Source organism: Pseudomonas sp. NPDC077408, assembly GCF_050269105.1.
GTDB lineage: Bacteria > Pseudomonadota > Gammaproteobacteria > Pseudomonadales > Pseudomonadaceae > Stutzerimonas.
In genome coordinates this window covers 114745-230087 of the sequence record NZ_JBNNHS010000004.1, presented here as the reverse complement: position 1 = coordinate 230087, position 115343 = coordinate 114745, and the positions used below count along the sequence as shown (strand labels likewise).

Annotated in this window: 103 protein-coding genes and 2 pseudogenes (2 of these 105 only partly in view); 57 read left to right on the top strand and 48 right to left on the bottom strand. The window is 59.5% G+C overall.

Annotation, left to right across the window (positions count from 1 at the left end):
- The 3 genes in view from ACQKEK_RS13580 to xseA are tightly spaced (at most 23 nt apart) and all read right to left on the bottom strand, a layout consistent with a single transcriptional unit that may run on beyond the window.
- Window positions 1-270, bottom strand: partial view of a hydrolase gene (locus tag ACQKEK_RS13580; protein WP_128118867.1) — the start only. Its footprint begins 273 nt before the window's first position; 270 of the gene's 543 nt are visible here — the first part of the coding sequence; its start codon is at window positions 268-270; the stop codon falls past the left edge of the window.
- 19 nt (window positions 271-289) lie between these two features.
- Window positions 290-1108: a peptidoglycan DD-metalloendopeptidase family protein gene (locus ACQKEK_RS13575; protein ID WP_499143137.1), complete on the bottom strand. Its 819-nt coding sequence runs from the start codon at window positions 1106-1108 to the stop codon at window positions 290-292.
- A gap of 23 nt (window positions 1109-1131) precedes the next feature.
- Window positions 1132-2511: an exodeoxyribonuclease VII large subunit gene (xseA, locus tag ACQKEK_RS13570; protein WP_499143135.1), complete on the bottom strand. Its 1380-nt coding sequence runs from the start codon at window positions 2509-2511 to the stop codon at window positions 1132-1134.
- Window positions 2512-2647: 136 nt separating this feature from the next.
- Between xseA and ACQKEK_RS13565 the strand changes: the two genes are divergently transcribed.
- The 6 genes from ACQKEK_RS13565 (at window position 2648) to ACQKEK_RS13540 (ending at window position 8898) form a co-directional block, all read left to right on the top strand.
- Window positions 2648-3193 (top strand): sugar ABC transporter ATPase, encoded by a 546-nt coding sequence (locus ACQKEK_RS13565; RefSeq protein WP_499143134.1) that lies wholly within the window; start codon window positions 2648-2650, stop codon window positions 3191-3193.
- A 132-nt stretch (window positions 3194-3325) separates the two neighbouring features.
- Complete coding sequence (gene guaB, locus ACQKEK_RS13560; protein ID WP_045425305.1) at window positions 3326-4795, top strand: IMP dehydrogenase; 1470 nt, start codon at window positions 3326-3328, stop codon at window positions 4793-4795.
- Window positions 4796-4895: 100 nt separating this feature from the next.
- The gene (guaA, locus tag ACQKEK_RS13555) at window positions 4896-6476 is read left to right on the top strand and encodes a glutamine-hydrolyzing GMP synthase (protein ID WP_045431660.1); all 1581 of its coding nucleotides are present in this window, start codon (window positions 4896-4898) and stop codon (window positions 6474-6476) included.
- Between the two features lie 300 nt (window positions 6477-6776).
- Window positions 6777-8033, top strand: coding sequence for a tyrosine-type recombinase/integrase (locus ACQKEK_RS13550; protein WP_021209459.1), 1257 nt, complete (start codon window positions 6777-6779; stop codon window positions 8031-8033).
- 60 nt (window positions 8034-8093) lie between these two features.
- Window positions 8094-8369 (top strand): hypothetical protein, encoded by a 276-nt coding sequence (locus tag ACQKEK_RS13545; protein ID WP_301631330.1) that lies wholly within the window; start codon window positions 8094-8096, stop codon window positions 8367-8369.
- 4 nt (window positions 8370-8373) lie between these two features.
- The gene (locus ACQKEK_RS13540; RefSeq protein ID WP_102833015.1) at window positions 8374-8898 is read left to right on the top strand and encodes a helix-turn-helix transcriptional regulator; all 525 of its coding nucleotides are present in this window, start codon (window positions 8374-8376) and stop codon (window positions 8896-8898) included.
- A gap of 20 nt (window positions 8899-8918) precedes the next feature.
- On the opposite strand, the gene ACQKEK_RS13535 is transcribed toward ACQKEK_RS13540, so the two are convergent.
- Entirely contained in the window at window positions 8919-9266 is a 348-nt protein-coding gene (locus tag ACQKEK_RS13535) for a helix-turn-helix transcriptional regulator (protein WP_021209456.1), read from the bottom strand.
- Window positions 9267-9721: 455 nt separating this feature from the next.
- On the opposite strand from ACQKEK_RS13535, the gene ACQKEK_RS13530 reads away from it, so the two are divergent.
- Together ACQKEK_RS13530 and ACQKEK_RS13525 are read left to right on the top strand one after the other, a co-directional pair.
- The gene (locus ACQKEK_RS13530; RefSeq protein ID WP_499143235.1) at window positions 9722-9850 is read left to right on the top strand and encodes a hypothetical protein; all 129 of its coding nucleotides are present in this window, start codon (window positions 9722-9724) and stop codon (window positions 9848-9850) included.
- Window positions 9813-10382 (top strand): hypothetical protein, encoded by a 570-nt coding sequence (locus ACQKEK_RS13525; RefSeq protein WP_499143131.1) that lies wholly within the window; start codon window positions 9813-9815, stop codon window positions 10380-10382. Before ACQKEK_RS13530 ends, ACQKEK_RS13525 begins: the two co-directional genes overlap by 38 nt.
- Window positions 10383-10553: 171 nt before the next feature.
- Here ACQKEK_RS13525 and ACQKEK_RS13520 read toward each other — a convergent pair whose 3' ends face one another.
- Window positions 10554-10820, bottom strand: a complete 267-nt coding sequence (locus tag ACQKEK_RS13520; protein ID WP_499143130.1) for a hypothetical protein — start codon at window positions 10818-10820, stop codon at window positions 10554-10556.
- Between the two features lie 1221 nt (window positions 10821-12041).
- On the opposite strand from ACQKEK_RS13520, the gene ACQKEK_RS13515 reads away from it, so the two are divergent.
- Window positions 12042-14411 carry a PAS domain-containing sensor histidine kinase gene (locus ACQKEK_RS13515; protein WP_499143129.1) on the top strand — a complete coding sequence of 790 codons (2370 nt, stop codon included), beginning with the start codon at window positions 12042-12044 and terminating at the stop codon, window positions 14409-14411.
- Between the two features lie 72 nt (window positions 14412-14483).
- Here the strand turns inward: ACQKEK_RS13515 and ACQKEK_RS13510 are convergent, their stop codons facing one another.
- Window positions 14484-14762, bottom strand: a complete 279-nt coding sequence (locus tag ACQKEK_RS13510; RefSeq protein WP_499143127.1) for a hypothetical protein — start codon at window positions 14760-14762, stop codon at window positions 14484-14486.
- A 258-nt stretch (window positions 14763-15020) separates the two neighbouring features.
- Between ACQKEK_RS13510 and ACQKEK_RS13505 the strand changes: the two genes are divergently transcribed.
- The 5 genes from ACQKEK_RS13505 (at window position 15021) to radC (ending at window position 20782) form a co-directional block, all read left to right on the top strand.
- A complete protein-coding gene (locus tag ACQKEK_RS13505; protein WP_499143126.1) occupies window positions 15021-15641 on the top strand; it encodes a tyrosine-type recombinase/integrase in 621 nt (206 codons plus the stop codon).
- Window positions 15642-15760: 119 nt separating this feature from the next.
- Window positions 15761-15955, top strand: coding sequence for an AbrB/MazE/SpoVT family DNA-binding domain-containing protein (locus ACQKEK_RS13500; protein WP_499143125.1), 195 nt, complete (start codon window positions 15761-15763; stop codon window positions 15953-15955).
- A gap of 205 nt (window positions 15956-16160) precedes the next feature.
- Window positions 16161-18032, top strand: a complete 1872-nt coding sequence (locus ACQKEK_RS13495) for an ATP-dependent nuclease (RefSeq protein WP_499143123.1) — start codon at window positions 16161-16163, stop codon at window positions 18030-18032.
- Window positions 18029-19741, top strand: coding sequence for a UvrD-helicase domain-containing protein (locus ACQKEK_RS13490; RefSeq protein ID WP_499143122.1), 1713 nt, complete (start codon window positions 18029-18031; stop codon window positions 19739-19741). The genes ACQKEK_RS13495 and ACQKEK_RS13490 overlap by 4 nt, the downstream gene beginning before the upstream one ends.
- A gap of 531 nt (window positions 19742-20272) precedes the next feature.
- The gene (radC, locus tag ACQKEK_RS13485) at window positions 20273-20782 is read left to right on the top strand and encodes a RadC family protein (protein ID WP_021209441.1); all 510 of its coding nucleotides are present in this window, start codon (window positions 20273-20275) and stop codon (window positions 20780-20782) included.
- A gap of 79 nt (window positions 20783-20861) precedes the next feature.
- Here the strand turns inward: radC and ACQKEK_RS13480 are convergent, their stop codons facing one another.
- Together ACQKEK_RS13480 and ACQKEK_RS13475 are read right to left on the bottom strand one after the other, a co-directional pair.
- Window positions 20862-21359 carry a ProQ/FinO family protein gene (locus tag ACQKEK_RS13480; RefSeq protein ID WP_499143121.1) on the bottom strand — a complete coding sequence of 166 codons (498 nt, stop codon included), beginning with the start codon at window positions 21357-21359 and terminating at the stop codon, window positions 20862-20864.
- Between the two features lie 306 nt (window positions 21360-21665).
- Window positions 21666-22469, bottom strand: a complete 804-nt coding sequence (locus ACQKEK_RS13475; protein ID WP_499143120.1) for a hypothetical protein — start codon at window positions 22467-22469, stop codon at window positions 21666-21668.
- A 587-nt stretch (window positions 22470-23056) separates the two neighbouring features.
- On the opposite strand from ACQKEK_RS13475, the gene ACQKEK_RS13470 reads away from it, so the two are divergent.
- A complete protein-coding gene (locus ACQKEK_RS13470; protein ID WP_499143119.1) occupies window positions 23057-23887 on the top strand; it encodes a DUF932 domain-containing protein in 831 nt (276 codons plus the stop codon).
- A gap of 128 nt (window positions 23888-24015) precedes the next feature.
- Here the strand turns inward: ACQKEK_RS13470 and ACQKEK_RS13465 are convergent, their stop codons facing one another.
- From ACQKEK_RS13465 to ACQKEK_RS13445, 5 genes are all read right to left on the bottom strand, one after another.
- On the bottom strand, window positions 24016-24210 hold the full coding sequence (locus ACQKEK_RS13465) for a DUF7740 domain-containing protein (protein WP_499143117.1): 195 nt from the start codon (window positions 24208-24210) through the stop codon (window positions 24016-24018).
- Between the two features lie 205 nt (window positions 24211-24415).
- Window positions 24416-24610, bottom strand: coding sequence for a hypothetical protein (locus ACQKEK_RS13460; protein ID WP_499143116.1), 195 nt, complete (start codon window positions 24608-24610; stop codon window positions 24416-24418).
- 722 nt (window positions 24611-25332) lie between these two features.
- Window positions 25333-26373: a hypothetical protein gene (locus ACQKEK_RS13455; protein WP_125862904.1), complete on the bottom strand. Its 1041-nt coding sequence runs from the start codon at window positions 26371-26373 to the stop codon at window positions 25333-25335.
- 632 nt (window positions 26374-27005) lie between these two features.
- Window positions 27006-28145, bottom strand: a complete 1140-nt coding sequence (locus ACQKEK_RS13450; protein WP_499143115.1) for a glycerate kinase — start codon at window positions 28143-28145, stop codon at window positions 27006-27008.
- Window positions 28146-28242: 97 nt separating this feature from the next.
- Complete coding sequence (locus ACQKEK_RS13445) at window positions 28243-29358, bottom strand: sugar diacid recognition domain-containing protein (protein ID WP_499143113.1); 1116 nt, start codon at window positions 29356-29358, stop codon at window positions 28243-28245.
- 133 nt (window positions 29359-29491) lie between these two features.
- On the opposite strand from ACQKEK_RS13445, the gene pyk reads away from it, so the two are divergent.
- The gene (pyk, locus tag ACQKEK_RS13440; protein WP_499143112.1) at window positions 29492-30943 is read left to right on the top strand and encodes a pyruvate kinase; all 1452 of its coding nucleotides are present in this window, start codon (window positions 29492-29494) and stop codon (window positions 30941-30943) included.
- 157 nt (window positions 30944-31100) lie between these two features.
- Complete coding sequence (eno, locus tag ACQKEK_RS13435; protein ID WP_499143111.1) at window positions 31101-32396, top strand: phosphopyruvate hydratase; 1296 nt, start codon at window positions 31101-31103, stop codon at window positions 32394-32396.
- Between the two features lie 272 nt (window positions 32397-32668).
- Here the strand turns inward: eno and ACQKEK_RS13430 are convergent, their stop codons facing one another.
- From ACQKEK_RS13430 to ACQKEK_RS13415, 4 genes and pseudogenes are all read right to left on the bottom strand, one after another.
- Window positions 32669-33505 carry a methyl-accepting chemotaxis protein gene (locus tag ACQKEK_RS13430; RefSeq protein WP_499143233.1) on the bottom strand — a complete coding sequence of 279 codons (837 nt, stop codon included), beginning with the start codon at window positions 33503-33505 and terminating at the stop codon, window positions 32669-32671.
- A 21-nt stretch (window positions 33506-33526) separates the two neighbouring features.
- Window positions 33527-34288 (bottom strand): annotated as a pseudogene (locus ACQKEK_RS13425) (MCP four helix bundle domain-containing protein); the annotation flags it as partial.
- 333 nt (window positions 34289-34621) lie between these two features.
- Complete coding sequence (locus ACQKEK_RS13420; RefSeq protein WP_417792306.1) at window positions 34622-35890, bottom strand: SLC13 family permease; 1269 nt, start codon at window positions 35888-35890, stop codon at window positions 34622-34624.
- Window positions 35891-36109: 219 nt separating this feature from the next.
- Entirely contained in the window at window positions 36110-37168 is a 1059-nt protein-coding gene (locus ACQKEK_RS13415; RefSeq protein WP_499143110.1) for a tartrate dehydrogenase, read from the bottom strand.
- A gap of 124 nt (window positions 37169-37292) precedes the next feature.
- On the opposite strand from ACQKEK_RS13415, the gene ACQKEK_RS13410 reads away from it, so the two are divergent.
- From ACQKEK_RS13410 to ACQKEK_RS13295, 24 genes are all read left to right on the top strand, one after another.
- A complete protein-coding gene (locus ACQKEK_RS13410; RefSeq protein ID WP_417792304.1) occupies window positions 37293-38213 on the top strand; it encodes a LysR family transcriptional regulator in 921 nt (306 codons plus the stop codon).
- Window positions 38214-38922: 709 nt separating this feature from the next.
- A complete protein-coding gene (locus ACQKEK_RS13405; RefSeq protein WP_499143108.1) occupies window positions 38923-39234 on the top strand; it encodes a DUF736 domain-containing protein in 312 nt (103 codons plus the stop codon).
- A gap of 677 nt (window positions 39235-39911) precedes the next feature.
- Window positions 39912-40724 carry a DNA -binding domain-containing protein gene (locus ACQKEK_RS13400; RefSeq protein WP_499143107.1) on the top strand — a complete coding sequence of 271 codons (813 nt, stop codon included), beginning with the start codon at window positions 39912-39914 and terminating at the stop codon, window positions 40722-40724.
- A 61-nt stretch (window positions 40725-40785) separates the two neighbouring features.
- On the top strand, window positions 40786-41079 hold the full coding sequence (locus ACQKEK_RS13395; protein WP_131651237.1) for a helix-turn-helix transcriptional regulator: 294 nt from the start codon (window positions 40786-40788) through the stop codon (window positions 41077-41079).
- 11 nt (window positions 41080-41090) lie between these two features.
- Window positions 41091-41924, top strand: coding sequence for a replication initiator protein A (locus tag ACQKEK_RS13390; protein WP_499143106.1), 834 nt, complete (start codon window positions 41091-41093; stop codon window positions 41922-41924).
- A gap of 241 nt (window positions 41925-42165) precedes the next feature.
- Entirely contained in the window at window positions 42166-42804 is a 639-nt protein-coding gene (gene parA, locus ACQKEK_RS13385) for a ParA family partition ATPase (RefSeq protein ID WP_499143105.1), read from the top strand.
- Window positions 42801-43052, top strand: a complete 252-nt coding sequence (locus tag ACQKEK_RS13380; protein ID WP_031311218.1) for a hypothetical protein — start codon at window positions 42801-42803, stop codon at window positions 43050-43052. The genes parA and ACQKEK_RS13380 overlap by 4 nt, the downstream gene beginning before the upstream one ends.
- Window positions 43049-43582: a DUF2840 domain-containing protein gene (locus ACQKEK_RS13375; RefSeq protein WP_499143104.1), complete on the top strand. Its 534-nt coding sequence runs from the start codon at window positions 43049-43051 to the stop codon at window positions 43580-43582. The genes ACQKEK_RS13380 and ACQKEK_RS13375 overlap by 4 nt, the downstream gene beginning before the upstream one ends.
- Window positions 43582-44142 (top strand): S26 family signal peptidase, encoded by a 561-nt coding sequence (locus tag ACQKEK_RS13370; RefSeq protein ID WP_499143102.1) that lies wholly within the window; start codon window positions 43582-43584, stop codon window positions 44140-44142. Before ACQKEK_RS13375 ends, ACQKEK_RS13370 begins: the two co-directional genes overlap by 1 nt.
- 433 nt (window positions 44143-44575) lie before the next feature.
- The gene (locus tag ACQKEK_RS13365; RefSeq protein ID WP_499143101.1) at window positions 44576-46555 is read left to right on the top strand and encodes a DUF3363 domain-containing protein; all 1980 of its coding nucleotides are present in this window, start codon (window positions 44576-44578) and stop codon (window positions 46553-46555) included.
- Between the two features lie 132 nt (window positions 46556-46687).
- Window positions 46688-46948, top strand: a complete 261-nt coding sequence (locus ACQKEK_RS13360; RefSeq protein ID WP_126190217.1) for an EexN family lipoprotein — start codon at window positions 46688-46690, stop codon at window positions 46946-46948.
- A 214-nt stretch (window positions 46949-47162) separates the two neighbouring features.
- A complete protein-coding gene (locus ACQKEK_RS13355) occupies window positions 47163-49160 on the top strand; it encodes a conjugal transfer protein TraG (RefSeq protein WP_417780059.1) in 1998 nt (665 codons plus the stop codon).
- Window positions 49157-49615, top strand: a complete 459-nt coding sequence (locus ACQKEK_RS13350) for a CopG family transcriptional regulator (RefSeq protein ID WP_499143100.1) — start codon at window positions 49157-49159, stop codon at window positions 49613-49615. Before ACQKEK_RS13355 ends, ACQKEK_RS13350 begins: the two co-directional genes overlap by 4 nt.
- The gene (trbB, locus tag ACQKEK_RS13345) at window positions 49612-50640 is read left to right on the top strand and encodes a P-type conjugative transfer ATPase TrbB (RefSeq protein ID WP_499143099.1); all 1029 of its coding nucleotides are present in this window, start codon (window positions 49612-49614) and stop codon (window positions 50638-50640) included. The genes ACQKEK_RS13350 and trbB overlap by 4 nt, the downstream gene beginning before the upstream one ends.
- The gene (locus ACQKEK_RS13340) at window positions 50637-51020 is read left to right on the top strand and encodes a TrbC/VirB2 family type IV secretion system protein (protein ID WP_499143097.1); all 384 of its coding nucleotides are present in this window, start codon (window positions 50637-50639) and stop codon (window positions 51018-51020) included. The genes trbB and ACQKEK_RS13340 overlap by 4 nt, the downstream gene beginning before the upstream one ends.
- The gene (locus tag ACQKEK_RS13335) at window positions 51017-51286 is read left to right on the top strand and encodes a VirB3 family type IV secretion system protein (protein WP_313484558.1); all 270 of its coding nucleotides are present in this window, start codon (window positions 51017-51019) and stop codon (window positions 51284-51286) included. Before ACQKEK_RS13340 ends, ACQKEK_RS13335 begins: the two co-directional genes overlap by 4 nt.
- Window positions 51287-51302: 16 nt before the next feature.
- Window positions 51303-53744, top strand: a complete 2442-nt coding sequence (gene trbE / locus ACQKEK_RS13330) for a conjugal transfer protein TrbE (RefSeq protein ID WP_499143096.1) — start codon at window positions 51303-51305, stop codon at window positions 53742-53744.
- Window positions 53744-54475 (top strand): P-type conjugative transfer protein TrbJ, encoded by a 732-nt coding sequence (gene trbJ, locus ACQKEK_RS13325; RefSeq protein ID WP_499143095.1) that lies wholly within the window; start codon window positions 53744-53746, stop codon window positions 54473-54475. Before trbE ends, trbJ begins: the two co-directional genes overlap by 1 nt.
- A gap of 11 nt (window positions 54476-54486) precedes the next feature.
- Window positions 54487-54792, top strand: a complete 306-nt coding sequence (locus ACQKEK_RS13320) for a hypothetical protein (RefSeq protein ID WP_499143094.1) — start codon at window positions 54487-54489, stop codon at window positions 54790-54792.
- A complete protein-coding gene (trbL, locus tag ACQKEK_RS13315) occupies window positions 54785-55969 on the top strand; it encodes a P-type conjugative transfer protein TrbL (RefSeq protein ID WP_499143092.1) in 1185 nt (394 codons plus the stop codon). Before ACQKEK_RS13320 ends, trbL begins: the two co-directional genes overlap by 8 nt.
- Window positions 55970-55978: 9 nt before the next feature.
- Complete coding sequence (trbF, locus tag ACQKEK_RS13310; RefSeq protein WP_499143091.1) at window positions 55979-56683, top strand: conjugal transfer protein TrbF; 705 nt, start codon at window positions 55979-55981, stop codon at window positions 56681-56683.
- Entirely contained in the window at window positions 56680-57672 is a 993-nt protein-coding gene (gene trbG, locus ACQKEK_RS13305; RefSeq protein WP_499143090.1) for a P-type conjugative transfer protein TrbG, read from the top strand. Before trbF ends, trbG begins: the two co-directional genes overlap by 4 nt.
- 2 nt (window positions 57673-57674) lie before the next feature.
- Window positions 57675-58970 carry a TraB/TrbI/VirB10 family type IV secretion system protein gene (locus tag ACQKEK_RS13300; RefSeq protein ID WP_499143089.1) on the top strand — a complete coding sequence of 432 codons (1296 nt, stop codon included), beginning with the start codon at window positions 57675-57677 and terminating at the stop codon, window positions 58968-58970.
- Window positions 58967-59230 carry a DUF2274 domain-containing protein gene (locus ACQKEK_RS13295; RefSeq protein WP_499143088.1) on the top strand — a complete coding sequence of 88 codons (264 nt, stop codon included), beginning with the start codon at window positions 58967-58969 and terminating at the stop codon, window positions 59228-59230. The genes ACQKEK_RS13300 and ACQKEK_RS13295 overlap by 4 nt, the downstream gene beginning before the upstream one ends.
- Before the next feature lie 93 nt (window positions 59231-59323).
- Here ACQKEK_RS13295 and ACQKEK_RS13290 read toward each other — a convergent pair whose 3' ends face one another.
- The 6 genes from ACQKEK_RS13290 to hemA are packed head-to-tail and all read right to left on the bottom strand — an operon-like array spanning window position 59324 to window position 66223.
- On the bottom strand, window positions 59324-60259 hold the full coding sequence (locus tag ACQKEK_RS13290; protein WP_499143086.1) for a LysR family transcriptional regulator: 936 nt from the start codon (window positions 60257-60259) through the stop codon (window positions 59324-59326).
- Window positions 60260-60277: 18 nt separating this feature from the next.
- Window positions 60278-61486 carry an MFS transporter gene (locus tag ACQKEK_RS13285; protein WP_499143085.1) on the bottom strand — a complete coding sequence of 403 codons (1209 nt, stop codon included), beginning with the start codon at window positions 61484-61486 and terminating at the stop codon, window positions 60278-60280.
- 57 nt (window positions 61487-61543) lie between these two features.
- Entirely contained in the window at window positions 61544-63397 is a 1854-nt protein-coding gene (asnB, locus tag ACQKEK_RS13280) for an asparagine synthase (glutamine-hydrolyzing) (RefSeq protein ID WP_499143084.1), read from the bottom strand.
- A gap of 23 nt (window positions 63398-63420) precedes the next feature.
- Window positions 63421-64491: a Gfo/Idh/MocA family oxidoreductase gene (locus ACQKEK_RS13275; RefSeq protein ID WP_499143083.1), complete on the bottom strand. Its 1071-nt coding sequence runs from the start codon at window positions 64489-64491 to the stop codon at window positions 63421-63423.
- Window positions 64488-64991, bottom strand: coding sequence for a GNAT family N-acetyltransferase (locus ACQKEK_RS13270; RefSeq protein ID WP_021209644.1), 504 nt, complete (start codon window positions 64989-64991; stop codon window positions 64488-64490). Before ACQKEK_RS13270 ends, ACQKEK_RS13275 begins: the two co-directional genes overlap by 4 nt.
- Entirely contained in the window at window positions 64991-66223 is a 1233-nt protein-coding gene (hemA, locus tag ACQKEK_RS13265; protein ID WP_486037597.1) for a 5-aminolevulinate synthase, read from the bottom strand. The genes ACQKEK_RS13270 and hemA overlap by 1 nt, the downstream gene beginning before the upstream one ends.
- A 140-nt stretch (window positions 66224-66363) precedes the next feature.
- On the opposite strand from hemA, the gene ACQKEK_RS13260 reads away from it, so the two are divergent.
- Complete coding sequence (locus tag ACQKEK_RS13260) at window positions 66364-67227, top strand: helix-turn-helix transcriptional regulator (RefSeq protein ID WP_021209642.1); 864 nt, start codon at window positions 66364-66366, stop codon at window positions 67225-67227.
- A 472-nt stretch (window positions 67228-67699) separates the two neighbouring features.
- Here the strand turns inward: ACQKEK_RS13260 and ACQKEK_RS13255 are convergent, their stop codons facing one another.
- From ACQKEK_RS13255 to ACQKEK_RS13230, 6 genes and pseudogenes are all read right to left on the bottom strand, one after another.
- Window positions 67700-68320 (bottom strand): TetR family transcriptional regulator, encoded by a 621-nt coding sequence (locus tag ACQKEK_RS13255; protein WP_102847611.1) that lies wholly within the window; start codon window positions 68318-68320, stop codon window positions 67700-67702.
- Window positions 68321-68410: 90 nt separating this feature from the next.
- Window positions 68411-69547 (bottom strand): sodium ion-translocating decarboxylase subunit beta, encoded by a 1137-nt coding sequence (locus ACQKEK_RS13250; protein WP_021208058.1) that lies wholly within the window; start codon window positions 69545-69547, stop codon window positions 68411-68413.
- Window positions 69548-69557: 10 nt separating this feature from the next.
- Window positions 69558-71336 carry a sodium-extruding oxaloacetate decarboxylase subunit alpha gene (oadA, locus tag ACQKEK_RS13245; protein WP_499143082.1) on the bottom strand — a complete coding sequence of 593 codons (1779 nt, stop codon included), beginning with the start codon at window positions 71334-71336 and terminating at the stop codon, window positions 69558-69560.
- A 22-nt stretch (window positions 71337-71358) separates the two neighbouring features.
- On the bottom strand, window positions 71359-71601 hold the full coding sequence (locus ACQKEK_RS13240) for an OadG family protein (RefSeq protein ID WP_021208056.1): 243 nt from the start codon (window positions 71599-71601) through the stop codon (window positions 71359-71361).
- A gap of 27 nt (window positions 71602-71628) precedes the next feature.
- A complete protein-coding gene (acnB, locus tag ACQKEK_RS13235) occupies window positions 71629-74238 on the bottom strand; it encodes a bifunctional aconitate hydratase 2/2-methylisocitrate dehydratase (RefSeq protein ID WP_499143080.1) in 2610 nt (869 codons plus the stop codon).
- Between the two features lie 931 nt (window positions 74239-75169).
- Window positions 75170-75514 (bottom strand): annotated as a pseudogene (locus ACQKEK_RS13230) (LysR substrate-binding domain-containing protein); the annotation flags it as partial.
- A 207-nt stretch (window positions 75515-75721) separates the two neighbouring features.
- On the opposite strand from ACQKEK_RS13230, the gene ACQKEK_RS13225 reads away from it, so the two are divergent.
- The 3 genes from ACQKEK_RS13225 (at window position 75722) to ACQKEK_RS13215 (ending at window position 78586) form a co-directional block, all read left to right on the top strand.
- Window positions 75722-76663: a Rieske 2Fe-2S domain-containing protein gene (locus tag ACQKEK_RS13225; RefSeq protein WP_499143079.1), complete on the top strand. Its 942-nt coding sequence runs from the start codon at window positions 75722-75724 to the stop codon at window positions 76661-76663.
- A 29-nt stretch (window positions 76664-76692) separates the two neighbouring features.
- The gene (locus ACQKEK_RS13220; RefSeq protein ID WP_042926810.1) at window positions 76693-77736 is read left to right on the top strand and encodes an aromatic ring-hydroxylating oxygenase subunit alpha; all 1044 of its coding nucleotides are present in this window, start codon (window positions 76693-76695) and stop codon (window positions 77734-77736) included.
- A 70-nt stretch (window positions 77737-77806) separates the two neighbouring features.
- The gene (locus ACQKEK_RS13215) at window positions 77807-78586 is read left to right on the top strand and encodes an SDR family oxidoreductase (RefSeq protein ID WP_499143077.1); all 780 of its coding nucleotides are present in this window, start codon (window positions 77807-77809) and stop codon (window positions 78584-78586) included.
- On the opposite strand, the gene ACQKEK_RS13210 is transcribed toward ACQKEK_RS13215, so the two are convergent.
- The gene (locus ACQKEK_RS13210) at window positions 78568-78993 is read right to left on the bottom strand and encodes a VOC family protein (protein ID WP_042926807.1); all 426 of its coding nucleotides are present in this window, start codon (window positions 78991-78993) and stop codon (window positions 78568-78570) included. The genes ACQKEK_RS13215 and ACQKEK_RS13210 overlap by 19 nt on opposite strands.
- 184 nt (window positions 78994-79177) lie before the next feature.
- Between ACQKEK_RS13210 and ACQKEK_RS13205 the strand changes: the two genes are divergently transcribed.
- The 5 genes from ACQKEK_RS13205 (at window position 79178) to ACQKEK_RS13185 (ending at window position 86038) form a co-directional block, all read left to right on the top strand.
- Complete coding sequence (locus ACQKEK_RS13205) at window positions 79178-80371, top strand: MFS transporter (RefSeq protein WP_486037887.1); 1194 nt, start codon at window positions 79178-79180, stop codon at window positions 80369-80371.
- A gap of 210 nt (window positions 80372-80581) precedes the next feature.
- Window positions 80582-82822 (top strand): CoA transferase, encoded by a 2241-nt coding sequence (locus tag ACQKEK_RS13200; RefSeq protein ID WP_499143076.1) that lies wholly within the window; start codon window positions 80582-80584, stop codon window positions 82820-82822.
- 99 nt (window positions 82823-82921) lie between these two features.
- Window positions 82922-83659, top strand: coding sequence for an SDR family NAD(P)-dependent oxidoreductase (locus ACQKEK_RS13195; protein ID WP_319299250.1), 738 nt, complete (start codon window positions 82922-82924; stop codon window positions 83657-83659).
- Between the two features lie 28 nt (window positions 83660-83687).
- Complete coding sequence (locus ACQKEK_RS13190) at window positions 83688-84989, top strand: acyl-CoA dehydrogenase family protein (protein WP_499143074.1); 1302 nt, start codon at window positions 83688-83690, stop codon at window positions 84987-84989.
- The gene (locus ACQKEK_RS13185; RefSeq protein WP_499143072.1) at window positions 84986-86038 is read left to right on the top strand and encodes a phosphotransferase family protein; all 1053 of its coding nucleotides are present in this window, start codon (window positions 84986-84988) and stop codon (window positions 86036-86038) included. The genes ACQKEK_RS13190 and ACQKEK_RS13185 overlap by 4 nt, the downstream gene beginning before the upstream one ends.
- A 27-nt stretch (window positions 86039-86065) precedes the next feature.
- Here ACQKEK_RS13185 and ACQKEK_RS13180 read toward each other — a convergent pair whose 3' ends face one another.
- The 3 genes from ACQKEK_RS13180 to ACQKEK_RS13170 all read right to left on the bottom strand — a co-directional run bounded on the left by ACQKEK_RS13180 (window position 86066) and on the right by ACQKEK_RS13170 (window position 88617).
- Window positions 86066-86746: a TetR/AcrR family transcriptional regulator gene (locus ACQKEK_RS13180; protein WP_319299247.1), complete on the bottom strand. Its 681-nt coding sequence runs from the start codon at window positions 86744-86746 to the stop codon at window positions 86066-86068.
- A 170-nt stretch (window positions 86747-86916) separates the two neighbouring features.
- Complete coding sequence (locus ACQKEK_RS13175; protein WP_319299246.1) at window positions 86917-87138, bottom strand: ferredoxin; 222 nt, start codon at window positions 87136-87138, stop codon at window positions 86917-86919.
- Between the two features lie 204 nt (window positions 87139-87342).
- Window positions 87343-88617 (bottom strand): cytochrome P450, encoded by a 1275-nt coding sequence (locus tag ACQKEK_RS13170; RefSeq protein ID WP_021208043.1) that lies wholly within the window; start codon window positions 88615-88617, stop codon window positions 87343-87345.
- A gap of 589 nt (window positions 88618-89206) precedes the next feature.
- On the opposite strand from ACQKEK_RS13170, the gene ACQKEK_RS13165 reads away from it, so the two are divergent.
- Together ACQKEK_RS13165 and ACQKEK_RS13160 are read left to right on the top strand one after the other, a co-directional pair.
- Entirely contained in the window at window positions 89207-89965 is a 759-nt protein-coding gene (locus tag ACQKEK_RS13165; RefSeq protein ID WP_319299245.1) for an SDR family NAD(P)-dependent oxidoreductase, read from the top strand.
- Between the two features lie 81 nt (window positions 89966-90046).
- Window positions 90047-90403 (top strand): hypothetical protein, encoded by a 357-nt coding sequence (locus tag ACQKEK_RS13160; protein WP_021208041.1) that lies wholly within the window; start codon window positions 90047-90049, stop codon window positions 90401-90403.
- 113 nt (window positions 90404-90516) lie between these two features.
- Here ACQKEK_RS13160 and ACQKEK_RS13155 read toward each other — a convergent pair whose 3' ends face one another.
- The 14 genes from ACQKEK_RS13155 to ACQKEK_RS13090 all read right to left on the bottom strand — a co-directional run bounded on the left by ACQKEK_RS13155 (window position 90517) and on the right by ACQKEK_RS13090 (window position 107518).
- Window positions 90517-91101, bottom strand: coding sequence for a DUF1993 domain-containing protein (locus ACQKEK_RS13155; RefSeq protein ID WP_499143068.1), 585 nt, complete (start codon window positions 91099-91101; stop codon window positions 90517-90519).
- Window positions 91101-92468, bottom strand: a complete 1368-nt coding sequence (locus ACQKEK_RS13150) for a DUF1329 domain-containing protein (RefSeq protein ID WP_319299243.1) — start codon at window positions 92466-92468, stop codon at window positions 91101-91103. The genes ACQKEK_RS13155 and ACQKEK_RS13150 overlap by 1 nt, the downstream gene beginning before the upstream one ends.
- A gap of 411 nt (window positions 92469-92879) precedes the next feature.
- Entirely contained in the window at window positions 92880-93254 is a 375-nt protein-coding gene (gene folX, locus ACQKEK_RS13145) for a dihydroneopterin triphosphate 2'-epimerase (protein WP_255962102.1), read from the bottom strand.
- Window position 93255: 1 nt separating this feature from the next.
- Complete coding sequence (folE, locus tag ACQKEK_RS13140) at window positions 93256-93813, bottom strand: GTP cyclohydrolase I FolE (RefSeq protein WP_042926793.1); 558 nt, start codon at window positions 93811-93813, stop codon at window positions 93256-93258.
- A 91-nt stretch (window positions 93814-93904) separates the two neighbouring features.
- Window positions 93905-94600: a TetR/AcrR family transcriptional regulator gene (locus ACQKEK_RS13135; protein ID WP_319299241.1), complete on the bottom strand. Its 696-nt coding sequence runs from the start codon at window positions 94598-94600 to the stop codon at window positions 93905-93907.
- A 2-nt stretch (window positions 94601-94602) separates the two neighbouring features.
- Window positions 94603-95784 carry an acetyl-CoA C-acetyltransferase gene (locus ACQKEK_RS13130; protein ID WP_499143065.1) on the bottom strand — a complete coding sequence of 394 codons (1182 nt, stop codon included), beginning with the start codon at window positions 95782-95784 and terminating at the stop codon, window positions 94603-94605.
- A 271-nt stretch (window positions 95785-96055) separates the two neighbouring features.
- Window positions 96056-96958 carry a hydroxymethylglutaryl-CoA lyase gene (locus ACQKEK_RS13125; protein WP_021208034.1) on the bottom strand — a complete coding sequence of 301 codons (903 nt, stop codon included), beginning with the start codon at window positions 96956-96958 and terminating at the stop codon, window positions 96056-96058.
- Window positions 96955-98859 carry an acetyl/propionyl/methylcrotonyl-CoA carboxylase subunit alpha gene (locus ACQKEK_RS13120; RefSeq protein ID WP_499143062.1) on the bottom strand — a complete coding sequence of 635 codons (1905 nt, stop codon included), beginning with the start codon at window positions 98857-98859 and terminating at the stop codon, window positions 96955-96957. Before ACQKEK_RS13120 ends, ACQKEK_RS13125 begins: the two co-directional genes overlap by 4 nt.
- Window positions 98856-99665 (bottom strand): gamma-carboxygeranoyl-CoA hydratase, encoded by an 810-nt coding sequence (locus ACQKEK_RS13115; RefSeq protein ID WP_021208032.1) that lies wholly within the window; start codon window positions 99663-99665, stop codon window positions 98856-98858. Before ACQKEK_RS13115 ends, ACQKEK_RS13120 begins: the two co-directional genes overlap by 4 nt.
- 94 nt (window positions 99666-99759) lie before the next feature.
- A complete protein-coding gene (locus ACQKEK_RS13110) occupies window positions 99760-101367 on the bottom strand; it encodes a carboxyl transferase domain-containing protein (protein ID WP_499143060.1) in 1608 nt (535 codons plus the stop codon).
- A gap of 85 nt (window positions 101368-101452) precedes the next feature.
- The gene (locus tag ACQKEK_RS13105; protein ID WP_212619658.1) at window positions 101453-102634 is read right to left on the bottom strand and encodes an isovaleryl-CoA dehydrogenase; all 1182 of its coding nucleotides are present in this window, start codon (window positions 102632-102634) and stop codon (window positions 101453-101455) included.
- Window positions 102631-103053, bottom strand: coding sequence for a MerR family transcriptional regulator (locus ACQKEK_RS13100; protein ID WP_255962156.1), 423 nt, complete (start codon window positions 103051-103053; stop codon window positions 102631-102633). The genes ACQKEK_RS13105 and ACQKEK_RS13100 overlap by 4 nt, the downstream gene beginning before the upstream one ends.
- A gap of 126 nt (window positions 103054-103179) precedes the next feature.
- Entirely contained in the window at window positions 103180-106743 is a 3564-nt protein-coding gene (locus ACQKEK_RS13095) for an indolepyruvate ferredoxin oxidoreductase family protein (RefSeq protein WP_499143058.1), read from the bottom strand.
- Window positions 106744-106975: 232 nt separating this feature from the next.
- Window positions 106976-107518 (bottom strand): glutathione peroxidase, encoded by a 543-nt coding sequence (locus ACQKEK_RS13090; RefSeq protein WP_021208027.1) that lies wholly within the window; start codon window positions 107516-107518, stop codon window positions 106976-106978.
- A 262-nt stretch (window positions 107519-107780) separates the two neighbouring features.
- On the opposite strand from ACQKEK_RS13090, the gene ACQKEK_RS13085 reads away from it, so the two are divergent.
- The gene (locus tag ACQKEK_RS13085) at window positions 107781-108707 is read left to right on the top strand and encodes a quinone oxidoreductase family protein (RefSeq protein ID WP_021208026.1); all 927 of its coding nucleotides are present in this window, start codon (window positions 107781-107783) and stop codon (window positions 108705-108707) included.
- Between the two features lie 232 nt (window positions 108708-108939).
- Window positions 108940-109683, top strand: coding sequence for a hypothetical protein (locus ACQKEK_RS13080; RefSeq protein ID WP_392569969.1), 744 nt, complete (start codon window positions 108940-108942; stop codon window positions 109681-109683).
- 132 nt (window positions 109684-109815) lie between these two features.
- Here ACQKEK_RS13080 and ACQKEK_RS13075 read toward each other — a convergent pair whose 3' ends face one another.
- Window positions 109816-110436: a TetR/AcrR family transcriptional regulator gene (locus ACQKEK_RS13075; protein ID WP_021208024.1), complete on the bottom strand. Its 621-nt coding sequence runs from the start codon at window positions 110434-110436 to the stop codon at window positions 109816-109818.
- Window positions 110437-110852: 416 nt separating this feature from the next.
- Here ACQKEK_RS13075 and ACQKEK_RS13070 point away from each other — a divergent pair, with 416 nt between their 5' ends.
- From ACQKEK_RS13070 to ACQKEK_RS13060, 3 genes are all read left to right on the top strand, one after another.
- Window positions 110853-112487 carry a GMC family oxidoreductase gene (locus ACQKEK_RS13070; protein ID WP_499143053.1) on the top strand — a complete coding sequence of 545 codons (1635 nt, stop codon included), beginning with the start codon at window positions 110853-110855 and terminating at the stop codon, window positions 112485-112487.
- The gene (locus ACQKEK_RS13065; RefSeq protein ID WP_499143051.1) at window positions 112484-113974 is read left to right on the top strand and encodes an aldehyde dehydrogenase family protein; all 1491 of its coding nucleotides are present in this window, start codon (window positions 112484-112486) and stop codon (window positions 113972-113974) included. The genes ACQKEK_RS13070 and ACQKEK_RS13065 overlap by 4 nt, the downstream gene beginning before the upstream one ends.
- A 294-nt stretch (window positions 113975-114268) precedes the next feature.
- A protein-coding gene (locus ACQKEK_RS13060) for a DUF1302 domain-containing protein (RefSeq protein WP_499143049.1) crosses the window boundary here: on the top strand, window positions 114269-115343 show its 5' portion. 587 nt of this gene lie beyond the right edge of the window; only the first 1075 of its 1662 coding nucleotides appear in the window; it begins with the start codon at window positions 114269-114271; its stop codon lies off the right edge, out of view.

Sequence of the window (115343 nt, the reverse complement as noted above, 5' to 3'; positions counted from 1 at the left end):
GCGCCTGAACAGTTCGCCATCGCGCGCTGCGGAAAAATGCAGCTTCTCGATGATCGCCTCGTCAGCCATGCCATCGCGCAGGGCTGCGATCGTAGGCCCGAGGCCCTTGCTGTACTGCTCGGTGACCAGCACCGGCACACCGACGCGTTGGGCGACCTGGATCAGCCAGGCGCTGTGCTCGGCCAACGTGGTGTGGTCTTCGATGGCGGGAAATAGCCTTTCCTGAATGTCGATGATGACAAGCGTCGAATTCTGCGCATTGATGAGCATATGGGGTCCTTGGGGCGGGTCAGGGTTTGAACGCACCGATGAAGATCGACGGGTCGACCCGTGCATCGTTTAGGCTGACGTTCCAGTGTAGATGCGGGCCGGTGGCTCGGCCGGTGGAGCCGACCTTGCCGAGCATGGCACCACGGGAAAGCTCGTCGCCGACCTTCACATCAATCTGCGACAAATGACAGAACATGCTGATCAGGCCTTGGCCGTGGTCGACGAACACGGTTTTGCCATTGAAGAAATAATTGCCGCTGAGAATGACCTTGCCGGCAGCCGGTGTCTTGATCGGTGTACCGGTCTTCGCAGCGAAATCCAGCCCGGAATGCGGGTTGCGCTCTTCACCATTGAAGAAGCGGCGCAGCCCAAATGGCGAGGACAGCGGGCCGTTGACCGGCTTGTCGAATAAGAGGTTACTGGGCTGGCGCGGGCTGAACTGCCTATAGGCCCGTGTCTGTTCGTCCAGTTCGCGCTCGATACGCTTGAGGTCGGCGGGGTTGGGGTTGACCTGGCGCTGGTTCTTTAAGGTGATGCGCTGTTCGCGGTAGGTGCGCGGTTCGACACGGAAGCTATGTGCCTGGCCGTCGACTTCCAGCGAGTGCTGACCGGCTTTGACCGACAGTGGAACGCCGACAATGGCGATCCAGCGCTGGTCATCTTCGCGTACCACCAGCACGGGTTTGCCGTCGTACCGTGCTTTCGGCGCGCTGGCATCGTTACCCAGGTCGATTACCGCAACGCCCCCCGGTACGGGTTTGTTGAGCAGACGGGTGAGAAAACCTTCGGCGTGGACGGGAAGTGAGAGGCAGAGCAGCAGGGCAAGAGCAAAACGCATAAGAGTCCTGGGCAGAAAGTGGGTTAGTCCAGCAGTGACAAGGTGACGGGCGTCTGATGGTTGTCTTCGACCCTGACGTCCAGCTCGCCTTCGCCCAGACGCGCCCTGAGTCGTTGGCCGGGCTGGGTCTGGCCCGCATGCCGAATGGCCTGGCCGCGTTCGTCGAGCAGGATGCTGTAGCCACGTGACAAGGTGGCGAGCGGGCTGACGACATTCAGCGTCTGCGCCAGTCCCTGTAAATGTTGGCGATGGCCTTTCAGGGTGTCCTGCATCGCCCGGGGTAGGCGGCCGGACAGATGATCGAGGCGTTGGCGCAACAGGTTCAGGTTTCGGCCTGGGTGCTGGCCCGCAAGGCGTGTTTCGAGGCGGGCGAGGCGTTCCTGCCCGGCGCCTAGCCGACGGTCGATGCCGCGCAGCAGGCGTTGTTCGAGATCGTCGATGCGCTGGGCCTGTTGTTGCAGACGCTCGCCGGGGTGTCGCAGCCGGCGTGTCAGGCCTTCGAGGCGAGATGCCTCGCGGTGTAAACGGTCCCGCATCCGCAGCAGCAAGCGCTGGCGCAGGCCATCGAGTCGCTGGCGCACGTCGGCGCTGCTGGGAGCCAGGAGTTCGGCCGCGGCTGACGGGGTCGGTGCGCGCACATCGGCAACGAAGTCGGCAATGGAAACGTCGGTTTCATGGCCCACGGCGCAAACGATCGGCGTCTCGCAGGCTGCCACGGCGCGTGCGACCAGCTCTTCGTTGAAGCACCACAGGTCTTCCAATGAACCGCCGCCGCGCGCCAGGATCAGCGCATCGAAGCCGCCACGGTCGGCCAGTTCTAGTGCGCGGACGATTTGTGCCGTCGCTTCGCGACCCTGGACTGGGGTCGGTACCAGCGTCAGGGCAACATGCGGCGCACGTCGACGGAACACCGAAATGATGTCGCGGATCACCGCACCGGTGGGCGAGCTGACGATGCCAATACGTTGCGGGTGAGCGGGCAGGGCGCGCTTGCCGGAGGCGTCGAACAAGCCTTCGGCGCTTAACTTGTCTTTTAGCGCTTCGAAGGCCAGGCGTAGCGAGCCGTCGCCCGCTGGCTCGACGTTGTCGAGAATCAACTGATAGTCGCCGCGGCCCTCGAACAAGGACACCCGTCCGCGCACTTTCACCGCGAGGCCGTCGCGCAATGCCTGACGCACACGCAAGGCGTTCTGTCGGAACAGCGCGCAGCGCACCTGCGCACTCTTGTCCTTCAGCGTGAAGTAGACGTGGCCGGATGCCGGCTTGGACAGGTTGGATATTTCGCCTTCTACCCACACCTGGGCGAAGACATCTTCGAGCAGCAGCCGCGCGCGACCGTTGAGCTGGCTGACGGTCAGCACTTCACGGTCGAGATTGAGGCGTTGGAAAGGATCTTTGAGCATGCCGGGATGATAAGGGAAAGTATGGTTAGGCGCTGAGGGCGAATGGCCAAACGGACAACAGGCGACGCCGCGTCGTTGACCTGCGCTGAGTAGTCATTAAGCTGCGCCGCTTTCTTCGCCTCCTTTCGAGTCAGTCATGAGTCATAGTCAAGCGATCGTCGTGCCGCGTATCTCATCCTTTCCTGGCCATGAAGCCAAGGCGCGAATGATCCTGCGTTGGCTTGCCGAGCGGCGCATCGTCGAGGCGCTGCCAACTACCTGTGGGCGCGGTGTTGGCGGCATGGCCTATGCGCTTGGATCGGGTGCGCGCAACGTTGTGCTGCAGCCTGAGCGGTTGCCGTTCGCTGAGCCGATCAATGGCTTGGAGGTCGTGACCAAGCGCTGCATCTACACGCCGACCCGGGCGTTTGCCGAGGAGGCCGGATGCCCTGAATGTCGGCAAGAGATTGGTGAGGCGCTGTTCGAGAGTCTCGACGAGTGGATGCCTGCACAGACCGACACCTTCACCTGTCCGGAATGCGGGTACGAGGATGACATCAACGGCTTCCTGTTCATTCCTGCCTGCGGCTTTTCTAATCTTGGCTTCATCTTCAACGGTTGGGGCGAGGCTGTATTTGCGCAGTCCTTTCTTGACGAGTTCGCTGGACGGCTGGGATTCAAGGTGGCGGTGGTGGTTGCGTAGGGGTGACCGCTCAGTCATTTTTTCGACGTAGCGAAGCGGAACGCGCGCGGCGGACCTTACAACTGCATTGAGCGTAATGGTATGCGTGGGTATAATGCCGCGCTTCCTTTTTCCCGCCTGGGAGCCCCCGCCATGCTGCGTATCAGCCAAGAAGCCTTGACTTTCGATGATGTTCTCCTGATCCCGGGATATTCCGAGGTCCTGCCGAAAGATGTCAGCCTCAAGACCCGCCTGACCCGCGAAATCGAGCTGAACATTCCCCTTGTTTCGGCGGCAATGGACACCGTCACCGAAGCCCGTCTGGCCATCGCCATGGCGCAGGAAGGCGGCATCGGCATCATTCACAAGAACATGAATGTCGAGCAGCAGGCCGCTGAGGTGCGCAAGGTCAAGCGCCACGAAACGGCCATCGTTCACGATCCGGCGACCGTGACGCCTGAAACCAAGATCAGCGAACTGCTGCGCAAGGCGCGGGAGCTTGGTTTCTCTGGCTTCCCTGTGGTCTCGGGCAAAGAGCTGGTGGGTATCGTCACCGGGCGCGACCTGCGCTTCACACCGAACGTCGGTGATTCGGTTGCCGCGATCATGACGCCGAAGGAAAAGCTGATCACCGTTCAGGAAGGCACCGGGCTCGAGGAAATCAAAACCAAACTCTACGAGCACCGCATCGAAAAGATGCTGGTAGTCGACGGCAACTTCCACCTGCGCGGCCTGGTGACCTTCCGTGATATCGAGAAGGCCAAGACTTACCCGCTGGCCTCCAAGGATGATCAGGGCCGCCTGCGTGTCGGTGCTGCCGTTGGGACTGGCGCTGATACGGCTGAACGTGTCGAAGCGTTGGCTGCTGCCGGCGTCGACGTGATCGTTGTAGACACCGCACACGGCCATTCCCGCGGCGTGCTCGACCGCGTTCGCTGGGTGAAGGATAACTTCCCGCAGGTGCAGGTCATTGGCGGCAACATCGCCACGGCCGAAGCTGCGCTGGATCTGGTCAAGGCCGGCGCCGACGCGGTCAAGGTCGGCATCGGCCCGGGCTCGATCTGCACCACGCGTATCGTCGCCGGTGTCGGTGTACCGCAGATTTCCGCTATCGCCAACGTGTCGGCTGCCCTTGAAGGCACCGGCGTGCCGATGATCGCCGATGGCGGCATCCGCTTCTCCGGTGACCTGTCCAAGGCTATCGTCGCCGGTGCCAATGCCGTGATGATGGGCTCGATGTTCGCCGGTACCGAGGAAGCTCCGGGCGAGATCGAGCTGTTCCAGGGCCGCTCCTACAAGGCCTACCGCGGCATGGGCTCGCTGGGCGCCATGTCCCAGGCGCAGGGTTCGTCGGATCGTTACTTCCAGGACTCCTCCGCTGGCGCCGAAAAGCTGGTGCCGGAAGGCATCGAAGGGCGCGTGCCGTACAAGGGCTCGCTGGCGGCAATCATTCACCAGCTGATGGGCGGCCTGCGCGCCTCCATGGGCTATACCGGTAGCGCGACCATCGATCACATGCGCACCCACCCGCAGTTCGTGCGCATCACGGGTGCCGGCATGGCCGAGTCCCATGTGCATGATGTGCAGATCACCAAGGAAGCGCCCAACTACCGGGTTGGTTGATATTTCTGTCGCTGGAGGCTGATCGCCAAGCGGCTGGATGGGCTATGCCTCGTTCAGCCGCTTGCGTTCAGCCTTCAGCCATTTTTCCCAGGGGAAAAAAATGGCCCATCAAGACATTCACGCTCACCGCATCCTGATTCTGGACTTCGGCTCGCAGTACACCCAGCTGATCGCCCGTCGCGTGCGCGAACTCGGCGTCTACTGCGAATTGCATCCGTTCGACATGAGCGATGAGGACATTCGCGACTTCGCGCCGCGCGGCATCATCCTGGCTGGCGGCCCGGAGTCGGTGCACGCCGAAGGTAGCCCGCGCGCGCCGCAGGCCGTGTTCGATCTCGGTGTACCGCTGTTCGGTATCTGTTACGGCATGCAGACCATGTCGGAGCAGCTGGGCGGCAAGGTGCAGGGTTCGGATGAGCGCGAGTTCGGTTACGCGCGCGTCGATCTGGTTGGCAAGTCCAAGCTGTTCGACGGCATCGAAGATCACATGGATGATGACGGCGTGTTCGGCCTCGACGTCTGGATGAGCCACGGCGACAAAGTAACGACGCTGCCGGAAGGCTTCCACATCCTGGCCAGCACACCGAGCTGCCCGATTGCTGCCATGGGTGATGATGACCGTCGCTACTATGGCGTGCAGTTCCACCCGGAAGTGACCCATACCCGTCAGGGCGGGCGCATTCTGTCGCGTTTCCTGCTGGAAATCTGCGGCTGCGAAGCGCTGTGGACGCCGTCCAACATCGTCGATGATCTGGTCGAGCAGGTTCGCAATCAGGTCGGTTCGGCCAACGTGCTGCTGGGCCTGTCCGGTGGCGTCGATTCGTCGGTCGTTGCGGCGCTGTTGCACAAAGCCATCGGTGATCAACTGACCTGCGTGTTCGTCGACAACGGCCTGCTGCGTCTGCACGAAGGCGACCAGGTAATGGCGATGTTCGCTGAGAACATGGGTGTCAAGGTGATCCGTGCCGACGCCGAGGCACAGTTCCTCGATAACCTCGCCGGCGAAGCTGATCCGGAAAAGAAGCGCAAGATCATCGGCCGTACCTTTATCGATGTGTTCGATGCCCAGGCCAGCAAGCTCGACAACATCCAGTACCTCGCTCAGGGCACCATCTACCCGGACGTCATCGAGTCCGCTGGTGCCAAGAGCGGCAAGGCCCACGTGATCAAGTCGCACCACAACGTCGGTGGCCTGCCGGAGGAGATGAACCTCAAGTTGGTCGAGCCCCTGCGCGAGCTGTTCAAGGACGAGGTCCGCAAGATCGGCCTTGAGCTCGGCCTGCCTTACGACATGGTCTACCGCCATCCCTTCCCAGGCCCGGGCCTGGGCGTGCGCATCCTCGGCGAGGTGAAGAAGGAGTACGCCGACCTGCTGCGTCGCGCGGACCACATCTTCATCCAGGAGCTGCGCAACTTCGACTGGTACCACAAGACCAGCCAGGCCTTCGTGGTGTTCCAGCCGGTTAAGTCGGTGGGTGTCGTCGGCGATGGTCGCCGCTACGCCTGGGTCGTCGCCCTGCGTGCGGTAGAAACCATCGACTTCATGACTGCACGCTGGGCACATCTGCCGTATGAGCTGCTGGAGAAGGTCTCCAACCGCATCATCAACGAAATCGACGGTATCTCACGCGTGACGTACGACGTATCGAGCAAGCCGCCAGCGACTATTGAGTGGGAGTGATATCAGGTCCTTCGAGGACTATCGATACCTATCGATAAGGTGCTGTAACGTGTTGATTTATAATAAAATACGTCGCGTCACCTATCGGTAGCTATCGCCAGGCAGCGGGATGGTTTGGCGGTACTGGTAACGGTAAGAACCGAAGGCCGGATTCGGACCCTCCCGTTTACTATCGAGACCAAACCGGTCTTTGACGGTAAATCTCTCCTCCGGAAAGCTTCCGTCATGCGGCTTTCCCGGCATCAGCAGGTCTCCTGAGCCTGGACGGTAAAAGCCGTCCTGAACAGGAGGAAAACCTCAATGCTGACCGACACCGCACTGCGCAAACTAAAGCCCAAAGCCAAGCCCTACAAGGCTTCCGATCGCGACGGGATGTACGTAACGGTATCGCCCGGCGGTACCGTCACCTTTCGCTACGATTACCGTCTCAATGGACGCCGGGAAACGCTGACCATCGGACGGTATGGGCCAGCGGGGATTTCATTGGCCATGGCGCGCGAAAAGCTGCTGGATGCCAAGCGAATGGTTGCTCAAGGCATATCTCCCTCCTTGGAAAAACAGCGAGCCAAGCGGCGACTGACAGCTGCCAAGTCGTTTGGCGACATGCTGAAGAGATGGCTGACCGATACGCGTATGGCCGACAGCACGCGATCCATGCGTAAGAGCATCATTGATCGCGACATCCTGCCGGTCTTCGAGAGCCGTCTCCTGACCGAAATCACTGCAGACGATCTCCGCATGCTCTGCGCCAAGGTGAAGGGGCGTGGTGCGCCGGCAACGGCCGTCCACATTCGCGACATCGTGAAGCAGGTCTTTGCGTTTGCAATCCTGCACGGTGAGAAAGTGGAGAATCCGGCCGACGGTGTTAAGGCAGCATCGATCGCCACCTTCGTGCCGAAAGACCGAGCGCTGACCCCGACCGAGATTCGCCTGGCTTTTCACCAGTTGGAGTCGATTGCGGCGTACCCCACCATTCGATTGGCCTTGCGCCTGGTACTGCTGACCTTGGTGCGTAAAAGCGAGCTGATCGAAGCTACTTGGAATGAGGTGGATTTTGAGAACGCCACGTGGACGATCTCCAAGCAGCGTATGAAGGGACGCAATCCCCACGTGGTTCATCTGTCGCGCCAGGCTCTGGATATCTTTGTGGCATTGCATACGTGTGCTGCAGGATCGAGGTTCGTGCTGCCCTCTCGCTACGACATCCACCGTTGCATGTCGCACGCGACCTTGAACCGAATCACGCAACTAATCGCATCGCGTGCCAAGGAAGCAGGGCTGCCGCTGGAGCCGTTTACGGTGCACGACCTGCGCAGGACTGGCTCTACGCTACTCAACGAAGTGGGCTTCAACGGTGACTGGATCGAGAAGTGCCTGGCGCATGAGGACGGGCGTTCCTCGCGCTCGGTCTACAACAAGGCCGAATATGCGGAGCAGCGGCGCCACATGTTGCAAGAGTGGGCAGACATGGTTGATGCCTGGATCGATGGTCGGACTCACCTTCCGAAGCTGTTGCCGGACAATGTGTCCGTGCCGGTATTGAGTGCAGCCGTATAAAGGAATGGACAGGTTGTCAGTTGACAACCTGTCGAAGCATACGAATACTGGAGACCATCCATGGCCCGTCCTTCACATCCTAAGAAAGAGATCGAAGAAGCGCTTAAACATGCCGAAGGGCAGGGGTGGCGCATCGAAGTTGGCGGCAGTCACGCCTGGGGGCGGATTTACTGTCCCTATAACGACGAGGAATGTCGCTGCGGCGAGTTCTGCATCACCAGCGTGTGGAGTACGCCGAAGAACCCCAGCAACCATGCACGCGCCTTACGCCGCGTGGTGGACAACTGCACCACGCATCGTACGCAGCAGGATACTGCCGACGGTGCAGAGGAGTAGCACGATGGAATACACCTTCACCCTGAAATACCAACTCGCTGAGGACGACCGTACCCCGGATATTCTGGTCGAGCGCCTTGGCGAAGCGGGCTGCGACGATGCTCTGGTCGGCATCGGCCAGCCGGGTCGGCTGGCTCTGGAGTTCACTCGAGAGGCGGAGAGTGCGGATGCGGCTGTGCGCAGTGCACTGGCCGATGTGCGCCATGCAGTGCCCTCAGCTAGGTTGATCGAGGTCGCCCCTGATCTGGTTGGTCTAACCGACGTGGCCGAAATGGTTGGGGTATCGCGACAAAACATGCGCAAGCTGATGCTGGCCAATCCGGGCAGCTTCCCCGCACCGGTGCACGAGGGCAGTGCGTCAATCTGGCACCTGGCGGACGTGCTGGCCTGGTTGCAGACCAAGGGCAGCTACTCGCTGGCCTGGGATGTTCTGGAGGTGGCTCAAGTGGCTTTGCAGGTCAATCTGGCGAAGGAAAGTCGGCGTCTACCTCGCTCGACTTCTACGGAGCTGGAAGCTCTAGTTGGCTGAGGCCTGCATCGGCCGCATACCTAATCTGAGCTCGACCGAACCGGGCGGGTTTTCCGTAGGCGGACATCCGGGCCACTGATGTTTTTACGAGGCGCCTGCTTGCGCTCCTCGATCCACGCCTCCACCTCAGCTAAGTCCCATACGACGCAACGCGGTGTCAGGTTAAAGCGTCTAGGGAACTCGCCACGACGCTCCATCTCGTAGATGGTCGTTTCGGACAGAGGGATGATCTGTCTTAGCTCTTGTCGCCGGATGGTGCGCCGAAACGGTAGGGGGCTTTGCTTCGGAAACTGTGGTAGCACGTCGTAGCCGTCTGTCTCTGGAATGGGCAGTGGCTCGCTGTTTTTAGAAATCAGTAAGCTGGGCATAGGCGATTGTGGCTCCACGTTGACTAAGGGAGTCTGCGGAAGCGGCATGGTGCGGTTCGGTACCTATCGAGACAACCTGTTGCAGCGTAGAGGAACGAAACCTAGATCCATCTGCAATGCCCTTGTAGTCGCGGGATTCAGTTGATGCCAGCGAGCGAAGGACAACACCACCACGAAGGCTTACGGGCAATTGCAGCCGGTCACGACTGGCAGCTACCGGCCAAAAGCGGGCATCCAGCGCTGCGGAAGCGCGAGCTGTGCAATACCCAAAGCTCACGCCGACACTCCTAGCGCGCTTGGTCACAGATGCGTGTCAACCGCTCATCCACTACGCTGACCTCCATTTGTATAACCACGTCCGTAATGTCCGCGCGTGCTAGTGTCCTTGATCGTATCCTGGGCCATGACAGGGGGGGAATTTGCTTACTGACCATAAAATTGATGACACGGTGGCTATGTGCGAGAACGAGCCGATCCATATCCCGGGTAGTATCCAACCGCACGGCTATCTGCTGTGCATGCGGGAAAGTGACCTGTCGGTAACGCATGTCAGCACCCAATGTGGTCGAACTCCTTCAGGTTGATATACCAAGTATCTTGGGTAAATCGCTAGCCTGGTACTTCGGCAGCAGCTTCGCTCGTAAGGTCGTCAATGCGCTTGACCAAGAAATCTTGGCGGACGCCAACCCAATATTGCTGTCGGTCAGCGAACAAGCCTTCGACGGCATTCTGAGCCGCGCCCAAGGGCTAGTTATTCTCGAGCTAGAGCCGCATCAGGAGATCCCGCCAACTGCGCAGGTACTGGCGCGCGCCATTCGTAAATTGCAGGCAGCGCCTGATTTGGACGTACTGAAGCAGGTGGCAGTGACCGAGCTTCGGCGTATGACCGGTTTCGACCGAGTAATACTCTACCGCTTTGGCCCAGGGGGAGACGGAGAGGTGTGGGCCGAGGCCAAAGTAAAAGGCCTCGATCCGTTCCTAGGGTTGCACTTTCCGGTGTCAGATATACCGAAGCAGGCCCCCGAGCTGTATCTCCTGAACTGGATCCGGCTCATCCCCAATTCCACGTACACGCCGGTGCCCATCGTGGCAGGCGTAGACTCGGATAAGCATTAATAGCTTTATCCAGGCCGACGCAAACCAGTCACCGATGACCTGGCCATTTTGTACAGGACGTGAATAGATTTACGATCTGGCCAACAAGCCGTGTATAGGGTCAGCTGCCGTCGGCACCAGCGGAGACTGCGGGAGTGGGCAGGCGAATCTCCGTCTAAGCCTTCAGAGGCTTCAGGAGAGGTCAACGGGGTGAATACAGATTTCTGGTGTATCGAACTTCGGTTGTGGGCAGCGCACGGCCTGGCATCTTTCAGCAATAAGCTCACTGCCAGGCGGAAAGTAGATGTGCGTTTCGCCACTGTTTAGATACTCGGCGACGACAGACGCTTGATCTTGCCAAAGCTGAGGTTCCAGGTCTGCCAGGTCTTCCTTTATCCACTGAAGATTCTGGTAAACATCTTGACCACGGCCGAGGTATTTGCGAAACCAAATATCCATTATCTAGTTCATCAAAAATCAATGGCCCTCACTATATCCCATGACCGCTGCGCCAACGCGCCGCCCTGCGCTGTAAAGCTCGATCCTCGTCACGGTCCCTACTGCGCCTTGGTTGCGGGCATCGCTAACCTTTACCTATGGGAAGGGTGCTGCACATCCATCAGGGCCACTTGTCCTGATTCAATGCGTCAGCTCTAGCGGAGATGGCTTTCCGATCCGCAATGATTGCCCAAGCAATGTCTGCAACCACCAACAAGCAACACACTGAAAATATCCATTCCATCCAAAAGTTCTCAAGTAATCGGCCCTGATTTCGTGCAAGTTTTCGGTGAATTCTGGAAAAGCTTTAGTCCGCTCATCTGGTTACGGATCTAGCCCAATCCTGCACCGCTGACAGCTTCACGGCGCACTACCTAGTTTCATTGAAAACGGACCGGGCAAATGCAAAAAGCCCCGCCGAAGCGGGGCTCTATTGCGTGCGTTCTATTCCGTGTATTCCAGACGCCGCGCTCCACGCGGTGGTCCCTCAGCCATCCAGGCCCCGTGCGCGTCCTGCGTCATTGCGAGCGAACTATGAGCCTGAACATGGGGATTAGCTACAGCCAAAAGCTGGCGACGTTTGTAGGTTATGGCTTACAGCTGAAACACTTGTGACGATCAATCAGGGAGGCTTGCTTAACTAAAGATTAAAGGAAATCTGGCACTAAAGAAGCACAACAATCGATCCGGGGGCGCGTCGTCTTTTAGAATTTCGCCCAGCCCCAATATCAGCGATCATGGTTCCTCAAGCCATCGCTAGCGACGGTCGCTTCCTTTGCAAGGAGTACGATTCGTGGACAGAAAAGGCGATGACCCTACTGAAGCAATTTTCGCTTCTGCGTACGCTTCATCAGCGCCTAGCTAACAGCGGCAAGAAATAAATGAGGGTTTTAGTGCCGACAAAGAGTATGAACAAATGGCCAGACAAGCCCAAGAACATGCGGAAGCACTGAAAAACCTGGTCTCGGCGTTGCCGGTGCCGTAGCTGACATTTCTTTATCGCCATCACCTCGCGATGTCGCACAGGCTATCTGAACCAGCTTCTGATGCACCGACGGCTTAGAACAGACTTAGCAGCAGGTGGTCAGCTTGTTTACCGGTGACCTCGATGCGAAACAACAATAGGGTCGCCAACCTTACTGGCCTGGGTATAACGCCCTTGGGTCAAACCGAGATGGCCTCATGCGCAAAACATCGGAAGCGCGTAAAGAGTTTGCGGTCGCGCTCGTTACCCCTATGGGCGCAGCTTTAGCCGCGATACTTGCGCTCGCTTCATTGGTGGCCCACCGGAGCAGCATAACGTTGCTTGAGCTCATTCCGAGCGAAACCATCGCCTTGTCGACCGGTTTAGGCGTGCTTCTCGCGGCCATTGCTCTGCCGCTGTGTTGTCCGTCGAGCAGTCAAACCCGAAAAACTATTGGCCGTATCGCAGCTACGATGGCGCTTGTTTTTGGCTTGGTAACGGTCGGCTTCTACATGGCACTCGCGGTTATTCCGTCAGAGCTTGAGACGTTCACTATCACCGTGGCGCCGAAAACCCAGCAGCTAAGTCCTGCCAGCGGGCTTGGTCTGGTTTTCATCAGCGTCGCAATTTTCGCTCTTTCCGCCACGCGTGAAGAGCTCAGGTGCTGGGCTGGGCCCAGTGCGGCCGGTACTTTGGTGGTGGCGCTTGCTGTGCTTATAGGCCGGGCATTTGGCCTGAGCGTTGACTACGGTTTGAGCTCTTGGGGCGGGACGGCAATCTCTACGGGCACAGCTCTAACAGCGCTAGCTCTAGGGGTGATGTGCGCTGACTCGTCACGTGGGCTTGTCGGCTTGCTCATGAGTGGCACATCGGCCGGCCATCTTGTACGCCGGCTGGCTTCGGCGTGCTTTCTTGCCTCACTAATAGTCGGCTGGCTGGTGCTATGGGGCCAAAAGCTGGGACTATTTGGTTTTGCCTTCGGTACGGCCTTGTTAGTGGCTTTGCTGATTGTCCTTTTGATCGGGCTCATCACTAGGCAAGCAGCGGTGCTGCAAGAGGCAGAGGCCGAACGTGAACGGCTTCTTGGTGGCGAACGCGATGTTCATCGGCGATTGATCGATGTGCTTGAAAGCATCACTGATGCATTCTTTGCCCTAGATAGGCAATGGTGCTTTACCTATCTCAACCATGAAGCGGAGCGCCTGCTGCATCGGCCCCGCGAAGCGCTGATTGGCCGCTTGATCTGGCACGAATTTCCGGGAGTGATAGGCGCTACGCTAATGCACCAGGTGCTTGCCATGAACGAGAATGAACCGATTCAGTTCGAGGAATACTACCCAGCCCTTGGAGTCTGGTTCGACATACGCATATTTCCCAACGTCGATGGTGTTTCCGTCTATTTTCGCGACGTGACAGAACGAAAGCACGCGCAAGAGCAGATCCGGGAAAGCGAGGCGCGCTATCGCCTATTGGTTGACATGATTCCACAGCATATCTGGACCACCGATTCAGAAGGTATTTACACGTACCACAGCCGCCAATGGCACGAGTACACCGGTACTACTCCCGAGCAAGCGCAGGGACAAGGATGGCTAGAATTTGTCCACCACGATGAGCGCGACGCCGTGCGTATAGAGTGGCAAGACTCGCTAAAAACCGGTAAGCCATTCACTGTTGAGCTCCGGATGATACGTAACGACGGTGACCATAGTTGGTTCCTATGCCAGGCAATGCCTTTGCGGAACGCCGCCGGGAAACCCACTCGCTGGTTCGGTACCCTGACCGACATCTCGGAGCACAAACAGTTAGAACATCAGCGAGGGCAGCTCTTAGCATTCGAACAGATTGCACGCGCCGAGGCCGACGAACGCCACGCGCAATTACAGCGGGTGACCGAAAGCCGCGCGCGGCTGATCTGGGGATTCAGCCACGACGTCCGTAACCCGCTAAGCGTGGCAGACAGCTACGCTTGGCTACTAGAAGGCGGCCGGAAGGGACAACTCACGTCCGAACAATGCGTCGCCGTAGCGGGTATTCGCAGCGCGATCCAAACGTCCCTTCGCCTAATCGAAGATCTGCTCGAACTAGCGCGAGCAGAATCCGGGGAACTCGAAATTTGCCCAATCGTGTGTGACATTTGCGCCACGATCAGGCACTTGGCTGAGGACTTCTGCGCCCAGGCTTTAAAAGCGAAGATCGAGCCGCACATCACCCTGCCGAGACGCCTATGCGTCGAAACAGATCCGGCACGAGTAGAGCAGATTCTAGCTAATCTGCTCTCTAACGCCATCAAGTACGCACCTGGCAGCAGCGTCACGATCGCAGCACAGGAGTACGAAGCAGGAGGGCCCAGGCCCGGCCGTTGGGTGGGCGTCAGCGTCGGTGACACCGGCCCAGGTATTTCCCCGGATAAGCAGGTCCTGATTTTCGATGACTATAAGCGCTTAGAGCCTGATGCTCAGCAAGGTGCCGGTATTGGCCTAGCCATCAGTCTCCGTATTGCTCGCCTGCTCGGCGGAGACCTCACAGTCGAGAGCAAGGTCGGGATCGGTTCACGTTTCACACTTTGGCTGCCCGATCCGAATTGATCTCAACAGGGCACGCAATATTCAGCCCATGCAACTAAGCGAGCACCTGCGGATAGGTTCGCTTTGGCTCAGCTAAGCTCGAACGAAACTGCCATGCGCGGAAGGGATTAGACGCATGCCCCACTGCCCATCTACGTGCAGCTTGACCAGCTCGATAGCTGACAGGCGCGCCTCGAAATCCGTGCTGTAGTATTTAGGAGAGTCAAAGGTATCTCCAACAACCCAACCAGCGACTTGATTGATGTCGACGCGATACGTCCATCGTTCTTTGCCTACGACTGTTCCTACCAGAACCAAAATGTAGTTGACTCTGCGGTAGCGGCCCTCAATGCGAAGTCCGAACTCTGCCATGACTATCACCCCTTCGGCCACGATGGAATCTACGCGCTTTCGTACTTTACCCGACTGGTTAGATTCAGAATCACAGAACGCCCTTTCAGCCTGGCGGGTTATAGGGGGATGGCCAGCGGGTTGCGTGAATGGGTGTGCTAACAATGAGCCGTGAGGGCCCTAAAGGGACGGCCTAAACCTCTAACGACCGCTTTTGGCCGGTTAGCGATTACTGCTCTGGCTAGCCATGTTTGTCCTCCCACATGTGGAGGACTTGCCATGAACATCATTGCTACCTGCAGCCGTCAGCCCTGGAACAAAGGCAAGTTGGTCGGGCAGAAAACCCCGCTCCGACTGAAAGATATCTGGGCCATCCGAGTAAGGCTTCAAATCGCAGAACGAACCCGGGATCTGGCTCTGTTCGATCTGGCTATCGACAGCAAGCTTCGAGCCTGCGACTTAACCAAGCTCCGTGTGTGCGACGTTGCTCATGGCGAGCATGTGTCATCACGAGCAATGGTTATGCAGCAGAAAACGAAGCGACCAGTGCAGTTCGAGATTACCGAGCAAACACGGTCTGCTCTCGCGGCCTGGATACATCAAGCCCAGCTCCGTAGCCAGGACTGCCTTTTCCCGAGCAGGCTGCATACATCGGACCATCTATCCACTCGTCAATACGCTCGTATCGTCAAAAGCTGGGTAAAAGCCATTGGCCTTGATCCAGCGATGTATGGCACTCACACGATGAGACGTACGAAGGCATCACTGATCTATCGCAGGACGAAGAACCTGCGAGCAGTTCAACTGCTGCTAGGCCATACGAAACTGGAGAGCACCGTTCGATATCTGGGTATTGAGGTCGATGACGCCTTGGAGATGGCGGAGCAGACCGAGGTCTAACCATGCATAGCGACGGCCGAAGCTAAGCCGTCGCTAACCGGCCAAATGCTGGCCCACCTTACGAAGCGGATCTGCCCTGTTAAGCTGCCATACTGTGCATACTGCGTGAGGGCGGATCTATGACTAGTACATCTGAGAGCTGGCGAGTTGTATGCCAAGACCCTGGGGATGGCAGCGGAGACGTCATTGTTGAGCTTCCATCCGAGCTACTTCAGCAGCTCGGATGGGGCCTGGGCGATGAGCTGACAGTTGAGGCGGAAGAGAAAAACATCTGCCTGAAACTCAAGCAACGCGCTGAGGGCCCTTCGTCATAACAATCGAGACAATTTCTGATTGCGGTTGACTGCGTTGCTCCAAGAGCGGCTGCGGGCGGCCAACAGCGGTCCTTGGCTGCGGGTGCGCGGTACGCGGTACGCGATTCGGCCCGAAGGAGCCCTCAAGTAGCGATACAGTCGAATCGCACCTACCATGACGCACTAGAATCAGTAGATTGGTTTCCGCTAGACAAGGAGGGTCAAAGTGCATCTTGTGCGTGTTCGCGTCCGGAACTTCAGAGGCATCGCCTACGGTGAGGTCCACCTCGATGGACACACTGCTTTTATCGGTGACAACAACGCCGGCAAGTCCACATTGCTGGAAGCGGTGGACTTGGTACTTGGCCCGGAGCGCCTGAATCGTCGCCCTGTAATCGATGAGCACGATTTCTATGCCGGTACGTACGTAGACCCGGCCAAGAACGAGGTCGTCCCGATCCAGGTCGAGGTTATTGTAGCGGGACTCTCTGATGAGCAACTGCGGCATTTCCGGGACCATATCGAGTGGTGGGATACACAGACCAAGGCATTGCTTGTAGGGGCACCCCCGGAGGGAACAGACGCGCCCCATGTCCGAGCGGCGATACGCGTCTTCTTCAACGGTTGGTATGACGTAGATGAGGACGACTTCGCTGGGGATACCTATTACGCCACTCCCGACATGCCGGATGGCTCCTACCCCCGGTTCTCTGCGCCCGACAAACGAAAATGCGGTTTTCTTTATCTGCGCACGCTGCGGACCGGAGCTCGAGCACTCAGCCTGGAACGAGGCTCATTGTTGGACGTGATCCTTCGGCTGAAGGAAACACGACTGACTATGTGGGAGGATTTGCTCGACCAGCTGAGGGCACTGCCAGTTGGAGAGACCGAGGACATCGGCGAATTGCTTGTCGCAGTCCGAGATGCAGTACGGCACTACGTACCATCCGACTGGGCAGAGCAACCCCACATGCGGGTTTCGGACCTCACTCGCGACATGCTCCGTCGAACCCTGACTGTTTTCATGGGTACTGGAGCGAAAAGGCCGGACGGCTCAGTCTATTCCGCCCCATATCAGCACCAAGGCACTGGCACGATTAACACGCTGGTATTGGCTTTGCTTTCGATCATCGCCGAACTCAAGCAAAGCGTGATCTTCGCGATGGAAGAGCCAGAGATCGCGCTTCCTCCGCACACCCAGAAACGAATCATCAATTCGCTGCGCCAAAAGTCGGCACAGGCCATCTTCACCTCCCACTCACCGTACGTGCTGGAGGAGTTCGAGCCTGCCCAGGTAGTGGTTCTCAAGCGCACGGCCGGTGTCATGACCGGGGTTCCCGCTACATATCCGCCAGCAGTCAAGCCCAAGGCCTATCGCACAGAATTCAAAGCACGGTTCTGCGAAGCCCTGCTGGCCCGCTACGTACTTGTACTTGAGGGCCGTACGGAGTTCGACGCATTGCCTGCCGCTGCCCGCCGGCTCGCCGAGCTGGATCCCACGCGATTCAAATCGCTCGAAAACCTAGGAGTGGCTATCGTCGACGCCCGCGGCGAGACCAATGTCGCGCCACTGGGTGCATTCTTCCGCTCACTCGGCAAGGTCGTGTTCGCCGTATTTGACAAGCAAACGCCGGAGGCGCTCGCAACCATCACTGCCTCGGTCGATCATGCCTATGAGTCTGCGACTAAGGGCTTTGAAAACCTTGTCTTGTATGGTGCGTCTGAGGTGGCGCTCCGCAGCTATGCTGCTGTTGTGGTTGTTAGCGGTGATTGGCCGCAGCATCTCGCGGCATACACACCAACACCCGCAACGCCGCTGGCCAATCTCCAGGTAGCTTTGTCGCACTATTTTGGCTGGGCCAAAGGCGGTGGCGACGCCGGCGACTTGCTCGCCTCCTGTCCAACGGCCAATGACATGCCCGAATACGTGAGAACCACGCTGGCAGCCATCAAGAACGTCATTGAGCCACCTCAGCAGCCTCTATTACCTCCCCAGCTAGCCGGCGTGCCCCCTCTCCCAGAGGCTGCAACCAAGCCACCGCCATTGGCAGCAGCCTATGGGAAGTTCCAACCGTCCCCGCCCCAGCCTCTGACATGATGGAAGTGTGGAGCGATCAGAAGCGCGGCTTCCTGGTGTGCGCCGGGCACACCTTGGCGCTAGGTGGCCCTGGTGCAGGCAAAACACACGTCGCGCTGGTCAAAGCTCGTGATGAGATTCGCTCAGGGGTACTCAAGCCAGGCCAGAAGATCCTCTTCTTGAGCTTCGCCAGGCCTACCGTAGCGCGCATCATCGAAAAGGCTTCTGAGCTGATTTCTCGCGAGGACCTGAAGCAACTTGAGGTCAGCACGTACCACGGTTTCGCTTGGAGCATTCTCCGAAGCCACGCCTATCTGTTGAATGGCAGGCCGAGCTTGCAGCTTCTGCCACCACCCGAGGCCGCAGCGCATTTGGCAGATATCGACAAGGCCCAGCACGAAAATGAGAAGCGACGCCTGTTCGAGCACGAGGGCCGCCTGCATTTCGACTTGTTCGCAAGCTTGGTCAGCGAACTGCTGAGCCGCAGTGACCGGCTAAGCGCCATCTTCTCCGACGCCTATCCCATTATCATCCTCGACGAGTTTCAGGACACAAACAGTGATGAATGGGCTCTGATCCAGCAGCTTGGAAAGCGTAGTCGCCTCATTGCTCTGGCCGACCCTGAACAGCGGATCTATGAGTTTCGAGGCGCTGATCCTAGGCGGGTTGGCGACTTTCTGCAGATGTTCGGCGCCGTCCACTTCGATTTCGCAGGTGAAAACCACCGCAGCAGCGGTACCGATATCACGACCTATGGGAATGACCTGCTCACTGGCGCAAACAAGGGCAAGGTCTATCAGCAGGTAAAAATCACGCGTTACGGCTTCATGTATGGAAAGAGCCTGCACTTCAATGCCAAGGCCGCAGTGCTCTCGGCGTTGGATCGTCTCAAGGCAATACCGGACAAATCGATCGCTATCCTGGTGCCATCCAAGCGGCTGATGCTCGAGCTTTCTGATTACCTTTCTTCTGCAGCTGATGGTCTGCCAGAGCTACATCACGACGTTGCAATGGATGCTGAACCGCCGGCTCTCGCCGCTGGCGTTATCGCCACGTTACTGGAGGGGGGGACGGCTGGCGATGTGGCGAGCCGCATGCTTGGTGCACTTCATTCGCACATTCGTGGACGCCGCGGAGGCAAGCCTACCCCCCAGTCCGAACTGGACTTGGCAGGTGCTCTTAGCGGATTCCTCTCCTCGGGAAAGATCCGCGGTGCCAAACGCCAGCTGATTGTCAGCGAAGTTCAGCGTATCGCAGAGTTGCGGCAGCAATTGCAATTAACGGGCGACCCTGCGGAGGACTGGTTGCAGCTGCGCGGCCTGTTGCAATCATCCGCTGCGGTAGCCTTGAAGCAAGTAGCAACAGATGCTCGCTACCTTCGACTTCTTCATCGTGGCTCGGTACTGCGGGCTAACTTGGGTGCGCTGTGGCGTGCCCAGGGAGAGTACAAGGGGGCTGAAGAAGCAGTCCGCAGTGCCTTGATGCAGGAGCATTTCGCTGCAGCTCAAAAGGACTGGCGCGGCATCCACCTAATGACGATACATAAGTCCAAAGGGAAGGAGTTCGACGAGGTCATCATCTACGACGGCCTATACCAGCGCATTGCCAAAGCCACGCAGGATCCAAAAATCTGCGCTCAGGATCTTTTAGTGCTGCGGGTGGGAGTGACTCGGGCGATACGTCGAACCACCATTCTGACTCCGAAGCGCGATACCTGCCCTTTCTTGTGAATCAAGACGTCCCCTGCTTACACCTCTCCCTACTGATCCGGCCGCAGCTGAAAGCGATCGTAGGCGCGCCTATCTGAAGAGGTAAAGAGCTTCTCAGTCTCAAAATTGCGCACGGAATAGTTCACGTTAAGTCCGCTTTTGGCCGAAAGCTGCTAAATGATCTTCCGCCGTCCGACCTCACGTTTTCGCTCTGTTGTCTGAGGGATTCCCATTTTGAGGCATCCGGCGATCCGCCGTCGGGCTCGCGGGCTGCGCCCCGCGCCTCGTGCCGGGTCGCGGCCATTCGGCTTTGATCCGTGATGTCTTCGGCCCTTGAGGGCCTGCGCGCTCCGCTTGCCTCGATCCGTGCCATGGGTGGAGTGGGGGGCGGTCTTGCTGTTCCCTTTACCGTATCACGGCGTTCTCGCCGTCAAGGGCGGCGCGTGCTTTGCACGCTGGCGTCCTGGCGGCCGTCGGTGACCCCTGACAGCTGCGCTGCGCCGTGCTGGCGCCGGTTCCGGGCAATTCCGCCCGAGCAACCGGAGCACGACCATGTCGCAACTTTCCTTTTCCTCGTTCGATGCCATGCTGCTGGTGCGTGATGCACAGGGGCGCTACCTGCCGGCATCTGTAGACCAGATCCTGAGCGTGGCGCGTCAGGCGATTGATCAGAAGTACCAGCGCGGGGCGCTGTTTGACGCACCGGATGTGGTCAAAGATTACCTGAGTACCAAGCTGGTCGGTTTCGAGCACGAGGTGTTCGCGGCGCTGTTCCTGGACAGCAAACATCGGTTGCTTGAGTACGTGGAGTTGTTCAGGGGTACGATCGACCAGGCTTCAGTGTATCCGCGCGAAGTGGTGAAGGAGGCGTTACGGATTAACGCTGCGGCGGTAATCTTCTCGCATAACCATCCGAGCGGAAATCCAGAGCCAAGCCAGGCGGACAAGGTGCTGACCCAGCGCCTCAAGGAGGCGCTGGCGCTGGTGGAGGTACGCACGCTGGATCACATCATCGTGGGCGGCGACGCAACGGTTTCGTTCGCAGAGCAGGGCTTGCTCTAGCCGAAGGGGGCTTCGGCCCCCTTTTTGCTGCGCCGTCGAATGCGGGCGGCATCGAATCGCTTGTATTTTAATCCGCTACCTATTCCACCGCCGTATCTGCAGCCTTATTCGGCATACGCTCTTTTGGCTTTGTTTGACTACGTCGTGCTTGGCCGCGCTGCCGCTTAGCTTGCTGCTTCGCGTACAGCGCCTGGTTCGCCGTCACCACGCCAACCGCCTGACCATTCAGGTCCATGCGTGGGGCATTCTCCGTCATGCATGCCCAGTAGCGACTTCCTCGGCACCAGATAGCGATGCCTTGCTTGAGCTGTTCCTTGGTTATTCCGAGCAGATCCAGGTGTTGCTCAGCATCTTTGAGAATCCCTTCCTTTAGCGGTACCTTAGGGGCCGGACTGACCGGGAAAGCCAATGGAAAACGCTTCTGCAACCGCCAGATTGCTTCCACCGCAGGATCTTGCTCGCCAGGCTCTGTCTTCCGAGAAGGCTTCCGCATACGCTGCTGCGTACCATCAGCCTTTTCCTGCACCTTTTTAGCTCGCAGGCGGTCTCGTAGCTCAGCTAGTTGTTCAAAACCCATCGTTCAGTTCGCAGCTTCATCGTTGATTCGTGGCGATAGGGTATCCCATGCAAACGTTTTACACAGCCTGTTTAAGAGTGCGTGAACGCGGCATCTGACCCGCCTGGCTATTGATCGTTGTGGCTGCCACATCCGGCGGTGCCTGGGCGGATATATGTATTGCCTGCATAGCTGGTACGACTCTAGACGTTGTTGATTGCGTCCGTGAGAACGTTTGGGGTAACTGCGTGCCCGTAATGCCTCTTCCTGCTTCGCAGGGGGCTTCGGCCATCTTTGTGCTGCGCCACGCAAGGCGGCCGGCACACCTCACTTGTCGCGGAGGCGTTGGCGAAGTCGTTTTACGTAGGTGCTGTCCGCAAGCTCATTCGGCCCCAAGTCCAACGCGCAATTCGCCAACGAGGCGAGCGCGCCATCGCTGAGCCGAAAATCTTCGGGCAGAGGTCCGCCGCTCTGTGTGCTGTTTTCCTCAATGGCAGCAAACAATGCCTTGAAGAAGTCGGTTCGCGAAGGCCGCGTTCCAGTAGACGCGGCGCGGGTCAGCGGATCGGTCGCCTCCAGAGCGGCGCTATTTGCGTCCGCTGCGAGGGCTCGGACAAGCTGATCCAACGAGGGCCAGTATTTCAGGTCGAACTGGCCGCAGAGGGCGTCCAGGCGGTCTTTCACATAGGCATTGAACAGTGAGTGGTTCCCGGCTGCCGCCTCGATCACATCGTAAACGTGATAGTGGGTGCGGCTGCTGAAACCGGATGTTTCATGCAGCCAGGTACGCTGCTCCAGCAGCTGCGCTAACTCCGCGGCCTTTCGCCCAATTTGACGGTTGGTCTCGATGAGTTCGTCTCGCCGGTCGCGGGACTTGGCGATCTTTTCCGGGCTCCAAAAGGCTGCGGTACTCAGCAAAAGGCCCAGCAATACCCTGAGGGCCGGCGGACGCGAGTGCAGCTTCTCGTACAGCTCGCCGTAGGCTGATTTCAGTTCGAGGCCGCGAGTGAGCAGTCGATCGATAATGGCGTTCTCGCTACGCAGAACGCTGCGCTCGGTGTTGTAGCGCTTTTCGCCGATCAGGATGTTTTCGCAGGCTTGCTGCGGGGTCATGGTCTGCGCTGTAGGCATGTGTCATCCCTTATGTTGAAGTCGCTTCAGCCTATTTGACCTTGTTGGGTGTGTCGGTACCCCAAACCACATTGCTTGACCGGCTCTCAGGTACTTCAGCTGTTTGGGCACCCCCGCCTATGGCCGGGCGCGCTGTCGTGCTGTGCATCGAGCCGCGCTGCGCAAGTCTCGCCCTTTGGGCTTCTATCGTTCCCTCGCTGTGCTCGGCTGATGCCTTCGACCCGGCTGCTCCGGGCCTGCGCGCTGCGCTTGCGTGGGGCCGCCGCCCATGCTGCGGCCATTGCCTGTCAATCCGTCTTTCCCTGACTTCATCACCTTGTCGCGACTGTAGCGCGCGGCCTCGCGCCTTCAAGGCGCGCCGGGCCGTGTCCTCGGCTGCGCCTGCGGGCCGCACCATCCCGGCGCTTGCTTCCTTGATGGCACCTGTCCGCGCGCTCCTGACCGTCGCGGGCGATGAACTCAGGAAAGACGGTGGCAACGAGGCCAGCCCAGGTGTTCGTGCCGACCCCACCGGAGGAGCCGAAAGCGGGCTCCGAATCTAGGAATCCGGTGGGGGTTGAACAGCAAACCTTGTCAGGAGAACGACCATGCAACTTGCTTCCAACTTCTCGTACCGCTCCCCGGTGCTGCGCTCGGAATCCCCCTTGTCGGATGAGCAGATTCGCGCCGTGGCGCCGTCCATCTTCGCCGATGCACCGCACGAAAGCCGCTCCGAGCGCTACAGCTACATTCCCACCGCGACTGTGCTGCGGGATCTGCGCGGCGAGGGCTTCGAGCCCTTCATGGTGTGTCAGACCCGGGTGCGCCGGGACGACCGGCGCGACTTCACCAAGCACATGATCCGCCTGCGTCATGCCAGCCAGATTGATGCCCGATGCGAGGCCAATGAAATCATCCTGCTGAATTCGCACGACGGCACCAGCAGCTACCAGATGCTGGCCGGCATGTTCCGTTTCGTCTGCCAGAACGGCCTAGTCTGCGGCGACACCGTAGCGGACGCGCGCGTGCCGCATAAAGGCGACGTGGCCGCCCAGGTGATAGAGGGCGCTTACCAAGTACTGCACGGTTTCGAGCAGGCGCAGGTGTCGCGCGAGGCCATGCGCGCTGTCACCCTGGATGGCGGCGAGGCCGAAGTCTTCGCCCGTGCCGCGCTGGCTCTCAAGTATGGCGATCACGCCAAGCCGGCGCCGATCACCGAACGGCAGGTGCTGGCCCCGCGCCGTCTCGACGACAACCGAGCCGACCTCTGGAGCGTGTTCAACCGAACCCAGGAAAACCTCATTCGTGGCGGTCTGGTCGGGAGCAGCAATAGCGGACGCCGTCAGCGTACCCGCCCCGTGCAGGGCATCGACCACGACCTACGCCTGAACCGTGCCCTGTGGCTTCTGGCCGATGGCCTGCGCCAGTTGAAAGCCTGAAGCCCACCCGGAGGGGCCGTCAGGCGGTCGGCCCCTCATATATTTCGAACGTTGTCGTAACCGTGCGTGGTGTTCCGCCACGGAGAGTTGAATCAAGACCTCGGATCAGCCGACTGCTACCGAAGACGCTATTGGTCCAAGTTTTGAGCGATGTGCCCGACGAGCTTCAGGGGCTCGCGACTGTTCATCACGGTAAACATGAGGTCGCGTTTGCTGCGGGGGAGGGCGTGGGAGCAACGCTTGGCAGTGGCCTTTACTGCCGCATCCGTGCCGTGGAGCTTGGCGGTAAGAAGAAGTGCGATCGTCGCATCAGTCAGGGTCACGAGCGTCTCGTTTAAAGGATGGTGCAGCAGTATTTTATGGCAGTTTTGTTAGTAGCGAAATGAATCTGGATTGCCCGAACTCGGCGATAATCATGGGTGTTTCGAGGCGGCGTATACCACTCTGCTTAGCATGGGGACTGGCTTTTCTGTGTAGACAAGCCCAGCGAAAGAAAGAACTGGCCGCCGCAGCGGCGGCCCAGATCAATCAGCCGTGCGCCGCACTCGCCCCAAGTGCGCGGCGATACAGCACGACCATCTCGTCGAGCAATTCCTGAGCTGCGTAGCTCAGCAAATGAGTACGCAGATCGAGGGTCTGGGCGCCCCCGTCGTCAGTAAGCTGGCAGAGCAGCCCCCGGATCATCTCGGCACGCATTTCTGCGTCGGCCAGTGGACCAGACAACGAAACGGCTGCTGAATAGCCCGAACGGGCATCAGAAGGAAAGGGCAAGAGATTAGAAGGCTGCTTAGTCATGGCGCACCTCGCGACGCGAAGTGGCACAACAGCCAATAGTAGGGTAAACGACGAGGCGGGGCGCGGGCGTAAAAAGACAATAGCGCATTTTGGTGCTCCTTGGTTTGGTTAAGGAGCCGTCACCCGCCGTTGCTACGCGGTAATGGGTGGCGGACCGCACGGGGGTAGCAAACCGGAAACCAAGGGAACCGGCCAGGCCGAAGCCTGCCCCGCACGGTCCGCCATAGCGTCGCTACAGCGCGGTACAAGTACCGACTGTGCGCTACGGCGCAACTGCGCCCTTGGTTTTCTCAGGTTGCTACACCCGGCCGCGGCATTTACCGCGACCAGGTCAGTCTAGCGCGAGGCTTTTGGGAGGGCAAACGTGCTGGGGCGTAAGTAGGGTGATGGGCGTGTTGAAGCTTACAGAGTCGCGGGGTAGCTCTCGACCGACCCATGCGGCCGATGACGAACGGCGGACATCGGCCAAAAGCGGTCTTTCGCTCGCTGCTTATGACTGGAAATGGCCACTTGTATCTGTAACAAGGAAATGGATCGATAAGGAGAGAATTGAACGCCTGCGCCATCAGGCGGAACATAACTCTGTCTCAGTATGGCCAAGGCAGCTTCTTCACGCAGAGGCGCCTGGTTTTCCCAGGCCCCATTAGCCATTACTGGCCTTGCATCAGCGTTGCGCTGTTGCTGTTACCGTTCTGGGTAATCATAGCCGAATCGTTCCAGCCGTAAGCCTGAGTGACGTTTGCGAAGTTGTCATTGCCCGTCTGGGTTACGCCAGCGAAGCTATTGTATGCCGCCTGGTTTATCTCGATTTCGTTGGAGACGCCTTTCTGAGCCAGGGTCATGCTGCTGCCATCCAGATCCTGAGTCAGCGTGATGATGTTGTTGTCACCGCCCTGAGTGCCGTTAACAGATGTGCTGCGGCCACCATGCTCCGCATCGAGCTCGTTACCATTACCTGTTTGGCTGAACGTGAAGGAGCCCATGCCGCTCATTTCATTAACATTAGCGCGGTTGTCATCACCGTTCTGGCTCAGAATTACAGTACCAGCACTGTATCGGTTGCCAAATTGAGCAACGTTCGCACTGTTGCTATCACCTGCTTGGGAGACAGAGACATGCGCACCAAACCCATAACCTTCTTGGTACAGCGTGGTTTCATTGCGGTTGCCGGCTTGGTCGACATTTGCACTTGCCCCTGACTGATTGGTGGTAGCGGAGTTGAATTCACCTACTTGGGTGCCAACGTAGCTGCTTCCTTCCCACGTCTGGTTGACATTGGATGAGTTGGCAAAACCATTCTGTTCTAAGTTGATGTAGTTAGAATTGCCATCTGCCTGAGTCAGGTAAGCGCTGTTGGCAGTGCCCCGCTGGTCAAGCGTGACGAAGTGGGCTCTTTCTTCGGATGCTTGATACACCTCAGCCACATTAGAGCCGCCGTTCTGGTTGACTGTAGCCTGATTGTCTACGCCATACTGCGTGCCCTTGAAGTACGAATATCCGGTCTGGTTAAGCGTGATCTCTTGATTGTTGCCTGATTGAAGCGTGTAAGCCCCGGAGTAGGAAACGCTGGTTTGGGTGACGGTTACAGCGTTCTGATCACCCACCTGGACGATATCGGCAGTGGTTTCGTCTGCAAATGCCTTACCCATGATTCCAAACCCGATTGCAGCTGCTAGCAGAGTGCGTCTCATCTTTCCATAGTCCTTGAATGGCGGAGCACGAATACTGCGGTTTCCGAGGGAAATGGGTATCAGCCAATAGAGCTTTTTTCATCCTAAGTCGGGTTAATTACAAAGAGCAGCAGCAGCCCGGGAATTACAGAATCTGCTACGTCGATCGCATGAAAGCCGTGAAGCTGATCCTGCAAAACCCTGTCTCGACTTATCGCTGATCGACAACCCCAATATCGAACGCCCTACGCGACCGGCGCGCTTTGTGTGGAGGATCAACGGGCGCTGCGCTAAACGTGTGGAATTCGAGGCCGAACTTCTGGAATTGGTGAGCCTTCGCCTAGCCACCATCAATGACATTACTCTCACAGTCTGATCCCCAGCCACGACGCAACTACCAGGGCGACGTGCTATGTCTCATCCTCAAGGTTACAACCTTGGCTGCGCCTGGCTCGATCAAATAGCGGCCAATAGACGTACCGTTGGTATGGCAGCGCCAAACTCAATTACCCTGGTTTTCCTAGAGACTTTCAAGCCTCAAGATGCTCTCCCAACGGCTGTGAGATCGTTCTCTTTTCGCCAGCTCATAGCTGCAGAGACGGGCCGCTTTTGGCCGAAAGCTTCCGATCAAATGTACTCGGCCAAGCTCAATGTTAGAGCCGTAATGCCAACTTAATTACACGGGCGACGTCACGTGCCCGCTCGCGCAATAGCTCCGGCGCTTGGCGGCAAGCGTCTGCCAGAGACATAGGGCCAGACGTGAGAGAAAAAGCGGCCTCGATACCGTGCGAATAAATTTCGGCATATCCCTCTCCGAGTGTCCCAGTGAGCACTATGACGGGGACCTTATGCGTGCGAGCCACTCGGGCCACCCCTAGGGGTGTTTTGCCCCTCAGAGTCTGCGCATCAAAGCGCCCTTCCCCCGTGATTACTAAATTTGAGCCTTCAACGTGACGTGCGAGTTGGGTTAGCTCCGCTACCATTTCGATTCCAGGCCGAAACTCGGCTTTAAGAAATGCGCGAGCGGCAAAGCCGAGACCGCCGGCTGCGCCACTGCCTGGATGATTGCTATGATCCTGGCCGAGTCTGTAACGACAGCAATCAGCGAAATGTGCCAGCGCGCGATCCAGAAGATCGACCTGCTCGATAGTGGCGCCTTTCTGCCTGCCAAAAGTGTAAGACGCGCCGTTTGCGCCGCAGAGCGGATTATCAACGTCTGCGGCCAACTCGAAACGAACATCAGCGAGACGAGGATCCAGGCCATCCAGTTCAATTGTCGATAATGCCGCCAACGCTAATCCCCCAGGGGTTAAGGGCAATCCATTAGCATCAAGCATTCTCGCGCCCAGGGCTTCCAACATCCCCGCCCCGGCATCGTTGGTCGCGCTGCCACCAACGGTGAGTACGATGGTACGCGCTCCAAGCTTGACCGCCTCAAGAATGAGTTCGCCGGTGCCCTTGGTGGTGCTGATGCAAGCATTGCGCTGATCGACCGGCACAAGCTGGAGTCCACTCGCTTCGGCCATCTCGATGATGGCGGTGCCTAACTCTGGGAGCCAGCCCCAGCGCGCCTCAACGATGGTTCCCAACGGACCGGTGACAAGGGACTTGCGCCGTTCACCTGCTACAGCAGCAAGGATGGCTTCCACCGTGCCTTCACCTCCGTCGGCCATGGGACATTTGACCAATTCGGCGTCGGGAAAAACTTCTCTTAGGCCCAGCTCAATGGCACTCGCGACATCAGACGCACTTAGGCTGTCCTTGAATGAATCAGGTGCAATGACGATTTTCATGGATGACTCCAAATCCTGCGAGCCTTCATGCTGTCATGTCGTAATCGACGCCGCTTTAGATATTTGAACAAGGGGCTAACGCCGTGATTGTGCAATGTCACAAAGACGCACTGGCCGCTTCGTCTTCTAGCAACTGCATCCCAAGATAGAGCTCCACGAGGTCGTTTAAGCACGTGATGTCCTTACCGCTCAGCTCGGCAATCCTCTCCATACGGTATCGCAAACTATTTCGGTGGATGCCTAATGCGTCAGCGCAGGTTTGAAGTTGGCCGTCGTGGTCGCACCAGCTACGCAAAGTACGCATTAGCTGGCCGTTACTATCACGGGTTCGGACTCTCAGTAAGGGCGCCAACAGCTCAACAATCGAATCATGCTCGCGGAGCGTCCAGAGTAGTGCGTGCAATCCGCAACGGGCCAAAGATAAATACTGGCAATCGGGTTTTATTGCCTTCCCGTATGCCACCAGTTCGATCACGCGTTGGGAGCCTCGGCGCAACGCGTGCACATCCTCAGCGGGCACCCCGCAAGCAGTCCGCACGACGGTTATGCGATGCTTTTTGAGACGTTCGATCAGGCGTAACGGGTCCATCTCAGCATGCGAAGGGCAACACCAAAGAACGGACTGAGAGAAAGGCGTAATACACCAGCTGTCAGCGTAATGTGACAACAGCCATTCCACCAAAGCCGGCGCTGCGGCGCTTTCCCCAATCTCGATCAGGTATGGCGTGCGCCCAAGATTGGGCTTGAGCCCTAGCTTATGTGCCTCGTCAACGAGCCGCTGAGAGCAGCTGGCCTCGCCCAAAAGCACTGTCAATAGGTCATCACAGCGCTGCTTTCGCCACTGCCGCTCAGCCTGAATGTGGCTTTGGTCTACCAGCATTTCGGCGGTCATGCGCACCAGTTCCGCGTAGGTGCGTAAGTTTGCGGGGTTCCCGGAAATACCAAGCACGCCGATTAATTCGCCGTCGTGCATCAAAGGTAGATTGATGCCTGGCTGGACGCCCTTAAGGTTCTGCGCGGCCTGCTCGTCAATTTCAACAACACGCCGGTTAGCCAGTACCAACTGGGCGCCCTCGTGACGTGTGTCGATGCGGTGTTTTTCGCCGCTGCCAAGAATCAGTCCCTGGCTATCCATTACATTCACATTGCTGGAAAGAATTGCCATAGCGCGGTCGACTATGTCTTGCGCAAGCTGATGATTAAGCTCAAACACATTTGCCCCCCGCAATCTGTCTGTTCAAACGTACAACAAGTTTGCAGGACGGTTGTGGTTTCGCACAAATGATTCCCCGGCGCTGCGTCATAGACTCCCAACCATTCCCACTAGGACTTCAAAGGATGTCCCTATGCGCAAACGCCGAACAAAAATCGTTGCCACGATCGGCCCTGCCAGCCAGAGCCCACAAGTCATAGAGCAAATGATACTCGCTGGGATGGACGTTGCCCGGCTGAATTTCTCCCACGGAACGCCAGAAGAGCATATCGCGCGAGGCAAACTGATCCGCGAGACTGCTGCACGCCATGGTCGCCACGTTGCGCTGCTGGGGGATTTGCAGGGCCCGAAGATTCGCATTGCACGGTTCAAGGAAAAACGCATCAAGCTAGAGGCAGGAGACTCTTTCAGTTTGTCGGTGACGCACAGCTTGACAGACGGCAACCAGTCTGTAGTCGGCATTGACTATCCGGCTCTGATAAGTGACTGCCAAGTGGGTGATGAGCTGTTACTCGACGACGGTCGCGTGGTCATGCTCGTCGAAGCTAGCTCCGAAGACGCTCTGCATTGCCGCGTATTGATCGGTGGGCCGCTGTCGGATCACAAGGGCATTAACCGCCGCGGCGGCGGCCTAACCGCGCCGGCGCTGACTGAAAAGGACAAAGCGGATATACGCCTAGCTGCCGCAATGAGGGTGGACTATCTCGCGGTATCTTTTCCCCGCGATGCCGCTGACATGGAGCTTGCTCGGCGCTTACGGGACGAGGCTGGGAGCGACGCTTGGCTAATCGCTAAAATCGAGCGCGCCGAAGCAGTCGCTTGTGACGAAACACTAAATCAGCTGATCCAGGCCAGCGACGGCGTAATGGTTGCCCGGGGCGACCTTGGTGTTGAAATTGGTGATGCCGAGCTAGTGGGTATTCAAAAGAAGATCATTCTCCATGCCCGCAGGCACGACCGGGCGGTGATAGTCGCCACTCAGATGATGGAATCGATGATCGCCAGCCCGATGCCCACCCGTGCAGAGGTATCGGATGTCGCCAATGCGGTTCTTGATTGCGCCGACGCAGTGATGTTGTCTGCAGAAAGCGCCGCTGGTGATTACCCGGTGGAAGCAGTGAGGGCTATGGCTCGTGTCTGCGTTGGCGCGGAAAAACATCCCACTAGCGAGACGTCCGGCCATCGCCTAGGTAACCACTTTATACGTTGCGACCAGAGCATCGCCTTGGCAGCCATGTACACCGCTAATCATTTCAAGGGAGTAAAAGCGATCCTGGCCCTCACCGAGAGTGGCTATACCCCCCTGATCATGTCGCGCATCCGTTCTGCAGTCCCCATTTTTGCACTCTCGCCTCACACCGCTACCCAAGGACGCGCCTGCTTATTGCGAGGCGTCTATCCGGTGCCCTTCGACCCGGCTGCACACACTCCTAGCGACGTCAGCCGCGCCGCGGTGGACGCATTAGTGGAACGCGGACTGGTGGCCGCTGGGGATTGGCTGGTACTCACTAAAGGCGACAGCTACACGGCTTCTGGCGGCACCAATGCGATGAAGCTACTGCAAGTTGGCCAACCAATCATTTAAACGGACCATCTATGACATACCATCCGCCAGGCGCACAGGTTGACGTTACAACAAATGAGTGGCCGCGTGACTTCGATTTCCGCGCATGTCGCGCCGAGCAGCAAGAACTTCTAGCCCCGCCGCATAACACCAAACAACCAGATGAAGGTAAAACTCAATGAGCAAGTCCACCATAAGCCATGTATTTGCCCGTGAGATTTTAGACTCCCGAGGAAACCCTACCGTAGAGGCCGTCGTGGGACTCGATGACGGCAGCGAGGGCACCGCCAGCGTGCCGTCAGGGGCCTCGACCGGCTCGCGCGAGGCGCTTGAGCTCCGCGATGGTGGCTCTCGTTACTGCGGCAAGGGTGTGCTTCGCGCAGTCGCCCATGTCAACGGTGAAATCAGGGATCATGTGCAAGGGTTCGACGCCTGCGACCAACTCAAGGTAGACACGGCGCTTATCGATCTGGATGGCACGCCCGATAAAAGTCGGCTCGGTGCCAATGCTCTGCTCGCTGTCTCCCTAGCGAATGCCAAGGCTGCCGCCGGCGCAAAAGGTCTGCCGCTCTATCGCTATCTGGCGACACTCCACGGCAGCGAGGAACAATTCAGTCTTCCATTGCCAATGATGAATATTCTCAACGGTGGCGAACACGCAGATAACAATGTCGACATCCAGGAGTTCATGATTCAGCCGGTATCGGCGAGCAGCTTTAGTGAAGCCTTGCGCATGGGCGCGGAGGTATTCCATACCCTGAAGCGCGTGCTTGGCGAACGCGGTCTCAGCACCGCCGTAGGTGACGAAGGCGGCTTCGCCCCATCCTTGGCCTCCAATGAAGAGGCTTTGACTTTGATCGAGGAGGCCGTAGTACGCGCCGGCTACGAGCCAGGCATTGATATTGCTCTGGCCCTGGATTGCGCCTCCTCAGAGTTCTACCGCAACGGGCGCTATGTGCTTAAAGGCGAAGGTCAGTCGTTCGATGCGCAAGCCTTCAGCGAGTATCTGTCAGCCCTCTGTAATCGCCATCCCATTGTCTCGATCGAGGATGGCATGGACGAAGGCGACTGGACTGGTTGGAGCAATCTCACGCAGAAGCTGGGGAAAAGAGTGCAACTGGTTGGTGATGACCTGTTCGTCACCAACCCCCGAATTCTCCTTGAAGGAATCGAGAGTAACATCGCCAATGCCGTGCTAATCAAGCTTAACCAGATTGGCACGTTAACCGAAACAATGGATGCGATCCGTCTCGCCCAGGCTGCCAACTACGGTGTGGTGATATCCCATAGATCCGGTGAGACCGAGGACACTTTCATCGCAGATCTCGCCGTCGCCACACGAGCAGGTCAGATAAAAACTGGATCTTTAAGCCGGTCAGATCGAGTCGGCAAATACAACCGCTTGCTTCGCATTGAGGAGGAGCTTGGGGCTTCTGCGCATTACCAAAAAGCTAATGCGGTGCGCACCATTTAGGCGCAGGGAAAGTTTAAGACCCTAAATAGCACTGTCCATTCGGCGCGTTTGGAATTTGGAGAAATTCCTCCTACTAAGACTTCCAAGCGCCCCGAGGAATTTGCCGCACCGCACCCCTATTTCCGGTCTGAGCACAACGATATCCAGTTACCAAAAAGCTTAATTCCATAAAGTTGATGAATGCCGCAACGACTATTTGCCTTTACCTCGGCATTACCGAAGCTCAAACCCTGCATTAGCGAACAAGTGTATAATGGCGAGACCAATGTCGCTTAGATCTTAAAGTTACCGACAAGATGGTTAAGATTGGACGCCAATTTTGATAGTTCGTGGCTGGCTGCGTTGGTTTGGCTTGCCCCGGCGGACGTCTGGATCGCTAAGTCGCGAATAGCTACCAGATTTTGGTCAACCTCTCGGGATACTTGAGCTTGCTCCTCTGCAGCACTGGCAATGACCAAGTTGCGACCCGAAATATCCAAAATCGCCTCAGTAATAGCCTTCAGTGCCGTCCCTGCTGCTCCGGCGGCGTCAACCGTGCATTTGGCTTGATCGTTGCTGCCGCGCATTGCAACCATCGCTTCGTCCGTGCTCTGCATAATGGATGAAACCATAAGGTCGATTTCGCCGGTCGATTGTTGCGTTCGCTGCGCCAATGCTCGGACCTCGTCAGCAACAACTGCAAAGCCTCTGCCCGCTTCGCCGGCTCGGGCCGCCTCAATTGCGGCATTCAACGCGAGCAGATTGGTTTGTGCGGCGATGGTATGAATGACATTCAAAACCTTGCTGATATCCGACACTTTATCAGACAGCTGTTCAACAGCCTTCAATGAGCGGGTGACCTCATCAGCTAGCACGTTAATCGACTTAACGGTATTGCCTACTTGCTGACTACCTTCTCGCGCAAGCTTGTCGGATAGGTTTGATGCCTCAGAGGTGCCAGCAGCGTTGCGAGCAACTTCGTCAACGGCTGCAGTCATTTCATTCACAGCCGTAGCGGCTTGCTCAATTTCTTGGGTTTGCTTCTGTACACCACGGTTCGCTTCTTCCGTGACTTGATTCAACTCCTCAGAGGCTGATGCCAGCTGGGTTGATGAGTCAGCGATCTGCATTACAGTAGAGCGCAGATTATCTTTCATACGATTAAGGGAAGTTAGTAAAGCCGCGAGCTCGTCGTTCCCCCTCGAATCAATCTTTTGCGTTAAGTCGCCCTTAGCTACGATAGAGGCAAAATCAGAAGCAGCTCTTAGCGGGTTTACGATACTACGGGTCAGCATGACCGCTAAAAATCCCGTTAGAACCGCAGCAAGGGTGACGAATCCGGACACCCCGATTATCGCACTGTAATAGTTAGATTCGGCTTGACGAGCCAGTTCTGTCGCGTTGTCACGGTTCAATTTGAATAGCTTTTCCAATGCAGGGCTCAGTTCGTCTGAATATTTCTTGTATTCACCACCCAGCAACATATTCATATCTTCAAGAAGTCCGCGCTTTGAAAGCTCTACAAGCTCGGTGTTCTTCTCGATGAAACCGCCAACGAACCGAGAAAAGTGCTCGTATTGTTTTCGCTCTTTCTCACTTGAAACTAGAGAAACATATTCTGTCTGAGCCTTTTTAATCAGGCGCTCCAACTCGGTGATGCGAATATGGGCGGCTGTCAGCGAAGCTTCCTCTCGGTGAACTAGGAGACGATAAGCGGTAATTCTCATCCGCAACAGTCGCTCGTTAATGGCAGCAAGTGCTGCATAGCTCGGCATTTCTCGTTGACTGACATCGACGGCGGCGCTGCGAATACTGGCCATCTTATCCATAGCAAATAGACCAAGCAAAACTACCAGGAGTGCGATGCTAGAAAAACAGATCGCAGAGCGCGGCGCGATCTTTAGTTTGCGCATGAACATGGTGCATACCTTAGAATACGAAGTTAACTTATTAAGGCTGGTTATCTTAGCTAACTGCCACCGCCACAAAATGGAATTCTCTTGCGCTGAATCATCTATTGTGCAGAGGCTACAAAACAGCTTATAGAACGAAGAGTCACAGATTATTCGGATCTACAGTATGTGCTACTCTGGCCCTCGTATAGATGACAGAAAGAGGACGCCAGGCCGGGTAACTTCCAAGCTAATATTTTGCGACGGGTATTGATTTACTGATCTCTCTTCTTCTGCTTACACAGAAGAAGAGAGATCAGTTAAGAAGCTGCTCGCCAGTTTGCTGGCTGTGATTCAAGAAGGGAAGAAGGGGAAGAAGAACAGCAGGAGCGGAATAGCAATCAAACCAGCCACTAATATTAATGGAAGTCCGCATTTAACATAGTCGACGAACTTATAGCCTCCAGCCGATAGCACCATGAGATTTGCCGGCATACCGATTGGCGTCGCGTACGCACATGAACCACCGATGACAATGGCCATAAGCACAGCTCGAGGATCTGCGCCTAGGTTAGCGGCAATTGACATGCCGATGGGTACGAGAAGTGCGGTGGTGGCCGTATTAGACATAAAGTTGGTAAGGGCGCAGGAGATGAAAAAGATCACCACCAGCAATAGCGCGGGAGAAGCGTCGGCGCCAAGTAAATCCATTATCGATGAGGCAACAGTCGCACCGGCTCCCGTCTTTTCAAGCGCGGTTGCCAAGGCAAGGGTTCCGCCGAAGATGAATATGGTTTGTGTATCAATGGACCGGTATGCCTGTTTTTCCGTTAGCACGCCAACAAGCACCAGAAACGCGGCGCCAATGCACGCGGTAATGTGCAGCGGTATTCCAATTAAGTCCTCGAAAACCATTCCAAGGATCGTACCGATCATCACCAAAAGGGAGGTTACCTGCTTCCATTTCGGTACGGCACTGAAATCAGGTGTTTCATCGGCGATATCGGTTGTACGAGATGAGCCGGCTGGAAGTAATTTGTACCCAAAGAGCGCGAAATAGATAATCCCGCCGATCAATATCGGCAGCCCTATTTTGGCATACTCGAAGAAGCTGAACTCAAGCCCGACTTTTTGCAGCGCACTTTGAGCAATTAAATTACCAGGCGCGCCAATCAGCGAAAGATTTCCGCCCATCGCAGCCGCAAATACCAAGGGCATTAACAATCGAGAACGTGAAAAACCGGACTTTGCTGCAATGCCGATGACAACAGGAATCAAAACAGCTGCAGTGCCAGTATTTGAAAGCACGCCAGACAGCAACCCGACAATGACCATAATTGCCACTATCAATTGCCTTTCGGTCTTGGCGAACCGTGTTACGAGTCCGCCGACTCGATTTGCCATCCCTGTTTGAAACAGTGCTCCACCTACAATGAACATACCCACAAAAAGTATGACATTGGTATTGATGAAACCATTGAACGCGGATTTGGCGTCTAAGACTCCTGTCACAGCGAGCGTTAAACATACAATCACTGCCGTTAGGGCGAGAGGTATCCGCTCCCAGACAAACATGACGGCCGCAAATAGCAGAAGAAACAGTGTTATTTCGATGTGGCTCATTTGTATTCCTCCCCAGCAAAGAGGAGGCTCCATGTGTTTATTTTTGTTGTGGACGCCTGAAGCATCGAATCTCTAGGCGGAGCGATAGGGTGTAGCGATCCGTGTTCGAAGTGACAATGCGAAGACTGCGGTACAACCGCAGTGCTGTGCTTTAGCGAGAACGGACCAACCCGTAACCAACTGAGAAGTGCTGGTAAAACCAGCACTTCTTGATGTCGGTCAGCGGGAGAGGACCTCGAGTACCGCGTCCGTAACCTGTCGCGTTGTGGCAGTGCCACCTAGATCAGGCGTGTGAAGACCGCTGGCAGTGACCTCTTCGATGGCACGCATTAGGTGATCAGCAGCTTCTTTCTCACCTAAGTGCTCGAGCATCATTGCAGCTGTCCAGAAGGTCGCGATGGGATTGGCGACGCCCTTACCGGTAATGTCGAAGGCCGAACCGTGAATAGGCTCGAACATGGATGGGAAAGTCCGGTCGGGATTTAAGTTCGCTGTTGGTGCGATGCCCAGACTGCCGGACAATGCCGCTGCTAGGTCTGAAAGGATGTCCGCGTGCAGGTTGGTAGCCACGACCACGTCCAATCGCTCGGGTTTCAGAACCATAGTTGTCGTAACCGCATCAACCAATTCACGATTGGTCTGCACGTCCGGGTAGTCCTTGGCGACTTCGGCGAACACTTCGTCCCAAAGCACCATGCCGTGACGCTGTGCATTCGACTTTGTCACCAGAGTCAGATGCTTGGCGGGGCGGGTGCGAGCCAGCTCGAAGGCGAAACGATGAATGCGCTCTACACCGACGCGTGTGAAGGTAGAAACCTCAGTAGCGACTTCAATGGGCAGACCTTGGTGTACACGTCCACCGCTGCCAGAGTATTCCCCCTCAGAGTTCTCGCGGACGATCACCCAATCGATAGCCTGGCCATTGCTTAGGGGGCTTTTAACACCCGGGAGCACACGAGCCGGACGGACATTGGCGTACTGATCGAAACCCTGACAGATCGGTAGGCGCAGCCCCCAAAGAGAAACGTGGTCGGCGACCTTTTGGCTCCCTACAGCCCCGAAGAAAATCGCATCCGCTTGCTTGATCTCAGCCAAGCCGCCCTCCGGGATGTAATGGCCATGCTTGAGGTAATACTCGGAATCCCATGGATAATGGGCCACGTCGAAATTAAAGCTGCCGAGGCGCTTCGACAGGCCTTCGAGAACCTCAAGCCCAGCTGCGATCACTTCGGTACCGATGCCGTCACCCGGAATTGCTGCGATTTTGTATGTATTCATGCTGCGCTCCACTTTTTGTTTTTGATGAGGATGGCCGCGATGCTGCGACTGGCTCGAGTATATTCAGTGAAAACACAGCGATTGATCGCTTTTATATAACAACTTTAGTGAATTGAGGTTATCAATGAGTCGTCCTCAGGATTTGGCGTTTTTCCACTTGCTGGCCCTCCAAGGCAACCTCGCCTCAACGGCTCGTGAGCTAGGGCTTACTCCTCCTGCTGTTAGCAAACGGCTTGCAGCACTGGAACAGAGACTGGGCGTACGGTTGATCAACCGTACTACGCGCTCACTGGGTCTGACGCCCGAGGGGGAGGTGTACTTTCGCCATGCCAGCCGGATACTTGGTGACATCGAAGAGCTCGAAGAGCTTGTTACAAGCAGTCGGCGGGAACCGAAGGGGCTGCTACGTGTGAACGCTTCGTTGGGTTTTGGACGACGCTATATCGCCCCGGCCCTATCCGCATTCATTGACCAATACCCAGAAATCGAAGCTCAGCTCATTCTCTCCGACCACCCTATGGATCTCGCATCGAATGGTCTGGATTTGGTGATTCGCTTCGGGGTGCTTCCTGATGCAAGATTCCATGCGAGACGCATTGCTAGCAATCGACGACTGCTCTGCGCCTCGCAAATTTATTTGGAGCGTCATGGAACGCCCCAGAAATTACAGGACCTGTCCCAGCATAACTGCATTTTCCTACGCCAGAACGACAGCATTCACGGCGTGTGGGATTTTGTCGAAGGTCCGCGCACTCGTAGCATCAAGGTTCGCAGCAACCTAAGTTGCAATGATGGAGAAGTAGCGTTGAACTGGGCCTTGGAGGGTCGCGGTATTTTATTGCGAGCGGAGTGGGACATAGCTCGCTACGTGCGCAGCGGGCGACTACGCCTCGTTCTGGAGGATGCACAGCCTGCTCCCGCCGACGTGTACGCCATCTACTCAGAACAGCATCATCTTTCTGCAAAGGTACGGCATTTCATCGATTTTTTAGTCGAGCGCTTTCGAAATATCGACCACCTAGAACCGACTGAGGCCGGAGAGTAAAAAGAGCGGGCTGATCCTGCCCACGCTGGGGCTCGGAAAACAACTGACCGATACATTGAAATGAGGCTTGTTCCAGAGTTAGCTTTGGATTGAAAACTGCTCCCTTCGAACGGCAGCTCTTGGCCGATTCCTGCGGTTCATGAGTGATAGTCAAAAGATCAGTCGATCACTATCTTTGGTCAAACGCTTTGAGCCACGCCCGGGCTTGCTGCGACACGGTACGAGTGAGCACCGTCTCCGACGCCGACGGCTAATAGTTTTGGAGCGCGAAGGATGGGCCACGAACAAGCCGCTCGGCTTCGCTAAAGCACGTCCAGCCCGTACCTCAGGTCCGTTGCTGCAGGCTATGGCAGGGACGTTCGCCGTCGTCGGGGGCATCTGCCTGCATCAAGGAGCATGCCGGTGAAGCCGTCGCGCGGGAAGCCGAATCGGCCCATCTCCTTTTCGGGAAAGTTCGCCCCGCTGCGTCCTTGGCTTGTCGTGAATCCTGACGGTGGTACGGCTGTGCCTCGGGCTTCATGGCAGCAACCGTTCGGCGCAAACAATTTCCCCTCCGCTGTGCGGATTCCTCACCCACAAATTCTGTGCGCCTCTCGGTCCTCCACGTTGTTGCGACCGCTGTGCGGTGCGGCCAGCCCGACCTCCGTCTGCCGGTTCACAACAAGGACGCGATGGGCGCGACCTTGGTACCCCGAAAGGAGAAATCACCATGGCCAACATCGGCACTTTCACCGCACAGAACGACGGCTTCACCGGCACTGTTCGCACCCTGACGCTCAACGTCAAGGTCAAGTTCGTTCCCAACGACAGGAGCAGCGAAAACGCCCCCGACTATCGCATCCAGACGGCCGGTGGCTACGACATCGGCGCGGCATGGGAGAAAGTCAGCCAGGCCGATCGGGCATACCTGTCCGTGACCCTGAATGATCCTTCGTTTCCGGCAACGATCTACGCCCGACTGATAGAAGAGGAGAACGGTACGCACAACCTAATCTGGTCGCGCAGCAAGTCGGTGGCCTGACCACCTCATCGCCCCGCCCGTTGTGGCGGGGCACTCTTACGGAACTACAGCCGAACGTGCCGGCGTCGTGAACAATGCTATCCAGCGCGGCAATACGTTCCAGAGCTCGGCCACGTCGGCGTACTCGATTCTGGCCGCTTTTTAGCTGGCTCTTCTCAGGCCTCGTTCGATCGGTCGCGCCTGAATGGGGGGAAATCTTTCTATTGCAATGACGTTTTCGTGCTTTTTCAGAAAGTATTGGTGGCCGTTTCGGACAGAAACGTCAAAGCGCTTTTACATTTTTACAGAGCCACGCAAAGCCGGGTTTCCGGTTTGGTTCTTTTACGGTTTCGCCCGTATGAGGGTTCGTGCACTTGGAGCGATGCACAAATCCGTATCGGCAGCTCGGCGGTTTCGTGCACAAGCCCATCCCTGCAAAAGCGTAATTGTGACTAACCGTAAGCGGTCAGACCGCCAGTGTCTGAATCGGTGTTTCTGTCTTCTACGGACATAAGCCAGACCTATCGGATCATCTTTTGACCCCCAAGCGATGCAGGATGGCTCAGCACTGCACGTCCTTGAGTCGCGTCGCGAACAGATGGCTCGGCTGGCGCTCCGGCGTTATCGGCTTCGCATAGCGGCTGTCGTTTTTCCGTTGCGAGCCAGGGGCGGCTATCTCGAAGCAGGGAGGTTGGCCGATGGCTCATCGCAACGCCGAGCAGAAGTGTCCCACTGCGGCCTATCTCTACCTTCTGCACCTCGATGAGCATGCTCTTGCCTGGGAGTACCTGCGCAGAAACCCGGAGTACCGGCGTGACTGGCAAGACTGCGTGCTCCGGGCTGCGGCCGCGCACCGCTGGGGTTTGCGCGTGCTGGAAGATCCGGGGTTGGACGCCCGCGACGCGCATCCGCTCTGGCTTGTCGACCATCCAGGGCTGGTCCAGCTCCACCCCGACGTTTATTCCACACCCGACGCGGCAGCATTTGATTTCTGGAGCATTCCGGGCTGCAAGGTCTTGGTCCATGACGGTTGCTGTCTGCGGGTAACGACCGGTTTCGCTGGTTGCCGGATCAGGCTGGCAATGGCGCCAGGCCTGAAAGATGGCGACGCGTTCGTTGTCGCCATGCGCCCAGGCCGCCGCTCTCGTGCGAGCGTCATGACTGAAGCGCTGAACGAACTGGCCGCTGGGTCCCAGACCACGCCACTGGCACAGACCTTTTCTAGGCCGAGCGCCACCGCCTTGCTTGAACTGCACACTTTGCAAGCGCTGGATGCCAGCCTGGCGGGTGCCTCTCTACGGGAGGTCGCCTTGTGCCTCTTCGGTTCCGCGGCGGTAACACAGGGTTGGCATGCCGACGCGAGTCTGCGCTCGAAGGTTCGCCGCCTGGTCCGGCGAGGCCGAAGGTTAATGCTCGATGACTATCGGCGCCTTGCACGACTCGACCTGCAGGGGAGGGCCGTTCCGAGCCATCACCAAAACGACCCTGAGCAGGGGAGCCCAGCTTTCTGAGACTGGCTCCATCCGGCTGCACTGGTGCGGCCGACTGTCCTGAATGCTGGAGGTTTACCTTATGCGACCTGCTCCTGTGCAGCCTGCTGCTGCGCCCGGCACATCAATGCAACTTGCTGCTGTCCAGCCGCAGCGCTACCTCACGAACGAAGAGGCGGCCACCTACCTTCGCCTGTCGCCACGTACGCTGGAAAAGCAACGTGTGATCGGCGGTGGCCCGCGCTTTCGCAAGTTCGGTCGCCGCGTCATGTATGCCATTGCCGACCTCGATGCCTGGGCCGACCAGCACAGTTTCGAGGCCACCTCCGATCCCGAATACGCCGAGCAGCACTCGGCTGACAGCCGTGCGCGTTGATTGGCGGCCGTATGGCCAGCTCGGAGCACGAGCGTGCCCAGCTCGACCTGTTCCGCGCGCTGCCAGGCGACATGGCGCCGCGCGACAGCCAGGACTTGATGGCACATCCGTTCTTCTCGCTATCCAAGTCGCGGCGTACGACGCCAATCGACTTTCGCACGGCTGGCGTCACGGTGCGTGTGGAGGGCACTCAGGAATATGGCATTGCGACAATCTGGGATGCCGACATCCTGATCTGGGCGGCCAGCCAGGTCGTGGCGGCTCGCGATGCCCGCATCGCTCCGTCACGGCTGATGCGCGCGACGCCCTACGAGATCTTGCGCTTCATCGGGCGCGGTGTGTCGCTGCGCGACTATCAGCGCTTAAAGGCGGCTCTGGATCGCCTGCAGTCGACCACGGTGGCCACGTCGATTCGCGAGACGACCGGGCGGCGGCTGCATCGCTTCTCGTGGATCAACGAGTGGAAGGAATTGGCCGACGCTCGCGGTGCGCCGTTGGGCATAGAGATGATCCTGCCGGACTGGTTCTTCGCGGGTGTGTTGGATGCAGCGCTGGTGTTGACCATCGACCCCGCCTACTTCCGGCTCACCGGAGGCATCGAGCGGTGGCTATATCGCCTGGTTCGCAAGCATGGTGGGAAGCAGCCGGACGGCTGGCAATTCGATTTCAGACATCTGCATCGCAAGTCAGGCAGTACCGCGAGGCCCTGCGACTTCGCCTGCGATTTGCGTGCCCTGGTGGCGCGGCAGTCGTTGCCGGGCTATGTGCTGGGCATCGAGCGGATCCCGGAGAGCAGAACGGAACTGCTTACGTTCCGGCCCGTGCCGTCTACGGCACGGGGATAGTCGCGGTACAACCTGTGGACGGGCTCGTGCTATCAGGCGTGTCGGGTATCGTGCTATCGGGCGTGTCCTTATCGTGCTATCAGGCGTGTCAAATCCGCTGTAGGCCAGGAGTGGCGAGGGCTTCAGCGTCCCTTAACTTCTCTAACTTAAAAGCTCTAACTTTTTGTAAGGGGCTGCCGTTTCGGTGGACAAGGGTAAGACAGCACGTGCTGGCCCGTTCCAGGGAGAGGAGGGGCAGACCATGATCGTTGCCCTACTCAATCAGAAAGGAGGCGTCGGCAAGACCACCTTAGCGACACATATCGCAGGCGAGCTCGCATTGCGCGGTCAGCATGTCGTCTTTCTAGACGCCGACCCGCAGGGTTCAGCGCTGGACTGGGCGCAACGGCGCGCGCAACAGGGACTACCCAGGCTGTTCAGTGTAGTGGGACTAGCCCGTGAAACGCTGCACCAGGAAGCGCCCGAGCTGGCCCGCCGAGCTGATCACGTCGTGATTGATGGACCACCCCGGATCGCGGCGCTTGCACGCTCTGCTCTGCTGGCCGCTTGCCGCGTCATCATCCCTGTACAACCCAGCCCGTACGACCTGTGGGCCAGCGACGAAATGGTCGCACTGATCCGCGAGGCGCAGCTTTTTCGCCCTGAGCTGGCGGCAGCATTTGTCATCAACCGGCGCATCAGCACAACCATCATCGGCCGTGAAGCGCGTCAGGCGCTGGCAGATCAGCCTATACCGGCGCTACGTGCTGAGGTTCGCCAGCGCATTGTCTTCGCCGACAGTGTGGCGTCGGGCCGTCTTGCCTGCGAGACGGCGCCCGACAGCGCCGCCGCGCGCGAGATCACTGCCCTGGTGGACGAGCTGCTGAGGTGGTCGGCATGACCCGAGTTGGCGACAAACGCACGCCCATCGGCGTGCGTCCTCACGCGGACCCGCATGCCGAAGCCTGGGTTCGTCAGAGGGACGCCAACGTCGTCCACAGGCGCGACCTCTACAGCGCCCGCCTGACCCTCGATATCACCCCGGCGCTGCGCGCCCGGATCAAGGTATCGGCATTCACCCAAGGCATGACGGTGGCCGAGTTGCTGCGGGGGTTATTGGAGCGCGAATTTCCGGAGAAAACAGGATGACTGTACAGACAATTACTGCCACGCCGGCGACGAACTCCGTTGTTGCCATGCGTTTCGGCGAGACTGACGCGACGTCGCTGACGCGGGTGTCGCTCATTCACGTGCCGCAGCGCGTCCAGGTCTACCTGCGCTTCGGTGATCCGGTGCGTATTACCCGCCTGGACCCTATGAGGCGTATAGCCGTGTTCCTGCCCGGCGCCATCTTCTGCCGCGTTCGCTGGCAAGCCAACGAGTACGGCACGGTCAGCTGGCAACTGACGGTGATGCAGGGATGCACGCAACGGGACGCGGTGCAGCGTATTGCCGGCGTGGTGCCTGGGGCTCGGTTGCTGCTGCACGCCATCGGCAAGCCGGCAGTGCGCATGGTGCTGCCGCTGATTGATGCCATCGAGGCGCAGGGCATCGATCCGACAACGGTGTCATTTGCGTATTGGCGCATGCTGAATAACCGGCTCGCCGCACGCTTGGCCATGCCCGTCTACACCGCCGAGCGTCACTCCGCCTGGCTGACGAGGCGGGGGCTGCAGTGATGAGCATTGCCGACCTGTATCAATCGTCACGAGGCCTCGGTCGCCTCGTGATCGCAGCGCTTAGCGCCTGTGGGCTATCGGCACTGGCGTGGTCGGCCTTCATGGGCCCCGATGTTCGCGTCGTCTACAACGCTTCGGACAGCGTGCCGGTTGGCTGGTATCGAATCGATTCGGCAGGGCGGCAGGCTAACGCGTGGCCTGTTGGCCGCATTGTGCTGATTCGCCTCCCGGACGCCGCCGCAACGCTTGCAGCGCAGCGCGGATACCTGCCGTTAGACCTTCCTTTGCTCAAGCGCGTGGCTGCGGTGGCAGGACAGCATGTGTGCATTGCTGACCGCACCGTGCACATCGACAACGCTGCCGTGGCTGTAGCGCTGGATGCTGACAGGATGGGGCGGCATCTGCAGGCTTGGTCGGGGTGCCGGCGGCTTCGACCCGGTGAGCTGTTTCTGCTGAGCCCGACCAATCCGGCGTCGTTCGATAGTCGCTATTTCGGACCCATTGATACCTCCGCCGTGCTCGGTATTGCGCATTCGCTTGGGCTGGGAGCGGAACAATGAAGCGCGCCGACTCGCTATCCCCTGTCGCATCAAGTCGGGCCCAGGACTTGCGCCTGCCTTCGTATCGTCGTGCGAGCACGGACGTGTTCGCATCGCGCTACGGTTTGAAACCGGTACAGCCAACCTGCGTGCTGCCGTCTTGCCTTGAGCAGAAGCAGCTAGCGGCCGTTGCGATGTCCGTCGGCGCCCTCGCCGCGAGCAACACAGCCGCGACAAACCACCGATGCCTGGAGCACATGCGACAGGAAAAAGCGGAAGGCAAGACAAAAGGCGGCGGCACCCGGACGGTCGCAACGCCAGTCTGCACGTGGGGGAGGTGCGGCACCCGGCTGCGTCTTCGCCGTGCCGTATATGGCGTGCAAGGCGCACTAATGCTGGCCTTTCTGCGTGCCTCACACGCCGGGCTTCGCCTCTGCTTGCTGAAGTCACCGTCATGACCGACCGCCGCGATGATGACTTTCGCCTTCGCCCTGGTGCGCCGAAGAGTCTGGATAAGGGCTTCGTTTCCAAGGTGCTCAAGCAGGTCGGCAAGGCCGGTGGCAAGTCAGCTGTGCGGCGTCCAGCACTGGCTGGTGGCAAGGGACAACACGCCGGTCAGCGGCCGGGCTCGCGCCTCGGGCGAGGGCACACGGCAGCGCGCTTCGCAGGCGCCTCGCTCACACTGTTCTCACGCCGGGTGACCATCAAAACCCTGCTGGTCAATCAGCGCCAGGCAAGCCCGCAATCGTTGGCCAAGCACCTGCGTTATATCGAGCGTGATGGCGCGGGACGCGACGGCGAAGCAGGCCGAGCCTATGGAACACTGACGGATGAGGTTGATTTGGGGGCGTTCCTGCAGCGATGTGCTGATGATCGCCATCACTTTCGCTTCATTGTCGCACCGGAGGACGGGGCCGAACTGGACGACTTGCGCACCTACGCCCGACAGCTGATGGGGCGTATGGAGGCTGACCTGGGTACGCGGTTGGACTGGGTGGCGGTAGATCACTGGAACACCGACAACCCGCATACACACCTCGTCGTTCGTGGACGCGATGACACCGGCAAGGACCTCATCATTGCCAGCGACTACATCGCCCACGGCTTTCGCCATCGGGCCGCCGAACTGGCCACCGAATGGCTCGGCCCCCGCACCGAGTTGGAACTCCAGCAGTCCTTGCAGCGTGAGGTGAACCAGGAGCGTTGGACGAGCCTGGACCGCACGCTGTGCCTGGAAGCCGGCCCTGAGCAGACGCTGCGAATCGAACGCTTTAACCAGCCGCCGCTGCAACGCCAGCGCCTGGCACTGATTGGCCGTCTCCAGCGGCTGCAGCAAATGGGACTGGCTGAAGAGGTCCGGCCCGGGACATGGTCCATTCAGGCCGACGCGCAGACAACCTTGCGCACCCTGGGTGAACGGGGCGATATCATTCGCACCCTACAGCGTGCCATGAGCGGACGGTCGCGCGAGTTGGCCGTGTTCGCGCCACAAGAGGACGGGGTTGCGGTCACAGGGCGGGTGGTCGCCAAAGGCTTATCCGATGAGCTCGGTGACCGAGGTTATCTGGTCGTCGATGGTCTGGATGGCAAAGCGCACTACGTCTCCCTCAGTGCGAGCGACGAACTGGCCAACTACCCGACCGGCTCGGTGGTGAGCGTACGCGGCTCGGCCAAGATCCGGGAGACGGACCGTACCATCGCCGTACTCGCGGGCGATGGTCTGTACCGTTGCGACCGTCATCTGGCGATCACCAAGGGCCAGGCAAATGGTAACCGTGATCCACAGGAACTTGTCGCAGCCCATGTGCGGCGACTCGAAGCGCTGCGTCGGGCGGGCATCGTTGAACGTGTGGCGGACGGACTGTGGAAAGTGCCGGCCGATCTACCCGAGCGTGGCCGCCAGTACGACGCCAAGCGCTTGGGTGGGGTGGCCATCCAGTTGAAATCCCATCTGCCGATTGAACGGCAAGCTCGCGTGATCGGTGCCACCTGGCTCGATCAGCAACTGATCGGCGGCGAGCGAGGGCTGGGTGACCTCGGCTTTGCCGGTGAGGTGAAGCAGGCCTTGCGCCAACGCGCCGATTTCCTCGTGGAGCAGGGGCTGGCCGAGCGTCAGGCTCAGCGCGTGGTTCTGTCGCGCAATCTCTTGGCGACGCTACGTAACCGGGAGCTCACCCGGGTAGCTGAGCAGGTCGCCACGGAAACTGGATTGACGTACCGGCCGCTGAAAGAAGGCCAGCGCGTGGCCGGCCTCTATCGCCGTAGCGTCATGCTCGCCAGTGGCCGTTACGCCCTGTTGGAGGATACCAAGGCGTTCAGCTTGGTGCCGTGGAAACCTGTCATTGAGCCGCGCCTGGGTCAGCAGCTTGCCGCGACGGCACGGGGTAATTCGGTTTCTTGGGAGCTTGGAAGGTCCCGCGGTGTTGGGATTTGAAGGCCTCGTCACGCTGTTCTGTCTGTCGGCTGCTCTCGGGCGACCTCCGCAACCGTCTATCTGGTCGCCTACGCACGCAGGCTAGCGGGCCTGCCCCTTTCGATTTTCAACCGCAACCCTGAGGAACGAGCCATGAGAACCCTGACACCGATACTCTGTGCACTGGCACTCACCGCCTGCGGCGAAACCGGGAAACCTGAGGCGCCGCTGCCGACAGTTGACGAGCTGGCCGCCGACCTTGCGCGGCTGGAAGAGCTGCGCCCGCAATGCAAGCTGGACCGCGCCAAGCTCGGTGATGCCTTGTGCAATCGAGTGGCCGAAGCAACGCGCCGGCGCTTCATCGGGGACGGAAGGGTGCCTTATACGCCGTCGAAAGAGGTGCCCAAATTCTAGGCGTTACCCCTCCGCAAAATCTCCAACGGTCCCACCGATACGCCGCAACGCGTTCACGCTTGCGGCGTTTCGTTGCCACTAGCCCAAGCCTTCATTGGTGCATTTTGGGCCACTGTTGTTCCGATAACGGTCTTTGACCGGCACCGGAACGGCACCGAAGCTCCCCCCAAGCAGCCAGCTCAAGCGTGCTGCATGCAAAAGGGGGAGCGCCGTCATGCTCGGTACCAACGTACTGTTCGGACAAATTGCCGTTGTGTTCGGTGTCGTGATCGCCGGGGTGTGGAGCGCGACGCAATGGACGGCTGCTGCGCTGGGCTATCAGCCTCGTTTGGGTTTGCCCTGGTTCGAGCTTTTCGAAACGCCGATCTATCACCCCTGGCGACTGTTCGACTGGTGGTTTTTCTTCGGTGCCTATACGCCTGAGGTGTTCGACACCGGCGGTACCATTGCCGGTGCAAGCGGCCTGGTCGCGGTGGGCGTCGCCATCGCCATGTCGATATGGCGCGCCCGCCAGTCGCGTCAGGTCACCACCTACGGTTCGGCGCGTTGGGCCGAACCTGAAGACATCCGTAAGGCGGGGCTCACCCGCCCGGCCGGTGTGCTTCTCGGGCTGCACGACGACCATTACCTGCGTCATGAGGGCCCTGAGCATGTTCTTGCCTTTGCACCGACTCGCTCGGGCAAAGGGGTCGGTCTGGTTGTTCCCACTTTGCTGAGTTGGCCGGCCTCGGCGGTGATCCATGACATCAAGGGGGAGAACTGGAACCTGACCGCCGGTTGGCGCGCCCGGTTTTCGCACTGCCTGCTGTTCAATCCGACCGATTTGCTTTCGGCCGCCTATAACCCGCTGCTGGAGGTTCGCCGGGGTGCGCACGAGGTCCGCGATGTGCAGAACATCGCCGATATTCTGGTCGATCCGGAAGGCGCGCTGGAGCGGCGCAATCACTGGGAGAAGACCTCCCATGCGCTGCTGGTCGGCGCTATCTTGCACGTGCTGTATGCCGGTGAGGACAAGACCTTACGTGGCGTCGCCAACTTCCTGAGCGACCCGCAGTGCCCTTTCGAGGTGACGCTGCACCGGATGATGACGACGCGGCACTTGGGTGACGAGACCCACCCAGGGGTGGCATCTGCTGCCCGTGAAGTGCTCAACAAGAGCGAGAACGAACGCTCGGGTGTGTTGAGCACCGCCATGTCGTTCCTTGGACTGTACCGCGATCCTACGGTGGCCCAGGTAACCTCACGCTGCGACTGGCGCATTGCCGATCTGATTGCTGCCGAACACCCGGTTTCGCTGTACCTGGTGGTGCCTCCTTCAGACATCAGCCGCACCAAGCCGCTGATCCGCCTGATCCTCAACCAGATCGGTCGACGCCTCACCGAATCGCTCGACGGCAGCGACGGTGTACAGCGGCGTCACACGCTGCTACTGATGCTCGATGAGTTCCCTGCGCTGGGCCGGTTGGACTTTTTCGAGTCGGCGCTGGCCTTCATGGCAGGCTACGGTTTGCGCGCTTTCCTGATCTCGCAGTCGCTCAACCAGATCGACAAGGCCTACGGGCAGAACCACTCGATCCTCGACAACTGCCATGTGCGCGTGACCTTCGCCACCAATGACGAGCGCACCGCCAAGCGCATTTCCGAGACGCTGGGTACCGCAACGGAGCTGCGTGCACAGCGCAACTACGCGGGCCATCGGCTGGCGCCATGGCTGGGGCATCTGATGGTCTCGCGTCAGGAAACGGCCCGGCCACTGCTGACGCCTGGCGAGGTGATGCAACTGCCACCGGACGAGGCCGTGGTAATGGTCGCCAGCGTCGCGCCAATCAAGGCTCGAAAGCTGCGCTACTACAACGATGCCAACTTCAAGCAGCGTGTGTTGCCTCCACCGGTCCTCGTGGCGGGGCATTACGCCGACGTGCCGCCAGGGCGCGAAGACGACTGGACCAACCTGGCACCGCCCGTAGCCTCTGTGCCATCGGAAGGTGGCGACAGCCTAGCATTCGGCTTCGCCGATGAGGGCGGTCCGCAGCGACAGGCCGAACTGTCCGCACCCGTTACCTACGATCCCGAGCAGGAGCCTGTCGGAAACGATCTATCTCTGCTCGATGACGACGACGCGCCGCCCGTTCTGTCTCGCCAGTTTGATCCCGCCATGCAACGTGTTGCTCGGCAGGCTGCACTCGACCCCGACGACGGTATCCAGCTATGAGCCAGTACCGCCTTAACCTGTTCATTCAACCTGAACATGCTCGACGACTGGACGAACTCGCCGCTAAGAAGGGTGTTTCCAAATCCTCCATCGTCGCCTCAGCGTTGGCGTCCTGGCTGTCGCCCGAAGCCGGAGACCAGCGCGAAGCCGCCATCGCCAAGCGACTGGATCGCCTGTCACGCCAGTTCGAGCGTCTCGAACGCGACCAGGCCATCGAGATCGAGACGCTGGCCTTGTTTGTGCGCTACTTCCTAACCGTCAGCACACCCGTGCCGGAGGCGCATCAAGAGGCAGCCAAAGCGCAGGGCAAGGCGCGCTTCGAGCAGTTCGTCGAGCAGCTCGGTCGCCACCTCTTGCGTGGCCGCAGTCTGGTGCGCGACGTGGTGGAGGAGCTCTACCCGGAGGGACGGCACTTGGAAAGCGCGGCGGACGAAACACGGGAGCGAGGCCGATGAGTGCTGCTGGCCAAGCCACTCAGGCTGTCTCGCTGGACCGGCGTATCGCCATGCTTCGCACCGCGATGGGTCCGGTCATCGCAGCTGCCCTTGAAGACCCCGATGTCGTCGAGGTCATGCTCAACCCTGACCGGACGCTGTGGGTGGACCGGCTGTCGTCAGGGCGCGCGCCGCTTGGCGCGGAGCTCTCCGAAGCGGATGGCGAGCGCATCATCCGGTTGGTCGCCGCGCATGTCGGCGTGGAGGTGCATCGCGGCAAACCGCTGCTGAGCGCCGAGCTGCCGGAAACCGGCGAGCGCTTTGAGGGCATCTTGCCGCCCGCGGCACCTGGTCCCGCCTTCGCCTTACGCAAGCGGGCCGTGGGCGTCATTCCACTGGAGCGTTACGTGACAGACGGGATGATGACCGCAGCCCAAGCCGTCTGGCTGCGCGAGATCGTGCGTGAACGGCAAAACATCCTGATCGCCGGCGGCACCAGTACCGGTAAAACCACGCTGGCCAATGCACTGCTCGCCGAGATTGCCTGCACTGGCGATCGGGTGCTGGTGCTTGAAGACACCATCGAACTGCAGTGTGCCGCCCGCGACCACGTACCGCTTCGCACCTGTGCGGGCGTGGTGTCCATGCGCGAACTGGTGCGCACGACGATGCGGCTGCGTCCCGACCGCGTGGTGGTGGGAGAGGTGCGGGGTGGAGAGGCGCTGGACCTCGTCAAGGTTTGGGGCACCGGTCATCCGGGCGGCATCGCCACCATCCATGCCAGCTCCACTCAGGGCGCACTGCTGCGATTGGAACAGTTGGTGCTGGAGGTCGCGGTAAATCCGCCTCGAGCGTTGATCGCCGAGGCGGTCAACGTGGTGATCGTCATCGCCGGGCGCGGCCGGCTTCGCCGAATCCAGAGCATCGCCTGCGTGGTCGGTTACGACGGCGCGGGTTATCACCTGGCGGACGCGCAGCACGCCTCTAATGCCGTCACAAACGCTTCTGCTTCGTTACCCTCAACCACGCCTGGAGAACTGCCATGAAAGCCGCATATGCCCCTGTTTCCCGCCCGGTCGCCAACCTAAGGTTGGGCCTGACGCACTTGCGTCGCCTGGCTGCGTCTGTCCAGAGCGGCCTGTTGCTCGCAGCCATCATGCTGACGACCGTCGGCACGGCGAGGGCTGCCGGCTCCTCGATGCCCTGGGAAGGTCCGCTCGAATCCATTCTCGAATCGATCCAGGGACCGGTAGCGCGCATCGTGGCGGTGATCATCATCATTGCCACAGGCCTCGCGCTGGCATTCGGTGACACCTCGGGTGGTTTCCGCAAGCTGATCCAGATTGTGTTCGGCCTGAGTATTGCCTTCGCCGCGTCGTCGTTTTTCCTGACGTTTTTCAGCTTCGCTGGCGGAGCGGTTGTATGAGCGCCGAAGTCGACTTGCCGGGCTTCGAGGTGCCGCTGCACCGAGCACTGACTGAACCGATCCTGCTGGGTGGGGCGCCGCGGACCGTGGCCATTGCCAACGGTACGCTGGCGGCGGCCGTCGGGCTGGGTTTGCAGCTCTGGCTGCCGGGCCTGGTGCTGTGGCTGATTGGCCACGCGCTGGCGGTCTGGGGCGCGCGCGTCGATCCACAGTTCATGCAGGTTTTTGCCCGGCATCTCAAGCACAAGCCGCTGCTGGACGTGTGAAAGGGAGGGCGCTGCAATGCTAAATCTCACCGAATACCGTCAACGCCCAGCGCTGCTCGCCGACTGGCTGCCCTGGGCCGGGCTGGTGGCGCCCGGCGTCGTGTTGAACAAGGACGGTTCTTTCCAGCGCACGGCACGCTTTCGCGGCCCTGATCTCGACAGCGCGACGCAGAGCGAGCTGGTCGCCACCACGGCGCGGCTGAACAACGCATTGCGCCGGCTCGGCACCGGCTGGGCGATGTTCGTCGAAGCCGAGCGTTGTCCGGCGGCAAGTTATCCGCACTCGGACTTCCCCGAGCCGTTGTCGTGGCTGGTGGACGAGGAGCGCCGCGCGGCGTTCGAAGAAGGTGGCAGCCACTTCGAGAGCTGCTACCACCTCACGCTGCAGTACATGCCTCCAGAAGAGTCGCGCGCCCGCGCCGCCAAGCTGATCTATGAAAACACCTCGACGGCCGGAGTGGACTGGCGCGAGCGTCTCACGGCTTTCATTGCCGAGACGGAGCGCATTTTCGACCTGCTCGCAGGCGTGATGCCGCAGATCGACTGGTTGGATGATGTTGAGACGCTGAGCTATCTGCATACGACCGTCTCGACACGGCGTCATCGTGTCGGGGTTCCGGAGGTTCCGTTCCACCTCGACTTGCTGCTGACGGACGTACCACTACTAGGTGGCTTGGCGCCGATGCTGGGCGATGAGCACCTGCGTGTGACTACGCTGCGTGGGTTCCCGACCTCAACTTGGCCGGGGATCCTCGATGACCTCAACCGGCTGGGCTTTGCCTATCGCTGGAGTACACGCTTTGTTTGTCTCGACAAGGACGAGGCGGAAGGGGAGCTGGGCCGCCTGCGTCGCCAATGGTTTGCCAAACGCAAGAGCGTGCTGGCGCTGCTGCGCGAGACCCTGTTCCAGCAGGAGAGCCCATTGCTCAACACCGACGCCAGTAATAAAGCCGCGGATGCGGACGCTGCCCTCCAGGCGTTGGGCAGTGATCAGGTTGCCTTTGGCTACCTGACTTCCACCGTGACGGTGCTCGATGCAGACGCCGACCTGGCCGACGAGAAGCTTCGCAGGGTGGAGCGCGTCATCCAGGGACGAGGCTTCGTCACCATTGCGGAAAGTCTCAACTCAGTGGAAGCGTGGCTTTCGTCCATCCCGGGCAACGCCTACGCCAACGTGCGTCAGCCGGTTGTGTCGACGTTGAACCTCGCGCACCTGATGCCCTTGTCTGCGGTATGGGCCGGACCGGAGCGCAACGCCCACCTCGACGGGCCACCCCTGATCGTGACCCGTACCGAGGGTGCGACTCCATTCAGGCTGGTCACTCACGTGGGTGATGTCGGTCACACGCTGCTCGTCGGTCCGACCGGTATGGGCAAGTCGGTTTTACTCGCCACACTGGCGATGCAGTTCCGTCGCTACAAGGGTTCACGGATTTTTGCCTTCGACATGGGGCGCTCGATGCGAGCGACCGTGCTGGGCCTGGGCGGCGAACACTACGACTTGGGTGGTAATGGCGCGATCGCCTTCCAACCGCTCGCACGTGTCAACGAGGAGGGCTGTCGTAGCCGGGCAGCTGAGTGGGTCGAAGGGCGTCTGCTTCAAGAAGGAGTGGCCATAGGCCCCACTGAAAAGGCGGCTATCTGGTCGGCACTCGGCAGCCTCGCGGGGGCTCCTGTCGAACAGCGCACGCTCACCGGTCTGTCGCTGCTACTGCAGTCAAACACGCTACGCCAGGCGTTGGCGCCTTATGTGCTCGGTGGCGCGCACGGCAAGCTGCTCGATTCCGACCTCGACTACCTAAGTACGGCCGATGTGCAGTGCTTCGAAATGGAGGAACTGATGCCTAGCAAGGCCGCGGTTCTGGCCGTGCTGGGCTACCTGTTCGCGCGTCTGGAGGAGCGCTTCGATGGCGCGCCGACGCTGCTGATCCTCGATGAGTCCTGGCTGTTCCTCGACGACCCGATCTTCTCCGCGCGCATCCGCCAGTGGCTCAAGACCCTGCGCAAGAAGAATGTCAGCGTCATTTTCGCCACCCAGTCTCTGGCCGACATCAAGGATTCAAGCATCGCCCCGGCGATCATCGAGAGCTGTGCGAGCCGCATTTTTCTGCCCAATTCGCAGGCAACCGAGCCACAGATTCGCAGCATCTATGAAGGCTTCGGCCTAAATGCACGGCAGATCGAGATCGTCGCTAATGCTCAGCCCAAGCGCGATTACTACTACCAGTCCCGTGCAGGCAATCGCCTGTTCGACCTCGATCTTGGGCCGGTTGCGCTTGCGTTTGCCGGCGCCTCGTCGCCACAGGACCAGCAAGCAATCGATCAGATGCTTCGCGACGCCGGTCTGCCAGGGTTCGTCGGCGCCTGGCTGCGCCATCGTGGCCTCGGCTGGGCGGCTGACTTGCTGCCATCTGCACCACCGCCGGCTGTTTCTACCGAACCGGAGGAGGACGCTTGATGAGCAAAGGCGTACATTTCTGGCCCCTCGCTGTTGCATGGTCGTTGCTGACAGTGCAGCCAATTTCAGCCATGACGGTCATCGACCCCACCAACCTGGTGCAGAACACGCTGACAGCGGTTCGCACGCTGGAGCAGATCAATAACCAGGTCGAGCAGCTGCAGAACGAATCGCAAATGCTGGTCAATCAGGCACGCAACCTGGCGAGTCTCGATTACAACGTCCTTAGCCGCCTGCATACGTCACTGGCGAAAAGCGAGAAGCTGATCGCAGAGGCACGAGGGCTGGCCTACGACGTGCAGAAACTCGACAGCGAACTTGCCCGGCTGTATCCGGAAGAGTACGCGACCACCATCAGCGGCGACCAGATGTACCGGGACGCGCATGAACATTGGACGTACGCGCTCGATGGGCTGCACACCGCCATGCGGTTACAGGCCCAGGTCTCTGGCAACCTCGCCGATGATGAGAGTGCGCTAGCTGATCTGGTGGGGCAGAGCCAGTCGGCCACCGGCGCGCTGCAGGCCATGCAGGCCACCAACCAACTGCTGGCCCTGCAGGCAAAACAGTCCATCCAGGCACAGCAGCTTCAGCTTACCCATGACCGTGCCGCCTCTTTGGAGCTTGCTCGGCAGGCGGCAGCCACCGAGCGTGCCCGCGAAATCCGCCGCCGGTTCTTGGGCAACGGCACGCCGTATACACCCTTTCCCGTCCGTTTTTACGGGAACTGACGGAGATGGCCATGCGCTATGTTTTGGTGTTGTGGACCGGATTGTTGGTCGTCTGCGACCGACACTGGGATGGGCTGGCAGGCGATCCAATTCGGCGCGAGACGCAACACGCCCTGCACATCGCTGTCGACGGCGGGCCGAGTATGGCTACAGCCGAGGTGTATCGACACCGCTTTTTCAGCGGTAAGGGTGGCCCCGACGAATTCGGAACCCTAAGGCAATTGCCCGCGATTTCGCCGACATTCGATGGGCCCGTTGAGGCTTATCCCGAGGAGAGCCGTAGGCCGCTTGCGCGTCAGGGGGTTGCCCATGAATGACGTCACGGTCATTGACCGGTTCCTCGATACGTTTTCCCGCTACATCGACTCGGGGTTCGGGCTGCTGCAAGGAGAAGTTGCCTACCTGACCGCCACGCTAGTGGCCATCGACATGACGATTGCCGGCCTGTACTGGGCGCTCGGCCATGCCTCAGGCCAGGGCGAGGATGTCATGGCGAAGCTGATCCGCAAGGTGCTCTACGTCGGTGCCTTCGCCTACATCATTGGCAACTTCAACCGGCTGGCTGGCATCGTCTTCAACTCCTTTGCCGGGCTGGGTCTGACGGCAACCGGCTCGCTCAGCATGGAGAGCTTTCTCCACCCAGGGCAGTTGGCGAAGGCGGGTATCGATGCCGGTGCGCCGATCCTTGAGCAGATCGGCAAACTGACCGGCTTCCCCGAGGTGTTCGTCAATCTCGAACCCATCGTTATCCTGTTTCTGGCCTACCTGGTGGTCATTGTCTGTTTCTTCACCTTGGCCGTGCAGCTGTTCATCACCCTCATCGAGTTCAAGCTGACCACGCTTGCCGGGTTCGTGCTGGTGCCGTTCGCGTTGTGGAACAAAACGGCGTTTCTCGCCGAGAAGGTGCTCGGCAATGTGGTGTCCTCGGGCGTCAAGGTCCTGGTGCTGGCCGTAATCGTTGGCATCGGCACAGGTCTGTTCGCCGAGTTCCAGGTACATCCCAACGAGCCTTCCATTGATCATGCGCTGGTCGTCGTGCTGGCGTCACTGGCGTTACTCGCTCTGGGCATTTTCGGCCCTGGCATCGCGACCGGGTTGATCTCCGGAGGACCACAATTAGGTGCTGGGGCCATGGCCGGCGCTGCCCTTGGCACAGCCGGGCTGGCGGCGGGCGTCGGCGCCGCAGCGACGGGTGTAGGCACCGCAGTTGCCGCCGGGGCGCGTATGGCGTCCGGCGCAAAACTCGCAGCAGGCGCGCGCTCGCTTGAAGGCCAGTTTGCAACGGCAGGCGGAGGAGCAGCCACAGGTCACGCGGCTGCACCGAGCAACACCGCAAACGCCTTCACCAATACCAAGGAGCAACCTGCCTGGGCCAGGCGCCTGCAGCAGCGTCAGCAAATCAGCCATGCCGCTACCACCGTTGCGCACACGTTACGCGGCGGTGACGGCGGTGGCTCCGGTAGTGGGCCGAACCTGCGCGATGCAGATGGATAAGGGGGAGTCATGCGCTTCAAACGACCACGTGTGCGCTACGCCGAGACGCCGCAACCTGCTACACCATATCAAGCCGCTGGGCAGGCTTGGGATGAGCGCATTGGCTCGGCGCGCGTACAGGCGAAAAACTGGCGCCTCATGGCCTTTGGCTGCCTATCGCTTGCCCTGCTAATGGCGTGTGGTTTGGTTTGGCGCTCGGCACAGTCCATCGTCACGCCTTATGTGGTGGAGGTTGCTAGCAGCGGCGAGGTGCGGACGGTCGGCGAGGCCGCCATTCCCTACCGGCCATCCGATGCCCAGGTGGCCTACCACCTGGCGCGCTTCGTCACCCTGGTGCGCTCACTGTCGATTGACCCGATTGTCGTTCGGCAGAACTGGCTAGACGCATACAACTACACCACTGATCGCGGTGCCGCCGTGCTCAACGACTACGCACGCAGCAAGGATCCGTTTGCCCTCGTCGGCAAGGAGTCTGTCACGGTGCAGGTGATCAGCGTAGTGCGGGCCAGCGATGCTTCATTCAACGTGCGCTGGACCGAGCAGCGCTTCGTCAACGGTGGGTCCGCCGGCACCGAACGCTGGAACTCAGTGATTTCCATTGTTCAGCAGACCCCGCGCACCGAACAACGTCTGCGCAAAAACCCGCTGGGCATCTACGTTAACGGGCTGTCTTGGAGCCGCGAACTGGATGTGTCTGAAGGAGCAAAGCCATGAACCTGTTCTGCCCCGCGGTTACGCTGTCGGCCATCGTACTGGCGTTGGCCGGTTGTGCGACCCAAGGCAAGCCGGCGCCGCGCATCTCGCTCGACGAGCCCGTGCAGGCGCAACCGCTGCCCGAGCCGCCGAAGCCCATCGCAGTCGTCGAGGTGCCGAAAGTGTTGCCGATGCCTGCGCAAATGAAGCCTCTATCGGGTGTCGCCAATAACCAGACCTCGCCGGAGCCGGTCGATGAAAAGCGACGCGTCACCCACGCGAACCGCGAGGCCCGAATGCCGCCTACTCGCGAGGGGTACATCAATGCCATACAGGTCTGGCCGTACAGCGAAGGGGCGCTATATCAGGTATATGCCACGCCGGGGCGGGTCACGGTGATCGGGCTGCAGGAAGGAGAGGAGTTGGTGACGGTGGCCGCCGGCGATACCGTGCGCTGGATCGTCGGCGATACGTCCAGCGGTGCAGGCGACGCGTTGCGCGTCAGTGTGTTGGTCAAGCCAATACGTTCGAACCTCAATACCAACTTGGTGATTTCAACCAGCCGGCGGACCTACCTGATCGAACTGACCTCTACCGAAAAAGCCTGGATGGCCTCGGTTTCCTGGAATTATCCGAAAGACCGGATGCTGGCGCTGCAGCGCCAAGCACGGGCCGCACAGGTTAGCGCACCGGTCGATACCGGTCTTTCACTGGAGCGGATCCGCTTTCGCTATGCGATCAGCGGGAGCAACCCACCCTGGCAGCCACTGCGGGCCTTTGATGACGGCGAAAAGGTCTACATCCGGTTTCCCGCCGGCATCGCTCAGGGCGAACTGCCGCCCATGTTCGTGATTGGCGCGCAGGGCGATGGGCAATTGGTCAACTACCGCTTCCGCTCGCCGTACTACATCGTCGACCGGCTTTTCGGTGCAGCTGAACTGCGCCTGGGGGCAGACAAGGGCGACGTGGTGCGTATCGAGCGTACCGACGGTCTGCCGCGAGGGCGATAAGCATGAGCCAGGAAGACAATCCCGAGCGCTTGGCGCCACCGGTTGATAAGGTCCCGCCGGAAGCGGTGGCGTTGCGCGCTCAGCCTCGGCCCGTCAAACGCTTGAGCCGGCGTACCCTGGCGGCGCTTGTCGGTGGACTCGCTGTCGCTGTGCTGGGTGCCACGATCTGGTCGCTGCGGCCGCTGGAGCGCCGTGAACGACACGGCCCGGCCGAGCTATACAACGTCGATCGCGTCTCTCGCTCCGAGGGGCTCGAAAGTTTGCCGACAGACTACGCTCAGCTACCGCCAACATCTTTGGTGCACCCTCCTGAATTGGGGCCTCCGCTTCCGGGCGACCTCGGGCCAGCCATTTTGAAGTCTCAGCGGCCGGCGGCACCCATTTACACGCCAGCCGGACAGGATCCCGCCGAGGCAAAACGATTGGCTCGATTGAAAGAGGCCGAAGAGGCGGCTGGCTCGTCGCTGTTTTTTCAAACCGACAGCCGGCGTTCTGCTTCAACTGCAAACGCCTCGTCAGAGCGAGCGGCGCAAGCGTCCATGCTGGCGGCTTTTGATCCGCTGGCGACGGTGTCGAGCTCGGAAGTGGCGCAGCCAACCGATCCGATGGCTGTGCAGAATCGACAGCAGCAGAAGGAACAGTTCCTGCGTCCGGACACCAGGGCCACACGCAACACAGGGGACCTGCAGCTACCGGCATCGCCTTATCAGGTTATGGCGGGCACGGTCATCGCCGGCGCGCTGGTGACCGGCATCAAGTCCGATCTTCCAGGCGACATCATCGGTACCGTGACTGAGCCGGTCTACGACACGGCAACGGGTAAGCACCTACTCATCCCGCAGGGTTCGAGGATACTTGGACGTTACAACAGCCAGGTCAGCTACGGGCAGAGCCGCGTGCAGGTGGTGTGGAACCGCATCATCCTGCCGGACACAAGTTCGCTGACGCTGGATAATTTGATAGGCACCGACCCGGCCGGCTACGCCGGCTTGGAGGATGGGGTCGACTGGCATTGGAATCGCGTCTTCGCCGGTGCTGCGTTGACCACGCTGCTTGGTATCGGCGCCGAGCTGGCAGCACCGGAAAACCGACAGGACGGAGACCGCGTCATCATCGCTGGTCGCGATGGCCTTCAAGACAGCGTCAATCAGGTGGGCCAGGAAATGACCCGGCGCAATATGAGCATCCAGCCGACATTGACCGAACGACCAGGCTTGCCGGTGCGCATCATCGTTAACCGGGACTTGGTGCTGCGACCTTACCAACCCTTGTTCTTTAACAGTGGAGGATCACGATGAGCGCGACGCGCAAGCTGAGACTGGGGCCGCTGCCTAAGACTGAGAACACCAAGCTGACCTTTCTCTGTCCTGCAAGTCTTAAGGCCGATCTAGACCGTTACGCCTCGATGCACGTGGAGACATATGGGGAGCCGGTTGATGCGGTAACCCTCATTCCGTACATGCTGGAGGCCTTCATGGCGGGGGATCGCGGATTTAAGCGTGAGGCGAACCGCTATAGATTCTCGTCGCTTTCTACGCCGAGCGCTCAGAGCACTTGAAGCCCGCCGTTGCGCAAGGCACAGCGGGGCTTGAGGTTGTAGCTACATCAAATCCTCGCGAGTGCCCACTGGACTCGTGGCTCAGGTCCGTACCTATGCGTCCAGAGAGCGCAAGCCTGTCGGTTGGTGGCCGGAATGATCATCCATGCCGCACGCAACCCGTGCCACTCGGTCGATAAAACGATCCAATGGTGCTGACGGCTCGCTATTGCGACGGACCAAGTAGGTGGTCAGCGTGCTCTGGCCCGCCAGGGGGCGGGTGGCGATGTCCGGATTGTGGAGCTCTGAAATTCGCGCCAGGCTGGAGAACCCCAGACCGTAACCGGCGGCTACCAACGCGATCATCAGATCGAGGGTTGGCACACTCTCCGCGATGGTCAGTCTGGGCGCAATAGGCTGTAGTACGAGCTGTAGCTGCTGCCAGAACCCTTCGCAGACTTGAGGCTCACAGAGCACCAATGGGTGCCCGGCGAGTTCCTCCAGTGGAATCTCGCGGTGGGCGAGCAACTGGTGGCGTGCTGGCAGGGTAACGACAAGCGGGTCATGCCATACGGGCACGGCCAGCAGCCCGTCAGCCTGGTTTGCGGTTTGCGACAGACCGACATCGAACAGATCGTCCAGCAGGCCTCTGGTCTGCATTGCAGACGGCACTTCACGCAGGAAGATTTCGATGTCGGGGTCTTCCTCGCGGCACAGCGCGAGCAGGGACGCCAGCCGCAATTGCGGGACGCCGTCGGACAGGGCAATACGTAGCTGACCTTGGTAACCCGAAGCGGCGCCTTTCACGCTCGCTTTGGCCTGTTCTACGACCGCAATGACACGCCGGGCTTCCTGCAACAGGACCGTGCCGGCCCAGGTGAGACGCGTTCGGCGCGTTGTGCGTTCGAACAGCTGCACACCCAAGCGGTACTCCAAGTCCTTGATGGTCCGCGACAAGGGCGATTGCTCCATATGCAAACGTTCGGCAGCCCGTGCGAAATGCAGCTCCTCGGCGACGGCCACGAAACAGCGAAGATGACGAAGCTCCAACTTGCACCTCCGGCTAGGTCAATGGTTGGTTTCAGGTTGGACTGTGCGCGGCCAGGCTCGCTGACGACGAAGGTTGAGAATCTGAAGCAGTGCGCCGAGTAAGGCGATCAAGCCGGCACAGGCGGCCAGCGTCCAGGTGGGCATCTGTAGCAGCAGGACGAAGCCTCCGGCGGCCGCACCTATGGCGCTGCCCAGGTACAGCGCCGATTCGTTGAGCGCGATGGCAAGGTTGCCATCGCCGTGTGCCAGCCTGGCCTGTATCAGTTCGTTGTTCTGCGGTACCTGCAGGGCCCAGCCTACGGCGCCCCATGCCATGATCGGCAACATGACCAGCCATGTGCCGAGCGTGGCCGCAACCGGTATGAGGAACAAGGAGGCCGAGAGGATGACCATAATGGCGAAGACCAGCACAGGCCCCCTGACTCGATCGACAACCGGGCCTACCAGAAAGCTGCCGAGCACGCCGCCGATGCCCCAGATCCAGAGATAAGGTGTTACCGAGCGGACTGCACCGAGTTCCGGGTCGGCGAGCAGTGGAGCGATAAAGGTATACATGCCCAGACTGGCAACGGCAGCTAGTAGGGAAATAAGAAGTATGGTCATCACGTGCCCATCGGCAAGGATCCTGAGCTTTTGTCCCAGGGAGCTGGAGGGCGCCGCTTGCAGCCTCGGCAACATCAATAGCAGGCCCGCAAAAGCTAACAACCCCAGCAAGGTGACGAGCCAAAGTGCAGCTTGCCAGCCGAAGCTGTCTGCAGTTATCAAACCCACTGGAACACCCAGCACAACGCCGCTTGCCATGCCTCCCATGATGATGGCGATCGACTTTCCGCGCCGCTCGGGCGATGAAAGCGCTGCTGAGGCGCCGATGCCCATGGCGAGGTAGACGCCAGCGCCTATTCCGGCCACGGCCCGCCAGATCACCAGTTCGGCAAAGCCTGCTGCGAGGGCGCTGGCCGCGTTTGCCAGAACGAACAATCCAAGGGCGAACAGCAAACCAGTGCGTTGATGATCGGGCGGGGTCAGCGCAACGAAAACCGGCGAGCCCAGGCCATAAGCGAGGGTAAAGGCGGTCACAAGCTGCGCAGCCACAGCGACCGAAACGGAAAAGGAGGCCTCGATTAGGGGAATCAGGCCTGCTGTGACATAGGAGGCCATGCCCAGCGCAAATGCACCGAGTGCGATCAGGTAGATGGGAAGTTGCTTGTTGGGATACGGGGTATTCATAGTATCGCCGCTCCAGGAAGGAGGCTGGACGCGGTCGCTGGACCGCGTCGCGCTGAGTTAAAGATCGAGGCTGACATCCTGTTCGGTCAGCCAGGTGTTCAGGCCAACCGCCAGCTCCATGCCCATTCGGTCGTACATGGGCGAGGTGTCGCCAACGGGTCTCTCCAGGGTGCGCTTGACCTGCGATGCATCGAGAAGGGCTCGCACAGGTGCGTCCTTGTCGGCCATGATCTGGGTGAGTGAGGTGCGAAGCGCCTGCTCGTAAGCAGGATCCTGCGTCGAGGGGTAGGGGCTCTTGACCCGATCGCTGATCGATTCGGGTAACAGGTCGCGAGTCGCCGCACGCAAGATGCTCTTTTCGCGTCCATCGAAGGTCTTCATTTCCCAAGGAATATTGAATGCGTACTCGACAAGCCTGTGGTCACAGAAGGGGACCCTGACCTCAAGACCGACGGCCATGCTCATCCGGTCCTTGCGATCAAGCAGTGTCTGGACGAAGCGGGTCAGGTTGACGTAGCTCATCTGGCGCATGCGCCGATCCGTTTGCTCCTCCGACGGCAGTACTGGGGCTTCGCTGAGCGCTTGACTGTAGCTGTCCTGTACGAACCTGGGCAGGTCTAGCTGATGTAGCAGCGCCGGGTCGAAGAGGGTCTTGCCGTCGAAGTATTTGCCAGTCACAGACACCAGCCAGGGAAAGGTCTGGGCCTGGATCGCCGCGGGGTCGTGGAACCAGCGGTAGCCCCCAAAGACCTCGTCCGCGCTTTCTCCGGACAGTGCAACGGTGGAGTGCTGGCGCACTTCCTGGAACAGCCGATAGAGCGATGGCCACATGTCGCCCCAGAAGGCAGGCGGTAGATCGAGCGCCTCGATGACTCGATGGCGAAGCGCCGGATCGGCCAGCTCTCGGCTGTCCAGGACGATCTCGTGATGACTGCAGTGGATACGCTCAACCAAGTCGCGAACGAAGGGCGCATCAGGCGTGCCCCTGACTGCATCGCTGGCAAAACTGCTGCCGTGATCGAGAAAATCGACCGAGAACGAGTGAATGTTTTCCTTGCCTTCAGCAAGCAGTTTTCTGGACGCCAAGGCGGTGATGATCGACGAATCGAGACCACCGGATAACAGGCTGCACAGGGGTACATCCGAAACGACTTGCCGCTGCACGATATCTTCCAGGAGATCTCGCGTATGCCGGACGGTCTGGTCAAGCGTATGACCATGCTCACGAGCCTCGAGTCGCCAATAACGGTGTCGTATGAGGCCCTGACGATTGATGCGGACGACCTCGCCAGGCAAGACTTCACGCATGCCGTCATACACTGCATTGCCCGGAGTTTTGACCATCTCCAGGATCTCACGCAGCCCGTCGGCCCTTACGGTACGGGGCACGAGCGGGTTGGCTAACAGGGCTTTGGGTTCGGACCCAAACACCACCCCGTCGACCGTCTCGTAGTAATAAAGCGGCTTCACGCCCATTCGGTCACGAACCAGCAGTAGTTCCTGCGTTGTGAGGTCCCAAACCGCGAAGGCATACATCCCGTTGAGCCGCTCGACGAAGCCCTCTCCCCATTCTAGGTAGGCGCGCAGGACCACTTCAGTGTCGCTGAGGCTTTCGAAACGATGGCCGCGTCCTTTCAGCTCGGTGCGCAGTTCACGAAAGTTGTACGCCTCACCGCTGTAAGTGATCGCCGCCGCTTCTAACCCGTCGTCGCGTCGAGCCAGCATGGGCTGCCGACCACCTTCCAGGTCGATTATTGACAATCTTCGATGGCCAAAGCCGATTGGACCCGTTATCCAGATCCCCTCGGCGTCGGGCCCCCGATTTGCCATCGTCTCGGTCATGCGCTTCAGCGTATTGCGTTGCGCCTGCATGTCCTGGCTGTAGGACAGCCATCCAACTATTCCACACATGTGGTTCTCCCGCTGATATCCATTTAGCCGAGGGCTTCCAGGTCGCTGCCCTCGACGAGCAAGGCGCGCTGAGCGCCACGGTTGTAACGGGCCGCGGCAGGGGTGAGCGCGCGATGCTCCAGTTGATTGAGCAATTCCTGTAGCTCGACGGCGTCGTCCAGGCTGGCGAATGGGAGGGGAGGCGGCTGGCGCCGCACGACCCAGTCAAGGACCTGTTGGCAGAACTCAGAAAGCTTGTGCAGGGTCTCGAGTCCCGACTGGCTGGGAGAGAGTCGGAGCTCGTGCAGCACGAGTTCCGTGCCGTCGATATCCCGCATCCAGATCCGCAGATGGTCATGATCCCAGCGCGGCGTATCGAAGGTCAGTCGCGCATGGATAAGCTGGTCTTCCCGATCGATAAAGCTGAAGTCGACGGTGCGTTGGCGAACGACGTTGACAAAGCTGCTGTAGCCGGTGACTGGCGCGGAACCAAGGACAGCAGTCAGCTGCACGGTGTCGAGAACCGCAAGTCCAGATACCGAAAAGTCTGACCGGATACCCAGAACGCCATCCAGCCGCAGCGGACCCGCGGTCGGGCATACCCAGCGCAGCAGATCCAACGCATGAATCGCTTCACTGGTAACTCCGCAAGTGGGCCGGTAGTCATTGATGCGATCCTTGCCCCAATAGAAGCTGGCACGTGCCAATTCCCACCCATGGCGGGCGACCCATTCACGCAAGATCTGCGTCGCCTGCGAATAGCGCTCAATCAGATTCAGCGCGAATCCGCCGACACCGCTGAGCGCGTCTTGGACGCCGTTCAGCGCGTCAGTGGGTGTGGCGAGCGGCTTTTCGCAGACGACAAAGCCTTGGTAGCCCGCAAGCTGGCGCAATACATCGGCGTGACTTATATCGTTGGCACTGACCACTACGATATCGGGTGTGAAATGCTGGAGCGCACTGTCAATGCAGGCGAAGTAACGCAGTGGCGTAGCTTTCTGACGTCGTCCGACATATGCGATAGAGGTCGAAACACCGGCTCGGTTTGTGACATGTTCGAATGCTTGGCGAAATCGCTGTCCGGCGTAGCCCAGGCCAATAATCAATACGTTCATGCTGACGCCCCCTGGCGAAGCAGGAGGCCCTCGCCTGTTGGGCAGAAGCCAAGACGTTCGTACAGCCCGGATGCGCCTGCTGTAGTCTGGAGCGCTACCGTTGCAACGTCCCGGTTGCCAAACCAGCGAAGCAGATGATTCATGAGCTGAGTTGCGATGCCGTGCGCCCTCCATTGCGGATCAACCACAACCGACTGGATCCATCCGGACAGACCGTTAGCATTCGCAGCGGTGGGCGCCCTGAGATCGATGATTCCAGTAGCACAGCCGGCGACTTGCCGAGTTTCACAGTGTTCAGCTACGAGCACCTGCACACTGTCATGTACCCCTAGGTGCGCGGCTAGCCAGTGCTTATACGCCGTACGCCATCTTTCAGAGTCCGTCTGGCTGCGGCTGGCGTAAATGGCCGACGTACCGTCTAGCAAGAAGGACCTCAGTTCTATCAGCCACTCGATGTCCTCCTGCGTCGCGTTTCGCACGGTGAACGATAAGTTGTTCATCAGGCCACCTCCGAAGTGAAGGTTTTGGATGCCAAAGGGATCGCAAAATGGTCGAAGGTTTCGCGCAGGGAAACGGCTAGATTCTCGATCTGGGCTTGGCTGTGGTTGGGCGTTGCGTTAACCCGAAAGCGCTCCGTACCGACCGGCACAGATGGGTAGTTAATTGGTTGGAGATAGACCCCGTGTGTATGTAGAAGCCGCAGGGCGGCAACTTTGCAGCGCTCGGCGTCACCGACCAATACCGGCAATACGTGCGTCTGCGAGCAGGGCATGACGGGGATGTCGTGTTGTTTCAAACGCTCGCGCAATAAAGCGGTGTTGATCTGTAGCTTCTGGCGCTCGTCATCGCTGGACTTGAGATGCTCGACGCTTGCCAGGCAGCCAGCCGTGACGGCAGGAGGAAGGGACGTGGTAAAGATGAAGCCTGTCGCAAAGGAACGTACTGCGTCCACGATGACACGGGTCGAGGCGATGTAACCACCGATCACGCCGATGGCCTTGGCCATGGTGCCTTGGATGACGTCGATCTTGTCGACCAGGTCGAGCTCGGCAGCGATTCCGGCCCCTGTAGCGCCGTACATGCCGACCGCATGAACTTCATCGAGATAGGTCAGCGCGTTGAAGCGCTTGGCAACTTCCACGATGTCGGCAATCGGTGCGATGTCGCCGTCCATCGAGTAGATCGACTCGAACACAACCAGCTTCGGTTGACCAATTGGATAGCGGGACAGTATCTGGGCCAGGTGTTCCACGTCGTTATGGCGAAACACCTGCCGTTCATTCGGTGTTGCTCGGATGCCGTTGACGATCGATGCGTGATTCAGCGCATCGCTGATCACGACACAATCGGGGATTTGCCTCAGCAGGCATTGGAGGGTGGCGTCGTTCGAGCCAAAGCCGGTCGGGAAAACCAGTGCCGCTTCTTTATCGTGCCAGTCGGCAAGGCTCGCCTCGAGTCGCTCATAAAGCTCGTAGGAGCCACCGATGTTGCGCGAACCGCCTGAGCCAGCGCCGTACGTTTCCAATGCCAGGTGCATCTGCTCGCGTACGGTCGGGTGCTGCGACATTCCTAGGTAGTCGTTGCTGCACCATACAACGACCGGATCCGGCTGCTCGCCGTTCAGCTTGGCGAACGGATACTGGCCGCAGATGCGACTGAGAGTGGTGAAGGTGCGGTACTGGTTGGAGGACTTCAGTAACTCCAGTTGCTCACGAAGCAATGATTGGTACATCCGAATATCTCCTGAAAGATCAAGCCGCTCGATGCCGGCCAGCTGTCTGGAACGGGGCATTGGCGACGAGGAGTTATTCTTAATCCCGCTTCGATGGGGTTACAATTTGACCTCTTATACTATTACTGGAGAGTAACTGGATGAGCGCGCCTCGCAGCCTTGAGCGAAACCGGGCGGAGCTGGCCAACTTTCTGCGAAGCCGCCGTGAACGTATTTCTCCACAGGACGTGGGCTTGCCTTCTGGTGCAAGACGGCGGACTCCGGGGCTTCGACGGGAGGAAGTCGCAGCCCTCGCCGGGGTAGGACTGTCCTGGTACACCTGGCTGGAGCAGGGGCGAGAGATCAGCGTATCTGCAACTTTCCTCGAAAATCTGTCGCGCACGTTGAAGCTGGACGCCACCGAAAGACGGCATCTTTTTCTGCTGGCGCATCAGAGGCTTCCGCCAGAGCCGGGCAAAACCTGGTGTGTCGTGCCACCGCTCGTTCATCGGTTGATGGCCGACCTCCCAATGCGCCCGGCGTACGTCCTCAATCTTCGCTGGGATGTGCTGGCTTGGAACGCGGCTGCAGATAAGGTATTCGCTTTCTCGAGCGTTCCGACAGAGCGGCGCAACTTCCTTTGGCTGTTGTTCACCGCATCTTCAATGCGCGCATTGCTCGACCCGTGGGAGGATCAGGCCCTGCAAATCCTGTCGAGTTTTCGCCGTGATTTCGTCAGGGCAGCCAAGGACCCCGACATTGGAGCATTGGTTAAAGATTTGGAGAAGATAGATACCGATTTCAGGACCTGGTGGCGGCAACAGGATATTCATGGACCCTGTCAGGGCATCCGGAATTTTCAGATCGACGGGATCGGCCAGGTGGTGTTCGATCACACCTCACTCACGATCGATGTCGACCGGGACTTGCGGCTTGTCTACTATGCGGCGAAAGAGGGGCAGGTGCAAAGCCGGCATTTTGAGCGATGGCTGACGACCTCGAGCGGAAACGCGATCGGCGTGTAGCAGGCCGTTACCCAATACTTGGGGTAAGTGAGGTAGGCGGGTCGCACAGAGCACATGGTTACTAAGACTTCGGTGTACGCCGAATTCAAAAATTTTCAACGATACGGTGTTTCTCTCATCAGGCTGTTGGACCGCTTTGCAGCATTACGTACGTAACCGCGGGGCTTGTAAGGGCGCACGAAGCCGATGATCCCAACTGGCCTGAGAGGCTATTAAATGGCCGGAGCTACATGGGTAGGTGGGCCAGCTGCTGATGGTTGTTGCGACCATCGACCTGATTAATTCAAGCGGCATGGCTTCTATAAAGCCTTTGTAAAGGTAAATGATCAAGTTCAGCAATGCTGCCGGAAACAGTATTTTTCTTAGGGCTAGTCTTTCTTACTTGCCAGCGCATAACACTGCGATTCGGTCACTGTGTTGCAGCGTCGTTGTCACAAATACATAGGATCTGGAGAGCAAGGCTGCTAAGTCGTCAGATATTTTCCCAGTTTCTGACGAGGCCTCGGAAAAGCGGGTCGATCAACGGACCGCTGTCCCCTATTGGGTCGAACAATTGCGTGTTTCTTGTCCAATCAGTGAACAAGCCAATAATAAGAGCATGGATCGAGATTGCAGCCATTCGAGGTGTGACACCTGGCTGCAGTATCTCAATGTTGCTGGCAAATATCTGCTCACATTGATCAATAAGCTGAATTATCAAGAAATTGTGGCGAGCTTCCGCTGCAATAAGCTCGTCGGTGAACTCGCAGCGATGCAGAAGAATTTTCATGACGCGGCCTTTTTGCTGGTCTATCGCCAGAGCATTTACGCCTTCTACACATAAGTCCCGTAATAAGCGCAACGGATGTTGTGAAGAATTATCATTGGTTACTTCCATTATTTTTTCAGGTGATATCCGAACCTGGTCGAGCAGTTGGTTTAATAGGTCGGATTTGTTCTCGAAGTGCCAATAAACTGCGCCACGCGTTACGCCGGCATCATAGGCAATCTGGCTGAGACTCGTTCGTGTCACTCCGTTAGCGAGAAAGAGTCGCTCCGCAGATGCGAGAAGTGCCGTCCGGGTTTTTTTGGCGTCTTCTTTTGTTCGTCGCATTCTTTCTCTCAACTTTTTCTGCTGGTCGTCCCACTAGGCAGGTGTAATTGTGTTCCTGACGACACGTGACTGCTTCAGCCTAGCGGTTATTCACCCTACGAAACTCAGCAAAATGCCCGCGGCGACCGCCGAGCCAATGACGCCCGCTACGTTAGGCCCCATGGCATGCATGAGCAAGAAGTTCTGCGGATTTGCCTCGAGCCCGACCTTGTTCGACACCCGTGCCGCCATCGGCACTGCCGACACGCCAGCCGAACCAATCAATGGGTTGATTTTATTCGTGCTGAACATGTTCATGACCTTGGCCATCAACACACCCGCCGCCGTACCGCCACAGAAGGCGACCATGCCAAGCAGCAAAATTCCAAGGGTCTTCATCTGCAGGAAGGCTTCGGCGGACAGCTTGGAGCCAACAGTCAGCCCCAACGCAATGGTCACGATATTGATCAGCGCATTGCGCGAGGTATCGGCCAGACGATCCACGACCCCAGCCTCGCGCAACAGGTTACCAAAGGCGAACATGCCCACCAACGGCGCGGCGTCAGGCAGTAGCATGCCAACCATCAGCGCAAGCATAAGCGGGAACACAATCTTTTCTGCCTGACCGACATGGCGCAGCTGCGTCATGACAATGGCGCGCTCCTCCCTAGTCGTCAGAGCGCGCATGATAGGTGGTTGAATCAGCGGGACCAGCGCCATGTACGAGTACGCCGCGACGGCGATCGGTCCCAGCAGATGCGGCGCGAGCTTGGCCGTAACGAAGATTGAGGTGGGGCCGTCCGCACCGCCAATGATCGCAATTGACGCCGCTTCGCGCAGGGTGAACTCCATGCCTGGAATACCGATCGCTGCTATCCCCAGTGCACCGAGCAACGTCGCGAAGATACCGAACTGCGCTGCCGCACCGAGCAACAGTGTTTTGGGGTTAGCCAGCATTGGCCCGAAGTCGGTCATGGCACCGACGCCCATGAAGATCAACAGCGGGAACACACTGGTCGGTAGACCGACTTCATAGAACAGGTGGAGGATGCCAGCACCCTCGGCCATGTTTGCGACCGGAATGTTGGCGAGCACCCCTCCGAATCCGATCGGGATCAGCAACAAGGGCTCAAACCCCTTGCGAATCGCCAGATAGATCAATGCCAGGCACACCACGATCATCAGCAGCTGACCAGGCTCTATGTGATAGAGACCGGTGCTGTGCCACAGCTTGAGCAACTTATCCATGCCGCACTCCTTAAGCGATCATCAGCAGGCTGTCGCCTACCGACACCGCGTCGCCGACCTTGACGTTCACAGCTGAGACGGTGCCGGCCTTGAATGCACGGATTTCAGTTTCCATCTTCATGGCTTCGAGGATGATCACCAGATCTCCTTCCTGAACCATCTGACCGGGCTGTACGAGGACTTTGAAGATGTTGCCGGCTAACGGCGCCGGCTGAGGTTCGCCCGTACCTGCGGCCGGCGCAGCAGCCGCTGGTGCTATGCCTGATTCGCCGCCAACAGGCTTGATTCCCTCGATGTCGCCGCCGTCGTTGACCTGTACGACGAACGACTTGCCGTTGACCTCGACGGTATAGACTTCGGGTGCGCCCGCTTCGCGTGGCGCCTGCTGCTTGCCGGTCGGCACCGGTTCGAAAGCAGCGGCATTACCGCGGTTCTCCAAAAATTTCAGGCCGATCTGGGGAAACAGCGCATACGTGAGGACGTCATCGATCTCGTCCTGGGCCAGCTTGATGCCTTTTTCTTGCGCCAGCCCTTTTAGCTCGGCCGTCAGCTTGTCCATTTCTGGCTGCAGCAGATCAGCAGGGCGGCAGGTGATGACCTCTGCACCGTCGAGCACGCGTTGCTGCAGTTCGGCATTGAAGGGAGCAGGCGCGGCGCCGTACTCGCCTTTGAGGATGCCGGCGGTTTCCTTGGTGATGGATTTGAAGCGCTCGCCGGTAAGCACGTTAATCACGGCTTGAGTTCCGACGATCTGCGAAGTCGGCGTCACCAACGGAATGAAACCGAGGTCTTCGCGAACCCGAGGAATCTCGGCGAGCACTTCATCGAACTTGTCGAGCGCACCCTGCTCCTTCAGTTGTCCTTCCATATTGGTCAGCATGCCACCCGGCACCTGTGCCACGAGGATCCGCGAGTCGACGCCCTTGAGCGTGCCTTCGAATTTCGCATATTTCTTGCGCACTTCACGGAAGTACGCAGCGATCTCTTCAAGCAGCAACAGATCGAGCCCGGTGTCCCGCTCGGTGCCCTGGAAAATGGCCACCACCGACTCGGTTGGCGAATGTCCATAAGTCATCGAGAACGAGGAAATGGCAGTATCAACGTTGTCGATGCCCGCCTCGACAGCCTTGAGAATGGCCGCAGTGGACAGGCCCGCCGTGGCGTGACACTGCATATGGATCGGAATGGACAGGCTTGCCTTCAAACGCGAAACCAGCTCAAAGGCCATGTAAGGCGTGAGAATGCCAGCCATGTCCTTGATTGCCACCGAGTCGGCGCCCATATCCTCGATCTGCTTGGCCAGGTCGACCCACATCTCCAGAGTATGTACAGGGCTGGTGGTGTAGGAAATCGTGCCCTGTGCGTGCTTGCCCTGCTGCTTCACCGCGCGCAGGGCGGTTTCCAGGTTGCGTGGATCGTTCATCGCATCGAACACGCGGAACACGTCGACGCCGTTGACCGCGGCGCGCTCGACGAATTTTTCCACCACATCATCGGCGTAATGCCGATAGCCCAGCAGGTTCTGGCCACGCAGCAACATTTGCTGGCGGGTATTGGGCATCGCTCTCTTCAGTTCGCGGATGCGCTCCCAGGGATCTTCGCCTAGATAGCGGATGCAGGAATCAAAGGTCGCTCCCCCCCAAGATTCAACCGACCAGAAGCCCACCTGATCGAGCTTGCCGGCAATCGGCAGCATGTCTTCGAGACGGACGCGGGTGGCCAGAATGGATTGATGGGCATCACGAAGCACCACATCGGTGATGCCGAGCGGCTGTTTGACAGATGTCATGGAGGGAACTCCCTGTTCTGGATCAACCACGACGAGCGCGGTGCTGATGGATAGCGGTCTGGATGGCCGCGAGGAGATCGGCGTCCACTTCAGTCACAGCGGGTTTGCTGGCAGCCAGCTGAGCGATCGGCGCAGTGTCGAACCGGCCAATCACAGAGGACATGAGACGAATGCAGACAATCAACAAAACGAGGAAGATGAAAACGGAACCTAAGCCGAACAGCATAAGTTCAACGCCTTCCCAGATAAGCTGGTTTGAGGTCATAACGGAAACCGCCTGGTTAGGTTCAGATTAAATAGCAACCACGTCGATCTTGGCCTTAGCCGCGGACTCGCGGAACTCGGCGATCTGGTCGAAGCTCAGGTAGCGGTAGACATCCCCGGCCATAGTGTCGATTTGAGCGGCGTAGACCATGTATTCCTTGATGGTCGGCAGGCGGCCCAGGATCGAGGCAACCGATGCCAGTTCAGCAGAAGCCAGGTAGACGTTGGTCGCATCGCCCAGACGGTTGGGGAAGTTACGAGTCGAGGTGGAGACCACTGTCGAGCCGGTTTCCACGCGTGCCTGGTTACCCATGCACAGCGAGCAACCTGGCATTTCCAGGCGTGCACCGGCACGACCGTAGATGCCGTAGTAGCCTTCCTCGGTCAGCTGATGCTGGTCCATCTTGGTCGGCGGAGACAGCCACAGGCGAGTCGGCAGGGCGCCTTCAACCTTGTCCAGCAGCTTGCCGGCGGCGCGGAAGTGACCGATGTTGGTCATGCACGAACCGATGAACACCTCGTCGATCTTCTCGCCCTGAACGGTCGAGAGCAGACGCGCATCGTCCGGGTCGTTGGGTGCACAGAGCACAGGCTCGGTCACTTCGGACAGGTCGATCTCGATGATCTCGGCGTACTCGGCATCCGCATCGGCAGCCAGCAGTTCCGGCTTGGCCAACCAAGCTTCCATGGCCTGAGCACGACGCTCCAGCGTACGAGCATCACCGTAACCTTCACTGATCATCCAGCGCAGCAGGGTAATGTTCGACTTCAGGTATTCGGCAATGGCGGCTTCCGGCAGCTTGATGGTGCAGCCCGCAGCGGAACGCTCGGCAGAGGCGTCCGACAACTCGAAAGCCTGCTCGACGGTCAGCTCGTTGAGGCCTTCGATCTCGAGGATGCGGCCAGAGAAGATGTTCTTCTTGCCTTTCTTCTCGACGGTCAGCAGACCTTTCTGAATGGCGTAGTAGGGGATCGCATGAACCAGGTCGCGCAGAGTGATGCCAGGCTGCATCTTGCCCTTGAAGCGAACCAGTACCGACTCCGGCATGTCCAGCGGCATGACGCCGGTGGCAGCAGCAAACGCCACCAGACCGGAACCGGCCGGGAAGGAGATCCCCATCGGGAAGCGAGTGTGCGAGTCACCACCGGTACCAACGGTATCCGGCAGCAGCATGCGGTTCAGCCAGCTGTGGATGATGCCATCACCCGGGCGCAGCGAAACACCGCCGCGGGTCATGATGAAGTCCGGCAGGGTGTGGTGCGTGGTGACGTCGATCGGCTTCGGATAAGCCGCGGTGTGGCAGAAGGACTGCATGACCAGATCGGCCGAGAAGCCCAGGCAAGCCAGGTCTTTCAGCTCGTCACGGGTCATCGGGCCAGTGGTGTCCTGGGAGCCGACGGTGGTCATCTTCGGCTCGCAGTAGGTGCCCGGGCGGACGCCTTTGCCTTCCGGCAGACCGCAGGCGCGACCGACCATCTTCTGTGCAAGCGTGAAGCCCTTGTTGCTTTCGGCCGGCGCTTCCGGCTTCTTGAACAGGTCGGTTGGGCCCATGCCCAGTTCGGCACGTGCTTTCTCGGTCAGACCGCGACCGATGATCAGCGGAATACGGCCGCCAGCGCGAACTTCGTCGAGCAGGACGTCGGTCTTCAGCTGGAAGGTAGTGACCAGTTCGTCGCTACCATGACGACGGACTTCGCCCTTGTACGGGTAAACGTCGATCACGTCGCCCATCGCCAGATCGGAGCAATCGAACTCGATCGGCAGGGCGCCAGCGTCTTCCATGGTGTTGTAGAAGATCGGCGCGATCTTGGTGCCGAAGCAGAAACCACCGGCACGCTTGTTCGGCACGTTCGGAATGTCGTCGCCGAAGAACCACAGCACCGAGTTGGTAGCGGATTTACGCGAGGAACCGGTACCGACGACGTCACCCACATAGGCGATCGGAAAACCCTTGGTCGTCAGCTCTTCCATCTGCTTGAGCGGACCAACCGAGCCTGGAACGTCAGGATTGATGCCGTCGCGCGCCATCTTCAGCATGGCCAGGGCGTGCAGTGGGATGTCCGGACGCGACCAGGCGTCAGGCGCAGGGGACAGGTCGTCGGTGTTGGTTTCGCCGGTGACCTTGAATACGGTCAGGGTGACCTTCTCGGCAACTGGTGCACGGTTCTTGAACCACTCGCCTTCAGCCCAGGACTGAAGGACGGCTTTGGCGTTGGCATTGCCTGCCTTGGCCTTCTCCGCAACATCATGGAACGCATCGAACATCAGCAGGGTGTGCTTCAGCTGTGCGGTGGTGGTGTCGGACAGTTCCGGATCGTCCAGCAGATCAACCAGCGTAACGATGTTGTAACCGCCCTGCATGGTGCCCAGCAGTTCGACGGCGTGTTGCTTGCTGATCAGCGGCGAAGAGGCTTCACCCTTGGCGACAGCGGCGAGAAAGCCAGCCTTGACATAGGCGGCTTCATCCACGCCCGCGGGAACGCGGTTGGTGATCAGCTCGAGGAGAAATTGTTCTTCGCCGGCTGGCGGGTTTTTCAGGAGTTCGACCAGGCCTGCGGTCTGTTCGGCGTTCAGTGGCAAGCCGGGCAGTCCATGGCTGGCACGTTGTTCGAGTAGAATCCGATAAGCTTCGAGCACAATGTTCTCTCATGCGGCCCCCGAAACAGGCCGAATAGTCAAGTTAAGTTGTAAAAGCCGAAGGCAGAGCAAGCCGGGCGTTATAAACGAACAAGGCTGATCACGCAGCCTGCTGCGCTTAGAGCTGTTCAAGTAGATTTAAATAAAATGAACAAAATATCGAAAAGCGTGCAGAAAGTAAGTTGAGAGCGGTTCGTTGTCAAATGCAAATTTGCTTAACGAATCCGCTGCGAACCGAGAGTTGACGCGCGCCGCAGCAAGGTGAATGCAGAGGTGGTGGTGTATATCTGCGCCATGGACGAGGCACAGTGACTTCGATAGGCAGTCCTGTGTGTCGGCAAAGGCGCGTTGAAAGCGCGGGCCTATTCTTGGCTCGAAGACTTTCTTCGAGGCCGGATTGCTTGCCGCAGCGAGCTGGGTGACCGTCAGCCTGCGATATCCATTGTCTCATTTGGGGCCGTCAATGAACGCCGGGTTTTGCCAATGACAGGATGCCGCTGTCTTAGGCGTTTGTGACGCGCCAGACAATTCCGCCAACGCTGACGGTTGCTGGTTCGCCCATCTCAGGTTGGTCTACTACCCGGACACGTGCATCGCTTCGTCATGCATGCGCTAGCAAATTCCGCTCCGTCTGTTTTCCGATTTTTATCACCTTGAGGGCGACGAACTTGGATGTAGGTGTATGGCTTGCTTCACCGAAGCTGCCAAGCGCTAACGGTGGATTGCTATCGCGGCCGCCTGGACCAAGGGGTTCCGTAGGCGAGAAGGGTAAATCCGCACGGACTGACGAGCACAACCTCGCGCAACGCAGGGTCTTCAAGATAAGGTCCGGCGTCTGGCCGTCGCGGGTGGTCGTTTCCGGCAACAGGTCCAATGGCAGCGGATGATGCTTGAAATGCGCCCGGCCGCTCGCGGTGTTCCGGATTCGGCATACCGCATCGGTTTCCAGCCCAGGGCGGGATTCAAGCCGCAACTGCGCAACGCGTGATCAATTGACTGCCGAAAATGCATGCCGCTCCACAACGTGCCGAGCGGAAACTTCGCCAGCGCCTTCCCACGTAACAGGCACCTGGAAAGCGAAAGTGACGCCGGTCGTGCAGCAACCGTGTTGCACGAAGCGGCAGGCTCGCGAAATACGCCTGGTCGAGACGCTCAAGATAGGAATGCCCACGTCGAACTGGTTTTGGTTCAGCCTTCCCAAAATCTGATCGCTGCTCAAGGCGAACAGCTGGAAGCGCAGACTTGGATGCCGCTCGGTGAACAAGATTGCCAATTGCCAAAGTAATCGCATCGGGAGTGCGCCGACAGGTAGCTGTGAGCAGCGTGTATTTAGTCATGCCCTAAACATGAACACAAAGTTAAAAATTGCCTATTTTTTTGTTGTCTCGTCCGGCGCCAGGGTCTACTTTGTTCTGAAGCGATGGTTTAGGAGCCCGTGGTCCAACTGATCGCACAAACAATAACAATACGAGGCAAGCGTTCTATGGCGACCAGCTCATGGTGGGCTTCAGCCCTTTGCGAATCCGTGAATAATGTAAAGCCTCTCGCCGTGACCTGCGGCGGGGAAGAACTGGTTCTGTTCCGCAACGCTGAAGGGCAGGTCTTCGCCCTGGAAGATCGCTGTCCGCATCGGCGCGTGCCGTTATCGCTAGGCTGCGTCGTGGGTTCCGGGCTGCAGTGTGGCTATCACGGCTGGACGTTCGATGGAGCCAGCGGCGCCTGTACCGCTATCCCCAACCTGAGCGCCAGCGAACGCGTCCCGCAGCGCCATGCGGCGCGCGCCTTTATGGCAAAAGAAAGTAACGGTTTCGTGCATGTATGGGTGGGCGACGGCGAGCCGGACGCCACCCTGCCAAGCGCCGATTATGCCCCTACGGGGCGTGAGTACACGGGAAACGCCGTCGTCAGCATGACGCACGACGAGTACCTCGCCGTGATGCTGGATGGCCCCAACTGCCTGTTGGGCTTCGACGCAGTGCAAATAACGGATTTCTTCCTGGGCGATCCGCAACTGATGAACGACCGTCTCGTGCTCGACAGGGGCGCGGTCTGGTCGAGTCAGATCTTGCCGTCGCAGTTCGTTGCCGACTACCCGCTGATCGTTCGCACGTCGGTTCCGCTGCGTGGCGGCACCATTCGGGTGGATCTGCTGAGCCAGGACGAAACGCCGCTCAGCACGCTTTTCATCGGTGCGAGCGCCAACCGACGAGGCACCACCAGTCTCTGCTGGCGCGGTTTCCAGTACACGTCCAGCGTGGCGGGCGCGCCGTTGCGCTGGCGCGTCTCACGGACTGCAGGCAGAGCGCCGTTCAGCGTGAATGCCACGATCGATGGCTCGGCCATCGCCGCGTTATTGGTCGCACCCTCGCGTGACTTACATGAGTTGCGTCAGCAGATAGTCGTTGAACAGCGCCTCGCCGTCTGACCTTCATTCAGCTGAACCCGGAGAATTCCATGCACGCCGCCACGCCTCTTTCCGATGCACAGCCGCAAGCCGCTGCGCGCCGGATTCGTAAAGACTGGACACCGACCAACTATGACCTGCGCGATACCTGGTTCCCGGTATCCCACAGCCGCGATGTCACCGAGCGGCCCATCCGCCGGATCATCCATTCCCAGAGCTATTACCTCTGGCGAAAGGACGGTCGGCCATTTGCGGCCGAGTTTCATCCCGAGCGCCTGCATGCCGAGCGTGCATCGTTCACCGAGTTTACCGGCGGTATGGGCTACTACCCGGTTGTCGAGCGCTACGGTTACATCTGGGCCTGGTATGGCAATCCTGATGCGGCCGATTCCTTGCTGCTGCCGCACATCCCGTTTCTGCCGGTTGATGGCAGTCTTCCTGGTTACACCCAGCGCACGGTTCGTTTCGATGCCAGTTCTGCCTTGTCGGTGGAAAACCTCATCGACCTGACCCACGCCGACTTTCTACATGCCAATACCATCGGCGACGGGATATCGGAATCGGACGTGGTGGAAGTGGAGTGGACCTCGGAAACCGTGACCCGTACCCGCACGGTCGCGCAGAAGTCCGTCGCGCCAGTGATGCGTTGGGTCGGCGGTGTGCGAGCGAAATACCAAGATTTCCGCGCCGTGCTGCATATTCATCTGCGCAGCAACGTGTGTATCTCCTATCCGCGCTTTCGTCCGGGTTACGACGTGCCCAACCTGCAGCCATTCTTGCCGGTGGGCAAGCACCGCTCGCGCTGCGACGTGACGTTCAACACCACGGCGGCACCGGCACCGTTCCGCTATCTGATGCCGCGCATCAATTACATCATCCAGCCGCAGGACAACTCCGTGGTGCGTCCGCAGAACCAGCGTTATTTCGAGCCCGGTGAGCGCATCGACCTGCATTCGCGCTTCGATGCGCCCGGCACGCGTTATCGCTTTCAGATGGAACAACTGGCCGAACGTCAGCGCAAGGGCGATTTTTCCTATGGATCCGATGCCGAACCGGGTCGGGACATCACCCAATTGCTGGGTATGGACGGCTGATACCTCGCCTGCGCAAGGACATCGAACACGCAATACGCCGACACCGTTGGCAACCATAGGAAGCAGCGTTATGGATTTGGGAATCGCAGGGCGCAGCGCAATTATCTGCGCTTCGTCTCGTGGCCTCGGCAAGGCCTGCGCGCTGGCGTTGGCGCAGGAAGGTTGCCGCGTATTGATCAACGGTCGCGATGCCGAGCAGTTGAAGCGCACGGCTGCGGAAGTCGAGACCGCTACAGGTCACAGGCCGCTTGCCGTGCGCGGCGATCTGAATACCGAAGAAGGCCGAGCCGCCCTGATCGCCGCATGTCCCGCGCCCGACATCCTGATCACCAACAACGGCGGCCCCGCGCCGGGCAGGATCGAAGACTGGGACCATGCGGCCTGGCTGAAGGCCATCGAGGCAAACATGTTGTCGGCGATCATGCTGATCCAAGGCGTGGTCGGTGGCATGCGCGAGCGGCGCTTCGGAAGGATCATCAACATCACCTCGGCCATGGTGAAATCGCCGCGCCTGCCCTTGGGACTTTCCACCGCCTCTCGGGCAGGGCTGACGGCGTTTTCCAAGGCGTTGTCCAGCGAAGTGGTGCGCGACAACGTGACCATCAACAACCTGCTACCTGAACGCATCGAAACCGACCGCTTGCGCTACATGACCGAGCAGCTGGCCAAGCACAGAAAGCTGAGCCTGGAAGATGCGCGCACCGAGATGCTCAGGCCCGTAGCGGCGCGGCGGTTCGGCAAGCCGGAAGAATTCGCCGCGGCTTGTGCATTTCTTTGCTCGGCTCAGGCGAGCTACATCTCGGGGCAAAACCTTCAAGTGGATGGCGGGAGCTACGATGGCTTGATCTGACGCGGCGGCAAGCGGGCTTTCCAGTCTTCGGGAGGCGTTTCCTCAGCCGCGAAGTCCAGCTCCACTTCCACGCCATTTGGGTCCAGGAAAAACAGCTGCCAGGTACGGACCGCCCCCGGCGCTCTGATGACACGAAATTCGATGCCGCGATCTTCGAGCAGTTGCCATGTCTGCCGCAGCCCTTCGGCCCAAAACGCCATGTGGTCGAGCACGCCGCGGCGGGGCTCTGGCATTCGCTGCACCTGCACCACGTGCAGCAGCGGGTGGCCGTTGGCATAGAGCCACAAGCCAGCCACCGGAAAAGGCGGGCGCGGGCCTTCGGTCAACCCGAGCAGGTCAATATAGAACTCGCGCGTTGCCTGCAGCTGATCCGTCACGATCGTGAAGTGGTCCATTCGTTCGATCACGAAGCTCTCCCTTGGATGTGGTCGCATCGCATATGAACAGATGCTGGCATCGCGATGCTAGGTAATTGTACATATAGCTGATATCTGTCTATATTCAAGACTCCAACAATAAGAATGACTTGAATGTACGCATCCGATTCTGCTTCACGCCCTGCATCAATCCCTTCCGCTTACGGCACCGCTCGTGACCCTGTCGGCGTCATCTGACGGAGCGCTTGCTGAGCCCTTTCCCTACTTCAAGCTGTGGGTCCTGGTGCTGTGCCAGATCGGCATGCACTCATGCCTGACCGGGATGCGCATGGCCGCGCCACTGCAGCTGCTGCAACGCGATATGGATGTCTGGGCGGTCGGCGTGGTGATGGCGATGTTTGCGACCGCGCCGGTATTTCTCGCCCTGACCGCGGGTCGTATGGCGGACCGACACGGCTATCACCGCCCGACACGCATCGCCGCGAGCCTGTCCTTTGCCGGCGCGGTGATCGCCAGTTCGACGAGTCATTACCTGTGGCTTTGTCTGGCTGCCGCACTCTGTGGCGGCGGCTCCAGTTTCGGGTTGATCGCGCTTCAGCGCACGGCGGCGCGTCTGGCCCGTAACGCAGGCGAGCGCATGAAGGTATTCGGTTGGATCGCTATCGCGCCGGCCCTGGCCAGCCTGATCGGACCTCTGGGAACGGGACTGCTGATCGATCATTACGGTTTTCGCATTGCGTTTGCGGCCTTGGCGATACTGCCCCTCGGTACGCTGCTGCTGTCTCAGTGGGTGCCTCGCGAACAGATGGCCGCCCCGGTATCGCGCGAGCAGCGACGCCCTGCATGGGATCTGCTGTGCGAGCCGTCGTTTCGCCGATTGTTATTCATCAACTGGCTGGTGTCGGCCAGCTGGGATGTGCATTCCTTCGCCTTGCCGATTCTGGGCAGTGCCCGGGGCATGAGCGCCTCGGTGATCGGCGCGATCCTCGCCGCCTACGCCGTCACCTCGACACTGGTGCGGCTGCTGTTGATACCGCTACTGGCCAATCGTCTGTCGCAGCGCTCGATCATCTTGAGTGCCCTGCTGCTCACCGCAGCGGTGTACGCCATCTACCCCTGGCTCGGCCCCGCCTGGGCGATGGCCCTGGGAACCGCCACGCTGGGTGTTGCGCTGGGCACTATTCAGCCTGCGTTGATGACACAACTGCACCATGTGACCCCCAGTGCGCGTCACGGCGAAGGGCTGGCGGTGCGCTCGGTATTTATCAATTGTTCCGGAGCCAGCATGCCGCTGCTGTTCGGCGTGCTGGGCGCGGCGCTCGGTGCCGCATCGCTGTTCTGGTTGATGAGTGGCGTGCTGCTGGCTGGGAGCTGGCAGGCGCGTCGGCTAGGCGCTGCCGGGGGTTAGCCACAGTAGGCTGCAAAAAATCGTACGAAGTCGGTGCGAATAAACAATTTATAGGATTCTGTATAAAAACTATCAGTCTGACACTGGAATCATCCTGGTTCATGCACTAGCTTCTTAATTCGCCGAACGAGGCCGGGCTCGGTTTCGCTCCGGCGTAGAACAGCAGAACAGTGAAACATTGGAACAATAACAAGACACCCAGAGGTGCTTATGAACGAGTCAACGCTGCACGGCCTGCGTGTGGTCAGTCTGGGGTCGGGTATCGCGAGTGCTGCGGCGGGCTTGCAGCTGTACGAAGCGGGTGCCGAGGTGTTTCTGGTCGAACCGCCCGACAACCCGGCTCGGCGCGAGGAAGCGCTGTTCGCCGTGCTCAATCGGGGCAAGCGCAGTGTCACGCTGGATATCAACGTGCCGGATGGGCAGCAGCGGCTCGAACGGCTGCTGGCCGCGGCCGACGTGTTTATCCACGAATTCACTCCCAAGCAGGCCGCGACGCTGGGGCTCGACGATGCACAGCTGGCGCAGCGCTTTCCTGCGTTGATCGTTTCGGCCATTACCGGCTGGCCGAAGAAGCATCCACTGGCCGGGGCAGTGCCACGTGAAACGCTGGTGCTGGCACGCCTGGGCCTGCTCGACGAACAGCCGGGCCACCGCCCTGGGCCGGTCTTCGTGCGCATGCCCTTTGCCAATTGGCTGGCAAGCTGGCTGTGTGTGGTGGGCGTGATGGCGCGGTTGATCGCGCGTGATCGTGATGGCCGTGGCGGCGCCGCGCACACCAGTCTGGCTCAGGCCGCGCTGGTCCCGATGACCATGCACTGGAGCCGCGCGCAAACACCGACGCCGGTATTCGCCAAGGGGCTGGACAAGCACATTCCGATCCCGCTGCACCAGTGCGCCGACGGCCGCTGGATTCATGTGCATTACTCGCCGGATAAAGCCCCATTGATGGCCAATGCCATGGCAGAACTGGGCGAGGCGGAAGTCGCCCGGCTCAATGCGCAATGGCCGCCGAGCCACGTGGCGCCGAATTTCGGAGCCAACCGGGCCATCATCGCCACGCGGCCCGCTCATGAGTGGGTCGAGCATTTCTGGCAGCACGATGTTTCGGCGCAGATTGCCGCGCCCTTCGGCGACATCTATTTCGACGAGCAGGCGCGACTGAACGGGTATGTGGTCGAAGTGGAAGACGCCACGCTCGGCAAGACGCTGCAACCGGGGCCAGCCTGGATGATCACCCCACCGGCACGCATCGGCCGTTCCGCACCTCAGCCCGGCGCGGACAATGACAGCGACTTCAAGGACTCGCCAACGCTGCGTCTGGTTCCGGGCACTGGGCGTCAGGGCGAGCCGTTGCCTCCTTTGCATGGTCTCAAGGTGCTCGACTTGGGTGCCTATCTGGCTGGGCCGTTCGCCTGCATGATGCTGGCCGATCTGGGTGCGGAGGTGATCAAGGTCGAGGCCCCGACCGGCGATGCCATGCGCCGACTGGAGCGCATTTTCAGTGGGACTCAGCGCGGCAAGCTGGGCGTAGCGCTAAAACTCGGCGATGAGCTGAGTCAACCGGCGGTCGAGGCGCTGGTGCGTTGGGCCGATGTGGTCCATCACAACATGCGCCTGCCGGCGGCGCGCAAGCTGAAGGTCGATTACGACAGCCTCAAGCGGATCAATCCGCAACTCATCTATTGCCACGTCAGCGCTTACGGACCCACCGGACCACGTGCCGATTGGCCCGGCTTCGACCAGCTGATGCAAGCCTCTTGCGGTTGGGAAGTGGAGCAGGGCGGTGCCGGCCAACCGCCGATGTGGCTGCGTTTTGGCATTGGTGATTTCTTTGCAGGACTTTCTTCGTTGTACGTTCTGCTGTTGGGGCTTTACCAGCGCGCGCGGACCGGTGAAGGGCAGATGGTGAACGCGTCGTTGCTTGGCGCGACCTTGCTCACCATGAGCGAAGCGGTGGGCCGTGAGGACGGCAGCGTTACGCCCATCGCGCATCTGGACGCCAGCCAGACCGGCCTCTGCGACACGCACCGGCTGTATTGCTGCAATGACGGTTGGATCGCCGTGGCGGCGCTGGAGCCCGAAGAAGCGCAGCGTTTCAGTGCGCTGGCCGGAGCGGACCCCGAAGCGTATTTCGCCGGGCGGACACAGGCCGATGCGCTGTCATCCTTGAGCGCGCACGGCGTGCCCGCCGAAGCCGTTCTCGAGGCGCAGCTCGACCCTTTTCTCGACAACCCCGACCACGCCGCGGCTGGCTTGCATACCCACTATCAACATGCGGTGTTCGGCGAGCTGCAGCAGATTGGCGCGTTCTGGGATTTCGGTGATCTGCCGTTGTCGCTGGATCGTCCGCCGCCCGCCCTCGGCCAGCACAGCCGCGATGTACTCGGCGGGCTTGGCTTGGAAAACAGCGAACTGGAACGTCTGGCCGCGGCCGGTGTGGTTCGGCTGTAGGCAATTGATGCACAAAGGCGGCCCACTCCGGCTGAAGTCAACGATGAACCCGACCCGATCGTTCGATCGCGGGTTGGGTTGAACACACAGGAATAACGCATGAACGAATTGGATTTCAGCGGCAAAACGGTGCTGGTCGTCGGTGGCTCCAGCGGCATCGGTAACGGTATCGCGCAGAACTTCCGTCAACGCGGCGCCGAGGTGCACGTCTGGGGCACTCGTCCGAGCGCGCAGGATTACGCCGACTCGGCGGATTCGCATCTTGAAGGGCTGCACTACGCGCAGGTCGATGTCGCCAATGCCAACCTGATCGAGGCGGCGATCGTGCCGTTCACTCGACTCGACGTGCTGGTTCAGGCGCAAGGTACGGTGCTGTACGACCGTCAGGAATTTCTCACCGACGGCTTCAAGAAAGTAGTCGATATCAACCTCACCAGCCTGATGGTTTGCGCGCAGAAGTTCTTCGAACTGTTGAAGGAATCACGAGGCGCAATGCTCATCGTCAGCTCGGCCGCCGCCTTCCATTCGACCCGCGGCAATCCGGCCTACAACGCCTCCAAGACCGGCGCTTTCGGTTTGACGCGCACGCTCGGCGAGGCTTGGGCGCGTGAGGGAATCCGTGTCAACGGCATCGCGCCGGGCCTGGTGGAAACCAAGCTCACGCGCATCACCACGGAACACCCCAAACGTCTCGAAGGTGCGCTTCGTGGTATCCCGCTGGGCCGCCTCGGCACCCCGCAGGACATGGCCAACGTTGCGCTGTTCCTGGCTTCGCCGCTGGCTGGCTACATGCTGGGTCAGACCCTGTTGGTCGACGGCGGCATGCTGCTCGCTTGAGCGCCACTCATATTTTTAGGAGCACGACATGGCCTGGGATTTCGAAACCGATCCGGACTTTCAAACGGAACTGGACTGGATCGACCGCTTCGTCCGCGAAGAGGTCGAGCCGCTGGAACATGTACTGGGCAGCCCCTGGAACATCCACGATCCGCTGTTCAAGCAATTGGTGCGTCCACTACAGGCGCAGGTCAAGGCGCGCAGGCTCTGGGCCTGTCATCTTGGTCCGGAGCTGGGCGGACCGGGATACGGCCAGGTACGCCTGGCCCTGATCAACGAAATTCTCGGCCGCGCACTGTTCGCGCCTATCGTGTTCGGCTGTCACGCGCCGGATTCGGGCAACGGCGAAATCCTCGCCCACTACGGCAGCGAGGAGCAGAAGCGCAAATACCTCGAACCCTTGCTCGATAACGAGATCGTCTCCTGCTTCGCCATGACCGAACCCCAGGGCGGCGCTGACCCCAGCGTGTTCACCACCGAGGCCGTGCGCGATGGCGATGACTGGCTGATCAGCGGCGAGAAGTGGTTCGGCTCCAATGCACGCTATGCGGCGTTCTTCATCGTCATGGCGGTGACCGATAAGAGCGTTTCGGTGCACAAGGGCACCACCATGTTCATCGTTCCGGCGAATGCGCCGGGCGTGACCATCGTGCGCAATGTCGGCATAGCGGATGATCCGGAGGCGACGCACGCCTATCTGTGTTTCGACAAGGTGCGGGCATCGTCCGCCGACCTGCTCGGCAAGCCCGGCGAAGCCTTCGTCGTCGCTCAGGTGCGGCTCGGCGGTGGTCGCGTGCACCACGCCATGCGTGTGATCGGCCAGGCGCAGAGAGCGCTCGATGCGTTGTGCGAGCGCGCCCTGTCGCGCACCACGCAAGGTGGCCTGTTGGCCGAAAAACAAATGGTGCAGGAAAAGATCGCCGACTCCTGGATCGAACTGGAGCAGTTCCGGCTGCTGGTGATGCGCACCGCCTGGCGTATCGACAAGTACCAGGACTATCTGCGCGTTCGCAAAGACATCGCCGCGGTAAAGGCGGCGATGCCCAAGGTGCTGCATGACATTGCCGCCCGTGCGCTGCATGTGCATGGCTCGATCGGCGTATCCGAAGAGATGCCGTTCGCCGGGTACATCCTGCGCTCCTTCCAGATGGGGCTGGCGGACGGGCCGACCGAGGTGCACAAGGTGGCGGTGGCCAGACAGCTGCTGCGCGACTATCAGCCAAGCGACAGCCTGTTTCCCAGCTACCATCGCCCGACTGCGGCGGCGCTGGCGCGTGAAAAATATGCTGACGCGCTGGCGACGCTGGAACAAAGCGGAGAGCAGCGTTGAGCGGCGAGGCTGACTGGCATGACCTGGTCGATCTCGCCCGCTTGGGCGCCTGGATGGATGGGCGGGAGCTCGCGTCCGGGCCGCTGGAAAATGCCGTGCGACTGACCGGTGGCACTCAAAACCTGTTGCTGCGCTTTCGGCGAGGCGAGCGTGAATTCGTGCTGCGTCGGCCATCGGCGGCGCTACGAGAAGTAGGCGGCAAGACCATCGCGCGCGAAGCTCGCATGCTAAAAGCGCTGGCGGGCAGCCGGGTGCCCCATGCGGGGTTGGTCGCCGCCTGCGATGACGAGGCCGTTCTGGGCGCGAAGTTCTACCTGATGGAACCGGTGGATGGCTTCAACCCCAATTCCGCGGCCGGCTTGCCGCTGCCCCACGCCGCCGACCGCGACATGCGTCGGCGCATGGGGCTGGCCATGGTCGATGCGCTGCTCTGCCTTCATGAGCTGGACTATCGAGCCATCGGCCTCGACGACTTCGGGCGCCCCGACGGTTTCCATCAACGGCAAGTTGCGCGCTGGCTGCATCAGCTTGAAAGCGTCGCCGGCTATACCGGTTGGCCGGGTGCAGGCAGCCTTCCCGGACTCGACCGGCTGGCGCGCTGGCTGAATGACAACTGCCCGCAACGGTTCAGCCCCGGTATCCTGCATGGCGACTATCACCTGTCCAATGTGATGTTCAGCCGCGAGGGGCCGGCGCTCAGCGCGATCGTCGATTGGGAGCTGGCTACCATTGGCGATCCTCTGCTTGATCTGGCCTGGCTGGTGGTGACATGGCCGGACGCCAGCGGCCATGGCGCCGGCACGATCGAGGTGCATCCCTGGGACGGCTTTCCCGCAGCGGATGAATTGGTGGCGCGCTACGTGGTGGGCAGCTCCCGAAGCTTCGAAGCCTTTACCTGGTATCTGGTACTGGCGGCTTTCAAGCTTGGCATATTTCTCGAAGTCAGTTACGCCCGCGCCTGCGCGGGCAAAGTGTCGATGGAACACGGCAGAAAACACCATGCCTCGGCGCTACGGCTTTTCGAGAAGGCGTTAGAGCGTATTGGCTAGCTGTTCGAGCAAACCGGCCTCGCTGAGCTAGCCAGCGTTAACCTTGGGTCGACTCAACGAGGGTCGATTCGTTGCCAACACGGCGCTAAGCACGAAATCGATCGCGTAGCTGCGCCACGCTTTCAAACCTGCGGGTGTATTGGTGTCAAATCCCGTTGCGGTGGAAGTGATGTGGCGACTGGTGAACCAGAGGGTGGTCAGTAACATGGAGGCACCGCAGAACATACGCGCGTCTACGTCAGGCAGAAAATCTTCGCTTTCAACGCCGCGTTTGAGGATTCGTTCGATCAGCTCTATAAGCGGTGCAGCTATGGCGCCGAAGCGATTCTGGTTGTGCGTCCCATGCTCATGGAGGCGAAAGCTCTCCTGTGCGAGTGATCGCAACTCAGGATCCGCGCCGTATTGATCAAAAAGGTATTCCAGTAGAGCTGTCAGCGCCTGGCGTGGCGGCAACTGATCAAGGTCCATTGATAGCAGGTCCTTTATAATTTGCGCCGTGCTTTCGTCCAGCACGCTGGTGAACAGAGTCTCCTTATTGCTGAAGTATTGATAGATCAATTGGCGCGTGACGCCTGCCGCGCTCGCAATTTCCTCTAGCCTCGCACCAGCGAGGCCCTTTTCCGCAAAGATTCTGCGCGCCTCCGCAAGTAGACGCTCCAGAGTGGCGCGTTTTCGGGAAAAGGCTTCGGTCTCGCGTGGCGGATGCATGGTGTCTCGACATCTTATTGGTAAGCATCTGAGCCTAAGCCATCTCGGCCAGGGCAGCCAGGCCAGTGAATGATGCATACCGTTATGATTGAGGTCTGCCTGCCCTCAAAGTGGAATGTAGGCTCGATATCGGAATTTACTTTGGCTGCGCAGATCGCATCCCGTGCGTTTCAGTCTGTGATCGCGTCCAGCCAAATCGCTTCGGCGGGGCAGGCAGCGGCGCCCTCGCGAGCGCCTTCTTCCAACTCCGGCGGCACGCGGTCGATGGTTAGATAGACAATGCCGTCATCGTCTAGTTTGTAGATTTCCGGACAGACCGCAGCGCAGAGTCCGTAACCGCAGCAACGGCTGCGGTCGGCGATTACTTGGTATTGGGTTGTGTGCAGGCTCATGGTGTTTCTCCGGCCAGGTTTAATGACAGAGTGGCAGATTGGCGAAAATGAGGACGCCCCAGAGGCTTGCTCGTTTCCGTAACGCTGCCCATTTGCTCGGTTCAGGCATGATGTCCTCCCGTAGTGCAGCGATTTCCGGCGGGCGTTAGACAACGGTGGAGGGGCGGCCTTGCGGCCGCCTCGTTTACGTGGCCCGTCACGCGCTCAATCCCACAGCACATGGATGTCGCGGGTACCACGCAGCTGTCCACCGGAAATTCGGGGTGCTGGCTTGGATGGGTCCAGGCGCATGTTTGGAAACAGATCGAGCATTGCGTTGATCGCGCAGTTCAGCTCCACCTTGGCGACGAACTGCCCGATACACATATGCGGGCCGAAGCCGAAGCCGAATGACGGCTTTACTTTGCGGTCGATGTCAAACTCGTCCGGGTTCTCGAAGACGTCCTCGTCGCGGTTGCCGGATATGGTCATGCACTGAACCATGCCGCCTTTCGGCACGATGATCCCGCCAATTTCCACTTCCTTCGAGGTCTGGCGAACCTTGAAGGTCGAGATAGGCTCGTGGCGGATCCCCTCGTCGATGAGTTTGCCGATGAGGCTGCGGTCGTTGCGTATCCGCTCCACTAGTTCGGGACGTTGCATCAGGTTGGTCATGATGCAGCTGAACGTGCGAGTGGTGGTTTCCCCAGCTGCCGGGGTCAGCGAGCGGACGAATGTTGTGATCTCATGGTCGTCCAGTGAGCGGCCTTCGGCTTCGGCGTTGATCAGGCGACTGATCAGGTCTGTCTCTTGGGTGCCTTGGGCTCGCCGTGCAACGACGACCTCCTTGATTCCATCATAAAGGTGCTTGGCCGCCTGACCAGCCAGTGGTCCGTAGATCTTGGCTTTTTCCGGATCGATCTGGTTGCCCGCCACCATGGCTAACGCCCAAGTAGCGTACGTCTTGTATTTTTCCGTGTCGCTGGTTGGAAAGCCCATCAGGGCATACATCACGCGTATCGGGAAATCCAGTGCGAAGTCCATCAGGTTGGCTTGCTTATCCGCCACCATCGGTTGCAAATAGTCTTCGCGGATAACCCGGTCGATTTCCGGACGCCACTTGTTGACCGTCTCTGGCATGAACACCGGTTGCAGCAGCGCCCGGGTCCGGCGGTGCTGCTCGCCGTCCATGGCAAGGATGATCAGACCGTCGAAGAACGCGCCTAGCCCTTCGGCGATGAAACCATTGGTGTAGGTTTCGGCGTCGCGCATGATGGCCATGATGTCCTTGTGCTTGAACACTGTCACCGTCGCCTTGGCCGCTTTGGCACCAGCGTTTGTCGGCACCTTCAAATAGGTATCGACGAAATCGCCCTTCATCACCGGTTCGTTATGGCGGTACTGGCGGCACAGTGCGTGGATGTCTACATCGGTGCCGAGGTAAGTGTCGCTTACGGCGTGATAGGCCGCGACGATGTCGAGTTGTTCAAACTGGCTCATTGGCTTCGATTCCCGATTTGGTTTTGTTGTAGTTGTTCTCATGCCTCGAACAGGCGGCTTGGCCATGTGCCCGGCATCCAGGCAAGTTGGAGCCGTGTGGCATTCGTTTCCCGAGCGGCGATAACCGAGTCATTCGCGTGTCCGCTTTGGGCGTCTGTTCAGCAGAGCGCTCACCCTAACAGCGACAGCGATTTCTCGGGCGGGAAGCCGTTTACACGGCGTAAAGTCGTGGTGCCCAAACGCCTCAGGACAAGGGTGCGAATTCTCCTTGGTCCGCCGTTAGCGCGGCGTTGCGACTTGTCGATCCAAGGCCCCGTTGGGTACGGAGGCTTGGGTTTTCTCCAAGTATTTCGAGCAAGCAGCGCTGGTGCGCAAAAACTCAATACATGAAAGGTTCCCTACATTCCGTTTGACTTCGGGTTGAACGAAAAACCGTATGTAAATGGCGATACGCCCGCAGCGTCCGATGTTGCTTACTAAGCTTCTGGATGAACTTCATTCACTCATGCCCGTTGCCGTTGCGCGAAACATGACGTGATCGCCAGGAAGCCGCCTTTATACGAAGGCCCATATAGTTTGGAGCACAGGCATGCAATTGAATAACAAGCGCGTCATCGTTACGGGTGGCGCACGAGGAATTGGCGCCGCGGTAGTCGCGGCTTTTGTAAACGAAGGCGCCCATGTGGCGAGTCTTGACTTAAGCGAAAGCGCCCCGCAGGAGGCAATCGAGGGCAATGGCTGGGCTCGTTCGCACATCTGCGATGTCTCGGATACGGAATCGGTAAAAAGAGCCTTTGCTTGGGCTGCCGCACAGTTGGGCGGGCTGGACGTATTGGTCAATGCTGCCGGAATTGCGCCCAACGCCACTGCAGATGAAATCACCCTGGATGAGTGGGAAAAAGTGTTCGCGGTGAATGCTCGCGGCACCTTTCTGACCAATCGCGCAGCCTACGAGCATATGCACCAAGGTGGCGGGAGGATCATCAACTTCGCCTCGGCCGCTGGCGTGGGCGGGCAGCCAGGCAAGGCACACTACGCTGCCAGCAAGGGCGCGGTCCTGGCATGGACGCGCACCGTCGCCCGCGAGTGGGGGCCGCACGGCATTACCGTGAACGCCATCGCCCCGGCGATATGGACACCAATGTACGACGCCACCCGCGCCAGCATGAGCAACGTTCAGTTGAAGCAGCACGATGCATTCATGGCCAGTCTGATCCCGCTGGGAGGTCGGCTTGGCGATGCCGCGCAAGACTTGGCACCCGTTCTGGTTTTTCTTGCCGGCGAAGGTTCGCGCTTCGTAACAGGCCAGACTCTAATGATCGACGGCGGAATGTTAATGTTGAGTTAAGTCAGCGACCGGAGCACCAGTTGCCACGGAGCGGCTTTGACATTCAGGGGCATCCGCCCCGCCTTACCGGAGGTAACGACAATGCATAAGAACATGTTGATCTTTTGCGGTCTGGCTATCTGTCTGCCTGTAACGGCAATGGCTGATGGGCTCGATCTGGACAAGCAGCTGAACGGCCTCGACATCGAGACCGAGGTGGTCGGTTCTAGCGGAGGAGGGAGTGCTGGCACGGCCACTACCAGCACAACGCAGATGCTGCAAATCACTAACAATGCTGATGTCAGCGTTACGTGCGAATTGCAGCCGGGACCGGCTGAAGCTCAAAGCGATGCACCGCCACCCACCACCATAGAGCCGGGCGAACAGACCAGCCTCGCCGTGCCGGGTAAATACACCGGTGCACCCCTGCAAGCCAAGTTGGTCTGCGAGCCTCAATAAATTTGCAGTGATGCAGTGCTAAAGAAATCGCCGGGCATATGCCCGGCGATTCGTTCTTCTGGCACCCACAGGGCGCATTTTATAAGCACATCCCCGCGTGCAGCACTGTCGTGTTATTTGAGGCCGCCTAGGAAGTCCATCTTGCCTAGCGGTACGCCGCGGTGCCGGAGGATGTCGTAGGCGGTGACGACGTGGAAGAAAAAGTTCGGCAGCGAAAATATCTGCAGGCTGCCCTGGCCGGTGAACGGAAGGTCGGCTCGCGGTGTGGCGAGCACTATTTCGCGGTCTTCGCTGCCGTTGAGATCTTCGGGACGAACGCTTTCCAGAAGGGAGACGGTTTTGCTAATCCGCGAGCGCAGCGCGGCGAAGCTGCGATCCTCATCTTTTTGAAGTTCGGCAGGCTTGCCCGTGACGCCTGCGACAAACAGAAGTGGATGCAAGCATGCCATCTGAATCTGCTGGCTGAGGTTGAACATGTCATCGGTTAACCGGGCTTCAAGCAGGTGTTTCGGATTGGTGCCCGTTTCGTCCGCATGGGCCTGCGCCTTGGCGAGGATGTTTGAAAGGTTGTTCAACAGGCGGGTGAAATAAAAAACAGATGACTGGTGCATAGTGAGCGCCATTGTTGTTCTCCTGTTAAGGCGTTCAATAGAAACGGTCGGCGTGGCTGTAGAGTCGCCCGGCGACCGCGTGGACATCAGCGTTGGGTGATACGGCTGACAATGGCCTCGGCATTCATCTGCCGCTCGGGTAACGCTTCCTTTGGAATCTTGAAGCCACCCTTCAGCCCGTCGTTGATCACGCCGTACATGCCCTTGTTGAAGTCGTAGATGACGTTCTTGACCGCGTATGGGATCTGCTTGTCGTAAAGCTGAACGCCGCTCAGGAACATCGAGCGGTAGAGGTTGCCTTCCTGATCCCAAGCGTCGTACAGGCCGGCACCAAAGGTGTCCTCGTCCAGGTAGTAGTGCCGCTTGCTGTAGACGTGGCGCATGCCCGGCTTGAGTGTGGCTTCTACCACATAGACGCGATGCAGCTCCCAGCGCTCGTATTTCGGGTTTGCGTGATGGTCGCTGAACTGGTCCATCTGATCGGCTTCGAAGTTGAACTTGTAGGCGTTGTAGGGGATATACATCTCTTTCTTGCCAACGAGCTTAAAGTCGAAACGGTCTTGCATTCCGGCGAACATCTGTAGTTCGTCGAACAGGGTGACGCCGCCCTGGCTAGCTACTGGTGTGTCATAGGCAAACTCCGGCGCGAGCTTCACGCGGCGTTGGCCTGGCGTATAGCTCCAAGCGCGGCGCGGCTTTTTGGTCGGATCGAGATAGTCGTTGATCCCCACCACCTCACCGGCTCGGCGTGCAGGTTGCTTGTTCAGCGAGAACACCCGTGCGTACATCTCGGGATCGCGATCATCGCGATCTGTCTGGTAGTAGGGAAATTCTTCGAACGTAGCTTGTTCCGCCGCCTTGGTAATGGTGCCGTTGCTGTCGATGACCCAGCTGTTGGAGGACGTAGTGGTGGTGGCTGTCGGCCCGTTCTTGTAGCGCAGCAACTGGTTCCACATCACTTCATTGCCGGTTTTCGGAATCGGGAACGGAAGGCCCCCGCGGCACTCCGGCTCGATGGATAGCCCGTCGTTGTAGGTGTTGCAGGTGGTGGCATTGCGCACCGTTGCTTCCATCACCTTTTGCGGATACGCGGCGGTGCGATGGCTCGGGTACACATCCATGTACCAAGTTTCCGGATTCTTCTTGAGCAGGTGCTTCTGACCGTCGCTGAGCTTGTCCGCATACTGGTCGGCATTGGACGCATCGATACGGAACAGCGGCTTTTCGTTCTTGAACGGATCGGCCCAGAAGCCGCTGTCAGGCTTGAAGTCGGCAGGGGCCGTGGTGAGTCCGCCTTCATACGCTGGGATCGTACCTTCGGCATTGCCGGCCTTGGTCGCGCCGAAAGAGGTGAGTTCGTTGCCCAGTTGCTTGGCTTCTTCAGGGCTGACGGCGGCAATGGAGAAAGTCGTGACGCCACTGAGGGCAGCACAAAGAGCGAGATGGAATTTCATTGGGGGTCGGTCTCCGTTTTTGGATTTATTAATGGAGCTTCATCGAGTAGGAGCGATGTCGTGCATCAGGACCTACCCTAGCCGTTAACGGTTTTTGCGGCTTGCGTACCGTTTTATCTCGGGTCAAACGAAACAGCGCCGAACCGCTGGCGAATAAATGGTGAGGTTGTAGGCTGAGGTACAGCACCCCGTGACGGCAGGTTCCGATCAATCAATACATCGCAGGCGCCAGGTGTAAGCCTCGATCAACGACCGACAATCAGGTACTGATGCCGATTCGACTCGCCATGCGAGCGAATCCCCGTAACCAGGAGCGACTGGTGGTTCGCTGCTCAACCTTCGGGTGAGCAGCTTTTTTTTCCGCACGTCCGACGACCATGCAGCTTCGCGGCTTAGTGCTCGCCGAGGCGATCAATCACGGTGCCCCGCTAGGGTAATCGACACCGATTCGGCAAAGCGCAGGGCATGTGGCTTGTCGATTTCCACTTCGGCATAGCGTACGGCCTGTGGCGCCATCGCCAGATCCAGCACCTCTTGGGTCAGCCGCTCGAGCAGGGCGAAGCGGTTTTCCTCGACGTGCCGAATGATCGCCTTGGTGATGGTGCGGTAATTGAGCGCCTGTTCGATGTCGTTATCGCGTACCGCATCGGCGGCCGGGTACAGGATGGTCAGGTTGATCAGAACGTCCTGCTTGTTACGGATTTCATCTTCCTTGATGCCGATATAGGTACGCAGGCGCAGATTCTTGACACGAATTCGCGCCATTCCCGGTTCCAGTCTCGGCATGTCAGCGGCCTCGAATGAGCTGCAAGAATTCCTGGCGGGTGTTGTATGAATCACGGAACCCACCGAGCATCACCGAAGTTGTCATTACCGAATTTTGCTTCTCGCAGCCGCGCATCATCATGCACATGTGCTGCGCTTCGATGACCACGGCGACGCCAGCGGCATTGGTCACCTGCATGATCGCGTCGGCGATCTGCTTGGTCATGTTTTCCTGAATCTGAAGACGCCGGGCGAACATATCGACGATTCGCGCCACTTTGGACAGGCCGAGGACTTTGCCGGTAGGGGTATAGGCAACGTGAGCCTTGCCAATGAAAGGAAGCATGTGGTGTTCGCACATTGAATAGAGCTCGATGTCACGGACGATGACCATTTCATCATTGTCCGACTCGAAAAGTGCGCCGTTGACGACTTGCTCAACGGTCTGGCCATAACCCTGGCAGAGGTACTGCATGGCTTTTGCGGCCCGCTTGGGTGTGTCCACCAGACCTTCGCGTTCCGGGTTTTCGCCGACACCTTCGAGAATGCCGCGATAGTGCTGAATCATGTCTTCGTTCATAACTGCTTCCTTAACGTTCGCCTCGATTGTTGCGGAGGCTATTGGCATTGAGGTGAAGCACCTTTGTATTTGAAGCAACTGCGCCGGCCGCTCAGGCCGAGCGAGCCAGCGGTAAAGATCGTTCCGCGCTGGGACCCGCCAGCCCACCAACCGCCATCTGCGTCACTACTGCTATAAAACCTTCGACTGCAGGGGCATCGTCCGGTGACCACCACGTGTGTGCATCTTCGAGGATCGACATCAGGCTGCGCGCGACAGCACTACTTTGTTCGGCCGCGGCCGGTGAGGGTATCTGCCGAAGAATTTTTTCCAAGTGATCGACGTGAGCCTGTCTAGTTGCCTCGATTGAAGCGCGTTGCTCGGCGCTCAGGCAGCGGGACTCCCGGCGAGCCAGCACCAACCGATGTTGATGCATCAGGTTGTATCGAATGTGCAGGTCGACGTAGCTGCGCAGACGGGTCAGCCCGTCCGCCTGACAGGGATCATCGGCCTCCAGTAGATCCAGAAGGTCCGTTTCGTGCTCCTCGATCAGCTCGAAAAGCAGGATTTGCTTGCTCTCCATATGGTTGTACAACGAGCCGGCTTGCATACCGAGTGCCATGGCCAACTGGCGCAGGCTGACCGCCTGAAAGCCATGCTCGACGAATAGTGTTAGCGCCACTATTCGTAGTTGCTCATGCACCGGCGGTGTGTCAGCCCGCACTGGCCGGCTGGCGTCGCCGTGGGCGAGGTCAATCAGCGGTAGCGATCTGCCCCGTTGGTAGCTTGCGCGCAGGGAGCGGTTCATGGTCAGTCGCGCTGCAATGTCAATGCGACGCCCTGGCCACCACCGATGCAAAGCGTGGCCAGACCTTTCTTGGCGTCACGGCTCATCATCTCGTGCAGCAGGGTAACCAGCACACGACAACCGGATGCGCCGATAGGGTGACCCAGAGCGATGGCACCGCCATTGACGTTGACCTTGTCGCTGTCCCAGCCCAGCTCTTTGCCGACCGACAGTGCCTGTGCGGCAAAGGCTTCGTTTGCTTCGATGAGCTCGACTTCTTCGAGTGTCCAGCCGGACTTGTCCAGGCACTTGCGAGTCGCACTGACCGGTCCAATCCCCATGATTGCCGGATCTACGCCAGCGCTGGCGTAACCCTTGACGGTGGCCAGAATCGGTAGGCCAAGCGCTTTGGCCTTGGACGTGCTCATCAGCAGCACCGCTGCCGCACCATCGTTAAGCGTCGAGGAGTTGCCGGCTGTGACGCTACCGTTCTTATCGAAGGCTGGTTTGAGTTTGGCCAGAGACTGGATGGTGGTATCTGTCCGGGGCTGCTCATCGGTATCGAACAGCAGGGGATCGCCTTTGCGCTGCGGGATGGATACGGGTGTGATTTCCGCCTTGAAGCGACCGCCCTCGATAGCGGCCGCCGCGCGCTGTTGGGATTGCGCGGCGAAGGCGTCCTGTTCCTCCCGGGTCAGTTTGTAGCAGGACACGAGGTTTTCTGCGGTGATACCCATGTGATAGTCATGAAAGGCATCAAGCAATCCGTCCTGCAGCAGCGAGTCGGCCAGTTGGGCATGGCCCATGCGTAGGCCGGTGCGCGCCTTGGGTAATACATAAGGCGCGAGGCTCATGTTTTCCATGCCGCCGGCGATGACGATTTCGGCATCGCCGCAGCGTATTGCCTGGGTAGCCAAATGCACGGTTTTCAGGCCGGAGCCACAGAGCTTGTTCACTGTCATGGCAGGCACGCTATGAGGAAGGCCCGCATTGATCGCTGATTGCCGCGCGGGATTCTGCCCGCAGCCAGCGGTAAGCACCTGTCCCATGATCACTTCATCGACCGTAGCTGGGTCGATGCCGGTTTTCTCCAGCAGAGCGCGGATTACCGTGCTGCCCAGTTCGGTCGCGCTCACATTGGCCAGCGCGCCTTGGAAAGCGCCGATTGCAGTGCGTGTTGCGGCAACGATTACAACGTCTTGCATGTTTTATCTCCTAGAACCCTCATGCCGCTATTACGCGACGCTATAGGGAAAAGAATAAAAAAGCGCTCGCCGCCAAATTCAATGGGAGCGTAACGGCGGCGGCGCTTGGGAAATCAAGGATGGACGTGGCAGCATCCGGCCTGCTGTGTCTGGCTTCATTCGGAAGCTAGACCGGCACTTAGCCCCGGGCTCGCTAGAAATCTCCAAATTGCCAAGCTAGTGGGTGTTCATATTGTTATGAAATGGCCGTGCGCGGCCCGTCGATGCTTGGTCACAACGCATTCAGCCGCGCCCGCGCGACCCGCGAGCCATTGGGTCGACCCAGCAGGTCACTGATGCGCTGCCCGGAGGCAACGAGAGCGTCCAGGTCGATGCCAGTGTCAATGCCTAAACCGTTGAGCATATAGAGCACATCCTCACTGGCTACATTGCCGCTAGCGCCCTTGGCATAAGGACAACCGCCGAGGCCAGCAACCGAGCCGTCGAACGTGCAGATTCCTTCGAGTAGGCTGGCGTAAATATTCGCCAGCGCTTGACCATAGGTGTCATGAAAGTGCCCGGCGAGCTTGTTACACGGCACCTCGCGGCTGACCACTTCGAACAGCTGGCGAGTCTTTTCCGGTGTGCCGGTACCGATGGTGTCACCCAGGGAAATTTCATAGCAGCCCATGGCGAACAATTCGCGAGCCACGTGGGCGACGCGCTTTGGGTCGATCTCGCCTTCGTAGGGACAACCCAGCACGCAAGACACATAGCCACGCACCTGAATGCCGTTTTCCCGCGCCGCTTCCATCAGCGGGGCGAAGCGCGCCAGGCTCTCGTCGATGGAGCAATTGATGTTCTTCTGCGAGAACGCCTCGGACGCGGCGCCGAACACCGCGACCTCGCTGACGCCGGCTTCGATGGCCGCTTCGAGTCCTTTCAGGTTCGGCGTAAGGGCCGCGTAGGTCACACCCGGTTTCTGCCGGATCTGCGCGAAGACTTCGGCCGAGCCGGCCATCTGCGGCACCCATTTGGGCGACACGAAACTACCGACCTCGATGTACTGCAGGCCGGCCGCGCTGAGGTCATCTACCAGCCGCACTTTGTCAGTAATGCTGATCGGCTGTTTCTCGTTCTGCAGGCCATCGCGGGGGCCGACTTCCACCAGACGTACATGCTTGGGCAGGGTCATACCGACTCCTCCAAGTCCACCAGGACGCTGCCTTCGCTGATGAGCTCGCCTTCCTGACAGAACAGGCTCTTGACCACGCCGGCATGAGGCGCGCGAATGCTGTGCTCCATCTTCATCGCTTCGAGCACGATGAGCGTGGCACCCGCCTCGACGCTTTGCCCGGCCTCGACCAGCACCCGAACGATGCTGCCGTTCATGGGCGCGGTCAGGCCGCCGTGGTGCTGGTGGCTGGCTTCGACTTCAGCGATGGGGTCGAACGCGGTTACGGCGTGCAGCTCGCCATTCCATTCCAGATAGAGCGTGCAGCCCTGGCGGATGGCTTTTGGAAGATGAGTGATCTCGGTTGCGGCGCGACTGCTCACGCGTACCTGACGGCTCTCGCCATTGCACATCAGATGCACACTGGTTTGCGCCGGTAATCCGAAGCGCAGCCCATCGCGCTTTGCCCATGGTGAGTGGAGATCGTCTTCACGGACCTTGGCCGGCTCGGTCTGCACGAAGAGCTGGCCGGCCAGTTGCCAGAATTCATCGGATAGCTCACCGGGCTTACGCATCAGCTCGGCTTCGTGGCGCGGTATGAAACCGGTGTCCAGCTCTGCCGCTGCGAAAGCCGGATGCCCGATTACGCGACGCAGAAAAGCAAGGTTGGTGCGCACGCCGCCAACGCAGGTCTCATCCAGCATCGCCAGCAAACGCAGGCGCGCTTCTTCACGGTTTTCACCCCAGGCGATGAGTTTGCCGAGCATCGGGTCGTAGAACGGCGAAACGGTGTCTCCTTCTGTCACGCCGCTGTCGACCCGACGCCCAGGCCCTGCGGCCGATTCGCGGTAGAGGTCGAGCGTACCGGTGGCCGGCAGGAAGTCGTTGTCCGGATCTTCGGCATACAGCCGCACTTCGATGGCGTGGCCCGTGAGCGGTACCTGATCCTGGGTGATTGGCAGCGGTTCGCCACGGGCAACGCGGATCTGCCAGGCCACCAGGTCGAGTCCGGTGATGGCCTCGGTGACCGGGTGCTCGACCTGCAGGCGGGTGTTCATTTCCATGAAGAAGAACTCGCCACGGGCATCGAGCAGGAACTCGACCGTTCCGGCGCCGACGTAGCCGATGGCCTGCGCAGCCTTGACCGCGGCTTCGCCCATGGCCCGGCGCAGCTCAGCGGAGAGACCCGGGGCGGGCGCTTCCTCGACGACCTTCTGGTGCCGGCGCTGGATCGAGCAGTCGCGCTCATTGAGGTAGAGGCAATTGCCATGCTGATCGGCGAACACCTGGATCTCGACGTGACGCGGCTTGAGGACGTATTTCTCGACCAGCATGCGCGAGTCGCCAAACGACGACTGCGCCTCGCGCTGGGCTGATTGCAGCGCCTCGGCCAGATCAGCCTCGCGCTCGACCACCTTCATGCCTTTGCCGCCACCGCCTGCGGTGGCCTTGAGCAATACCGGGTAGCCGATCTTTTCTGCAGCGACGCGGAAGGTTTCCACGTCCTGGGCTTCGCCGTGATAGCCGGGCACCAGTGGCACGCCGGCCTTTTCCATCAGTGCCTTGGCCGCCGATTTGCTGCCCATGGCATCGATGGCCGAGGCAGGCGGGCCAAGAAATATCAGGCCGGCATCCTCGATGGCGCGAGCGAAGTCGGCATTCTCGGAAAGGAAGCCGTAGCCCGGATGGATCGCCTGCGCGCCGCTGGCCTTGGCGGCGGCAATCAGTTTGTCGATCAAAAGGTAACTGTCGGCCGGCTTGGCGCCGCCGAGGTCAACACGAATGTCCGCCTCGCGGGCATGCCTCGCATCGCGGTCAATGGCGCTGTGCACGGCAACGGTGGTCAGGCCCATGGCCTTGGCGGTGCGCATCACGCGGCAGGCGATTTCGCCCCGGTTCGCGACCAGCAGGGTGGTTATCATTGTTCTGGCTCCTGCGTCCAATTCGGTTTGCGCTTTTCGAGAAAGGCATTAAGGCCTTCCTGTCCTTCGGGGCTGACCCGTATGCGCGCAATGGCGTTTTCGGTGTAGCGGCGTAGCGCGGGGCTCAGCGAAATACTGGCGGCTTCGCGCAACAGGTCCTTGCTGGCACGCATGGCTTGCGGGCTGTTAAGCAACAGGTTGTCGAGCCAGCCGAGCAAGGCATCGTCCAGTTCGGCGGCGGCGTAGGTTTCTGACAACAGCCCGAGGTCGCGGGCGCGCTCGCCACTGAAGCGCTCGCCGGTCATGGCGTAGCGACGCGTGGCGCGTTCACCCATGGCCTTGACGACGAAGGGGCTGATCACCGCGGGTGCTAGACCGATGCGCACTTCGGAGAGGGAAAACAGCGCGTCATGCGCACCGATGGCCATGTCGCAGCAGGCCACCAGTCCGACCGCACCGCCGAAGGCTGCGCCTTGCACCACCGCCAACGTCGGCAGCTTGAGGTGGTAGAGGCTGTACATCAGTTCGGCCAGCTCGCGGGCGTCGGTGAGGTTGGCATCGAAATCCAGCTTCGCCGACTGCTGCATCCAGGCCAGATCCGCCCCGGCCGAAAAATGTTTGCCGCGGCCGCGCAGCAGCAGGAAGCGAAGCGAGTTATCGCGCTGCACTTCATTGAGCACCAGGATCAGTTCACGAATCATCTCGGCGTTGAATGCGTTGTTCTTTTCCGGGCGGTTGAGCCATAGCGTGGCGAAACCTTTGTCGCTGTATTCGAGTTCGATAGTTTGAAAGCTGGACGTGCTCATATTTGATCCCTGAAGGCGAAGGCTTACGGCCCTTGGCTGAAGGCTGAAAACTGGACGTCGAGCCTCCAACCTCCAGCGCCGTTATCGGGTTTCTTTACATTCGAAACACGCCAAAGCGGGTCGGCTCAATTGGCGCATTGAGGGAGGCCGACAGCGCCAGGCCCAACACATCACGGGTTTGCGCGGGATCAATCACGCCGTCATCCCACAGCCGCGCGCTGGAATAGTACGGATGGCCCTGATGCTCGTACTGCTCAAGAATCGGTTGTTTTAGCTGGGCTTCCTCTTCAGCCGAAAACGTCTGCCCGCTGCGCTCGGCCTGTTCACGCTTAACCTGAGCCAGCACGCCGGCGGCCTGTTGAGCCCCCATCACGCCAATCCGCGCGTTGGGCCACATCCACAAGAAACGCGGGTCATAGGCGCGGCCGCACATGCCGTAGTTCCCCGCACCAAAGCTGCCCCCGATAATCACCGTAAACTTTGGCACCTCGGCGCAGGCCACCGCGGTCACCAGCTTGGCGCCATGCTTGGCAATGCCGCCTGCCTCGTACTTCTGGCCGACCATGAAGCCGGTGATGTTTTGCAGGAACACCAGCGGAATGCCGCGCTGACATGCCAGTTCGATGAAATGAGCGCCTTTTTGCGCTGATTCCGCGAACAGGATGCCGTTGTTGGCCAGGATCGCGATGGGATAGCCCTGTATGTGCGCGAAGCCGCAGACCAGCGTGCTGCCGTATAGCGCCTTGAATTCATCGAACACCGAACCGTCGACGAGGCGAGCAATTACCTCACGTACGTCGAACGGCTGCTTGGCATCGGCGGGGATGACGCCATACAACTCCTCGCCATCGAACAACGGCGCAATCGGTGCGCGACTGTTCACTTCACCACGCTTGCGCCAGTTGAGGTTGGCGATGCAGCGGCGAGCCAGCGAAAGGGCGTGCTCATCATTCTCGGCGTAGTGGTCGGCCACGCCGGAAGTCTTGCAATGCACATCGGCACCGCCCAGATCTTCGGCTGTCACCACTTCACCGGTGGCGGCTTTGACCAATGGTGGGCCGGCGAGAAAGATGGTCGCCTGATTGCGCACCATGATGGCTTCGTCCGCCATCGCCGGCACATATGCACCACCAGCGGTACAGGAACCCATCACCACGGCAATCTGCGGGATACCCATGGCGCTCATGTTGGCCTGGTTGAAGAAAATGCGGCCGAAGTGCTCGCGGTCAGGGAATACCTCGTCCTGACGCGGCAGGTTGGCGCCGCCGGAATCCACCAGATAGATGCATGGCAGGTGATTCTGCTGCGCAATGGTCTGCGCGCGCAGATGTTTTTTTACGGTGAGCGGGTAATAACTGCCGCCTTTCACCGTCGCATCGTTGGCGATGATCATGCACTCTACGCCTTCGACGCGGCCGATGCCGGCGACCAATCCGGCGGCGGGCACCTCTTCGCCATAAACGTCGTGCGCTGCAAGCTGGCTGATCTCAAGAAATGCAGAGCCGTGGTCGAGCAAGCAGTTGATGCGCTCGCGTGGCAGCAACTTGCCGCGCGAAGTGTGTCGCAGCTGCGCCTTCTCGCCGCCGCCCTCATGGATGCGACCGAGGACGGCGTGCAAATCGTTAACCTGGGCAAGCATCGCTTCTCGGTTCGCGGCGAACTCAGACGAGCGGGTGTTGATCTGGGTATGCAGGATAGCCATGACGGACTCCGTCCTGGCTACAGGCCTCGGGCTGCAGGCTGCAGGCAGTTTACCTGTAGCTTGCAGCCCGCAGCCTGCAGCCGCTTTATTTGGTTTCGTTGAACAACTCGCGGCCGATCAACATCCGACGAATCTCGCTGGTGCCGGCGCCGATTTCGTAGAGCTTGGCGTCACGCCACAGGCGCCCGACTGGGAATTCGTTGATGTAGCCGTTGCCGCCCAAGATCTGGATCGCTTCACCGGCAAGCCAGGTCGCCTTTTCAGCCGCATAAAGGATGACGCCGGCACAGTCCTTGCGAACCTGGCGAACATGGCCACTGCCCTGCGCATCGAGGTGCTTGCCCACGGCGTACAGATAAGCGCGGCATGCTTGTTGAGTGGTGTACATGTCGGCAACCTTGCCCTGGATCAGCTGGAACTCGCCGATGCTTTGGCCGAACTGCTTACGGTCGTGGATGTAGGGAATGACCACATCCATTGCTGCCTGCATCAGGCCCAGTGGTCCGCCGCTGAGTACCGCGCGCTCGTAGTCGAGTCCGCTCATCAGCACCTTGACGCCTTCGCCAACACCGCCCAGTACGTTCTCTTCTGGCACCTCGACATCCTGAAACACCAGTTCGCCAGTGTGCGAGCCGCGCATGCCGAGCTTGTCGAGCTTCTGCGCAACCGAGAAACCGGGGGCGCCTTTCTCGAGGATGAAAGCGGTCATGCCCTTGGGGCCGGCAGCCAGATCGGTTTTGGCGTAGACCACCAGCACATCGCAATCGGGACCGTTAGTGATCCACATCTTGGTACCGTTGAGCACGTAGCGATCGCCTTTCTTATCGGCGCGCAGCTTCATCGAAACCACATCGGAACCGGCGTTGGGTTCGCTCATGGCCAGCGCGCCGATGTGCTCTCCTGAAATCAGCTTGGGTAGAAACTGGCGCTTTTGCGCCTCGCTGCCGTTGCGGTTGATCTGATTGACGCAGAGGTTGGAGTGGGCGCCGTAGGACAAGCCGATGCCGCCAGCGGCGCGTGATATTTCTTCCATGGCGATCATGTGCGCCAGGTAACCCATGCCGGAGCCGCCGTATTCTTCTGAAACGGTCAGGCCAAGCAGACCCATGTCTCCGAACTTGCGCCAAAGGTCCATCGGGAATTGATCGGTGCGGTCCGCTTCCTCAGCACGCGGGGCGATTTCCTTTGCAGCGAAACCGGCAACGGAATCGCGCAACATGTCAATTTCCTCACCGAGGAAAAAATCCAATCCGGGCAAGCCACTCATGGTCCAGCTCTCCTATTGTCATTGTTGGTTCCTTTGGAAACGCCGCTGGCTCGCTCAAGAGCCAACCGGCAGCGTTGTTCCGCAAGGTCTAGTTCGGCCTGCATCTTTTGTATGTCCTGCACCTGCCGATTGAGCTGCTGACGCCTGTTTGAGATCGTTTCCAGCAACCGGCTCAGCTGCATGCTGTTGCCGCCGGCTGGGCAGTACATGCTGATCAATTCCTTGCATTCTGACAGCGACAGTCCGATGCGCTTGCCACGCATGATCAGCTCGAGCGTTACCCGATCGCGCTGCGAGTAGAGGCGCGTCTGACCGCGTCGCTCGGGCAGCAGCAAGCCCTGCTCCTCATAGAAGCGAATGGCACGAGTGGTCACCGTCATCTCGCGAGCCAGTTCGGAAATGCTGAATACGTCGGGTATGTTCACTCGTGACTACCTGTCCTTCACGTTAACGTCTGCTGGTATCGGCGGAAACGGCAGTCGCCAGCCCATCCGGTTGTCTCTAAATGTTGGGTCGCCCGGCTTCGCTTGAGGCCGGGCACCGCATCAAAGCTGGACAGCGTCGATGCGTTTCGATGTCCCGGGCTGGCTTGCGTCATAAAAGTTCGAGCCGGAGCGCAGTTGTGTCAGCAGCTGCGATTTTCGGCTCTCGGCATGCGAGAGGTAGCGTTCCTTGACCGGGCCATAACCGCGTACCGCATCTGGCAGCTCGGCCAGTCTCACAGCCAGACTGAGGTTGTCCGCCGTTACCGCAGTCAGGAGTTCGTCAAGCAACTCTTCGTAACTTTGCAGCCAGTGCCGCTCAACCTTGCGCTCCTGGGTGTAGCCGAAAGGATCGATCCAGGTGTTGCGCATGAATTTCAGCTTGGCCAGCAGCTTGAAACCCTTGAGCATCCAGGGGCCGAAGCTCTTCTTGGCTGGCTCAGTGCCGGACTCGGCATTGTTGAGCACAGGCGGCGCGAGGTGAAAACGCAGGCTGTAATCGCCTTCGAACGTCGCCTCGATCTTTTTCAGGAAGTCGCCATTGGTGAACAGTCGCGCCACTTCATACTCGTCCTTGATCGCCAGGACCTTGAAATAGTAGTGAGCGACTGCTGCTGTGAGCGCGCCAGGCTGGCCGACGAGCGCCGTTTCCTTGGTGCTGAATTGCTCGACGCGATCCAGATAACGCTTGGCCAGTGCCGCGTTCTGGTAGTCGGTGAGATAGCTGCTACGCCGTTCAATGGTCTCGTCCAGCGTCTGCGATAGTTGCCGATCACGGCTCTGGACCTTGCCCGACTCCAGCTTTTGTTGCACGCGGACCAGATCGACCGCTGCACGACGGCCCCAGACAAAGGCGTTGCGGTTGAATTCCACGGCTGTGCCGTTCAGCTCGATTGCCTGCATAAGCGCCGCTTCGCCGACCGGCAGCCAGCCTTTCTGGTAGGCGTAACCCAGCATGAACGTGTTGGTCGCGATCGAGTCGCCCATCAGCGCAGTGGCGAGCTTACTGGCGTCTACGAACGTCGCCTGGCCGTCGCCTACGGCTTCGCGAATTTGTGCTGCCATATCGCCGGTCTGGAAGCGCGGGTCCGGGTGCGCTTCGAGGTCGCCGCTTTCCGCCTGCAAGGCAAAGGTGCGGACAAAGGCGCTGGTGATGCTTTCTTCACTGTTAATCACCGCGTGGGTCACGCCCTGGCGCATTTTCGACAGCGTTTCGGTATTGGCGCTGACCACCAGATCGCAACCTAGTAGCAGGCTGGCTTCGCCTTCGGCGATGCGCGGGGCGAAGAGCTGATCCTGCTGGGCGGCAATGCGGATATGCGACCACACCGCGCCACCTTTCTGAGCCATGCCGGCCATGTCGAGGTTTAGCGCGCCCTTGCCTTCGATGAACGCCGCCATGCCGAGCAGGGCGCCGATAGTGACGACGCCTGTTCCACCGACGCCAGTGACCAAGATGCTATAGGGCTCATCCAGCGTCAGCGGGGCGGGCTGTGGCAGTTCCCAGCGGTCTTCAGGTTTTTCCGCCAGAGCCTTGGGCTTGCGCAACTTGCCGCCTTCGATCGTGACGAAGCTCGGGCAGAAGCCAGACAAACAGGTGAAGTCCTTGTTGCAGGAAGACTGGTCGATTTCGCGCTTGCGCCCGAATTCGGTTTCTACCGCAACCACGGACATGCAGTTGGATTTGCTGCTGCAGTCGCCGCAGCCTTCACAGACGGCCTCGTTGATCACCACGCGGCGCGCAGGGTCCGGAAACTTGCCGCGCTTGCGACGCCGCCGTTTCTCGGCGGCGCAGGTCTGGTCGTAAATGATTGCCGATACGCCGTTGAATTCACGCAGCTCGTTCTGCACGTCGTCCATGCGGTCCCGGCGATACACCGGAACGCCGGGGGCGAGGTCCTTTACGTGTTCATATTTGTCCGTGTCTTCGCTGACCACCACGATATTGGTCACGCCTTCTGCGGCCAACTGACGCGAAATCTGCGACACGCTGAGCGTACCGTCGACAGGCTGCCCACCGGTCATCGCTACCGCGTCGTTGTAAAGAATCTTGTAGGTGATCGATACCTTGGCAGCCACAGCCGCGCGGATTGCCAGCAACCCGGAGTGGAAGTAGGTGCCGTCGCCGAGATTGGCGAACACATGCTTGGTCGCGGTAAAGGGCGCCTGGCCGACCCAGGCTACGCCTTCGCCACCCATCTGGCTGAATGTCTGGGTTTGCGGGTAAATCCAGGCCGCCATGTAGTGGCAACCGATCCCCGCCAGCGCTCGGCTGCCTTCGGGAACCTTGGTCGAGGTGTTGTGCGGGCAGCCGGAGCAGTAATGCGGCACGCGATCCATCAGGTTGACCAGATGACCCTTGCTGCACAGTTGCGCTTCCAGAACAGCCAGGCGAACCTGCAATTCACCGCCCTGATAAACCCGCAGAATCCGCCGCGCCAGCGCACGGGCGATCTGCGCGGGCGTGAGCTCGCCGATGGCCGGCAGCAACCAGTCTGTATGAGGCCTGGCCCATTCGCCCTTGTCGTCGAACTTGCCGACGATGGCGGGGCGCACATCCTCGCGCCAGTTGTAGAGTTCCTCCTTGAGCTGGTACTCGATCATGTGGCGCTTTTCTTCGACCACCACGATTTCTTCCAGGCCTTCGGCGAACTGCCGCACGCCTTCGGCCTCGAGCGGCCAGATCATTCCTACCTTGTAGACGCGCAACCCGATTTGTTGAGCGAACGCGTCGTCGATGCCGAGAATCTTCAGCGCCTGGCACACGTCGAGATACGATTTGCCTGAGGTGATGATGCCCAGACGCGCCTTGGGCGAATCGACAACGATACGGTCGATGCGATTGGCGCGGGCGTAGGCCAGCGCGGCGTAAACCTTATGCTCGAACAGCCGCTTTTCCTGATCCAGCGGCGGGTCCGGCCAGCGGATGTTCATGCCGCCTTCCGGCATAGGCACGTCGGGGATGATTGGCTGCACGCGATGAGGGTCGACGTCGACGATGGCGGCGCTTTCCACCGTGTCGGCCACCGCCTTGAGCGCAACCCAGCAACCAGAAAAGCGCGACATGGCCCAGCCATGCATGCCGTAGTCCAGGTATTCCTGCACGCCAGACGGTGCCAGCACCGGCATCATGACGGCTTTGAAGATGTGTTCGGTCTGGTGCGGCAGGGATGAAGACTTGGCCCCGTGGTCGTCACCGGCAATTGCCAGCACACCGCCAAAACGTGAGGTGCCTGCGGCATTGGCGTGGCGGAACACATCGCCACAGCGATCCACGCCCGGACCCTTGCCGTACCACATGCCGAAAACGCCGTCGTACTTGGCGCCCTCGAAGATGTTGACCTGTTGGGTGCCCCATAACGAGGTGGCCGCCAGGTCTTCGTTGACGCCTGGCTGGAAGTGAACGTGATATTCCTTCAGGTGGTCACGAGCCTTCCATAGCGCCTGGTCGAACCCGCCGAGGGGCGAGCCGCGATAGCCAGAGATGAAGCCTGCAGTATCGAGCCCATTCTCGAGGTCGCGCTGGCGCTGCATCAACGGCAGACGCACAAGCGCCTGGATACCCGTCATCAGTACTTTGCCGGTCTGTTGGACGTACTTGTCGTCCAACGATGGGGTTTTGCTCATGGCCAACCTCCGATTGTTCTTGTCTGCGCGGCACATGGCGGCGACGAATATTTGAACAAATTATCGGTTTACGTGTAAATATCGTAAAACGATAAAATCGGCTACCAGATATCAGATAAACAGATATCTGGTGGGTGGAGAATGAAAAGAAATCACCGGGATGCAGCGTTTTTGCTCGGCGGAGTCGCTTGGATAAAGAATGACCGCCATTGGGCGATCACTCGGTTCGCTATTACTTCGCCAGTTCAGCTTCTATGGTCTGTTGCAGACGCGGGTCATCCGGGCTGACATCCGGCGCGAAACGCGCCACCACTTGGCCGTTGCGGCCGACGACGAACTTTTCAAAGTTCCAGAGTACCTCCGGGGCTGCGTTGGTCTCGATGCCATAACCGGCGAGGCGCTCACGCATGGGGCCTTCACCCGTAGCGCTTGGCTGGGCGCCGGTCAGTTCCGCATAAAGCGGATGACGATCCTCACCAGCAACGGAAATCTTGGCGAAAAGCGGGAACTGCACGTTATAGGTCAGGGTGCAGAATTCCTTGATGTCCTGATCGGTGCCCGGCTCCTGTTCCTTGAAGTTGTTGGCTGGGAATGCCAACACCTCCAAGCCTTGTTCGCGCTTGTCTTCGTAGAGCTTTTCCAGTCCTTCGTACTGCGGCGTCAGCCCGCATTTGGACGCCACATTGACAACCAGCAATACCTTACCTTTATAGCGCTCCAGCGTAAGCGATTGGCCATCATTGGACTGCACCGGGATATCGAAGATTGAAGCCATGGATGTCCTCCTTCTGTTATGAAATGTCCAGCCTAGACGAAATTTACCGAAGTGAAGCAGCTTAACGATACAAATATGTGAAAAGTGATCATTTTATACAGCTGGCATTGTTCTACCCTCTGTTTGCCGGTTAGCCATCGAATTGCGCGCAGCCACAGGCAAAGGGTTTCGCTATGGAATTATCTCTGGACAAAATACGTGAAAATGTTCAACTAATGGCCGGTTTCACCCCGACAACAAGACAGATAAGAAGGAGATTCGCATGCGTGCAGCCATCATTTCCGAGCGTAATGCCCTACCGATAGTCGGTGAGTTTCGCGAGCCCGAGCCGCAGCAGGGCGCCGTCATGATCGACGTCGACACCGCCGGCCTGGGCGGCTGGGACGTGCTCGGCGCTTATCGGCTCGGTGTCGAGTACCCCTGTGTGATTCGTGGCGAAGGCGTCGGTCGTGCCGAAGATGGCCGTCGAGTGTATTTCGGTGAGCGTTCGGTTCTGCCGTTCGGTGCCTGGGCCGAGCGCACACTGGTACCTGCCGCGGAAGTCTGGAACGTTCCTGACGATGTCGATGACAAGACCGCGATCAGCATGGGTATCGCTGGCACTGGCGCCCTCGTGCCGCTGGAAACGGCGCACATCCAGAAAGGCGAAAAAGTGCTCGTGCTCGGCGCTACCGGAACGCTTGGCCAAATCGCGCTGCAATTGGCCCGTGGGATGGGTGCCGGAAAGGTGGTGGGCGCGGCGCGTTCTGCCGAAGCACTGACGCGCTTGAAGTCGCGCGGCATCGCCGATGACGTGGTCACGCTGGGCAGTGCCGATGATGTAGCCGCGCTGAAGGAAGCAGCCGATGGCGGTTTCGACGTGGTGCTGGATCTGGTGTGCGGTCAACCCATGCTGAACGCCTTGAAGGCGACCAACTGGGGTGCACGGATCGTGACGGTCGGAACCGGGGCGGGACGCAAGCTTGATCTCGATATCGCCGATCTACTGTTCCGCTCGCTGTCGTGCATCGGCACGGGCCAGCGTCCGCCTGCCGACCGCGAGCAAATCTGGCTGCGTCTGCTGAAAATCGCGAAAGAGCAGCAGCTTCAGATCGACTACGCGGACTACACACTTGATCAGGCCGCCGAGGCCTGGGCTGCGCAGGTGTCTGGCCCGCACGCGAAAATCACGGCGAGCGTTCGCCGCTGAGCCAATGTACAGGCCGGCCGCCTCGCGCTAGCCGGCCGAGCATCGTGGTTTCTGGATCGGCTTGATGGGTACGGCTATGACGGGGCGCCCAGCTAGACGGACGATGGCGGCGGCACTTGTGTACCCGGCCCAATCCTGACCAGGCGGGCGCTGCCTGGCGGTCAGCTCGCAGCGGTGGAAAACTTAGGGAGCGACAATGGATATCCGCAGGATGAATAGAGCGGCAATACTCATGCTGTTTTTGATTATTGCCGTGCCGGCTCAAGCCGGGCGCATACAAGAAGAGCTGCAGACGACCCAGGAACTACGATCCCTGGCCTTTCTGACCTGCGCAAATGCGTTGGTGTATTTCAATCAGAACGGAAGCCCCTACGAGTTGCGTAACAAGCAGGGCTATGAACAACGAATGCTCCGCTTGCGAAGCCTGGCCAAAAGTCTGGGCGTTGCGGACGTTATAGATGAAGTGCAGCGCCTGCAAACACGCCTCGATGATACTGACAAGTTACCCCAAACCAGCGTGGCGCTACGCTCTACCGAACCCTCTTATTCACGTAGGCTGTTGCCGGTTATCGAGTCGCACGCACATCTGCAAGCCCTACTGGATACCCATTACGCCCAGCTGCAGGGTGACGAGCCTCTGGGTGAGCTTGGAAAACTACACGCCATCAGCCGCGCTATGGGCGAATTGCTGGTGAACTATCAGATCGCGTCGTTCAATCGTCTTGGCGCCGAAACATGGATACTGAGAGACGAGAAAACCCATCAACTCGATCACGAAGTAATCGATGCGTTCGAGCGTTTGTCGGCCGGCCATCCGGCACTTACCGAGGCGCTTGAGCATGCGGCACGCGAGTACTCGTTCGTCCGCGGCGTGATCCTCAAACAGGACGGCAATTGGGCGCCCAACGGGGCTGAACGCTATATGCGGTCGACGATTACCGAAGTCGACCAAATCGCCAGAGGATTGCTCCAGTAACATTGCCTGCCGCTTCTGGTGTGTGATGCCCGGCGGCAAGCGGTTTCGCGTCTTTGTGCTTTTTGTCCGGCGTGGCGATCATCACTGCGGGGCATCGGGTGATTGCGAGCTGCGATGCCTTGGCCCGGCAGGTCAGTCGGCGGCAGGCCAGGTGCCGTTGTTCATCAGGCTATCGAATGCTTCTGTCATTTCGTTGGCCGAACTAGGGTAGTCATGACGCACCCACCACAGCCATGTGCCGATCAGTGCGCCCACGAAGCTGCGCACCGCCACCTCTCCGCGCAATCCGCTGCACTCGTAGATGCCATGTTTGCGGTAGTGCTCGCGCACCAGAATCAGTAGCAAATTTTCGAGGTGAGCAAGAACGATCGCTTGTGAAGGACTGTTGAAGAATGAGGTGGTCAGGGCTGCATGCCGCACGGTGGCGTTGAACAGCCATGCTGAAACATCGAGCACGATACGTTTTTCCCCGGCGACATCGCAAACGCGGGTTTGCGGCAGGCCGATGGACTCATAACCGGCCACCAGCAAGTCTTCCTTGTCACGAAAGTGTGCATAGAACGTCGAGCGTGCTACCCCGGTATGGCTGAGCAGTTCCTGCACTGAGATGTCCCGAAAATCCTTTTCCAACGCCAATCGATACATCCCGTCCAGAAGCAGCTCTCGGGTTCGCTGTGTGCGTAACGCGTGGCGCTTGCTGGCCATGTCGGGCTTGGTCGGTCGTTCCGGCGCGGCAAAGATGTGCTGCTTCATCCTTTACCTCTGCGGAGTGTGTTTGTCGGTCGTGGCGCCAGTACCTGTAAGCGTAGCTGGCATGAGCATGGAGACTGGCACGCGCGCTTCACGGCGGACAAGACTTGTTCGATTGAGCGAGCGCAACAGTCGTCTCTGTGCGGCGAAATCGAACAGATCGGGAATTCTGTCCGTTGTGGATTCTTCAGTCGAAACCTACCTTTCTTTCACCCCCAAGCACCGGGAGCTCGCTGATGGGCGTCGATCAAGCCGCTCCGGTTAGTTGTTGAACGTTAGTTGTTGAGCGGCTGAGGGCAGAGGTGCGGTCGGTTAATCAACCAGCGAAGTGCTTGCATCGGCAACGCCCACAACCCGTGAAATAGAACGCATCAAGCAGATCGCGACATGCAATCCATTCAAACGACAGAAGAATAACAATGAGCCAATCCTACGATTACATCATTGTCGGCGCCGGTTCTGCCGGCTGCGTGATGGCCAACCGGCTATCCGCCGACCCGAGCGTTTCGGTACTGCTCATCGAAAGCGGCCCCGACCATACCAGTCCCTTAATCGCCATGCCGCGCGGGATCGGCAAATTGCTGATGGCCGGCAACCCGCATGTATGGGATTACCAGGCCTCGCGCGGTGAAGGCATGGCCACTGAATTGTGGCTCAAGGGTAAAGCCATCGGCGGCTCCAGTTCGGTCAACGGCATGGTCTACGTGCGCGGCGCGCCGGCAGATTACGATGGCTGGGAAGCGCAAGGTTGCTACGGCTGGGGTTGGGCGGACATTGGCCGACAGTTCGTCGCGCTGGAGGACCATCAGCTTGGCGCATCCCAGTGGCGTGGCGCTGGCGGCCCGCTCAAGGTCACCGTACATCCATCGGGCGATCCGCTATGCGAAGCCATCATCAACGCCGCCGGCTCGATAGGCACTGCGCGGGTTGCCGACACCAATCATGTGGATTTAGTCAGCAACGGTGGCTTCGGTTACCAGCCGCAGACCACCTGGAACGGGCAACGCTTCAGCGCGGCCAAGGCATTTCTCGATTCGGTGCGGGATCGTCCGAACCTGACCGTGATGACTGGCACGCACGTCCAGCGCATTGAGTTCCAGGAGCGTCGCGCGGTCGCCGTGCATATAGCAGGGAAGGGCGGCGAACAGTCGTTTGGCGTGCGCCGGGAAGTGGTGTTGTGCGCGGGCGCCATCGAGTCGCCAAAGCTGTTGCAGTTGTCCGGCATCGGGCCGGCAGAATTGTTGAAGCAGCATGGCATTGCGCTCGTGCAAGACTCACCGGACGTAGGTCGCAACCTGCGTGAGCACGTCTATATGGCGGTGCAGTATCGGGTTACCAGCGGCAGCCTGAATCATTGTTTCGCAGGCTTCGGCCTGCTGCGTTCGGTGGCGCAATATTTCTTCAGCAAGAAAGGCCCAATGACCCACGCCGCGCACGAAGCGGGCGGTTTCGTGAAGACCCGGCCGGGCCTGGATCGCCCGGATGCGCAGATCGGCGTCAGCCTGTATTCCATGGATGGCGACGGCAAGACGGTGATGATCGACAAGCATCCCGGCCTGACCATTGGCGGTTATTTCATGCATCCCCAGAGCCAGGGCGAAATCACCATCCAGTCGGCCGATCCAGCCGTGCCGCCGAAGATCGTAGCCAACTACCTAACCGCCGAGGCCGATCGGGTCGCCGCCATCTCGCTGCTGCGCTGGATCCGCCGTCTGGCGGCCGAACCGGCGCTCAAGCCGTTCATCGTTCAGGAGCTGACGCCGGGATCGCAGGTGCAAAGCGATGAGGAAATCCTCGCCGCGTTCCGCCGGTTCGGACAGACCGCTTTTCATGTTTCCGGCACCTGTCGGATGGGCGCGGACAGCGATTCGGTGCTCGATCCCGAGCTGAGGGTGCGCGGGGTCGAGGGCGTCCGTGTCGTCGATACCTCGATCATGCCGAGCCTTGTCTCGGGCAACACCAATGCGCCGGCGATGGTCATTGCCATGCGCGCCGCCGAAATCATCACTGGCACCGCTGTCACTGGCATAACCAAAGGAGCTGTAGCGGCATGAGCATTCCATTTACGCAGCTGAACAAACTCTATATCGATGGCGCCTGGGTTTCGGCAAACGGTCCGACCGAAGCCGTGCTCAACCCCGCCACCGAGGAAGTGATCGGCCAAGCGCCGGTGGGCGATACCGCCAGTGCCGACGCCGCTATTGACGCCGCACGTCGTGCGTTCGATAGCGGCCCCTGGCCGTGGCTGAGCATGGCCGAGCGTGCCGGTTATATGCGCCGTATGCACAGTGCACTGGTGGCGCGCCGGGAGGAAATCGCCGCGCTGATCATCGCCGAGGTCGGCTGCGCGCAAGGTGTTACCTATGCGATGCAGGTCGATATGCCGCTGGCTCATGTGCTCAAAGCCATCGACCAGTCGCTGCACGACGCGACGCAGCAGATTCCTGTGGAAGCAACGCCCAATCCGTTCAACCCGGGCGGGCCGATGATCCTCGGCAGCGGCAGCATCGAGCGCGAACCGATCGGCGTGGTTTCAGGCATCACCGGCTATAACTTCCCGTTTTTGCTCAATCTGGCGAAGATCTTCCCGGCGCTGCTGGCGGGCAACACGCTGGTGCTCAAGCCGTCACCGTTCACGCCTTACTCGGCACTGCTGTTCGGTGAAATCGCCGAGCAAATCGGTTTGCCCAAGGGCGTGCTCAATATTGTCACCGGCGGAGTCGAGGTTGGCAGCCTGCTAAGCAGCGATCCGCGGGTGGATATGGTGTCGTTCACCGGCTCCGAAGCGGTGGGTGTGAGCATCATGTCCCAGGCTGCGCCGACGCTGAAGCGTCTGCACCTTGAACTGGGCGGTAAATCTGCTTTGATCGTGCGGCCCGACGCCGACATCCAGGGCACGGCCCTGGGCGCCATTGCCGGTCTGACGGTAAACGCCGGCCAGGGCTGCGCCTTGCTTACGCGCTTCCTGGTGCACAACTCGATCCGAGAGCAGTTCGTACAAATGGCCAAGGCAGTGGCCAGCCAGATGAAGATTGGCAACCCGGCCGACCCGAGCGTGGTGATGGGTCCACTGATTCGTGAATCGCAGCGGGCCAAGGTCGAGCATTTCGTTGCCAGTGGCCGCGATTCGGGCGCCACGCTGGTATGCGGAGGCGGTCGCCCGCAGGGCTTGGACAAAGGCTTCTTCAGCGATATCACCCTGTTCGATGACGTGCGCAACGACATGACCATCGCCCAGGAGGAAATCTTCGGGCCAGTGGGCGTGGTCATCGGTTTCGATACCGATGAAGAGGCCATCGCCATCGCCAACGATTCGCGCTATGGCCTCAATGGCGCGGTCGCCACGACCGACGCCGCGGTTGCCTACCAAATGGCCCGACGCATCCGCGCGGGCAGCGTTTATATCAACGGTGGCGGCGGCAAGATGCCCTATGCGCCAATCGGCGGCTTCAAGCGCTCGGGCATCGGTCGCGAGTTCGGTCCGGACTGGCTGAAAGAGTTCACTCAGGAAAAATCCATCATTTATCCCATCGGGCGCTAGGCCGTTCGGCAACACACGGCGCCGTTCATGGCGCCATCCCGATCGGTCTTCGAAAGCTCATTAACGGCCCCTTGTGGGCCGTTTTTTTGCCCAGCAAACGGCTGCGCCCTCGCTGATCTTCCGTGGCGCTTGCAGGCAGGCGTGATGCATTTCAGCGATATCGCTTTGCATTTGAGCGATAGCCGGTTTCGTTGTGTCGCCGTGAGTCGTCCCGTCTACTGAAGCAGCTGCCCCTGGCTAGAGGGGCGCGCAGGTCAGCTGACAATAAAAACAATGGGCGCGACGGAGAATGTGATGTTCAAGACCACGTTAATTGCCAATTCGGCGCTGATCCTGGCGGCGGTTCTCGTCTGGGGCAGTCAGGCGCAGGCGGCTCAATACGATCTCGGCAACCCCGACCTCTCGATGCGTTGGGACAACACCTTGCGCTACAACCTGGGTATTCGTGCCGAGAGCCGTGATGACGCATTGGCCAACAACGCCACTTATGACGAATCCGACTCCAAGTTCGACCGCGGCGATGTGGTGACAAATCGCGTCGATCTGATGAGCGAATTCGAGTTGGCCTACAAGCGCTACCACGGTTTTCGCATCAGTGGCGCAGCCTGGTATGACCAGGCGTATTCCGATACCGATGTCGAAACCGGTTCGGGCGCGGTGTACTACCCAGGCGCGTTTCCCGGTGCGAGCGTTCCGAGCTATCGCGGTGGGGAATATTCGAGCCATACCAAGCGTTATCACCATGGCCCCAGCGGCGAACTGCTGGATGCCTTCGCGTTTACCCGCTTCTATGTAGGTGACGCCCCCGTCAGCGTGCGGGCCGGTCGGCATACGGTGTACTGGGGCAACGGACTCCTGATCGCGGGACATGCGTTGTCGTATTCCCAGGCACCGCTGGATGGCCGCAAGGCGCTCGCCAATCCGGGCACCGAAACACGGGAAATCTTCCTGCCGCTGGCTCAGGTTTCGGCCCAGGCACAGGTCACCGACCGACTATCCGTCGCCGGCCAATATTTCTTCGAGTGGGACAGCACCCGGGCGCCGGAAGGCGGGACCTATCTGGCCTCGGCCGATGTCGCCCTAGAAGGTCCCAACCAGTTGCCGGTTGCGCCGGGTTTCGCGCGTCCCATCGTCGATGCGCTGGAACCCGGCGACAACGGCAATTGGGGCGTAATGGCCAGTTACGGGCTGGACTTCATGCATTCCGAGGTCAGCGCCTATTACCGTGAATTCGATGACTACGCGCCGTGGGGCCTGCAGGTCGGGCCGGATTTTGCCCGCTACGTGTACGCCGAAAACACCAAGCTCTACGGTCTGGGCTGGTCGATGGGGCCGGTGCTGGGCGGCGCTTCGGTAGGTATCGATCTTT

Coding starts and splice junctions, on each gene's coding strand:
- ACQKEK_RS13575 (WP_499143137.1), bottom strand. CDS start 1,108: ATGCGTTTTGCTCTTGCCCTGCTGCTCTGCCTCTCACTTCCCGTCCAC.
- xseA (WP_499143135.1), bottom strand. CDS start 2,511: ATGCTCAAAGATCCTTTCCAACGCCTCAATCTCGACCGTGAAGTGCTG.
- ACQKEK_RS13565 (WP_499143134.1), top strand. CDS start 2,648: ATGAGTCATAGTCAAGCGATCGTCGTGCCGCGTATCTCATCCTTTCCT.
- guaB (WP_045425305.1), top strand. CDS start 3,326: ATGCTGCGTATCAGCCAAGAAGCCTTGACTTTCGATGATGTTCTCCTG.
- guaA (WP_045431660.1), top strand. CDS start 4,896: ATGGCCCATCAAGACATTCACGCTCACCGCATCCTGATTCTGGACTTC.
- ACQKEK_RS13550 (WP_021209459.1), top strand. CDS start 6,777: ATGCTGACCGACACCGCACTGCGCAAACTAAAGCCCAAAGCCAAGCCC.
- ACQKEK_RS13545 (WP_301631330.1), top strand. CDS start 8,094: ATGGCCCGTCCTTCACATCCTAAGAAAGAGATCGAAGAAGCGCTTAAA.
- ACQKEK_RS13540 (WP_102833015.1), top strand. CDS start 8,374: ATGGAATACACCTTCACCCTGAAATACCAACTCGCTGAGGACGACCGT.
- ACQKEK_RS13535 (WP_021209456.1), bottom strand. CDS start 9,266: ATGCCCAGCTTACTGATTTCTAAAAACAGCGAGCCACTGCCCATTCCA.
- ACQKEK_RS13530 (WP_499143235.1), top strand. CDS start 9,722: ATGTGCGAGAACGAGCCGATCCATATCCCGGGTAGTATCCAACCGCAC.
- ACQKEK_RS13525 (WP_499143131.1), top strand. CDS start 9,813: ATGTCAGCACCCAATGTGGTCGAACTCCTTCAGGTTGATATACCAAGT.
- ACQKEK_RS13520 (WP_499143130.1), bottom strand. CDS start 10,820: ATGGATATTTGGTTTCGCAAATACCTCGGCCGTGGTCAAGATGTTTAC.
- ACQKEK_RS13515 (WP_499143129.1), top strand. CDS start 12,042: ATGCGCAAAACATCGGAAGCGCGTAAAGAGTTTGCGGTCGCGCTCGTT.
- ACQKEK_RS13510 (WP_499143127.1), bottom strand. CDS start 14,762: ATGGCAGAGTTCGGACTTCGCATTGAGGGCCGCTACCGCAGAGTCAAC.
- ACQKEK_RS13505 (WP_499143126.1), top strand. CDS start 15,021: ATGAACATCATTGCTACCTGCAGCCGTCAGCCCTGGAACAAAGGCAAG.
- ACQKEK_RS13500 (WP_499143125.1), top strand. CDS start 15,761: ATGACTAGTACATCTGAGAGCTGGCGAGTTGTATGCCAAGACCCTGGG.
- ACQKEK_RS13490 (WP_499143122.1), top strand. CDS start 18,029: ATGATGGAAGTGTGGAGCGATCAGAAGCGCGGCTTCCTGGTGTGCGCC.
- radC (WP_021209441.1), top strand. CDS start 20,273: ATGTCGCAACTTTCCTTTTCCTCGTTCGATGCCATGCTGCTGGTGCGT.
- ACQKEK_RS13480 (WP_499143121.1), bottom strand. CDS start 21,359: ATGGGTTTTGAACAACTAGCTGAGCTACGAGACCGCCTGCGAGCTAAA.
- ACQKEK_RS13475 (WP_499143120.1), bottom strand. CDS start 22,469: ATGCCTACAGCGCAGACCATGACCCCGCAGCAAGCCTGCGAAAACATC.
- ACQKEK_RS13470 (WP_499143119.1), top strand. CDS start 23,057: ATGCAACTTGCTTCCAACTTCTCGTACCGCTCCCCGGTGCTGCGCTCG.
- ACQKEK_RS13455 (WP_125862904.1), bottom strand. CDS start 26,373: ATGAGACGCACTCTGCTAGCAGCTGCAATCGGGTTTGGAATCATGGGT.
- ACQKEK_RS13450 (WP_499143115.1), bottom strand. CDS start 28,145: ATGAAAATCGTCATTGCACCTGATTCATTCAAGGACAGCCTAAGTGCG.
- pyk (WP_499143112.1), top strand. CDS start 29,492: ATGCGCAAACGCCGAACAAAAATCGTTGCCACGATCGGCCCTGCCAGC.
- eno (WP_499143111.1), top strand. CDS start 31,101: ATGAGCAAGTCCACCATAAGCCATGTATTTGCCCGTGAGATTTTAGAC.
- ACQKEK_RS13430 (WP_499143233.1), bottom strand. CDS start 33,505: ATGCAGATCGCTGACTCATCAACCCAGCTGGCATCAGCCTCTGAGGAG.
- ACQKEK_RS13420 (WP_417792306.1), bottom strand. CDS start 35,890: ATGAGCCACATCGAAATAACACTGTTTCTTCTGCTATTTGCGGCCGTC.
- ACQKEK_RS13415 (WP_499143110.1), bottom strand. CDS start 37,168: ATGAATACATACAAAATCGCAGCAATTCCGGGTGACGGCATCGGTACC.
- ACQKEK_RS13410 (WP_417792304.1), top strand. CDS start 37,293: ATGAGTCGTCCTCAGGATTTGGCGTTTTTCCACTTGCTGGCCCTCCAA.
- ACQKEK_RS13405 (WP_499143108.1), top strand. CDS start 38,923: ATGGCCAACATCGGCACTTTCACCGCACAGAACGACGGCTTCACCGGC.
- ACQKEK_RS13400 (WP_499143107.1), top strand. CDS start 39,912: ATGGCTCATCGCAACGCCGAGCAGAAGTGTCCCACTGCGGCCTATCTC.
- ACQKEK_RS13395 (WP_131651237.1), top strand. CDS start 40,786: ATGCGACCTGCTCCTGTGCAGCCTGCTGCTGCGCCCGGCACATCAATG.
- ACQKEK_RS13390 (WP_499143106.1), top strand. CDS start 41,091: ATGGCCAGCTCGGAGCACGAGCGTGCCCAGCTCGACCTGTTCCGCGCG.
- parA (WP_499143105.1), top strand. CDS start 42,166: ATGATCGTTGCCCTACTCAATCAGAAAGGAGGCGTCGGCAAGACCACC.
- ACQKEK_RS13380 (WP_031311218.1), top strand. CDS start 42,801: ATGACCCGAGTTGGCGACAAACGCACGCCCATCGGCGTGCGTCCTCAC.
- ACQKEK_RS13375 (WP_499143104.1), top strand. CDS start 43,049: ATGACTGTACAGACAATTACTGCCACGCCGGCGACGAACTCCGTTGTT.
- ACQKEK_RS13370 (WP_499143102.1), top strand. CDS start 43,582: ATGAGCATTGCCGACCTGTATCAATCGTCACGAGGCCTCGGTCGCCTC.
- ACQKEK_RS13365 (WP_499143101.1), top strand. CDS start 44,576: ATGACCGACCGCCGCGATGATGACTTTCGCCTTCGCCCTGGTGCGCCG.
- ACQKEK_RS13360 (WP_126190217.1), top strand. CDS start 46,688: ATGAGAACCCTGACACCGATACTCTGTGCACTGGCACTCACCGCCTGC.
- ACQKEK_RS13355 (WP_417780059.1), top strand. CDS start 47,163: ATGCTCGGTACCAACGTACTGTTCGGACAAATTGCCGTTGTGTTCGGT.
- ACQKEK_RS13350 (WP_499143100.1), top strand. CDS start 49,157: ATGAGCCAGTACCGCCTTAACCTGTTCATTCAACCTGAACATGCTCGA.
- trbB (WP_499143099.1), top strand. CDS start 49,612: ATGAGTGCTGCTGGCCAAGCCACTCAGGCTGTCTCGCTGGACCGGCGT.
- ACQKEK_RS13340 (WP_499143097.1), top strand. CDS start 50,637: ATGAAAGCCGCATATGCCCCTGTTTCCCGCCCGGTCGCCAACCTAAGG.
- ACQKEK_RS13335 (WP_313484558.1), top strand. CDS start 51,017: ATGAGCGCCGAAGTCGACTTGCCGGGCTTCGAGGTGCCGCTGCACCGA.
- trbE (WP_499143096.1), top strand. CDS start 51,303: ATGCTAAATCTCACCGAATACCGTCAACGCCCAGCGCTGCTCGCCGAC.
- trbJ (WP_499143095.1), top strand. CDS start 53,744: ATGAGCAAAGGCGTACATTTCTGGCCCCTCGCTGTTGCATGGTCGTTG.
- ACQKEK_RS13320 (WP_499143094.1), top strand. CDS start 54,487: ATGCGCTATGTTTTGGTGTTGTGGACCGGATTGTTGGTCGTCTGCGAC.
- trbL (WP_499143092.1), top strand. CDS start 54,785: ATGAATGACGTCACGGTCATTGACCGGTTCCTCGATACGTTTTCCCGC.
- trbF (WP_499143091.1), top strand. CDS start 55,979: ATGCGCTTCAAACGACCACGTGTGCGCTACGCCGAGACGCCGCAACCT.
- trbG (WP_499143090.1), top strand. CDS start 56,680: ATGAACCTGTTCTGCCCCGCGGTTACGCTGTCGGCCATCGTACTGGCG.
- ACQKEK_RS13300 (WP_499143089.1), top strand. CDS start 57,675: ATGAGCCAGGAAGACAATCCCGAGCGCTTGGCGCCACCGGTTGATAAG.
- ACQKEK_RS13295 (WP_499143088.1), top strand. CDS start 58,967: ATGAGCGCGACGCGCAAGCTGAGACTGGGGCCGCTGCCTAAGACTGAG.
- ACQKEK_RS13285 (WP_499143085.1), bottom strand. CDS start 61,486: ATGAATACCCCGTATCCCAACAAGCAACTTCCCATCTACCTGATCGCA.
- asnB (WP_499143084.1), bottom strand. CDS start 63,397: ATGTGTGGAATAGTTGGATGGCTGTCCTACAGCCAGGACATGCAGGCG.
- ACQKEK_RS13275 (WP_499143083.1), bottom strand. CDS start 64,491: ATGAACGTATTGATTATTGGCCTGGGCTACGCCGGACAGCGATTTCGC.
- ACQKEK_RS13270 (WP_021209644.1), bottom strand. CDS start 64,991: ATGAACAACTTATCGTTCACCGTGCGAAACGCGACGCAGGAGGACATC.
- hemA (WP_486037597.1), bottom strand. CDS start 66,223: ATGTACCAATCATTGCTTCGTGAGCAACTGGAGTTACTGAAGTCCTCC.
- ACQKEK_RS13260 (WP_021209642.1), top strand. CDS start 66,364: ATGAGCGCGCCTCGCAGCCTTGAGCGAAACCGGGCGGAGCTGGCCAAC.
- ACQKEK_RS13255 (WP_102847611.1), bottom strand. CDS start 68,320: ATGCGACGAACAAAAGAAGACGCCAAAAAAACCCGGACGGCACTTCTC.
- ACQKEK_RS13250 (WP_021208058.1), bottom strand. CDS start 69,547: ATGGATAAGTTGCTCAAGCTGTGGCACAGCACCGGTCTCTATCACATA.
- oadA (WP_499143082.1), bottom strand. CDS start 71,336: ATGACATCTGTCAAACAGCCGCTCGGCATCACCGATGTGGTGCTTCGT.
- ACQKEK_RS13240 (WP_021208056.1), bottom strand. CDS start 71,601: ATGACCTCAAACCAGCTTATCTGGGAAGGCGTTGAACTTATGCTGTTC.
- ACQKEK_RS13225 (WP_499143079.1), top strand. CDS start 75,722: ATGGCGACCAGCTCATGGTGGGCTTCAGCCCTTTGCGAATCCGTGAAT.
- ACQKEK_RS13220 (WP_042926810.1), top strand. CDS start 76,693: ATGCACGCCGCCACGCCTCTTTCCGATGCACAGCCGCAAGCCGCTGCG.
- ACQKEK_RS13215 (WP_499143077.1), top strand. CDS start 77,807: ATGGATTTGGGAATCGCAGGGCGCAGCGCAATTATCTGCGCTTCGTCT.
- ACQKEK_RS13200 (WP_499143076.1), top strand. CDS start 80,582: ATGAACGAGTCAACGCTGCACGGCCTGCGTGTGGTCAGTCTGGGGTCG.
- ACQKEK_RS13195 (WP_319299250.1), top strand. CDS start 82,922: ATGAACGAATTGGATTTCAGCGGCAAAACGGTGCTGGTCGTCGGTGGC.
- ACQKEK_RS13190 (WP_499143074.1), top strand. CDS start 83,688: ATGGCCTGGGATTTCGAAACCGATCCGGACTTTCAAACGGAACTGGAC.
- ACQKEK_RS13180 (WP_319299247.1), bottom strand. CDS start 86,746: ATGCATCCGCCACGCGAGACCGAAGCCTTTTCCCGAAAACGCGCCACT.
- ACQKEK_RS13175 (WP_319299246.1), bottom strand. CDS start 87,138: ATGAGCCTGCACACAACCCAATACCAAGTAATCGCCGACCGCAGCCGT.
- ACQKEK_RS13170 (WP_021208043.1), bottom strand. CDS start 88,617: ATGAGCCAGTTTGAACAACTCGACATCGTCGCGGCCTATCACGCCGTA.
- ACQKEK_RS13165 (WP_319299245.1), top strand. CDS start 89,207: ATGCAATTGAATAACAAGCGCGTCATCGTTACGGGTGGCGCACGAGGA.
- ACQKEK_RS13160 (WP_021208041.1), top strand. CDS start 90,047: ATGCATAAGAACATGTTGATCTTTTGCGGTCTGGCTATCTGTCTGCCT.
- ACQKEK_RS13155 (WP_499143068.1), bottom strand. CDS start 91,101: ATGTCCACGCGGTCGCCGGGCGACTCTACAGCCACGCCGACCGTTTCT.
- ACQKEK_RS13150 (WP_319299243.1), bottom strand. CDS start 92,468: ATGAAATTCCATCTCGCTCTTTGTGCTGCCCTCAGTGGCGTCACGACT.
- folX (WP_255962102.1), bottom strand. CDS start 93,254: ATGCCGAGACTGGAACCGGGAATGGCGCGAATTCGTGTCAAGAATCTG.
- folE (WP_042926793.1), bottom strand. CDS start 93,813: ATGAACGAAGACATGATTCAGCACTATCGCGGCATTCTCGAAGGTGTC.
- ACQKEK_RS13135 (WP_319299241.1), bottom strand. CDS start 94,600: ATGAACCGCTCCCTGCGCGCAAGCTACCAACGGGGCAGATCGCTACCG.
- ACQKEK_RS13130 (WP_499143065.1), bottom strand. CDS start 95,784: ATGCAAGACGTTGTAATCGTTGCCGCAACACGCACTGCAATCGGCGCT.
- ACQKEK_RS13125 (WP_021208034.1), bottom strand. CDS start 96,958: ATGACCCTGCCCAAGCATGTACGTCTGGTGGAAGTCGGCCCCCGCGAT.
- ACQKEK_RS13120 (WP_499143062.1), bottom strand. CDS start 98,859: ATGATAACCACCCTGCTGGTCGCGAACCGGGGCGAAATCGCCTGCCGC.
- ACQKEK_RS13115 (WP_021208032.1), bottom strand. CDS start 99,665: ATGAGCACGTCCAGCTTTCAAACTATCGAACTCGAATACAGCGACAAA.
- ACQKEK_RS13110 (WP_499143060.1), bottom strand. CDS start 101,367: ATGGCTATCCTGCATACCCAGATCAACACCCGCTCGTCTGAGTTCGCC.
- ACQKEK_RS13105 (WP_212619658.1), bottom strand. CDS start 102,634: ATGAGTGGCTTGCCCGGATTGGATTTTTTCCTCGGTGAGGAAATTGAC.
- ACQKEK_RS13095 (WP_499143058.1), bottom strand. CDS start 106,743: ATGAGCAAAACCCCATCGTTGGACGACAAGTACGTCCAACAGACCGGC.
- ACQKEK_RS13090 (WP_021208027.1), bottom strand. CDS start 107,518: ATGGCTTCAATCTTCGATATCCCGGTGCAGTCCAATGATGGCCAATCG.
- ACQKEK_RS13085 (WP_021208026.1), top strand. CDS start 107,781: ATGCGTGCAGCCATCATTTCCGAGCGTAATGCCCTACCGATAGTCGGT.
- ACQKEK_RS13080 (WP_392569969.1), top strand. CDS start 108,940: ATGCTGTTTTTGATTATTGCCGTGCCGGCTCAAGCCGGGCGCATACAA.
- ACQKEK_RS13075 (WP_021208024.1), bottom strand. CDS start 110,436: ATGAAGCAGCACATCTTTGCCGCGCCGGAACGACCGACCAAGCCCGAC.
- ACQKEK_RS13070 (WP_499143053.1), top strand. CDS start 110,853: ATGAGCCAATCCTACGATTACATCATTGTCGGCGCCGGTTCTGCCGGC.
- ACQKEK_RS13065 (WP_499143051.1), top strand. CDS start 112,484: ATGAGCATTCCATTTACGCAGCTGAACAAACTCTATATCGATGGCGCC.